Origin of the sequence: Paenibacillus sp. FSL R5-0473 (genome assembly GCF_038004565.1) — a bacterium.
Taxonomy (GTDB): domain Bacteria; phylum Bacillota; class Bacilli; order Paenibacillales; family Paenibacillaceae; genus Paenibacillus; species Paenibacillus amylolyticus.
Window position 1 is genome coordinate 4,844,398 of sequence record NZ_JBBORL010000001.1, and the last position, 115,343, is coordinate 4,959,740.

Annotated in this window: 83 protein-coding genes, 3 rRNA genes, 1 pseudogene and 1 riboswitch (2 of these 88 only partly in view); of the genes and pseudogenes, 25 read left to right on the forward strand and 62 right to left on the reverse strand. The window is 46.1% G+C overall.

Annotated elements, in window-relative coordinates:
- From MKY28_RS21300 to nirB, 4 genes are all read right to left on the reverse strand, one after another.
- Positions 1-2,547, reverse strand: partial view of a DUF4132 domain-containing protein gene (locus MKY28_RS21300; protein ID WP_340936926.1) — the 5' portion only. The gene continues 2,424 nt to the left of window position 1, outside the view; only the first 2,547 of its 4,971 coding nucleotides appear in the window; it begins with the start codon at positions 2,545-2,547; its stop codon lies beyond the left edge, outside the window.
- A gap of 24 nt (positions 2,548-2,571) precedes the next feature.
- Entirely contained in the window at positions 2,572-2,991 is a 420-nt protein-coding gene (locus MKY28_RS21305; RefSeq protein ID WP_100527712.1) for a hypothetical protein, read from the reverse strand.
- Between the two features lie 331 nt (positions 2,992-3,322).
- A complete protein-coding gene (gene nasC, locus MKY28_RS21310) occupies positions 3,323-5,455 on the reverse strand; it encodes an assimilatory nitrate reductase catalytic subunit NasC (protein WP_340936927.1) in 2,133 nt (710 codons plus the stop codon).
- Between the two features lie 21 nt (positions 5,456-5,476).
- On the reverse strand, positions 5,477-7,591 hold the full coding sequence (gene nirB, locus MKY28_RS21315; RefSeq protein WP_340936928.1) for a nitrite reductase large subunit NirB: 2,115 nt from the start codon (positions 7,589-7,591) through the stop codon (positions 5,477-5,479).
- Positions 7,592-8,018: 427 nt separating this feature from the next.
- Here nirB and MKY28_RS21320 point away from each other — a divergent pair, with 427 nt between their 5' ends.
- On the forward strand, positions 8,019-9,248 hold the full coding sequence (locus MKY28_RS21320) for a nitrate/nitrite transporter (protein ID WP_340938007.1): 1,230 nt from the start codon (positions 8,019-8,021) through the stop codon (positions 9,246-9,248).
- A 123-nt stretch (positions 9,249-9,371) separates the two neighbouring features.
- Here the strand turns inward: MKY28_RS21320 and fabF are convergent, their stop codons facing one another.
- On the reverse strand, positions 9,372-10,610 hold the full coding sequence (fabF, locus tag MKY28_RS21325; protein ID WP_340936929.1) for a beta-ketoacyl-ACP synthase II: 1,239 nt from the start codon (positions 10,608-10,610) through the stop codon (positions 9,372-9,374).
- Positions 10,611-10,748: 138 nt separating this feature from the next.
- Between fabF and MKY28_RS21330 the strand changes: the two genes are divergently transcribed.
- Positions 10,749-11,612, forward strand: coding sequence for a helix-turn-helix transcriptional regulator (locus tag MKY28_RS21330; RefSeq protein WP_340938010.1), 864 nt, complete (start codon positions 10,749-10,751; stop codon positions 11,610-11,612).
- A gap of 133 nt (positions 11,613-11,745) precedes the next feature.
- Positions 11,746-12,420, forward strand: coding sequence for a response regulator transcription factor (locus tag MKY28_RS21335; RefSeq protein ID WP_076253483.1), 675 nt, complete (start codon positions 11,746-11,748; stop codon positions 12,418-12,420).
- A 21-nt stretch (positions 12,421-12,441) separates the two neighbouring features.
- On the opposite strand, the gene MKY28_RS21340 is transcribed toward MKY28_RS21335, so the two are convergent.
- The 12 genes from MKY28_RS21340 to MKY28_RS21395 form a co-directional block, all read right to left on the reverse strand.
- Positions 12,442-15,669: a hybrid sensor histidine kinase/response regulator gene (locus MKY28_RS21340; protein ID WP_340936930.1), complete on the reverse strand. Its 3,228-nt coding sequence runs from the start codon at positions 15,667-15,669 to the stop codon at positions 12,442-12,444.
- A gap of 193 nt (positions 15,670-15,862) precedes the next feature.
- Positions 15,863-16,168 (reverse strand): PAS domain-containing protein, encoded by a 306-nt coding sequence (locus MKY28_RS21345; RefSeq protein ID WP_036606158.1) that lies wholly within the window; start codon positions 16,166-16,168, stop codon positions 15,863-15,865.
- 69 nt (positions 16,169-16,237) lie between these two features.
- Positions 16,238-18,169 (reverse strand): methyl-accepting chemotaxis protein, encoded by a 1,932-nt coding sequence (locus MKY28_RS21350; protein WP_445670932.1) that lies wholly within the window; start codon positions 18,167-18,169, stop codon positions 16,238-16,240.
- Positions 18,170-18,571: 402 nt separating this feature from the next.
- A complete protein-coding gene (locus MKY28_RS21355) occupies positions 18,572-19,429 on the reverse strand; it encodes a MetQ/NlpA family ABC transporter substrate-binding protein (RefSeq protein ID WP_340936932.1) in 858 nt (285 codons plus the stop codon).
- A 51-nt stretch (positions 19,430-19,480) separates the two neighbouring features.
- Entirely contained in the window at positions 19,481-20,152 is a 672-nt protein-coding gene (locus MKY28_RS21360; protein ID WP_100527719.1) for a methionine ABC transporter permease, read from the reverse strand.
- Entirely contained in the window at positions 20,149-20,958 is an 810-nt protein-coding gene (locus tag MKY28_RS21365; RefSeq protein ID WP_338707816.1) for a methionine ABC transporter ATP-binding protein, read from the reverse strand. The genes MKY28_RS21360 and MKY28_RS21365 overlap by 4 nt, the downstream gene beginning before the upstream one ends.
- A 131-nt stretch (positions 20,959-21,089) precedes the next feature.
- Complete coding sequence (locus MKY28_RS21370) at positions 21,090-23,393, reverse strand: outer membrane protein assembly factor BamB family protein (protein WP_340936933.1); 2,304 nt, start codon at positions 23,391-23,393, stop codon at positions 21,090-21,092.
- 101 nt (positions 23,394-23,494) lie between these two features.
- On the reverse strand, positions 23,495-24,289 hold the full coding sequence (locus tag MKY28_RS21375; protein WP_340936934.1) for an energy-coupling factor transporter transmembrane component T family protein: 795 nt from the start codon (positions 24,287-24,289) through the stop codon (positions 23,495-23,497).
- Complete coding sequence (locus MKY28_RS21380) at positions 24,264-25,835, reverse strand: ABC transporter ATP-binding protein (protein WP_340936935.1); 1,572 nt, start codon at positions 25,833-25,835, stop codon at positions 24,264-24,266. Before MKY28_RS21380 ends, MKY28_RS21375 begins: the two co-directional genes overlap by 26 nt.
- Positions 25,836-26,429 carry an ECF transporter S component gene (locus tag MKY28_RS21385; protein WP_076329823.1) on the reverse strand — a complete coding sequence of 198 codons (594 nt, stop codon included), beginning with the start codon at positions 26,427-26,429 and terminating at the stop codon, positions 25,836-25,838.
- Between the two features lie 383 nt (positions 26,430-26,812).
- Positions 26,813-27,481, reverse strand: coding sequence for a pectate lyase (locus MKY28_RS21390; protein ID WP_036606151.1), 669 nt, complete (start codon positions 27,479-27,481; stop codon positions 26,813-26,815).
- A gap of 348 nt (positions 27,482-27,829) precedes the next feature.
- Complete coding sequence (locus MKY28_RS21395) at positions 27,830-28,705, reverse strand: radical SAM/SPASM domain-containing protein (RefSeq protein WP_036606150.1); 876 nt, start codon at positions 28,703-28,705, stop codon at positions 27,830-27,832.
- A gap of 217 nt (positions 28,706-28,922) precedes the next feature.
- A riboswitch (TPP riboswitch) is annotated at positions 28,923-29,025 on the forward strand.
- Positions 29,026-29,184: 159 nt separating this feature from the next.
- On the opposite strand from MKY28_RS21395, the gene MKY28_RS21400 reads away from it, so the two are divergent.
- The 7 genes from MKY28_RS21400 to MKY28_RS21430 all read left to right on the forward strand — a co-directional run bounded on the left by MKY28_RS21400 (position 29,185) and on the right by MKY28_RS21430 (position 35,704).
- Positions 29,185-29,949, forward strand: a complete 765-nt coding sequence (locus MKY28_RS21400; protein ID WP_340936937.1) for an ABC transporter ATP-binding protein — start codon at positions 29,185-29,187, stop codon at positions 29,947-29,949.
- Positions 29,939-30,769, forward strand: coding sequence for an ABC transporter permease (locus tag MKY28_RS21405; RefSeq protein ID WP_340936939.1), 831 nt, complete (start codon positions 29,939-29,941; stop codon positions 30,767-30,769). Before MKY28_RS21400 ends, MKY28_RS21405 begins: the two co-directional genes overlap by 11 nt.
- Positions 30,770-30,931: 162 nt before the next feature.
- Positions 30,932-32,005 (forward strand): ABC transporter substrate-binding protein, encoded by a 1,074-nt coding sequence (locus tag MKY28_RS21410; RefSeq protein ID WP_340936940.1) that lies wholly within the window; start codon positions 30,932-30,934, stop codon positions 32,003-32,005.
- A gap of 166 nt (positions 32,006-32,171) precedes the next feature.
- On the forward strand, positions 32,172-32,984 hold the full coding sequence (gene thiM, locus MKY28_RS21415) for a hydroxyethylthiazole kinase (protein WP_340936941.1): 813 nt from the start codon (positions 32,172-32,174) through the stop codon (positions 32,982-32,984).
- On the forward strand, positions 32,981-33,793 hold the full coding sequence (gene thiD / locus MKY28_RS21420) for a bifunctional hydroxymethylpyrimidine kinase/phosphomethylpyrimidine kinase (RefSeq protein WP_340936942.1): 813 nt from the start codon (positions 32,981-32,983) through the stop codon (positions 33,791-33,793). Before thiM ends, thiD begins: the two co-directional genes overlap by 4 nt.
- Positions 33,793-34,458 carry a thiamine phosphate synthase gene (gene thiE, locus MKY28_RS21425; RefSeq protein WP_340936943.1) on the forward strand — a complete coding sequence of 222 codons (666 nt, stop codon included), beginning with the start codon at positions 33,793-33,795 and terminating at the stop codon, positions 34,456-34,458. The genes thiD and thiE overlap by 1 nt, the downstream gene beginning before the upstream one ends.
- Positions 34,459-34,960: 502 nt before the next feature.
- Positions 34,961-35,704, forward strand: coding sequence for a MerR family transcriptional regulator (locus MKY28_RS21430; protein WP_340936944.1), 744 nt, complete (start codon positions 34,961-34,963; stop codon positions 35,702-35,704).
- 562 nt (positions 35,705-36,266) lie between these two features.
- Here the strand turns inward: MKY28_RS21430 and MKY28_RS21435 are convergent.
- The 9 genes from MKY28_RS21435 to MKY28_RS21475 all read right to left on the reverse strand — a co-directional run bounded on the left by MKY28_RS21435 (position 36,267) and on the right by MKY28_RS21475 (position 46,238).
- Positions 36,267-36,749 (reverse strand): hypothetical protein, encoded by a 483-nt coding sequence (locus MKY28_RS21435; protein ID WP_340936945.1) that lies wholly within the window; start codon positions 36,747-36,749, stop codon positions 36,267-36,269.
- A 325-nt stretch (positions 36,750-37,074) separates the two neighbouring features.
- A complete protein-coding gene (locus tag MKY28_RS21440; RefSeq protein WP_036672670.1) occupies positions 37,075-37,731 on the reverse strand; it encodes a deoxynucleoside kinase in 657 nt (218 codons plus the stop codon).
- Positions 37,728-38,351 carry a deoxynucleoside kinase gene (locus tag MKY28_RS21445; protein ID WP_076253494.1) on the reverse strand — a complete coding sequence of 208 codons (624 nt, stop codon included), beginning with the start codon at positions 38,349-38,351 and terminating at the stop codon, positions 37,728-37,730. Before MKY28_RS21445 ends, MKY28_RS21440 begins: the two co-directional genes overlap by 4 nt.
- Positions 38,352-38,536: 185 nt before the next feature.
- Positions 38,537-38,653, reverse strand: a 5S ribosomal RNA gene (gene rrf, locus MKY28_RS21450).
- Positions 38,654-38,727: 74 nt separating this feature from the next.
- A 23S ribosomal RNA gene (locus tag MKY28_RS21455) occupies positions 38,728-41,653 on the reverse strand.
- A 310-nt stretch (positions 41,654-41,963) separates the two neighbouring features.
- A 16S ribosomal RNA gene (locus MKY28_RS21460) occupies positions 41,964-43,516 on the reverse strand.
- The 16S, 23S and 5S rRNA genes sit together here, the layout of an rRNA operon.
- Before the next feature lie 701 nt (positions 43,517-44,217).
- Positions 44,218-45,393: a YhgE/Pip domain-containing protein gene (locus MKY28_RS21465; protein ID WP_340936946.1), complete on the reverse strand. Its 1,176-nt coding sequence runs from the start codon at positions 45,391-45,393 to the stop codon at positions 44,218-44,220.
- A gap of 80 nt (positions 45,394-45,473) precedes the next feature.
- Positions 45,474-45,905 (reverse strand): MarR family winged helix-turn-helix transcriptional regulator, encoded by a 432-nt coding sequence (locus MKY28_RS21470; RefSeq protein WP_036605963.1) that lies wholly within the window; start codon positions 45,903-45,905, stop codon positions 45,474-45,476.
- A gap of 165 nt (positions 45,906-46,070) precedes the next feature.
- Positions 46,071-46,238, reverse strand: a complete 168-nt coding sequence (locus tag MKY28_RS21475) for a DUF3934 family protein (RefSeq protein WP_074093608.1) — start codon at positions 46,236-46,238, stop codon at positions 46,071-46,073.
- 312 nt (positions 46,239-46,550) lie between these two features.
- On the opposite strand from MKY28_RS21475, the gene licT reads away from it, so the two are divergent.
- From licT to MKY28_RS21490, 3 genes are all read left to right on the forward strand, one after another.
- Positions 46,551-47,411: a BglG family transcription antiterminator LicT gene (gene licT, locus MKY28_RS21480; protein ID WP_340019287.1), complete on the forward strand. Its 861-nt coding sequence runs from the start codon at positions 46,551-46,553 to the stop codon at positions 47,409-47,411.
- A 185-nt stretch (positions 47,412-47,596) separates the two neighbouring features.
- A complete protein-coding gene (locus MKY28_RS21485; protein WP_340019286.1) occupies positions 47,597-49,495 on the forward strand; it encodes a beta-glucoside-specific PTS transporter subunit IIABC in 1,899 nt (632 codons plus the stop codon).
- Positions 49,496-49,537: 42 nt separating this feature from the next.
- Positions 49,538-50,947, forward strand: coding sequence for a glycoside hydrolase family 1 protein (locus MKY28_RS21490; RefSeq protein WP_340019285.1), 1,410 nt, complete (start codon positions 49,538-49,540; stop codon positions 50,945-50,947).
- Positions 50,948-51,048: 101 nt separating this feature from the next.
- Here MKY28_RS21490 and MKY28_RS21495 read toward each other — a convergent pair whose 3' ends face one another.
- From MKY28_RS21495 to MKY28_RS21515, 5 genes are all read right to left on the reverse strand, one after another.
- A complete protein-coding gene (locus tag MKY28_RS21495; protein WP_036605966.1) occupies positions 51,049-52,269 on the reverse strand; it encodes an MFS transporter in 1,221 nt (406 codons plus the stop codon).
- Positions 52,270-52,301: 32 nt separating this feature from the next.
- Complete coding sequence (locus tag MKY28_RS21500; RefSeq protein ID WP_340020443.1) at positions 52,302-52,901, reverse strand: TetR/AcrR family transcriptional regulator; 600 nt, start codon at positions 52,899-52,901, stop codon at positions 52,302-52,304.
- Between the two features lie 120 nt (positions 52,902-53,021).
- Positions 53,022-54,170 (reverse strand): trypsin-like peptidase domain-containing protein, encoded by a 1,149-nt coding sequence (locus tag MKY28_RS21505; protein ID WP_340019284.1) that lies wholly within the window; start codon positions 54,168-54,170, stop codon positions 53,022-53,024.
- Positions 54,171-54,184: 14 nt separating this feature from the next.
- A complete protein-coding gene (locus tag MKY28_RS21510) occupies positions 54,185-55,360 on the reverse strand; it encodes an FxLYD domain-containing protein (protein ID WP_340019283.1) in 1,176 nt (391 codons plus the stop codon).
- 286 nt (positions 55,361-55,646) lie between these two features.
- Positions 55,647-56,063 (reverse strand): VOC family protein, encoded by a 417-nt coding sequence (locus tag MKY28_RS21515; RefSeq protein ID WP_036606080.1) that lies wholly within the window; start codon positions 56,061-56,063, stop codon positions 55,647-55,649.
- Between the two features lie 278 nt (positions 56,064-56,341).
- On the opposite strand from MKY28_RS21515, the gene MKY28_RS21520 reads away from it, so the two are divergent.
- The gene (locus MKY28_RS21520; protein ID WP_340019282.1) at positions 56,342-57,097 is read left to right on the forward strand and encodes a class I SAM-dependent methyltransferase; all 756 of its coding nucleotides are present in this window, start codon (positions 56,342-56,344) and stop codon (positions 57,095-57,097) included.
- Positions 57,098-57,209: 112 nt separating this feature from the next.
- Here MKY28_RS21520 and pbp4 read toward each other — a convergent pair whose 3' ends face one another.
- A complete protein-coding gene (pbp4, locus tag MKY28_RS21525; protein ID WP_340936950.1) occupies positions 57,210-59,303 on the reverse strand; it encodes a penicillin-binding protein PBP4(5) in 2,094 nt (697 codons plus the stop codon).
- Between the two features lie 177 nt (positions 59,304-59,480).
- Between pbp4 and MKY28_RS21530 the strand changes: the two genes are divergently transcribed.
- Positions 59,481-59,885, forward strand: a complete 405-nt coding sequence (locus MKY28_RS21530; protein WP_036605969.1) for a CBS domain-containing protein — start codon at positions 59,481-59,483, stop codon at positions 59,883-59,885.
- 114 nt (positions 59,886-59,999) lie between these two features.
- Here the strand turns inward: MKY28_RS21530 and MKY28_RS21535 are convergent, their stop codons facing one another.
- The 3 genes from MKY28_RS21535 to MKY28_RS21545 all read right to left on the reverse strand — a co-directional run bounded on the left by MKY28_RS21535 (position 60,000) and on the right by MKY28_RS21545 (position 61,254).
- Positions 60,000-60,440 carry a hypothetical protein gene (locus MKY28_RS21535; protein WP_340936951.1) on the reverse strand — a complete coding sequence of 147 codons (441 nt, stop codon included), beginning with the start codon at positions 60,438-60,440 and terminating at the stop codon, positions 60,000-60,002.
- Positions 60,437-60,886 carry an SMI1/KNR4 family protein gene (locus MKY28_RS21540; protein WP_340936952.1) on the reverse strand — a complete coding sequence of 150 codons (450 nt, stop codon included), beginning with the start codon at positions 60,884-60,886 and terminating at the stop codon, positions 60,437-60,439. The genes MKY28_RS21535 and MKY28_RS21540 overlap by 4 nt, the downstream gene beginning before the upstream one ends.
- Positions 60,887-61,065: 179 nt before the next feature.
- Positions 61,066-61,254 carry a GyrI-like domain-containing protein gene (locus MKY28_RS21545; RefSeq protein WP_340902181.1) on the reverse strand — a complete coding sequence of 63 codons (189 nt, stop codon included), beginning with the start codon at positions 61,252-61,254 and terminating at the stop codon, positions 61,066-61,068.
- A 432-nt stretch (positions 61,255-61,686) separates the two neighbouring features.
- Between MKY28_RS21545 and MKY28_RS21550 the strand changes: the two genes are divergently transcribed.
- Complete coding sequence (locus MKY28_RS21550) at positions 61,687-62,202, forward strand: hypothetical protein (RefSeq protein ID WP_340936953.1); 516 nt, start codon at positions 61,687-61,689, stop codon at positions 62,200-62,202.
- A gap of 224 nt (positions 62,203-62,426) precedes the next feature.
- The gene (locus MKY28_RS21555) at positions 62,427-64,667 is read left to right on the forward strand and encodes an S-layer homology domain-containing protein (protein ID WP_340936954.1); all 2,241 of its coding nucleotides are present in this window, start codon (positions 62,427-62,429) and stop codon (positions 64,665-64,667) included.
- Positions 64,668-64,881: 214 nt separating this feature from the next.
- On the opposite strand, the gene MKY28_RS21560 is transcribed toward MKY28_RS21555, so the two are convergent.
- The 12 genes from MKY28_RS21560 to MKY28_RS21615 form a co-directional block, all read right to left on the reverse strand.
- A complete protein-coding gene (locus tag MKY28_RS21560) occupies positions 64,882-66,225 on the reverse strand; it encodes an MFS transporter (protein WP_340936955.1) in 1,344 nt (447 codons plus the stop codon).
- Between the two features lie 147 nt (positions 66,226-66,372).
- Complete coding sequence (locus MKY28_RS21565; RefSeq protein WP_340936956.1) at positions 66,373-66,678, reverse strand: aminotransferase class III-fold pyridoxal phosphate-dependent enzyme; 306 nt, start codon at positions 66,676-66,678, stop codon at positions 66,373-66,375.
- A gap of 87 nt (positions 66,679-66,765) precedes the next feature.
- A complete protein-coding gene (locus tag MKY28_RS21570) occupies positions 66,766-70,776 on the reverse strand; it encodes a non-ribosomal peptide synthetase (protein WP_340936958.1) in 4,011 nt (1,336 codons plus the stop codon).
- On the reverse strand, positions 70,777-73,872 hold the full coding sequence (locus tag MKY28_RS21575) for a non-ribosomal peptide synthetase (protein WP_340936959.1): 3,096 nt from the start codon (positions 73,870-73,872) through the stop codon (positions 70,777-70,779).
- Positions 73,873-73,940: 68 nt separating this feature from the next.
- Positions 73,941-74,945, reverse strand: coding sequence for a TauD/TfdA family dioxygenase (locus MKY28_RS21580; protein WP_100526395.1), 1,005 nt, complete (start codon positions 74,943-74,945; stop codon positions 73,941-73,943).
- A gap of 11 nt (positions 74,946-74,956) precedes the next feature.
- Entirely contained in the window at positions 74,957-79,579 is a 4,623-nt protein-coding gene (locus MKY28_RS21585) for an amino acid adenylation domain-containing protein (RefSeq protein WP_340936960.1), read from the reverse strand.
- 342 nt (positions 79,580-79,921) lie between these two features.
- Positions 79,922-80,914 carry a phosphotransferase enzyme family protein gene (locus tag MKY28_RS21590; RefSeq protein ID WP_340936961.1) on the reverse strand — a complete coding sequence of 331 codons (993 nt, stop codon included), beginning with the start codon at positions 80,912-80,914 and terminating at the stop codon, positions 79,922-79,924.
- 406 nt (positions 80,915-81,320) lie between these two features.
- Positions 81,321-81,869: a hypothetical protein gene (locus MKY28_RS21595; protein ID WP_340936962.1), complete on the reverse strand. Its 549-nt coding sequence runs from the start codon at positions 81,867-81,869 to the stop codon at positions 81,321-81,323.
- A 4-nt stretch (positions 81,870-81,873) separates the two neighbouring features.
- Positions 81,874-83,457 (reverse strand): glycosyltransferase family 39 protein, encoded by a 1,584-nt coding sequence (locus tag MKY28_RS21600; protein WP_340936963.1) that lies wholly within the window; start codon positions 83,455-83,457, stop codon positions 81,874-81,876.
- Positions 83,458-83,655: 198 nt separating this feature from the next.
- Positions 83,656-83,865 carry a helix-turn-helix domain-containing protein gene (locus tag MKY28_RS21605; protein WP_036668302.1) on the reverse strand — a complete coding sequence of 70 codons (210 nt, stop codon included), beginning with the start codon at positions 83,863-83,865 and terminating at the stop codon, positions 83,656-83,658.
- A gap of 263 nt (positions 83,866-84,128) precedes the next feature.
- A complete protein-coding gene (locus MKY28_RS21610; protein ID WP_340936964.1) occupies positions 84,129-84,662 on the reverse strand; it encodes a cysteine hydrolase family protein in 534 nt (177 codons plus the stop codon).
- Between the two features lie 42 nt (positions 84,663-84,704).
- Entirely contained in the window at positions 84,705-85,091 is a 387-nt protein-coding gene (locus MKY28_RS21615; protein ID WP_340936965.1) for an iron chaperone, read from the reverse strand.
- Between the two features lie 184 nt (positions 85,092-85,275).
- On the opposite strand from MKY28_RS21615, the gene MKY28_RS21620 reads away from it, so the two are divergent.
- Complete coding sequence (locus tag MKY28_RS21620; RefSeq protein WP_036605985.1) at positions 85,276-85,596, forward strand: ArsR/SmtB family transcription factor; 321 nt, start codon at positions 85,276-85,278, stop codon at positions 85,594-85,596.
- Positions 85,597-85,695: 99 nt separating this feature from the next.
- Positions 85,696-86,778, forward strand: coding sequence for a saccharopine dehydrogenase (locus MKY28_RS21625; protein WP_340936967.1), 1,083 nt, complete (start codon positions 85,696-85,698; stop codon positions 86,776-86,778).
- A 115-nt stretch (positions 86,779-86,893) separates the two neighbouring features.
- On the opposite strand, the gene MKY28_RS21630 is transcribed toward MKY28_RS21625, so the two are convergent.
- Positions 86,894-87,556, reverse strand: a complete 663-nt coding sequence (locus MKY28_RS21630; protein ID WP_100526388.1) for a M48 family metallopeptidase — start codon at positions 87,554-87,556, stop codon at positions 86,894-86,896.
- Between the two features lie 149 nt (positions 87,557-87,705).
- Between MKY28_RS21630 and MKY28_RS21635 the strand changes: the two genes are divergently transcribed.
- Positions 87,706-88,461 carry a GNAT family N-acetyltransferase gene (locus MKY28_RS21635; RefSeq protein ID WP_340936970.1) on the forward strand — a complete coding sequence of 252 codons (756 nt, stop codon included), beginning with the start codon at positions 87,706-87,708 and terminating at the stop codon, positions 88,459-88,461.
- Positions 88,462-88,647: 186 nt separating this feature from the next.
- Here the strand turns inward: MKY28_RS21635 and MKY28_RS21640 are convergent, their stop codons facing one another.
- The gene (locus MKY28_RS21640; RefSeq protein ID WP_340936971.1) at positions 88,648-91,026 is read right to left on the reverse strand and encodes a GH36-type glycosyl hydrolase domain-containing protein; all 2,379 of its coding nucleotides are present in this window, start codon (positions 91,024-91,026) and stop codon (positions 88,648-88,650) included.
- Between the two features lie 129 nt (positions 91,027-91,155).
- Positions 91,156-91,269, reverse strand: a pseudogene (locus MKY28_RS21645) (ester cyclase); the annotation flags it as partial.
- A gap of 278 nt (positions 91,270-91,547) precedes the next feature.
- Between MKY28_RS21645 and MKY28_RS21650 the strand changes: the two are divergent.
- Positions 91,548-94,070, forward strand: coding sequence for a transglutaminase domain-containing protein (locus MKY28_RS21650; protein WP_340936972.1), 2,523 nt, complete (start codon positions 91,548-91,550; stop codon positions 94,068-94,070).
- A gap of 70 nt (positions 94,071-94,140) precedes the next feature.
- Here MKY28_RS21650 and MKY28_RS21655 read toward each other — a convergent pair whose 3' ends face one another.
- Positions 94,141-95,136: a hypothetical protein gene (locus tag MKY28_RS21655; RefSeq protein ID WP_339197088.1), complete on the reverse strand. Its 996-nt coding sequence runs from the start codon at positions 95,134-95,136 to the stop codon at positions 94,141-94,143.
- A gap of 256 nt (positions 95,137-95,392) precedes the next feature.
- Positions 95,393-96,295 carry an SDR family oxidoreductase gene (locus tag MKY28_RS21660; RefSeq protein WP_017690578.1) on the reverse strand — a complete coding sequence of 301 codons (903 nt, stop codon included), beginning with the start codon at positions 96,293-96,295 and terminating at the stop codon, positions 95,393-95,395.
- Between the two features lie 211 nt (positions 96,296-96,506).
- On the opposite strand from MKY28_RS21660, the gene MKY28_RS21665 reads away from it, so the two are divergent.
- Positions 96,507-97,490, forward strand: coding sequence for a MerR family transcriptional regulator (locus MKY28_RS21665; protein ID WP_179086590.1), 984 nt, complete (start codon positions 96,507-96,509; stop codon positions 97,488-97,490).
- A gap of 26 nt (positions 97,491-97,516) precedes the next feature.
- Here MKY28_RS21665 and MKY28_RS21670 read toward each other — a convergent pair whose 3' ends face one another.
- The 3 genes from MKY28_RS21670 to MKY28_RS21680 form a co-directional block, all read right to left on the reverse strand.
- Positions 97,517-99,046, reverse strand: coding sequence for an alpha/beta hydrolase family protein (locus MKY28_RS21670; protein WP_340936973.1), 1,530 nt, complete (start codon positions 99,044-99,046; stop codon positions 97,517-97,519).
- Between the two features lie 457 nt (positions 99,047-99,503).
- On the reverse strand, positions 99,504-100,883 hold the full coding sequence (locus tag MKY28_RS21675; RefSeq protein WP_076253758.1) for an amino acid permease: 1,380 nt from the start codon (positions 100,881-100,883) through the stop codon (positions 99,504-99,506).
- Positions 100,884-101,197: 314 nt separating this feature from the next.
- A complete protein-coding gene (locus MKY28_RS21680) occupies positions 101,198-102,187 on the reverse strand; it encodes an ABC transporter substrate-binding protein (RefSeq protein WP_340936974.1) in 990 nt (329 codons plus the stop codon).
- A gap of 232 nt (positions 102,188-102,419) precedes the next feature.
- Here MKY28_RS21680 and MKY28_RS21685 point away from each other — a divergent pair, with 232 nt between their 5' ends.
- Complete coding sequence (locus tag MKY28_RS21685) at positions 102,420-104,111, forward strand: helix-turn-helix domain-containing protein (RefSeq protein WP_340936975.1); 1,692 nt, start codon at positions 102,420-102,422, stop codon at positions 104,109-104,111.
- Positions 104,112-104,189: 78 nt separating this feature from the next.
- Here MKY28_RS21685 and MKY28_RS21690 read toward each other — a convergent pair whose 3' ends face one another.
- The 3 genes from MKY28_RS21690 to MKY28_RS21700 are packed head-to-tail and all read right to left on the reverse strand — an operon-like array spanning position 104,190 to position 108,181.
- Positions 104,190-105,542 (reverse strand): sensor histidine kinase, encoded by a 1,353-nt coding sequence (locus MKY28_RS21690; protein WP_340936976.1) that lies wholly within the window; start codon positions 105,540-105,542, stop codon positions 104,190-104,192.
- Positions 105,539-106,213, reverse strand: coding sequence for a response regulator transcription factor (locus tag MKY28_RS21695; protein ID WP_340936977.1), 675 nt, complete (start codon positions 106,211-106,213; stop codon positions 105,539-105,541). Before MKY28_RS21695 ends, MKY28_RS21690 begins: the two co-directional genes overlap by 4 nt.
- 54 nt (positions 106,214-106,267) lie before the next feature.
- Entirely contained in the window at positions 106,268-108,181 is a 1,914-nt protein-coding gene (locus MKY28_RS21700) for a serine hydrolase domain-containing protein (protein ID WP_340936978.1), read from the reverse strand.
- A 228-nt stretch (positions 108,182-108,409) separates the two neighbouring features.
- Between MKY28_RS21700 and MKY28_RS21705 the strand changes: the two genes are divergently transcribed.
- Together MKY28_RS21705 and MKY28_RS21710 are read left to right on the forward strand one after the other, a co-directional pair.
- Complete coding sequence (locus tag MKY28_RS21705; RefSeq protein ID WP_340031913.1) at positions 108,410-108,775, forward strand: DUF6713 family protein; 366 nt, start codon at positions 108,410-108,412, stop codon at positions 108,773-108,775.
- Positions 108,776-108,847: 72 nt separating this feature from the next.
- Complete coding sequence (locus MKY28_RS21710) at positions 108,848-109,837, forward strand: DUF4003 family protein (RefSeq protein WP_340936979.1); 990 nt, start codon at positions 108,848-108,850, stop codon at positions 109,835-109,837.
- 127 nt (positions 109,838-109,964) lie between these two features.
- Here the strand turns inward: MKY28_RS21710 and MKY28_RS21715 are convergent, their stop codons facing one another.
- The 4 genes from MKY28_RS21715 to MKY28_RS21730 form a co-directional block, all read right to left on the reverse strand.
- Positions 109,965-113,312 (reverse strand): ATP-binding protein, encoded by a 3,348-nt coding sequence (locus MKY28_RS21715; RefSeq protein WP_340936980.1) that lies wholly within the window; start codon positions 113,310-113,312, stop codon positions 109,965-109,967.
- 88 nt (positions 113,313-113,400) lie between these two features.
- On the reverse strand, positions 113,401-114,360 hold the full coding sequence (locus tag MKY28_RS21720) for a substrate-binding periplasmic protein (RefSeq protein ID WP_340936981.1): 960 nt from the start codon (positions 114,358-114,360) through the stop codon (positions 113,401-113,403).
- Positions 114,361-114,362: 2 nt separating this feature from the next.
- Positions 114,363-114,578 carry a hypothetical protein gene (locus MKY28_RS21725; protein WP_017690588.1) on the reverse strand — a complete coding sequence of 72 codons (216 nt, stop codon included), beginning with the start codon at positions 114,576-114,578 and terminating at the stop codon, positions 114,363-114,365.
- A 48-nt stretch (positions 114,579-114,626) separates the two neighbouring features.
- Positions 114,627-115,343 carry the 3' portion of an SDR family oxidoreductase gene (locus tag MKY28_RS21730; protein ID WP_340389059.1) on the reverse strand. 15 nt of this gene lie beyond the right edge of the window, so 717 of the gene's 732 nt are visible here — the last part of the coding sequence; its start codon lies off the right edge, out of view; it ends in the stop codon at positions 114,627-114,629.

The window sequence follows — 115,343 nt, forward strand, 5'->3', positions numbered from 1 at the left end:
CTCTTTTTCGAGTCGATCAGCAGGCATACTTGCGATGATGGAGGCCCAGGTTTTCTCAGCTATTTCAAACGTGTCGATCGGATCGCTATCCTGAAATGCCGCCGATATCAGTGCCACTACCTGATCCTTATACGTTAACGAATCCAGCATCTGCTGCAGCTTTTCGATGTCATCCAGAGGATAGATCCGTTCGGCAAACGACTTGCGCCAGCCTTCCAATAACGGAATCTTCTGCAATTCGTCATAGTCATACTGCTCACGGAAATAACTGTAATGGTCGCTCAAATTGCCATTGAACTCCCCGAGCTGTATAGCCATGTATAGCTGCATCAGTTCCACACTGCTGAACCCGGCATGTTGAATATAGTTCTCCCATACGTCATGAAGCGGGAACTGTTCCATCTGCTTCATTTCATTCCGCTCTCCATACGGAACCTTGGAGCGAAGACTCGCTCCGACTAACAATGTGTCTTTATAGCCAGCGTAGTATTCCACTTGATACTCATAATCCCTGTGTTCATGCACTAATTCACTAAGTCCCTCCAGAAATGGTTTGGTCTTATCCAGAGAGAGTGTAAAGATATCCTTCGGATTATGGCCCTTGAGATCACGCTTCTCATCCAGCAATGGCTCACGTCGCTTCGGATCAAATAAACCAAATCCATTAGAGGCTGTGTAACGACTGCCCTGATCGGTCAGCTTATCCAGTAGTTTCTGTTCCTTGGCAGTGGGTGTCTCAATCAGCTGCGCCAATGGCTGCAATTGCTCCTGCTGATCTATCCGCTCTGGATCTGCCGCAATCTCGGTCAATAATTCTAGCGCACCCAAGCGCTGCAGTTCACTCTTGGCCTGCAAAAGTCGCTTCAGCGAGACCTCCAATTGGTCCACGGGTTGCAGTAACAATACATGAATGACCTTCTGACGAAGTGAGCCTGTTTTGAGCTTCATCAACGCCTCCATCTGTTTCATCTCATCAACCGTCAACGTGAGCAGCTTCGCTTTGGCAAGTGCACTCTCCCGATTACTGATGCTTTTATCAGACAAACTCTCAAACACAAACTGTCTTTGCACCTCATTATCGGGATGCTGAACAAACTGGGACAACAGTTCTCCGCGCAGTTCCGGGCTTAAACGGTCCTTGATTGCAATGACCTCCCCGATCCATTCCGGGTCCATATCATATGCAGCCAAATATAACATTTTCTTGACTACATCATCCGTATCAATTCGGTAGTGAACATACTCAAGTACACCCGATGGTCCACCTGACCCGCCTTTTGGAATGGCAACCAGCATCTGTTTGAACCGATCAAAGTCCTGACGCCGCAAGGCCTTTTCTCCAAGAGCAGGCAATGGCCACACGTAGACGCTACGCTGATTCTCTCCATTCTCGAAACTCCAGTTGTACATATACATCGCATCATAGTTGGTCACAATCCAGTGCATCAACTCGGTATCCTGCGCCTCCAGATAACGACGTGCAATGTCCAAACGAAGCTCCCTGTTCTGGCTGTTCGCCAGTACATATTGGGCAACAATCTTCTGATATAACTGACCTTGATCCATAATCTCGATTATCTTGCTCTTCAATTCATTCTCTTCAATGACCGCTGTCGCCCACAGACTGATAAAGAGTTTGTTGGCGTTAGCTTCCTGCTGCCAGGCCTCGCGTACTTCTGGTTGCACAAGCGCCTGATAGGCCTGTTCAATCAACTGTGCGGCAACACGCTGGTTGGCTGCTTCTATGCCGATCCCCGTCCATACGGCAAGCGCTCTTACCACGGAACTGAAGCGAATCAGGTTGTTGTCGATAATGATTTTTAATATGTAAATATAGGCTTCCAGTGTCCCTTCATCCATCCGCTCCACAATGCTTTGGCGCAGCCCTTCCTGCAACCTTGCTGCAACTAGCAGCTCACCCACCATCTGATAGGCATCCGCCTGATCACTCATGAATATACCTTTGATCATTTCATGGGTTAACAGCGCCGTCTGATTGTCACCATAGATAACATCATGCAGCGCCTGCTTCATATCTCCGCCCTGATGATCCAGTTCATAAGCGATACAATCTGCCAGAACCCAACGGATCTCATGCAGATAATCCAGCTTGTACTCACGAAGTGACACGTATTCTTCCAGGGAGAAATTTTTCATTTCCATACGGAACAATCCCATCAGTTTACGGATGACTTGTTCTACATGCTGCTCCGGATCGGATGTGCGGAAAGGACGGCGTTCATAGTTGTTACTGTATGGGAAACGAGTCGCACGCTCTGCGATATAACGGAATCGTGCAACCAATGACTCGCTCGCCAGATGCTGGAGCACATCCAATAGTGGCTCGAATAATGGTTTCTGTGTTTCTGCAGCCAACCTTCCAAGCAACTTATCAGTATTCAAAAACATCTTTTCGTCTCCACGCAAATACGTAGACCCGGCGATCTCCACAACATAGCCTGCCAGCTCAAGCTGTACCCCTGTTAACGACTTGGCTCTTTCCTGCAATCCATCCATATACACCTGTACTTGCTCTTCCTGATTCATCCTGTTCTCCTCCTTCATCGCGCTCTACCACAGACGTCCGGCTAGCATTGTAAAACGAATAAACACCACGTTATCTCCGTCTTTTACAACAAGTGACTCATCCAGTTCCTGCAATTCTTCATCATTGAGAAACACTTTGTACAACCCATCCTCATAGGCGGTTATAGCTGTCTCCATCGCAACTTCCAGATCAGGAACACCCTCATTGTATACTGCGCCAAACCCAACTTTCCCCACCGCTCCTTGTGTCTCAATCTCATCCGGCATCAGGTAGGCGAGCAATTCTGCCTGTTGTTTCTTGTCCTGAAGAGCTTTTACTTGTAGAGCCACCATGTTCTCAATGAGCTGCCTTAACGTATGAGTTGTTTCCGGAAGTTCGGCAGCTTGCTTGGCAAGTACCGGCTTGCGCTTTCCCAGACTTTTTACCGTTATCCATACGTTCACTGCATTCCCTCCCTTATCTTGCTCTATTTGAAGAAGCTTCCATAAGCCCCGATATCTATACCACGATGCGGAATAACCTAAACTCGAAATGACTATCAGTCTCTAAATAAAATATAAAATACGTACATATGTACCCCTAATGAACATCATAACTAAAATTCAATCCATATTCATGAGCCAATCCTCATGTTTACGTGGAACCACGGAACTAGGGCCTACTTGCGTACATATACGCAAAAAAAGCCGCACAGTCTCATATAAATATGGACTGCGCAGCTGCTAAGCTACCATTAGAACAGTTTATGTCGCCGGTAACCTGTAATTTTATGAATCATCTCGCCAGACGCAACGGTCGAATGGTTACAGCTGCTGTCTTGAAGCCAGGCATCCGACAGAACGGATCTAGCTCTGGTCTGGTGGCCCGATTCACATTCTGAATGCCGCTCCAATGCATCGGCACGAACAAGGTATCCTCCCGAATCGAATCCTTGATGCGCGAACGAACCGCGAAGCTTCCGTACGTCGATTGAATCTCTACCCACTCTCCATCGTGAATACGATAACGGGCAGCGGTAGCCGGGTGAAGTTCAACAAAGTTCTCCAATTCACGAGCTGCCAGTGCCGGACTTCGATGTGTCTGCACCCCTGTAAGATAATGAGGCAGCACACGCCCATTGGTGAGAATTAAGGGGAACTCCGAAGATATATCATTCCAGCCCGGGCTGGATTCAAATGTGAACGCCGCTTTGCCATCCGGGTGAGCGAATCGTTCACCGAACAGCAGTCCTTCTCCCTGATCTTCGAGGGCAGAACACGGCCAGTATACCCCTTTCTCGTTACGCAAACGCTCATAGGTAATGCCATAGTAATCAGCGACTCCGCCGCGGCTCGCCACCCGAAGCTCATTAAAGATATCCTCAGCAGTGTCATATTCAAAGTAAGAAGCTTTACCCAATTGCGCGGCAATCCGGCATAATATATCCCAATCATCAAGCGTTTCTCCCGGTGCAGGCCGCCCCTGTTCACGGAGCAGAACACGCCCCTCCAGATTGGTCAGTGTACCTTCATTCTCCATATAAGATGTAACCGGCAGAATCAGATCAGCCATGCGTGCTGTCTCCGACAGGAACATATCTGCCACGATCAGAAAGTCCAGCTTGCGCAGACCTTCTTCCACCAAACGCACATTGGGGTTGGATACGACCGGGTTGGAGCCCATTACAAGCAACGCCCGAATCTCCTGATCATGGACCTTCTCCATCATCTCGTAGGCGGATACCCCTTTGCCTGGCAAACTTGCAGGTTCCACGCCCCAGACGGATGCCACATAGGCACGATCGGCTTCATTTTCAATGGATCGATAGCCCGGCAGCTGGTCAGCCTTCTGCCCATGCTCCCGTCCGCCCTGCCCATTGCCTTGACCTGTGATGGCACCATATCCACAGCCTTCTCTACCAATTTTGCCAGTCGCCAGCACCAGGTTCAAAAAGTGTCTAACGGCCATATGCCCATCCGTCTGCTGCTCCACACCACGTGCTGTCATGATCATGCCTGTCTCTGCCTCACCATAGGCCATCGCTGCCTGACGAATCAGCGCCAGATCAACCCCGCACGTTTGTGCCGCCTGTTCGAGTTGCAGATCAGCCAACCCTTGTATCAATTGATCGTAACCATGCGTTCGTTTGTCTATAAAATGAGGCTTCACCAATCCGGCATCCATAATCACCTTCAACATGCTATCTGCCAGCAGAGCATCCATGCCAGGCTTCACCTGCAAATGAAGGTCGGCAATAGCTGCGGTTGCCGTTTTGCGTGGATCAATAACGATAATGAATGCCCCGTTCGCCTTGGCTTGATTGAAGTATGGCAGAAGGGTAGGTTGGCATTCTGCAATATTGGTACCTGCGAGTACTATACAACCTGCCTTGGGAATATCGGACAGACGGAACGTCAATCCACGGTCCATCCCAAACACTTTACTGCCAGCTGAAGCCGCAGCTGACATGCAGAACCGTCCATTATAGTCGATATACTTTGTCCCCAATGCAACCCGGGCAAATTTTCCGAGCAGGTAGGCTGTCTCATTGGTCAAAGATCCGCCTCCGTAGACTCCGACCGTATCTGCTCCGTATGAATCTTTCAAGTCCTGAAACCGCTCTGCGATGGTCTGAATGGCCTCCTTCCAGGAACAGCGTTCAAGCTCGCCATTACGACGAATGAGCGGATGCATTAATCGTTGACCACTGAGCGCATGTTGATGAGCATTCATGCCCTTCACACACAACCTGCCCTGAGAGGCTTCATTCGGAACACCTTGAACCGTATACTCACCACGACGCTGGCCTGCAACAGGTGCAGCCAGTTCTTCAACAGTCATCTTGCACTGCACACTGCAATACGGACACTGGGTTTCCTTTACATACAGCTTTGAGGCTGTTGGTTCTGAACTCACGGATAATCCCATCTTTCCATCCCCGCCTTTCATCTATATATCAGCTTGAAGTGTAGCTGCAAGTTCCTTCTGTAACTGGTCATCCAGCAGCGTTTCCCGAATCGACATGAATCCCAATCGTTCCGTCCATGCCCATAACGGCTCATCATACCAAGCGGTTTGGCGATACCATTGAAGACAGGCTGATGCGAGTATGGCCGCTTGCACCTCTGTTTCAGCCACCCCAATCAAGCCACCTTGTTTGACCGGATGCTCTGCATGACCGCCTGCGTAGATCTCCCATCCAGCTGGTGAAGCCAGCAAGCCAATATCCTGCACCAGTGCGCTCACCAACGAACCGGGCCCTGGTGCAACTCCCATATTCACCGGCGACGGCATCGCAGCGCCGATCCAACTCTCACGAAGTTGTGCAGCCAACCCCTTGGCATCTCTTGCATAGGATGAAAGCGGGATCTGATCATCCCAGCGCACCTGAACCTCTGAGTGAGCTTCGATCTCTCGAACAACCATCGTTCCACCGGATACCTGTAAGTAATAATGAATTACGGGAAGACATACCGAGCAACCAAGCTCCGAACCCCAACCCAGCTTCTGCAAGATCAAAGATATGTCTGGTAGCCCTGTCTCCAGAACATTGATGTCAGCCAGTATTCCCTTCAACTCTGCATGCCCAAGATCCGTACAACTGCAAACAGGCATTGGAGCAGGTTTATCTGGTGTGGCTACCACGCCAGTACCCCCGTTATTTTTCAGGTTATGCGTATGTTTCAACAGAGCAGCCACCATCGGGCGACAGCCACCGCATGAACCTGACGCCTTGGTCTGCTCCTTCACCTGATCTGCCGTCTCGAGACCCTGTTCCTGAATAGCTTTCATAATGGCAGCCTTGGTCACATTGTTGCAGGCACATACGGTCTCCTGAGCCGGTAATGCCGCAGCAGCCATCTCAGCCGGGTCCGGAGCCCCTTCACGCGGAGCCAATTCCGCCACATCTGCGTCCCGTTGCACAAGTCCAAGCAATGCCGTTCCTTCGGTTGTATCTCCAAATAAAATGGCTCCACGCACTTTTCCAGCCTGCATCAGCACTTTTTTATATGTGCCTTGAATGCCATCCAGATGTTGAATTGCAGTCTGCATGCCTTCCCCACTGATCTCACCCGCTGAGAAAACATCAACCCCCGATACCTTCAACTGTGAGTAGGGAATAGATCCTTTGTATTCAGGTGTTTCCTGTCCACAGAGCGTACGTGCGAGCACCTTCCCCTGTTCGTATAAGGGGGCCACCAGACCATAACTAATTCCCCGATGTTCAGCACATTCCCCAACTGCGTAGATATCCGGTACACTGGTGCACATATAGTCATCTACCATAATTGCCCGATTGGTTGCGATTCCACTTCGTCTGGCCAGATCCACATTTGGCCGAATCCCTACAGCGACAATGACAACCTGAGCTTCAAGCTTGGAACCATCTGTGAAGAGCAGCCCCTGCGCCTGCGATCGTCCGGTGATTTTTTGCGTATTTCTGGTCAAAAGAAAGGACATACCCTGCCCTTCAAGTTCCTCCTGAAGCATCGTGGCAGCCTTCTGATCCAACTGCCGGTTCATAATGTAAGGTGCGTTATGGACCACCACAGCTTCCATGCCCAGATGCAGTAACCCGCGCGCAGCCTCCAGCCCAAGCAATCCACCACCAATGACGGCGGCCTTGCGATATGTTTTGGAATAATCAGACATGCGCGTACAATCATCAATCGTTCGGAAGGACATGACCCGCTCTTTATCAATTCCCGGAATCGGTGGGATAAAAGGTGAAGACCCTGTCGCCAGAATCAGGACATCATAGGTTTCTTTTAGTCCGGATTCCGTCTCTATATATTTTCCACGGGTATCAATGCGGTGTACCGTTTCACCTGTACATAGCCGTATATGATGCTCGGCATACCAAGTCCAATCATTGATAATGATATCCTGTAACGAATGCTCACCCTGCAATACTTTCGATAACATGATCCGATTGTAGTTGGGACGGGGTTCATTGCCGTAGATTACAATCTCATACGTATCAGGCTCCAGTGCGATAATCTCTTCGACACACTTCACTCCAGCCATGCCATTCCCGATAATCACCAGTTTGCTTCTGCTCATGGGCTGCCCCCTATCTCTCTCACTCCTGAAAATAAACAGAAAAATCCCTTCTCCATGATTCGGAAAAGGGCACCGTTGCCTCCGGAATCCACACGCCTTTGTGTGGATTCATATTAGATTCAGATTAAGGGAATCTCAATCTAATGTCAACTAAATTAACATTAAAAATGCGAATGACGATTAAAAAATGAATTATTTAAAATCTCATGTAATTTTTATTGACATACACATTTTCGCTTGATTATAATTTGAATCAAAATCACAGTGCTGTGATCAACTCAGATGCGGGAACACAATGACGTGTACCGCCTGTCGGCAACGGGGCCGCAAATCGTTCAGATCTGGACGAATTGCGGCCTTTTTCTGCCTTAACAAGCACATAGACAAATCACGAAGATCTCAATTGGATGAGGAGCGATGATGGATGATGGAGAGCAAAAGTTTTTGGAAAAGCGGGCATAAGCCCACCCTCTTCGGGGCGTTTATGTATTTTGACATCAGTTTTATGATATGGGGGATGCTTGGTCCACTCGCAGTTGTCATAGCGTTGGATTATCCGATGACTCCGCTGGAAAAGGCCAATCTGGTCGCATTGCCTATTCTCGGCGGCTCCATCCTGCGCCTTGTGCTTGGCTTCATGTCTGATTATATTGGTCCGAAACTGACCGCACAGATCGGGATGCTCGTCACCTTAGTTCCTTTGTTACTCGGCTGGTTATGGGTCTACTCTTTAAGCCAACTGTACGTGGTGGCACTCTTGCTTGGTGTCGCAGGCGCCTCCTTTGCTGCTGCGCTACCTCTGGCAGGCCAATGGTATGGCAAGGAGCATCAGGGTCTGGCCATGGGTATTGCCGGGGCGGGTAACAGCGGAACCGTACTCGCGACGTTGTTTGCCAATCGCTTGGCTACGCATTTTGGCAGCTGGGAAGTTGTGTTCGGACTTGCTATTATACCGATCGTTATTGTATTCATCCTCTTTTCTATCTTTGCCAAGAATAGCCCTAACCGGCCTGAACCCAAGAAATTGTCCCAATATGGAAGTCTGCTTAAACAAAAAGATGCTTGGGTATTCTGTGCCTTCTATTGTGTGACCTTTGGTGGCTTCGTTGGATTATGTAACTATCTCACCATCTTCTTCAACACCCAGTATGGGCTCTCTCCAGTTCGCGCCGCTGACATTACCACCTTCTGTGTAATCGCAGGCAGTTTCTTCCGGCCTGTAGGGGGTTATCTGGCGGACAAAATTGGCGGAACCCGTATGTTGACTTTCCTGTACACAGGAGCCTGCATCATGTTAATCGGAGTATCCTTCATGCCCCCGCTTCCTGTTGTAGTAGTCATGTTGTTCCTCGGTATGATGTGTCTGGGAGCCGGAAATGGCTCTGTGTTCCAACTGGTTCCCCAACGTTTCGGCAATGAGATTGGCCTGATGACAGGTATTGTGGGTGCCGCTGGCGGATTGGGCGGGTATGCACTGCCGCTGATTCTCGGTCAACTGTATAGCAGCTATCAATCCTATACACCAGGTTTTGTCATTCTTAGCCTGATTGCAGCAGCTTCCCTGTTCCTGGTTCTCTTCATGCAATCCCGCTGGCGTGTGAGCTGGTTGAGCCGAGGTAACAAAGGCATGGCGGAATCGACATCCCTTTCTTCCTGAGCAACCACTCGACCGTTAACCAATGGTACGGTGTATGTGGATGATCCCGAAGTCGAAGTAAGCAAAGAACAGCGCAGCCCGATGGGGCTACGCTGTTCTTTCTGCTTAAAGCTGCTTTTTTGCTTAAGATGAATATTTTTGAAGAATAATAACCGCATTATGACCGCCAAAACCAAAGGAATTAGACATCCCAATCCGCAGTTCTGCTTTTCTTGCCTCGTTTGGCACATAATCCAGATCACATTCGGGGTCCCTCTGCTCCTGATTGATGGTTGGAGGAATGATCCCATGCCGCAGACTTTGAATAAGTGAAATCGCCTCCGCACCGCCTGCTGCACCAAGCATATGTCCCGTCATGGACTTATTCGCTGTGACCGGAATATCATAGGCACCTGTCCCGAAAAGTTGTTTAATCGCTCTTGTCTCAGACAGATCACCTGCCTCCGTACTGGTGGCATGAGCGTTAATCACATCAATGTCCTCAGGCCCAATCTGAGCTTCTTTCAGTGATGCTTTCATCGCCAGATATGCACCCCTCCCTTCCGGGTGGGTAACTACCATATGATACGCATCTGAACTGGCACCATATCCAATCACTTCGGCAAGAATATTCGCCCCTCTTGCTAGAGCATGAGACAGTGATTCCACAACCAGAATTCCTGCACCCTCCGCCATGACAAAACCGTCTCTCCCTGCATCAAATGGACGGCTGGCTGCTTGGAACGCTTCATTTCGTGTAGACAACGCTGTCGCATTACCGAAGCTTGCCAGTGACACTTCGGTTACAGCCGCTTCTGTCCCTCCAGCAATAATGACATCGGCTCCGCCATGACGAATTAACCGGAAAGCTTCTCCAATGGCTGTATTTCCAATGGAACAAGCTGTTACTGGCGATAATGTCGGTCCCCAGCAACCAAACCTCATACTGACCATAGCTGCCGCCATATTGGAGATCATCATCGGTACCAGTGTTGGGCTGACTCGCGCAGGTCCCCGATCTGACAGGACCTTGCCTTGTTCCATTAATGTCTGGATGCCGCCTATGCCTGAACCAATATATACACCTACCCGTTCACGGTCCAGTTCATCCATCACAAGACCCGATTGTGATACAGCCTGATCCGCAGCAGCAACAGCAAATTGAACGAATCGATCCATACGCCTTGCTTCCTTGCGTCCAAAACGCTCTTCACCATCAAAATCACGGACCACTCCTGCGATTCTGGTTTTGTACGAAGCTGTATCAAAATGTTCTATAGGTGATACACCTGATCTACCCTCAATTAATCCATTCCAGAATGTATCTACATCATTTCCCAAAGGAGAGATAACTCCCATTCCTGTAATCACGACTCGTTCCATGTCCATCCTCCTTCAGCGCTGTTGTCTACCTTACTCTTACGCTCTGCCACTAATAGTGCACTTTTGAATATCCTATTACAAGTTGTCAATTATAATAGTATAATGACTACCATGATAACGAGGATTGAAGGTGATGGATTGAACTACGATGTCAGGTTACAGGCATTGTCCACTTTTCTGAAAACACAGCGTTCCAAAATTTCCCCCGAATCGGTCGGTTTACCCACTGGAAGTCGGAGAAGAACGCCTGGGCTGAGGAGAGAAGAGGTTTCCCAACTGGCAGGAGTGAGTACAACATGGTATACCTGGCTTGAACAAGGTCGGGATATTCAGGTATCCCATTCCGTGTTGGATAACATTGCTTCGGCACTGAGGCTTACTACAGATGAACGAAAATATCTGTTTTCGCTCGCCATGGAGCATCATACGGAGCTGCCCACACTGGAAGAAGAACCGGTTCAACTTCACCCTTCCTTGCAGAAAATTTTGCAAGAACTTCATCACTGTCCTACCGTGATCTCGGATCGGCGTTGTTACATTGTCGGCTGGAATGATGCAGCCCGGCATGTTTTTATGGATTTTGAACAGATTGCCCCCGAACAACGGAATATGATCAGTCTGTTATTTGATCGAAAGGAGTTTCGCAGGCTCGCGGTGAACTGGGAGGATTTTGTTAGCGGATTTCTGGCAATTTTTCGTGCTTACTATGGCCAGTATGTTGATGATGAATGGTATAATTTATTTTTGGATGACATGATGAACAGACATCCCGATTTTCATACCCTTTGGAAACAAAGCAGCGTCAGTAGTGCCCCGGACGTTTTAATCGAATTCAGGCATTCCAAAGCAGGCAAAATGTTGTTTGATCTGACTTCGTTGCAGGTTCAGGGTAGTTCCGATCTGCGTTGCAGTGTCTACACCCCTGCGCCAGAGAGCGCTACCGAGCGCAAATTGATGCGCCTGATCGAGCGTGAAGCTGATCCACATCTTGGCAAGCATTAAATCGGAGTCTCTCACCTTCTCGGAGTCATGTTAGAGCCTTGACATCCTCATGTTGCATGTTTTAAATACCAGGTATATTAAGTAATCCATGGATCTTAGTCCTTCTACAAGAAGGGGTTCAGAAAGGAATATCATGACGAAAGTGCTTATCATAGAGGACGACAACATGTTAGGCGATACATTATCCTTGTATTTGCAAGGTGAAGGGTATGATGTTATCCGTGTCGATAACGCAAGAGATGGTCTTCTACAGCTTCAAGCGCGGCCTGATATCCTGCTTCTTGACTTGATGCTCCCTGATTCGGGTAATAAGAATCCTAGTTCTCTCATGCGCCAACATACGGCAATCCCCATCATTGTCATCTCTTCCTTAACCGAGGTTTCTGAGCGGATTCGATCATTAACAGACGGAGCTGATGACTATGTATGTAAGCCTTTCAGCATGCAGGAGCTGAAAGCACGTATTGAGGCCGTATTGCGTCGTTACTCTATATTGAACAGCTCTGTTGTCACTGAACAGGAATCCGGAATATCTCTCGATCTGGCCCGAAGAACTGTTTTGTTGAATAACCAGCGCGTGGAGATGACGTTTTCCGAATTTGAGATCATGAAGCTGTTTATTCTCAATCCTGGCAAAGTCTACAGTCGGTATGCCCTGATCGAAGCCATTCGTGGTATTGATGCCTACATTAATGATCGCACCATTGATGTGCACATTACCAAGCTTCGCAAAAAAATTGAGGACAATCCAAAAAACCCCCAATACATTCAAACCATCTGGGGGGTCGGATATAAGTTCACACCTTAAAACAACACAGCTTCATTCCGATCACCATGGAAGAGACTCGGTAATTTTATCAATTTCCTGTTGTACCTTCTCCAATACTGAACGCTGTTCCTCATCTTTGAATAACGGACGGGACAAGAGCGATTCCAATTGGAGAACCGCACACATCAGGTCCACTGCATGCAGATTCGCAGCTACGCCTCGAAGAGAATGAACACTACGAATTACATCAGCAATCTGCTGTTGCTGAAGCTGAATCGCCAATTTTTTCTGAAACGAGCCATACTCCATTCTGAATTTCGTGAGCGCATATTGCAGAATATGCGGTTTGCCGTCCATCTGTCTGATCGCCTTATCTGCATCAATTCCATTGATCTCCCTTATGCCTTTTAGATCAATCCATATTTCCAAAATGTCTGCGAGCTGTTGTTCATGTATGGGCTTAGTCAGGATGGCATTCATACCTGCTTCAAGATATAATTCATGGTCCCTTTTTAAACCATTCGCTGTAAGCGCAATAATGGGTGTACGATCATATTTCCTCATCTTCCTAATGTGTCGCGCTGCATCAATTCCGTTCATATCTGGCATATAGAGATCCATCAGAATCAGTTCCCATGTTTGTTCGTCCAATTTCTTCAAAACCTCTGTGCCACTGTCTGCCAGTGTCACCTTGAATCCGGTATGTTCCAGCATGGCCCGAATGACCAGTTGATTGATTTCATGATCTTCAGCGATCAGAATGTGCCCTTTGGATTTAAGCAAGTAGGATTCATCACCTTCTATCATCCGCTTTTTCTCCAATGGCCCTTCACCCTGAAGTGCAAGTAATACTTCGAACAATCCCAGACGTGTAATCGGTTTGATCATCATGAGATCCGGGCGAAAGGATCTCTCCTCACGCCACAGGGCATTTTCACTAAAAGCATGGGTATAACCCACCATTTGAAATTTGGTTTGATTCATTCGCTTCATGAAACTGTCCCATGACGATCCGTTGACGGTCTCCTCTGCATCCATATCCATCATCATGATCATGGAACTTGCCCCATCTACATGATGGACATACCAATCACTTTCCATCATATGGTTCAAGGAAGTATACAGCGTCGGATTCATCCCGAATGAATAGAGCAGCTGCTTCAGATTTGCGCCCATCCGTTCATCATCTTCAATGATAACCACATCATTCGCACCATATAAGAGAGGGTGTGTCTGCAGGGAGAAACTCTCTTCTTCTTCCGAATCTGGAAGTTCAAATATCAAGTCGAATGTAAACAGACTGTACTCTCCCAAAACACTATCCACCCGCAAGCTTCCTCCCAAAGAGGTGACCAGAAGGTAACAGATGACCAGCCCAAGACCAGAGCCACCATATGTTCGATACGTCGAGGGTTCCGCTTGAGTAAACGGGACAAAGAGCCGTTCCAATTGTTCGGGTGACATTCCGATTCCCGTGTCCTGTACCTCAAAACGGACATGAACTCGCTCCGCCTCCGATGAAAGAACCTCTGCCTGCAACGTTACATATCCATGCTCCGTAAATTTAATCGCATTACTGAGCAGATTCAATAACACCTGTTCAAGTCGGAACGGATCACCAATCACCGTTAATGGCAGATCGGGATCGGTTGTAAAAATCACTTCGATATCTTTGTGCCCGATGGCCACACCGATCTGATCTGCCACACGTTTGATCACATCCTCTGGTGAAAAAGAGACCTTCTCCAACATCAGCTTGCCTGCCTCAATTTTCGAAAAATCAAGAATATCATTTACGAGGGCAAGCAAGGTTTGGGAGGACGCATTGATTTTACTCAAATAATCCTTTTGTTGTGGAGATAGATCTGTCCGTTGAAGCAACAACGAAAAGTTGATAATACCGCTCAGTGGGGTACGAATCTCGTGGCTCATGAATGCGAGAAACTCACTCTTTGCCTGGCTTGCTTTGTCAGCCTTAACACGTCTATAGTGATCCGAAATGTCATGAATGACTGCCTTAATTTTCTCACTCGAGTTTAATACTTTAACAGGGGATAGGTGAACCCGAACATGCTGCTCACGACCTTCTCCAACAATGAAACTCAGTTCCGTATCCTGTGTTATATTGTGATGTAAGGCTTTTTGGAAAACGAACAACCAGTTCTCCAGCTGCTCAATGAACAACAATTCTTCAAGCTGACGCCCAATCACTTCCTGCCTGCCGAGACCGAGAACATCCAGAAATTTCTGATTCACTGACACAATACATCTGTTGTTATCCAAACCGACAAACCAATCTGTCGACACTCGCTCAAGTGTTCGATATCGCTCTTCACTTTCTTGAATCCTTCGTTTAACCGCTCTGTGCTCCGTAATATCAAGTCCATATCCCACGACATATTTCACCACACCCTCTTCTCGCAGAGGGCGAACGTTCACCAGCGAATAGTAACCTCCATGCTCAATCTCGTAAAAAAAAGATTCCCCTTCCCATGCCCGGTTAAACTGCTTTCGCAGAAATTCTACCTTTTCCTGAGGTAAAATATCCAATGTGCCCAGTTTGTAATCTTGCTTCAGACTACTCATATCCAAGCCCAGTCGGGAGAGCATCTCTCCCTCAAGCACAAGATACTCGAATTTTCCGTTCTGTTTTCGGATTTTAAAAGTAAAACCCGGCTGCATACGAAGCATCTCTAGCATTTCCTGATCCCTCTGAATGACCAATCTCCTATATCGATGATTTTGGTTCAGATAATACAGGAATAATATAACGGAGAGCAGGCAGATACATTGAAAAAAGAGAATCTGCCCCATCATTAGCAGAGAAGGGGAATTGGTCTTTAGTGCAGAAAACTCATACACAGTAATCAACAGCAACGCTCCGGACAACCACTTCTGTATAAATCCCCTGATATACTTAAAGATCAGACATATGGCTACAACAAATAATAACTCTGTCAACGCATACTGCCAGTTCTCCAACAAGGGATTACGCCCCATATTAATCCGAAACATCCACATGAATGCAAAAGTAACGAAAGCAGAGCCACTCCCACCAAAATAAGCAGCAAGCAGATACACAATGGCCCGGAAATTCAACAATGTACCATCCTCAAGCACAATAGAGAAATAATAGAGCGCCGTGCCCAACATGCTCAGCGTAATACCAATAATGATCCGAGTCGTGATGGATGTTGAACGGGTAGCATTTGTATGGTTCAGATAGTGATGAATTAGGAAAACAAAGATCAAAATTAGCGTGAAATTTAATACAAGATCGCGTAGCAAATGGTCACCGTCCACATTACGACTTCAGGATTTCATGCATTCAATGAATGTTGTCAGATTCATGGTCGCAGTTCCTCAGTACACAAATCATAGTATGCCGTGCTCCCTTATTCAATTGACGATATTGACCATTTTTTTGAAAATAATTACTGCTTTCAGCTAACATCCCCTTATCACCAAACAACGTTTTTTTTCATGAAAATTCATCATTAAATATGCTGATATAAAAAAGAGAATCATCCAAATGAACCGATGTAATCGTAACCTGGGCTTCCCACACTTCCTGATCAACCTTCATCAGTTTGGCAACGCCGGACCAGGTCTGATTGCCTCTCCAGTGGGTATCCATTAGCAATCGGGCAGGCTGACCTATGGTGCTCTCCCGTGAGAATCCTGTTTTGGTTACATAAACGGAATTCACATCCAGAATCACACCCTCCTCATCTGTAATCATGACCGCATCCGTTAGCAGTAAGAAGGCTTTGAGTTCCAGTTGCATGGTTGTCCACTCCCTCTAATGAAACATGATGTGATGCTGTCCCTGTGATACTCTCTTCTACGATCCCGTTTAATACTTAAACTGTCTAATCAGGCGCTGCAGCTCTTCAGCCAGGGTGGACAAGCCACGAGCCGATGAAGAAATCTGCTCCATCGCTGCCAGTTGCTCCTCTGAGGAAGCGGCCACTTCTTCGGAAGTTGCGGCGTTGCCTGACGCAATGCCTGCCAACTCATTGGATACAGCAGATACTTCCTGCACACCTGCTGTGATCTCTTGCGACGTGGCAGCAATCTCTTCAATCTGAGGTGTCGTTTCCCGCATGCTATCCAGAATACGTTCAAACTTCCGAATCGCTTCTGTAGAGATGTCCATGCCCTCTCCAACCTCTGAAGTCACCTTCTCCATCATGTGAACAGAAGCAGCCATATCTTCCTGAACCGCCGTAGTCAGCACGGTGATTTCATTGACAGACTGCCCGGATTGTTCTGCCAACTTGCGAACCTCTGCTGCTACAACGGCGAATCCATTGCCATGTGTACCTGCACGAGCAGCTTCAATGGATGCGTTCAGCGCGAGCAGGTTTGTCTGTTTGGCTATATTTCCGATTAACTCCGTGATCGCTGAAATTTGGTGTGATCGTTCATATAACGCTTGAATCAATTGGTTTGTCTGTTCTACCGTCTCTTGAATCGATTGCATCTGACTCACCGTCTGCTTGACGGTGTTGCCGCCTTCTTCTGCTTGTACGGTTGTATGTTTCGCCAAATCAGCGACATGTATGGAACGTTCGGCGATTCTTGTAATACCAATCGTAATTTCATTCATGGCCTGATGGTTATGTTCAATACCTTCGGTCTGTTTCTCCGCACCACTCGCAATTTCCTGAATGGCTCGCGCTACCTGCTCACTGGCTGCACTGGTTGATTCCGCACTCTGAGTCATTTCATCCGATGAGATGACTACCTGACTGGCGCTGTTCTCCACATTTTGAATCAGCACACGCAGATTGTGCTGCATTTTGCCAAAGGCATCACTCAGTTCACCAATCTCATCATGGCTTGTGCTAGTAATGGTTTGGGTTAGATCCCCTTCACTCACCTGGATCGCCTGATCCTTCAACTGACGAATCGGTTTAACAATCGATCGCATCACGAGCCAGATGATCAAAATTCCGATGACAAGACAGGAAACGATGACCATAATCGTTCGATTCAGAATAGGCGCAGCGGCATCCTCTACTTCAGAAGAAAACATGGTGCCAGCGACCTTCCATCCCGTGGATGCATTCGTGGCGTAATACATCACTTTATCCGTTTGATCAACGGTATATTTGAAATTGCCCGATTCATTCGCATACACCGGTTTCCAAAAATCCTCTGTTGCATCTGTTCCGGGTTCTACCGTGGGATGGTAGATATACTTTTCGCTGGCATCCAATAGGATCAGATATCCCTGTTCTCCCACGTTAATTCCACTTACCAAGGTACTGATATTCGACAGATTCAGATCCAGCTGGACTACACCAGATCGGCCATTCAATGCCTTGGCGATGGTGATGGTGATTTCGTTTGTCTCGGCGGAAATATAAGGGTCTGTAACAATGACCTGCTCTGGAGTACTCATCGCTTCTGTGTACCATGGTCTTGTTCGCGGATCGTAATCTTCAGGCATTTCCGCATTGGAGGACATCAGGTAGACACCGGCTTCTGTTCCCACTCCTATGGTGATAATATCTTTGTTCTGTGCAGCGTACCCCTTCAATTCGTTCACAACCCGAACCTCTGCATCTTCTTGACGTAATTCCTCGGCGAGTGTATTCGCATAATATTCAATGTGGTCGCGCTTGGCATTAATCGAAAGATCGATGGTCGCACTGGCAAGGTTCACGTTTTCCATTGCACTATGTAGAATTTGCTTCTCAACTTCATTCTTCGCACTGTTATAAGACAAAACTCCAATACTAAACGATGGAATGGCCAAGAAAGCAATAAAAGACACCACCAGTTTCGTCTTAAAATTATTATGGATCTTGTTGAACCAATTCGATTTGCTATTTTTTCGGGACAAATTTCTCTACCTCTTCCAGATTAATTTAGTTTTACTTGGTCTAGCTCTCTTAGAGTACAGAACCCTCCTTCCTCAAGATATTAAAAATTAGGTCCTGCCTCTCGCAAAAGACAATTTTCGCACTAGAAATATTACTTAAATCTCTTAATTTATAATCCTAAAGAACTACTTTCAAACAAATTATACGAAAAAACTATTAAATAAAGTAACCCAGCGATATGACCAAATTGTTAAATTTTTAAATACTTGTTACAGTAACTTGCCGAATTCCATAAAAAAAGATCCAAGCGTTATCGCTCAGATCTCAAAAGCTGTTCACATAGGACTACGTATTCTCTATTTAAATGCCGGGATCGCGATATCTGCATATTTCTCTTCGAAGAAGGCTTTGACCTCTGGACCCGCCATGCGTTTAGCCAGCTTCTGGATCGCTTCGGAGTCCTTATTATCCTCACGAGCAACCATGGTGATGGCAAAATGGGAATCATCCTTCTCGGTTAACAATGCATCCTTCTTCGGTGTAAGACCGAGCGGACTGGCATATGCCGGTGTCATGGCTACCAGATCAGCATCATCCATCATGCGAGCCAGCATCAACAAGTCCACTTCCTCAAACTTGAAGTTCTTTGTATTCTCGGTGATGTCTGCCTGTGTGGCGTTAAAACCTACGCCCTCTTTCAGCTTAATCAATCCGTTCTGCTCCAGCATCACAAGAGAGCGACCAATGTTGGAAGGATCGTTTGCAATTGCAATCGTTGCACCTTCTGGCAATTCCTCAATCGTTTTGTACTTTTTGGAGTAGCCGCCATAGATGGCATTATAGATAGGCTGTATAGCCACCAGATTGGCATTGTTCGCTTCATTATACTGGGTCATGTAAGGTACGTGTTGGAAGAAGTTTGCATCCACTTCCTTGTTCGCGAGTGCCGTATTCGGCTGTACGTTATCTGACAACACAACAACTTCCAGGTTGACACCATCTTCCTTCAATAGCGGTTTAACAATATCCAGCACATCTGTCATCGGCGGAATCAACGTGGCTACTTTCAGCGTAACTTCTTGTGCAGCTTGTGTATCTTCTTTTGTTCCTTCAGCCGCAGGTGTTTCTTCTTTTTTGCCACAAGCAGCTACAACCAGCATTACTGCAAGCAACATAAGCATCATTTTCACTTTCATTTCATGTCTACCCCTCATCGTATAATCTGTATTGGTTATTCTTAATAATGCAATGCACCGTCCAACCGTTCAGGATCTGCGATCCAGCCAGTGGGACAGTCTGCTACCTGTGAATTGGATCATCTGTACCAGGATAATCATAATGATGATCGTAAATACCATAATCTCCGTTTCGAAGCGCTGATAACCGTAGCGAATGGCAAAGTCACCAACACCGCCGCCACCTACAATACCCATCACCGTCGAGTAGGAGATGAAGCTAATCGTAGCTGTTGTGAGTCCCAGTACAAGACTAGATCGTGCCTCCACGTACAAAAACTTCACCACAAGTTGCATCGTCGATGCCCCCATGGAAGCAGCAGCTTCAACCACTCCCCTCGGTACATCCAGCAACGCTTGTTCCACCAGTCTGGCGTAGTAGGCAATTGCAATGACCGAGAGTGGCACGGTTGCCGCCAACGTACCTATAGACGTTCCCACAACAATCCGTGTGAATGGAATCATGAATACAACCAGCAGTAAGAACGGAAACGAACGAACGATGTTAACGATACTGCCGAGTACAAAGGACAGCGTTTGATTCTGATACCGTTGTCCTCTACGGAATAAGTACAGCAGTGTACCCAGAGGTAACCCGATCAGAACAGCTGCCGCAATAGAGATGCCCACCATAACAAAAGTCTCTCCGATCGCCTGCCATATCTCATGCTGATACTTCAGCACAGACTCAGGTAACTTCATGACTTGTCCTCCTGTTCTGCCTTACGGAACAGAGACGAACCTGTCATCCCGTATTCGTCACCCGCAAGCAAGGAGGTCAGCAGATCAGGCTGCGGAGTAGGGATACTGCTCACTTCCGCTTTAGACAACGTACGAACGAGTCGCCCATCCTTCATGACGGATATCCTGTGACATAGTCTGCGAGCCACTTCCATCTCATGCGTTACTACAACAATGGTCACGCCCAGCGTTTCATTGATATGACGCAGCACATCCAGGATACCGTTCGTGGTCTGTGGATCAAGCGAAGAGGTCGGTTCATCACAGAGCAGCACATCCGGACGACTGGCCAGCGCTCGTGCAATCGCCACACGCTGCTTCTGTCCTCCGCTAAGCTGAGCAGGATATTGACCCGCCTTGTCTTCCAGTCCAACAAACTGCAGTACCTCAAGTCCACGTTCAACTCGCTGCGCACGGGGCATACCCGCAAGCTCCAATGGCATGCAGACATTGCCACTCACCGTTCGGTTACTGACAAGATTGAAGTGTTGAAAGATCATGCCAATGGATCTTCGTGCCTGACGCAGACTCTGTTCATTCATCTGGGGCAGGTGCTGCCCATTCACAACAACCTCACCATCATCCGGCTTTTCCAACCCGTTGAGCATCCGCAGAAGTGTGGATTTGCCTGCACCACTTGATCCAATGATGCCATGTATTTCTCCTTGTCCCACTTCGAGGGACACCGAGCTTAATGCTTCGAATCCCTGATCTGCACGGGAACCGCGCTCGTTATAACGTTTGCTTACACCATATAATGAGATCATGGAGAGTCCTCCCGTGAATGATCATGCATGGTTCTTCAAGAACACATGAAGAAAGCCCGCACAGCCGATAACCGGAGCGCGAGCAAGCCTGTTCATTTATAATAAATCAACATCCCTTACGAGACAAGCTTTTAAGGTGAGATTGCCTCCTGCAGGCGGCTGGCTTCATATACACGAAAACGTCCGTTCGACGAACCCACATACACTTCATTACCGATCCGGTTAATCATTCCATTCTTCGCATCCCGGTCCCGGTGCTCCGGGTTTCCCATCACAACGTCATGTATACGACCTAACAGTGCTCCATTCTTTTTGTTCATCACGAGAAGATTTTCGTCCATGGGCAACAGCAACTGATCATCAATGACCAGATAACTTCCCTGATTCGTCGGATGCCTTAGTGTTGCAATCGTATCTTTGGCATTCCAACGCGTCTCCCCCGTTTTATAATCCACAGCCGCCGGGTAGCCATTCTTAATCACATACAACTGATCCTCTTCCACTAGTCCTCGTTCAATCTTGCCCTTGAGCGTCCAGCGTGTTTTGCCTGTCTTGGCATCATACAGGGTGGTTGTAAAATCTTCATATTCTCCGTAATGATTGCCATTCTTGTTCTCACGGATCAACAGCATGCCATCATTCAGCTCCTCAAATCTCTGTCCTACCCGAGCAGGGAATTGGGCAAGCTTTTTCCCCGTGTTCAGATCAAGCAGAAGCCACTGATTATCTAGTGATAACCATCTTTCAGCATTCGTGGTTGCAAAGGGATCAAGACGTTCAATTCCACCAGTATATGGATCATTCCAAAATTGTTCTATGGTGGATCGTTTGCCCTTTAAGCTCCATACGGTTCGCCCTGATTGCGGATCGACTGCAACCAGCTTATTCTTTTCCCAATACAACACATAGGGGTCATCTGCACTCTTATTCAATAGTTCATAACCCGTAGCCAGTTTTCGCGTCCACAATGTTTTTCCGTTTGCACTGTCCAGAACCGTTAACCAACTGTTGCTTGAGCTCTCAACAACCGGGGTATCCACAACCACAACGTTCTTCGCAGCGGTGATACCATTTAGTCTAAAATTTTGCTTAGGGGTGTTCGTCCACGTGACCTTTCCGTTCTTCAAGTTCAAATGACGAATATGATCCACGTATTTTTTCTTATCAGGGTCATAATCGGTGTAGATTGTAACGTATTTGCGCTCTGCATCCACCTCTGCCTGCTGTCTTCCAAAGCCCCCATTAATCCCCCATAATTTCTGGCCCGAATGTCGGTCAAGAGCATATATGGAACCTTCGTAGTAATCCCCGCTAAATCCACCGTCATCCCCTTTCATCAGGAGTACATCATCCGTGGCTGCTTGTAAAAAAGTGTAGTTAATATCCCCCTGGTTGGTCCATACCGGTTTCCAAGGGATTGTCGTTGGCAGTGTTGTGCCATAGATTTTTGTTGTGAACCCATATTCATCCGCCCGACTGATGTTCCAATCGGAAACGACAGCATTTCGATTATCCTGTGCTAAATTCCAGCGTGTTCTGACCAGTCTGCCATTCTTGTTGAATGTGACCAGAAATTGCGCATCTTGCCGCTCATATCTCCAGGTCTGTCCAATACTCATTGCATAACCCGTGAAATTTAGATTGCTTGAATTCTCTTTCCACTCCGGCTCGCCTAACCACCCAGCCACTTGTTTGGAGGTGGTTGCCTTGTTCAGCTTAATATCTGTCAGATGGCGTATAACCGAAGTTGGTAGCGATGCATCCTGTTGGAACCAACCATCCGCCACATTCATCCGCTGTTCTATAGCCTGTGCCTTGATCCAGAAGAGTCCTGGCCGATACGTGAAGGATTCTTTATTCCAGACTCGTGGGGCAATGGAGACCCCATACCAGCCTTTCCACTTTGCAACAATAACAGCCTTATCTGTTAGCGCTCTCTCACTAGGCCAAGTTGTAGAACTATCCGGAGCCAGATACAACTTACTGCCTGATCGGAGCGTGAAGCTTTGGGGAGCTGTTTCCGTCATGCTTCTGCTCTCCTTCAGTGCATACCAACTTGGCAGCCAAAAGTTTCCATGATCGGTTGACTTAAGCTGCACCCACTCACCTCGAACCGAGGCCAACGTATACTTTTCGTTTTTTGTTGTATAGTATTCAATCCCCAGCTTGTCAGCAGCCACACTGCCGTCCCTTCTGTTTTTGAACAGAGGGATGTCATTAATAAGCGTAACGGTGTCTCCTTGTTTGTAAGCTAACTTTGCAGTTAAGACTTGGGAACTTGCCCCCAATGCTTGTGGCGTTGTAGCCAAAGCTTGTCCTTCAAGGGCGACCATTTTGGAATCCAGCAGCATCCAGCCCGTCAACAGCACAGCTGATAATCCAGTCATGGTAATCCATTTGTACCCCGTTCTCTGCCAGTCAGGACCCGTCTTCACTCTCGTTCATCCCCATTCATTAGAAGTTATTTCCAATAGAGACGCAGTAAAAAGGAAAAAGTTACCGTTTACCTCAATATATTTCTATCTATCTGCCCGTATCACCTTACATCCACCATCGTAGCATGATAAGGAAAGGTAACCCCGATGTAATAAGCAGTCGTTAAGGTGAGCATATAATAAAATACAAACCACAGATCAGCTCGCGAATAGCCAATCTGAATGTAATACGTGCGGCTCGCGCCATCTGTGAACCCTTTCGCTTCCATCGCTACCGCCATTCGCTGTGCACGGCGAATGCTCTGTGCCAGCAGCGGAATAGCGTAACGCTTGAGTGTACCATACACATTCCAGCGAGAGCCGCGTTGCTGTGTTCCACGAATACGAATCGCATAACGGAGTGTCTGGAATTCATCCAGCAAAATGGGGATCATGCGCATCGCGGCCAGAAAGCTATAGGCATATTTTGCGGGAAGCCGCCACTGCTGCATCAGGGAATAAAACAGTCTCACAGGCTTGGTCGTAAGACCAAAGAGTAACCCTGCCGCGGCCATAGTCAGCGAGCGAAAACCCAAGTGTAGACCGCGATAGAAACTCTCTTCGGTTATGTGGATCAGTCCCCACTTATACCATGTGGTCTCGCCCTTACCAAACATCATCATACCTGTAGACGTGGAGATAAACACCAGAATGAATGGTGATGCGTACAGCATCAATCTATACCACGGATGACCTGTCCAGCACAGTAATAACATCATCGCCACCGCAACGTTGGCCATTACATTCAGATTGTGAATGAGGATAACGATGACAAACATCATCGTCAGAATGATCATCTTTAATCCCGGATTGACGTTATGAAGCCAGGTTTCACGGTGAGGAAACGATAGTTGCATCAGTTAACCTCCCCTCATCTACCGTCCAGATTCGGGTGCAATATCTTTTTACAATTTCACGATCATGGGTAACCATAACAATAGCTGTTCCCTTTCTCCGCAATTGCTCCAGCTGTGCTAACATGGCAAACGTATTGCGGGCATCCTGTCCAAAAGTAGGTTCATCCAACAGCAGTATTCGCTGCTCTCTCACCAGTGCAGAGGCAACGCTCAAGCGTCGTTTCTGCCCCATCGATAATTGGTAGGGATGGCGCTCGGAGAGGTCGATTAATCCAAATTGATTCAACATATGATCAGTCCTGACAAGTCTTTCTTCCGTTGTCAGCCTGCCCCCCAGCAATGAGAATTCCACTTCTTCCGCGACCGTGTTGGTCACAAATTGAAACTCCGGGTTCTGAAATACAAACGCAATTCGATCTGCAAGCTGCTCCGTTTTGCCAGAAGGCTGACCTTCCACCTCATAATGACCTGTTGTTTTCAGGATATTCATCAGAGATAACAACAATGAACTCTTGCCAGCTCCATTAGCTCCGACAATACCAATACAGTCTCCATGCCATACCTTGGCCTGCTCCACCTGAATGAAAGGTGTTTTCCCACGCCATCCAGTGAACTGCTGCAAGTCCAGTGCAGGCAGATAGGCGGGAGATACAGGCGAAAAGGATGAGTCGTGAGATATGGGGGATATACCCGGTGTATCGGATAAGCCAGACGATTGCTGTGCTTCCAAACTTGAGATGCCGTGATCCACACACACTTGAAGCTCTCCAGAAGCACTTCCCTCTTCTTGCTTAGCTGCCTGCTCGTGCTCATCCCACACACCCGGATACCAGATTCCATAAGCCTTCAGCTTTTCCCGTTCATGAGTAAATACCTGCTGTGCTGGCCCATCCGCCACAATCTTTCCTTCAGGTGATAACACAATGATGCGGTCGACCATATCCACAATCTCGTTTATTTTGTGTTCAACGATGATGATCGTTTTGTCACTGGCGATTCGTTTGACGGTATCCCACACCTGGGAAGTCCCCACATCATCCAGCAGTGCAGTGGGTTCATCCAAAAACAATACCTCCGGGTCCATGGCAAGCATCGAAGCAATCGCAAGACGCTGCTTCATCCCCTGAGACATGGACTGGATCAATACACGATTCTGTTCAAAGGATAACCCCACTTGTTTCAGATAATATTCAATCAGAGCAGGCATCTCTTCACACGGAATATTTCGGTTTTCCAGAACAAATGCGATCTCTTCATCCGTAAAGGACATACAGAACTGGGTATCCGGATCTTGAAAGACTACTCCTGCTTGGGCGGGAACCTGAATATCATCACATTTCATCGGAATCTCAACCGAACGTGGTATCAGACCGCTCAAAATTTGCAATAAGGTCGATTTACCGGAGCCACTCGGGCCAAGCAACAGCACTTTCTCCCCTTGACGCACAGAAAGAGACAAGCCTTGAAATACCAAGGCTTTCTCTCCCGGGAACTTGCATCTTAGATTAGTCACCCTTACCGCTTGCGAATTCTCTTCCCCGTTCATCTAATCCAGCGCCTCATAATCTTGTTTGGATACCGGTCTGAGCGAACGCGTTACACCAGTCAGTTCCAATGCTTTGGCGAGATAATAAGCGAACACTCCAGCAATCAAGATGCTTCCGATGAAGCGGAATCCGATAAATAACGTGTAGTTCCAGGCCGAGAGTGAATCAATATACCCGTACTGGTAATCCAGCAAAAGCGAAGCCGCTGCGGCTCCTATGGCTGCAAGACAGGTGACAAACAGATTGGTTTTGCGATACAAAAATGCGGCGAAGAATATCTCGGCTCCCAATCCTTGCAACAGACCGTATACAAGTGTGGACATGCCCCATTCACTACCCAGAAAAGCACTTACCGTTGAAGCCGCAACTTCGGCAAGAATAGCCACGCCTGGTTTACGAATGATAACAAAAGCAAACGTGCCCGCCATAAACCACATGCCGTAGATCATCTGCTCCGCATGAACGCCAAATGGTTTCATCAAGTCATATGTAGGTCCCCATATCTTGTAAATCACCCCAAACACTACTGCGATCACGATGGTTACCAGAATATCCGTTAGTTTTAATCGCTTGTTGCCTGCTGTTGTTTCCATATTCTCTACGTCCTTCCTTTGTTCCCTGTGGGGGTTATCAAAATAAACGAAAAAGCCTCCCCGGTTCCGGGCAGGCCTTACGTACAGTGTACAATCCTCACAATGATGTATTGGATGGATGTCGAAAATACGGAATATCAACCAGCCCCCCTCCGTCATGGCAGATACACCACCACAGTTCAAAGAGGTCTGTTGTTCATCCACGTTCATTCCCACAATTCACCCTTACATATCGCAAATCCATGTTCTCTACGCTGGCATTACCCAGATCAGATGTACGGTCAGCGGCACAAGGCCACTCTCTCAGCCCAACTTCATTGAGCTCCCGGTTCACTTATTTCATTGCTTCTAATGTACATCAAATGGGTATTTGTGGCAATCCTTTAATATTGCGTGTTCCCAGACTGGCTCGTTTTCCCTGAAGCAAACCCCTTGAACAACGTTGGTACTTTGGAATAACGGGTATTCGTAATTTTCCCCTGTGATGTGCTGCTGTCTGTACGCATAATCGAATCTTTTACATTGGAAATGTTGGAGTTATCCAGCGTCATGTTAACTGCGAAGGAAGTTCCACCATTTTGGCGAACCAGTTTGCCAATATCATCTGCACGGAAATTTTTGATGTTAATTGTTCCAGCTGCATTCATCTGGAACACTTTATCATAAGCCTTATACGCTGCCCCACCGGTAATGTTAACCGTTCCCGCAGACTTCAATGTCAGTGCATCCTCGCCCACGTCCTGCCAGACCACATTCGATATATTACAGTTGCCATAACAGTGAACACCATCAGCAGCTGGTGATCCAATGTTTACGTTTTTGAGCGTGGCCCCTGCCTCCAGACGGAAGACTGGCTTCTGATTTTCTGCTTGAGATCCGTCGCCCAGTGTGGAAGGATTGGCTACAAATGTTTTACCTTGGCCGTCATAGGTCGTGCCCTTTGGTACCACAATGGTTGAATTTACAACGGTAGGTGCAGCCGCAGCCGGAACTGCACCAAATATAGAAGCAACCAAACCAGCGGACAGCAACAACGTCAACATTTTTTTCATAACTTTATTCCTCCCTTATTCTCTCGTTTTTTGGTATTGTACAAGCCTAAGCTTGTCCTGGAAGATCGTCAGAGGTGCACCTCTGTCCGATCCACAACCTAATCCTACCAAATAAGGAAGGTAATTAGAATAATCATTAGATCAGATATATCATGACATCGCACAATCCCTGTCATATCGGCATTTTTTGCATGCTAGGTCTCTCAAGCAATATGCTCATATCAACCTCTGGTATGCTCATTTGTAACGTATGTACCCCTCACTTAATCCCCAATAACAAAGAAAGACCACTACATTTGTCTCCAAATGTGTGATCTTGAATGGCTTCTGGCTTGCTGATATAAGATATCAGGCTCCAAATCTCTGACGATAACCGCACTTTCTACACAACTCTTCTACAGCTTCGCGTTTGGAGAAGCCATATACCAGATTGTTCGCTCGCTCACCCTCAATAATCTCCGAGAATGACTTCTCGTGAACGTTACCGAGGTTAATGACACCCTCGCCATCAAGACAGCATGGAACCACCGTTCCATCTACAAGCACAGCTGCCTGACCGCGAAGTGCATGGCAGAAGCCTTTGCCGTCATCTTCAGGTGCATCCAGACTTGGCCACTGGAACTCATGGTCCTGATTCAGGTATACATTCGGGGCAATTTTGACCCCGCTACCTGGAACTACTTTTTCCTCAATGCGAAAATCCAGATTGAACTCACGTTCCAATACTTCAAGGGTCTCCCGATTTCGATTCATCTGAGCATTCGTGAAGTTATCCTGTGTCAGATTCCACAACCGAAATGAGATGATGACATTGTGCTTAACGGCCTCGTGTACAAAGGACAAAATATGACGCAGATACCCGTCACGATCTGTTGAACCTTCATGCCCATCGAAGCTGTGCAGGGAGAAATTCATCTGCCGCAGCGCCGGTTTGCCAAGCAATTTATGCTGAGTCTTGGGCAGCAGTGTACCATTCGTTGTAATGTTCACCTTGAGTCCCTTCTCATGTGCGGAATCGAGCAACAGATCTATTTTGGGATGCAACAAGGGTTCACCTTTGACATGTAGATAAATATGATTGGTGTGTGGTTTAACTTGATCCAGTATATTGTTGAAGACTTCAGGGTCAATGAATCCTTTGGCACGCTGTGTCTGCGGACAGAAGCTGCAAGCCAGATTGCAGATACTCGTGATCTCAATATATACTTTTTTGAACGTTTTCAACTCGGGTCCCCATTCTGCTTCGGAGGGAGAACAATCCCGCCTGCATTTGTGATCCGGCCAATATGCGCCACCACTATTATATCGGGTTAGGGAGCCCAGGTAAATTGTTCAGTTGTTCGGGTCTGACTCCAAGTTCATCTCAACAATTCCATCATGCTGCCTCTTTACAGTTCATGTTCAAGTGATATATGCTGAACACACAACTGCATATCTTGAACTTTTGCACTAGGGGAGCCTTGCGGCTGAGACGAATATGACTATTCGGACCCTTTGAACCTGATCTGGATCATACCAGCGGAGGGAAGTGGAGCGGCCTTTTAGTAAGCGGAATTTTCTCATGTATGTGAAGATAAATTGCGGATTTAACTTACAGACCCACTCATTTCTCCGGAAATGGGTGGGTCTTTTTTGTTCCTTTTGCAGAGTATAGGATGCCGTTGTTATTGCAGTAGTCTGACATCAAGGGGGGTGAGGATCAGATGGATAACCATGTAACTATTCACAACGTAAGCTTTGCTTTTCCCGAAAAAAAGGATTCCCCTGTGCTCTCCAATGTGTCGCTTCAGGTTCAACAAGGAGAATTTGTCTCGCTCATCGGCTCCAGCGGATCAGGTAAAAGCACGCTCTTCAAGCTGCTCGCAGGCTTGCATGAACCAACCGTTGGCACCATCGATATAGCTGATGTCCCGCAAGGACAACGGCTCGGACGAGTCGCCTATATGCCGCAGAAAGATCTGCTGTTATCCTGGCGTACCGTCATGGAGAACTGCATGCTGCATGCCGAGCTTGCACCAGGCCGACAGGACAAGAACAAGTTACGGGCAAACATCCTAGCTGGGTTGGCAAGGTTCGGCCTATCAGGTTATGAGCAGGCCTACCCGGATGAGTTATCCGGCGGCATGCGGCAGCGGGTGGCATTTCTTCGTACCTTGCTTACAGGCGGGCAGCTCATGTTGCTGGATGAACCCTTCGGTGCACTCGACGCCTTAACCAAACGAGAAATGCATCGCTGGTTGCTAGAGCTGTGGGAGGGCTTTGGACAAACCGTGCTGTTCATTACACATGACATCGAAGAAGCCCTGCTGTTAAGTGACCGTATTATTCTGTTAACTCCAGGGGGGCAAGGTCAGCAGTTGCGGGAGATAACGGTTCCTTTGCCACGCCCAAGGCATTCGGACATGATCTACGAACCGGCTCTCGTGCAGATGAGACGACAACTGGAGGAACAATTACATGCAAAATGATAGAGCTGAGGTTAGCGTTTGGACGTGGTGTTTAAAGTGGCTCTCGAGGTCGTTTTCCCAATATGGTTTGTTTATTATGCTCATGTTCTTATTAATGGCGATCTGGGAAGTGATTGTGCGTATGGGATGGTTGCCCTCCTTCATCATTCCTGCACCCACGGCCATCGTAAGCTCACTGGTTGAGCATCGTCGTCTACTGTTGACCATCCATCTGCCTGCTACCTTTATGGAGGTTATTGTTGGTTTTGTCTTGTCCATAGTGACTGGAATTACGCTGGCAACAGGCATGCATATGAACCGATCGATTGAAAAGGCCTTGTATCCCTTCATCGTGATCAGTCAGACCATCCCGCTGATTGCCTTGTCTCCCGTGTTCATCCTGTGGTTTGGCTATACGTTGTGGAGCAAAGTCGCCGTGGTGTTCCTAATCGCGTTCTTCCCCATTGTGGTCAGTACCTACGATGGACTCCGCCAAGGCGATCCGGAGCAGCGTGAACTTTTGCTCACTATGGCCGCCAGCAAGTGGGATATTTTTTGCAAACTCCAGGTTCCACTGGCACTTCCCTCTTTTTTCTCGGGGTTAAAGATGTCTGTGGTGTACTGCGTGGTTGGGGCAACGATTGGCGAATGGCTCGGTGGCAGCAAAGGTCTCGGATACTTCAGCCGCCGCATGTCCAGCAACATGAACACGGATGCGATGTTTGCAGCTATTGTGCTGTTATCCCTGCTTGGGATCGTTTTGTTTGTACTGATTGCCTGGCTAGAGAAACGGTTTAGCATACGGCGGTATGGACATGGAGGCAAAAGAAAAGTTGGATAATACTTAGACAGAAATTAGATGTAAATACATTAGTTACAATCTTCAAAACATATCTTATGCACGAATTCAGCAGCATCTTCAATCAGTTCATTATTACATTGTCGTTATCATGCTGTTGCCCATTTTCTACAAATCAAAACGATGAAATGAGGAACTTCATTTATGAATAACAAAGGTATATACTCCCTGCTTCCCATCATGCTCATTAGCCTTTTGCTGATCGTCAGTGGATGCAGCACCACGAATACCAGCAATAACACGCCAACAACAGACTCTGCAACTAATGCACAGCAAACAGATCCGTCTGCAACCAAACCAACATCAGACGCCAAAGATAAACTGTCCATCATGCTCGACTGGTACCCGAATGCAGTACACTCCCTCATCTACGTTGCTCAAGAAAAAGGATACTTTGCAGATCAAGGTCTCGATGTCGAAATTCAGATGCCTGCGGATACCAATGATTCACTCAAACTTGTTGCTGCCGGTAAAATTGATCTGGCCCTAAGCTACCAGCCCCAAATTTTGCTCGCACGTGGCGAGAACATTCCTGTACGTTCCATTGCTGCTGTTGTTCGCCACCCCCTAGTGCATCTGTTGACCGAAACGAATGGCAACGTGAGCTCACCCAAAGATCTTGAAGGAAAAACTGTCGGTTATTCTTCGATTCCGCTATATGAAGCGATGGTACGCACGATGATCAGCAAGGATGGCGGCAATCCCGACAACATAAATCTGGTCGACGTTGGGTTCGATCTGATTCCTTCGCTGGCTTCTGGACAGGCGGATGCGATTATGGGTGGTTTTATTAACCATGAACAATTGATTTTGGAGAAAGAAGGACATGCCATGAAATCGATTAACCCCGTCGATTATGGTGTGCCTGATTATTATGAATTGGTCCTGACTGCGAGTGAAGCTGGCATTGAAGCGAAAAAAGACCAACTTACCCGGTTCGTCAAAGCGGTCCAGGAAGGACAGAAATATGTAATGGAGCATCCAGAAGAAGCCTTGAATATTCTGCTCGCTCATGAGAATGAAACATCACCGCTTGACCCGGAGATCGAAACCAAAAGCCTGGCTATTTTACTGCCACTTATGAATGAAGAAGGCCAACCGTTTGGTCGGCAGGAAATGGAATCGTGGGAAAATGTACGCGCATGGCTCGTTGAACAGGATTTGATTCCTGAATCGGTGAAAGCCGAGGATGCTTTTATTAATCTGCAAGGAAAGTAAATGATTTAGATTTTACGTTTCTGCTTTTCCCGCATTAATGCATCTGGCTGTTGTTAGACTCTGCGCCCCAACTCAACAAGGCAACTCATATCCTATTATTCTGTTGAGTGACTCCAGATATCGGACTTCCGCCGATCGGGTTACTTCAAAACAAGGAGGAAATTATATGTCTTATCTGGAACGTGTTCGTACGCAAAATCCGCTGGTACACAATATCACTAACCTTGTCGTGGCTCCATTCACAGCCAATGGTCTGCTTGCACTCGGTGCGTCCCCTTTTATGGCCTATGCTCATGAAGAGGTCGCTGATGTCGCCAAGATGTCAGGAGCCGTGGTACTCAACATCGGTACACTCAATGACAAAGTCGTTCAGGCAATCCGTCTGGCAGGCCAATCGGCTAATGCGCATCACGTGCCTGTGGTGCTTGATCCGGTTGGAGCTGGCGCAACCACCTATCGCACGGAAACCGTGCAGATGCTCATTCGTGAACTTCGTCTCACGGTACTGCGCGGCAATGTGGCAGAGGTCGCTAATGTCATCGGTGAGAGTTGGAGTATTAAAGGTGTGGACGCAGGATCAGGTGAGGGCGACCGAATCGGCATTGCGGAGCGGGCAGCGCATAAACTTGGCTGTGTCGTGGTCATTACCGGAAAAGAAGATATTATTACTGATGGACAATCCACATTCCTCACGAGTAATGGTCATGCCCTGCTCACTCAGGTCACAGGTGCTGGCTGTCTGCTCAGTTCGGTGATTGGTGCTTTTACAGCCATAGTGGAATCAGGAGCCGATCTTCTAGGCAGTGTTGTTGAAGCGCTAGCGTTTTATGGTGTAGCAGCTGAACTGGCGGCAGAGCGGACAGCTCATCAGGGGCCGGGCAGCTTCCAGATTGAATTGTTGAATCAACTGGCACAAGTAACACCAGACCTCTTGGCAGAACGCGCACAGATCCGTCAGATCCGTGGAGGTGCAGTATGAGTATTGCTCAAGCGCTAACCATTGCAGGCTCCGATAACGGGGGCGGCGCAGGCATTCAGGCCGATCTGAAAACATTCCAAGAACTTGGTGTATACGGCATGACCGTTATCTCCGCTATTGCTGCCCAAAATACAACTGGTGTGCAGGGCGTTTTTCCCATCCCTTACGATGGCATTGCCCAGCAATTGGACTCGACCGGCGAAGACTTTCAACCAACCGCAACGAAGACCGGCATGTTATATAGTGCCGAGATTATTCGTCTAGTGGCTGAGAAATGGCAGCAATACCGTTGGTCAAATCTGGTCATCGACCCTGTGATGGTAGCCAAAGGTGGCGCTCCCCTTCTCCAGCAGGAAGCTGTAAAGGCGTTGGTTACGGATCTGTTGCCCCATGCCCTGATCACAACACCCAATATTCCGGAAGCGGAACTGCTTACCGGGATGTCTATCACCAATCTGAGCCAGCGGGAAGAAGCCGCAAGACGGATTGTACAGATGGGCTCAACGTATGCTTTGGTCAAAGGTGGTCATGATGAAGGAAGTGGCATGATCGTGGATGTGCTCTACGATGGGCAGTCTTTTCATTATCTGGAGAATGTTCGTGTGGTAACACGTCATACACACGGAACAGGATGCACGTACTCTGCTGCGATCACCGCAGAGTTAGCAAAGGGTTCACCTGTTCTGGCTGCCGTTACGACCGCGCGAGCATTCATTCAGGCAGCCATCGAAGATGAGCTGGGGATTGGGGCCGGACATGGGCCGACGAATCATTTTGCGTATCAGCGCAGACAGCGAGGTGAGCAGTGATGCGCCCTTGGGATGCAGAAGCGGTACAACGCGCGATGCAGGTGTATTTGGTGATGGGCAGCGTTAATACAACGCAAGACCCTGTGGAAGTGCTGCGCCAGGCCATTGCTGGCGGCATCACGCTGTTCCAGTTCCGTGAAAAGGGAACTGGCGCCCTGGTTGGCGAAGCTCGCATCACACTTGCGATGCGGCTTCGCGAGGTGTGCAGCCAGCACGGGGTCCCGTTCATCGTGAACGATGATGTGGAGCTGGCTGTAGCAGTGGAGGCCGACGGCGTGCATGTCGGCCAGGATGATGCGGACGCGGCGCTAGTACGCGCCCGCATTGGAGATGGGCGGATGCTTGGCGTATCCGCCCACTCCGTGGATGAGGCGCGCCGTGCGTTGCAGGCGGGCGCCGACTACCTTGGCGTCGGGCCCATGTACCCGACGCGCTCCAAAGCGGATGCCCATGCTGTGCTGGGCCCCGCAGGGGTGGCGGAACTGCGCGCCGCAGGCATCGCAGTTCCGATTGTGGGTATCGGCGGCATTACGCCCGATACCACGGCCGCCGTGATGGCGGCTGGAGCCGACGGCATAGCCGTCATCTCCGCCATCGCGGGCGCGGCCGACGTGCGCGCAGCGGCTGCGCAGTTCGCTGCGGCAGTGCGCGGGATGCAGGCGTAGCCCTGCTCTCCCTGCACTGCTAACTCCGTGGACTGCACCGCATACATGGTGCAGCCCACAACTGCTCACGCTCCTCTCCATAACAGAGGAGCCTTAAAACACCCCCGCGGCGCGGCAGCAACCCATGTCTTCGACATAGAAGCGCATCCGCTCCCCTACAGTGACTGAATTTTACAATAATCTATATAAGTTGAACTAATCATTTAAACGATAACGGAGAGGACAGAAAAAACCTGAAGAAGCGAAGCGTTCGCCTTTATCCCCGGATTTTCCCATGAGAAAGGGGGATCGAAAAAATCTGGGGATAACAGCGATTGGAAGGTTATTCTGTCATCATAGTGTCTGTGTAAATAATCTTTAGTTCAACTTATATAGTCATACTTAGTCACCAATCCATGATCAAGATGCAGCTTCCATGCTCGCATCTTGTTTTTTCATTTTCAACGGTTGACTCTCACGTAACGTGACACTGTACAATCGGTGTTGTAAGGAGGTTTCACTCATGGCCATGAAGGTAAAAGAAGTTGCCGAACTTGCCTCGATCAGTGTGCGCACACTGCATCACTATGATGAGATCGGACTATTAACCCCGGACGAAGTAACTTCTGCCGGATATCGATTATATTCAGATGCCAACCTGGAACGGTTGCAGCAGATATTGTTTTTCAAGGAACTCGACTTCTCTCTGAAGGAGATCAAAAACATTATAACCAACCCCTCCTTCAATCCGGAAGAAGCACTTAACATGCATCGACTTATACTGCTGGAGAAGCGCCAACGCTTGGACCAGATGATTGCTACCATTGATAAAACGGTTTTACACGTGAGAGGAGAAATTAAAATGACAGCCAAAGAACAATTCGAAGGATTTGATTTTAGCCAGAATCCGTATGAACAAGAAGCGCGGGAACGTTGGGGAGACCATGCCGTCGATCACGCAAATCAGAAGCTGCACAGTAAATCAACCACAGATCAGAAGGCTCTATCCAATCAAATGAACGAAATCTACAAACGTCTGGCTGCACTTCGTCACACAGAACCAGCATCTGCCGAGGCACAGGCTGGCATTCAAGAATGGTACACCTGGCTGAACCAGATGGGAAGCTACTCGCCTGAAGCCTTCAGAGGACTTGGTCAGATGTACGTGGACGATGAACGCTTCACGCGTAATATTGATCAGTTTGGCGATGGTTTGGCAGTATTTATGAGAGATGCTATGGCTGTATTTGCTGACCAAAACAAATAATATAGCCCAGTCTTCAACCACATACAGTATTATTCAACTCTCATTGTCGTCAGATGTGTACTGTAAACGATAGTCTGGAAATTAAACCTCTGTCCGTAGTGGTAAAAGTAATCTCTCGTCATCAGCTATATCGCTGTACATGACATCAGGACATTTGAACCTTCCTCCTGTGGTGACCGTCCTTCTTGTAATTACCTTTTGAAGATGCTGAATATATACTAGGGTTACGTTGTAAATAAATTGGATCGATCCGGAGTTACTACAGCCATTATGAGCGGATATCCCGCCTACCTGCCCAGTAGATACACAAAAGGGACGTTCGCCCTCTCAGGCGTCACGTCCCTTTTGTGTATGGAAGTAACTCAGCCGCAATGTGAACAAACCTAACTGCTGCTCACTCTGAGTACTCTATAAATATCTTTTAAAGTAGATGCTCTTTACTACGTTTTTCTTCTGCTCCCAGTCCTTCGATATAACTTCATAAGTGCTTAGGATGATGAGCATTAAGTTTCTTCTGTCAAACGTTCTTCATTTTGCAACCAAGCGTCCACCGTCTATCCGATTAAGCTCTTGGTGCGTGATCCGATGAAGATGCATCCGTAGCTAGACTGGTTCTCGCCATCCGGCCAGGAATCTGCCATGCAGACACAATCGCAAGCACGATGAATAACAAATCAATCGGTTGACTGAAGTACTCCTGGAAGGTTTCCACAAACGCACTGATCATCTCGCTATCAAACACAAGTTCCATCACGCCGACATCACCAAACAGTTCGGAAGTAAAATAAACGACCGTCAGATATTTCCCCAACAAAATGCCGACAAGTGCAAACAGTACGGCAATAATCTTATGTACCGTCGCAATTTGTTTATTGGAGAACAACACAACTGCGTAACCCGTGAGTGCTCCAATCAAAATCGCAATTAATCCCACCTCATACTCGGTCATTGCAGCAATAGCTGCCCATACGATGCCTCCCAGAATGGCTGCAATTAAGCCACCAATGATCGGCATACCGATTTTAACTCCTTGTTTCTCTTCCACGTTGTCTTTCCCTCCTGAGTCATGCATATGCTTCTTTTCCAGAATTCACCTTTCCTATGAAACCACAAAAAGACTTATTATTCAACATTTTTCTACTTTTGGTGCCATGTATTTACATAATAGAAAAGATATATTAAGCATCCATTTCCTTATTCGCTCGAATATCATTTTAGTTTTGTCCACAAACCTCTCATAATCATTCCCTTGGCACATGAAAAACACCCCTCCAACAGCATAAATAGCCGTAGAAGGGATGTTGTCCATATCTGTATCATAGATATAACCAATGTAACCGAGAAAACTACATTGAAAAGCTCTCTCTATCTTACCTTTGCACTTCCTTGGAAGGCTGAATGACAGCTGCAATCTGTGCCAAAATGGCATCCACCGATGCCGGATCATGCACATCATACTCATCAATGTTCAGACGCAACACAGGGCAAGCTGTAAACTGATCAATCCACACGGAATAGCGCTCGTGCATGTGTTCCCAGTACGAACGGTCCGTCTGAATCTCCATCTCGCGTCCGCGTTCCGTAATACGGTTTAAAATCGAAGGCAGACTGCCTTCCAGATAGATCAGCACGTCTGGATGTGGGAAATACGGTGTCATTACCATCGCTTCAAATAAACTGCTGTATGTCTCGAAATCTGTAGCAGACATGGTTCCTTGATCTGCATGCATTTGTGCAAAAATGCCCGTATCTTCATAGATAGAACGATCCTGTACGAATCCGCCACCCAGTTCAAAAATCTTTTTCTGTTCCTTGAATCGCTCTGCCAGGAAATAAATCTGCAGATGGAAGCTCCAACGCTCAAAGTCATGATAGAACTTCTCCAAATATGGATTATGATCAACTTGTTCCAGAGAAGTCTTGAAATTCAAACGCTGTGCAAGCGCAGCCGTTAACGTGGATTTACCCACTCCAACCGTACCTGCTACCGTAATTAATGCATTCGTTGGAATGCCATAGTTATTCATATGATATACTCCTTTACCTGATTAACAATTTGCCTGAAGTGTTCAGGATGTTCCACAAAGTCGAGTTGCTCTGCATTGACCTTAATGATTACTGGCGGATTTGAGCTATTTGCCAGATAGTCCATGCCTGTTTTGTAATCGGCGATCAGTTGTTCCATATATGCCGGGTCCATATCCTGCTCAAATGAGCGTCCACGCTTGTTAATGCGGTACATCAACGTATCGAGTTCAGCTTCAATATAGAGCACCAGGTTGGGCTTTGGCAGATCATCTGTTAACAGATGATAGATTTGACGATATTTATCCCGTTTCGTTCCCTTTAAGGTACGATCGGCAAAAATCATATTTTTATAGATATGATAGTCTGAAATGACTGGGGTATTCTGCTCTACATAATGAACGCCCGTGTCTTCCAGTTGTTTAAACCGATTACACAGAAAAAACATTTCCAATTGGAAACTCCACTCGTCGATATCCTGATAAAAGGAAGCCAGAAATGGATTCTCTTCTACGATTTCTTTAACTAACGGAAGATTCAATTCATGGGAAAGCATCGTTGCCAGCGTTGTTTTCCCCGCTCCGATCGGACCTTCCACGGCAATAAACGGGGCTGATTTCATCGTGTTCACTGTTCCTCCTCGTACTTATGCGTGTTTCCGTTTTCTATATAGACCTCACCTATTGTATCACAGCTTTAAGGATTGGAACGCCAGTATTTTATGTATATAACAAGTCAAATCACAACTATTGAATTACATTAAAATAAAAAAGACACACTCGATATCATCAAGTGTGTCTTTAGATTGCTTGGCGGCGTCCTACTCTCCCAGGACCCTGCGGTCCAAGTACCATCGGCGCTAGAGGGCTTAACGGTCGTGTTCGGGATGGGTACGTGTGGAACCCCTCCGCCATCGCCACCAAACGCGTAGCTTACATTTCAGAGATCGTTCTCTGAAAACTAGATTCGAAACGAAACACGCGAATTACAACTTGCTATTGGATAAGCCCTCGACCGATTAGTACTGGTCAGCTCCATGCATTGCTGCACTTCCACCCCCAGCCTATCTACCTCGTCGTCTTCAAGGGGTCTTACATACTGGGAAATCTCATCTTGAGGGGGGCTTCACGCTTAGATGCTTTCAGCGTTTATCCCGTCCGTACATAGCTACCCAGCGGTGCTCCTGGCGGAACAACTGGTACACCAGCGGTACGTCCATCCCGGTCCTCTCGTACTAAGGACAGCTCCTCTCAAATTTCCTACGCCCACGACAGATAGGGACCGAACTGTCTCACGACGTTCTGAACCCAGCTCGCGTACCGCTTTAATGGGCGAACAGCCCAACCCTTGGGACCTACTTCAGCCCCAGGATGCGATGAGCCGACATCGAGGTGCCAAACCTCCCCGTCGATGTGGACTCTTGGGGGAGATAAGCCTGTTATCCCCAGGGTAGCTTTTATCCGTTGAGCGATGGCCCTTCCATGCGGTACCACCGGATCACTAAGCCCGACTTTCGTCCCTGCTCGACTTGTAGGTCTCGCAGTCAAGCTCCCTTATGCCTTTGCACTCTTCGAATGATTTCCAACCATTCTGAGGGAACCTTTGGGCGCCTCCGTTACTCTTTAGGAGGCGACCGCCCCAGTCAAACTGCCCACCTGACACTGTCCCCGCACCGGATTACGGTACCAGGTTAGAACCTAGATACGATCAGGGTGGTATCCCAACGTTGCCTCCACAGAAGCTTGCGCTCCTGCTTCAAAGGCTCCCACCTATCCTGTACAGATCGTACCCAAATTCAATATCAAGCTGCAGTAAAGCTCCATGGGGTCTTTCCGTCTTGTCGCGGGTAACCTGCATCTTCACAGGTATTAAAATTTCACCGGATCTCTCGTTGAGACAGCGCCCAAGTCGTTACGCCATTCGTGCGGGTCAGAATTTACCTGACAAGGAATTTCGCTACCTTAGGACCGTTATAGTTACGGCCGCCGTTTACTGGGGCTTCGGTTCACAGCTTCGGATTGCTCCTAACCACTCCCCTTAACCTTCCAGCACCGGGCAGGCGTCAGCCCGTATACTTCGCCTTACGGCTTCGCACAGACCTGTGTTTTTGCTAAACAGTCGCTTGGGCCTTTTCACTGCGGCCCCCTCGTGCTATTCACACTACCGGGGCACCCCTTCTCCCGAAGTTACGGGGTCATTTTGCCGAGTTCCTTAACGAGAGTTCTTCCGCGCGCCTTAGAATACTCTTCTCGCCTACCTGTGTCGGTTTGCGGTACGGGCACCATCACCTGGCTAGAGGCTTTTCTTGGCAGTGTGAGATCATGACCTTCGCTACTATAATTTTCGCTCCCCATCACAGCTCAGCCTTACAATGTGCGGATTTGCCTACACATCAGCCTCACTGCTTAGACGGACATCCATCAGTCCGCGTCACTACCCTACTGCGTCCCCCCATTGCTCATAACGGCTTACGGTGGTACAGGAATTTCGACCTGTTGTCCTTCGACTACGCCTTTCGGCCTCGCCTTAGGTCCCGACTTACCCTGAGCGGACGAGCCTTCCTCAGGAACCCTTAGGCTTTCGGCGGATCAGATTCTCACTGATCTTTTCGTTACTCATACCGGCATTCTCACTTGTATAATGTCCAGCGCTCCTTACGGTACACCTTCAACCCTTATACAACGCTCCCCTACCCCTGATGCAAAGCATCAAGCCATAGCTTCGGTGGTGTGTTTAGCCCCGTTACATTTTCGGCGCAGAGTCACTCGACCAGTGAGCTATTACGCACTCTTTCAATGGTGGCTGCTTCTAAGCCAACATCCTGGTTGTCTGTGCAACTCCACATCCTTTCCCACTTAACACACACTTGGGGACCTTAGCTGATGGTCTGGGCTGTTTCCCTTTTGACAATGGATCTTAGCACTCACTGTCTGACTCCCGGAAGTAAGTCTATGGCATTCGGAGTTTGACTGAGCTTGGTAACCCTTGCGGGCCCCGCACCCAATCAGTGCTCTACCTCCACGACTCTGTTTTCCGAGGCTAGCCCTAAAGCTATTTCGGGGAGAACCAGCTATCTCCGAGTTCGATTGGAATTTCTCCGCTACCCCCACCTCATCCCCGCATTTTTCAACATGCGTGGGTTCGGGCCTCCAGTGCGTGTTACCGCACCTTCACCCTGGACAGGGGTAGATCACCCGGTTTCGGGTCTACGTCCACGTACTACATCGCCCTATTCAGACTCGCTTTCGCTGCGGCTCCGGCTCTTCACCTTAACCTTGCACGGGAACGTAACTCGCCGGTTCATTCTACAAAAGGCACGCCATCACCCCTAAAACGGGCTCTGACTTTTTGTAAGCACACGGTTTCAGGTTCTATTTCACTCCCCTTCCGGGGTGCTTTTCACCTTTCCCTCACGGTACTGCTTCACTATCGGTCGCTAGGAAGTATTTAGCCTTGGCAGATGGTCCTGCCGGATTCATACGGGGTTTCACGTGCCCCGCACTACTCGGGATCCGTCTCGGAGGGAACCAACTTTCAACTACAGGGCTTTTACCTTCTTTGGCGGGCCTTTCCAGACCTCTTCGCTTAACCGGTTCCTTTGTAACTCCATGTGAGACGTCCCACAACCCCAAAGAGCAAGCTCTCTGGTTTGGGCTTCTCCGCGTTCGCTCGCCGCTACTGACGGAATCACTATTGTTTTCTCTTCCTCAGGGTACTTAGATGTTTCAGTTCCCCTGGTATGCCTCTACACAACCTATGTATTCAGTTGTGAGTAACTGGAAATTACCCCAGCTGGGTTTCCCCATTCGGACACCCCCGGATCAAAGCTTGCTTACAGCTCCCCGAGGCAGTTTCGTTGTTCGCCACGTCCTTCATCGGCTCCTAGCGCCTAGGCATCCTCCGTGTGCTCTTAGTAGCTTAACCATTTTGTTCCGGTTTCGGTCGCTCGCTTCCCTTGTTTTGCTTGCGCAAAGCCAAAAGTCGCTCTCACCCGATACCATCACAAAAGCAATTTGACTACCGTTTTTATTGAAACTTGTTTGCACAAGTTCAGCTAAAAAGGAATGTTCTAATTCGCGTTTGTTTCGTTTCGATATCTAGTTTTCAAAGAACAAGCTCCATGCAAAAGCAAGCTGTTTGAGAGTTTGAGCTCTCAAAACTGAGCAACGAGTGAGTGTTTTGCAGCTAAGCTGCATATTTGAATGTTTCCGTTGCAGGAAACGATTCTCCATAGAAAGGAGGTGATCCAGCCGCACCTTCCGATACGGCTACCTTGTTACGACTTCACCCCAATCATCTATCCCACCTTCGGCGGCTGGCTCCTTGCGGTTACCCCACCGACTTCGGGTGTTATAAACTCTCGTGGTGTGACGGGCGGTGTGTACAAGACCCGGGAACGTATTCACCGCGGCATGCTGATCCGCGATTACTAGCAATTCCGACTTCATGCAGGCGAGTTGCAGCCTGCAATCCGAACTGAGACCGGCTTTGTTGGGATTGGCTCCATCTCGCGATTTCGCAGCCCGTTGTACCGGCCATTGTAGTACGTGTGTAGCCCAGGTCATAAGGGGCATGATGATTTGACGTCATCCCCACCTTCCTCCGGTTTGTCACCGGCAGTCTATCTAGAGTGCCCACCCGAAGTGCTGGCAACTAAATATAAGGGTTGCGCTCGTTGCGGGACTTAACCCAACATCTCACGACACGAGCTGACGACAACCATGCACCACCTGTCTCCTCTGTCCCGAAGGAAAGATACATCTCTGCATCGATCAGAGGGATGTCAAGACCTGGTAAGGTTCTTCGCGTTGCTTCGAATTAAACCACATACTCCACTGCTTGTGCGGGTCCCCGTCAATTCCTTTGAGTTTCAGTCTTGCGACCGTACTCCCCAGGCGGAGTGCTTAATGTGTTAACTTCGGCACCAAGGGTATCGAAACCCCTAACACCTAGCACTCATCGTTTACGGCGTGGACTACCAGGGTATCTAATCCTGTTTGCTCCCCACGCTTTCGCGCCTCAGCGTCAGTTACAGCCCAGAGAGTCGCCTTCGCCACTGGTGTTCCTCCACATATCTACGCATTTCACCGCTACACGTGGAATTCCACTCTCCTCTTCTGCACTCAAGTCACCCAGTTTCCAGTGCGATCCGGGGTTGAGCCCCGGGATTAAACACCAGACTTAAATGACCGCCTGCGCGCGCTTTACGCCCAATAATTCCGGACAACGCTTGCCCCCTACGTATTACCGCGGCTGCTGGCACGTAGTTAGCCGGGGCTTTCTTCTCAGGTACCGTCACCTTGAGAGCAGTTACTCTCCCAAGCGTTCTTCCCTGGCAACAGAGCTTTACGATCCGAAAACCTTCATCACTCACGCGGCATTGCTCCGTCAGGCTTTCGCCCATTGCGGAAGATTCCCTACTGCTGCCTCCCGTAGGAGTCTGGGCCGTGTCTCAGTCCCAGTGTGGCCGATCACCCTCTCAGGTCGGCTACGCATCGTCGCCTTGGTGAGCCGTTACCTCACCAACTAGCTAATGCGCCGCAGGCCCATCCCCAAGTGACAGATTGCTCCGTCTTTCCAGTTTCCTTCAGGCGAAGAAAACAATTATTCGGTATTAGCTACCGTTTCCGGTAGTTGTCCCAAACTTGAGGGCAGGTTGCCTACGTGTTACTCACCCGTCCGCCGCTAACCATCAGAGAAGCAAGCTTCTCTTCAAGTCCGCTCGACTTGCATGTATTAGGCATGCCGCCAGCGTTCGTCCTGAGCCAGGATCAAACTCTCCAATAAAGTATTGAAAAGAGCGATAAGCTCATTTTGAATCTGACGAGATTAAAAATCTCAATTGTGCTCCAGTCGATTCAAGCCAAGGCTTGTTTCAAACTTTCGCGTTCATTCTGCAAGCAGAATGTTTACTCACTCGTTGTTCAGTTTTCAAAGATCAAACTTGTTTCGTTACCGAATGTTGTTCTCTTCAGCAACTCTTATATAATATCATGTCCGAACCAACTTTGCAAGCTCTTTTTTTAAGTTTCTTTCGAAGCTTATTTCATTCGCTTGCCGCACCGTGTAAACAGTGTTTTCTTGGCCGGATTAATAATATATCACGTATAGATATTAATTACAATACTTAATTTAATAAAATTCATTTACTACAAATCAACTACCTTTACTGTGTTGCTCTCCTCTATCCCAGTGTAAAGTTTATTATAGCTTAAATGACATTCTTTCCATTCATACATCGTAATACATGTCTAATTGTTTTTAAACTTATCAGCCTACATCTCCTCTCATATATTTTAGCTTCATTAATATGCTCAATTTAGGTTGTCCTTTTATCAAGGTCATGCAAAATTACTGGGGGGCACTGTAAGTTACCACGAGTATAAGTAGAAGTATTATAGAAGATAAACAAAAAAAGTGATGCACGCATATAACTATACGTGAACCACTTTCTTGTGTGTTATTACATTATATATAGAAGGAAACTCTTAATGTTGTGCCTGTGCTGATGCTGGAGGCGTCATCATCATTTGTCCATTACCTGCTTTTTGCATGCCAACTCGCAGCAAAGTAATTCCCCACGTAATAATCGAGATTAACAGAAGATGAACCATGTATCCCCCAACTGCTTCTCCACTATAGATCAAACGCATAAATCCCTGTACCCCATTGGAAGCGGGCAGAAAGTTTCCGATATAACGGTAGAATGGCGCCAGCATCTCGGCTGGAATTATATTTCCTGCTGTCATCAACTGGAGCGGAATCATCGCTACATTAAATAGAGGACCTGCATTGCCAAACAGGGCAAAACTCATTTGTGTAAAACAGATACAAGCCAGACTCACCAGCACATGATACAGATACAAAGCGCCGAAGGAGCTCGCAACATCTGTGAACTGAAGAGCTACTGTATCCACAATTAGGGGAACAATCAAAGCTATACACAATAACAGCAATTGCCGTCCCCAGAAGATTTCCCATTTGGAATGGGTACGCTTCATGATATTCGACGTAATATTAAACTGAATATTCATAGTCATCGAAGCAATATAGGTGATAAAACCCAGAATCATGGGCAGCATCGATGTTGCAAAATCACTCACGCTGTTCGTTTTATTAATTTCAGCCTTCACAGGCCCTTCATTCATCTTCGCCATCGCTTGTCCAATAGTTGCACTCAGTTCATCGCTATTTATACTATCGTTATTGAGTGTCACTTGAACCTTGGATTCCAGAATCCCTTGACCCATTTGTGCAGTCATTCCGGTCGCAGCATGTTCCACAATGGATTTGGCTACATCGGCATTTCCCTGATTGATATAAAAGGGTAAGCTCGCCTCTGTGCCTCCTGCAATCTGGTCAGTGAATCCTTCCGGAATAACAATAACCATCGCATAGTTACCTGCATTCATCTGTTGCTCAGCTTCCTCGGCAGAACCCAGTACATTGACATGGAAAGGCGCGAGCGTTTCAATCTGCTTCTGCACCTCTTTTCCCTGTGTCCCGTCTTCGTTCACCAGAGCAACTTGAAGTTGATCCACTCTCTCCGTGGCTTGATGATAACCCGTCATCCAGATCACAACAAATAACAGCGGAACAATCAATGCAAAAACCAATCCTATTTTTGTCTGTGGCACTTTAAGAAAATCTTTGAAGCTTCTCATTCGTTCACGACTCCCATTAGTTAAAATTAAAATAATTGCACTACATATATATGCACATGCACATATTTGGTCAAAAAAATTTATTTCATCTTCTCATAGATGCGATTCATCACATTCATGAATGCTTCAAGCTCTTCAGGGGAACATTCGGCGAGTGCCTCTTGCTCTTGCTGTTTTGCCTTTGGTGTAAGAACGTTATTCATTTCCAGTCCTTCCGCCGTCAAACAAAGCAAAACCGCTCTGCGATCCTGTGGATCTTCTTCTCTTGTCACCAGACCTTTGCGAATCAACTTGTCTATAATTTTGCCTACCGTTGTCTGGTCCCGCACTGTTAACTCAGCCAGTTTTTTCTGTGATATATGGCTTCCAGCCTTGCTCAATTCATTCAAGACTGCAAATTGTTCCGGAGTAATATCCTGTTCACTCAGATTTCTGGTTGTTGTTTTTTTGTATGCCAGATACGTCCGTGACAGTATCAGTCCAAGTGGATTTTCATCCATATTAACAGGCATGCTGTTGCTCCTTTCTCTATATAGTAGCACTACCATCTAATTTGCGTAAGCTCTATATTATTACCATATTTACATTACTGTCAATTTAATTTTTTATCTTTTCAAGCAAAAAGAGACCCACCCGTTAGTCAGGCAGCTCTCTCCTCTGGCATCGTCAAGCCACACTTACTCGGGCTTGCCACTTGAAGTTTCGGTATCGTCCTTCTTCTTTGTACCTTTACTTTTATAAGGCTTCGGTGCACTTTTCGCCCGGTTAGCAGCGGCTTGCCAACGGTTCCATCCTTTTTTACCCGTACCACGGCCGGTGCCGCCTTTTCCTTTTGCATTGCTCATGTTATCACTCCAATAATCCTGTATATGCTTAAAAATGACCGTCCTCGGTAACTTATCATGCAACCCAGCCCATCTAATTCACTTCCAGCAATTCTTATTATACCAAAAATCCACGTCTTTACGTCCATTTCCATAAATCATTGTATTGTTATTCTGTTATGAAAGCGGTATAGTGGACATAATTGAAAGAGGAAGCTACGTCTTCTTCGGGATTGTTACTGGTAAGCAGGCGATACCCAAACCAAGGCTGTCTATTAAGCCTTAGTTTGGGTTTTTTGTTATTATTACGACCAATTGAGGTGAAACACATATATGATCATCCGTCAGATTTTTAACAACAATGTCATCCGGGCTGAGAACCAGGTTGGTCACGAATTTGTTGTCATTGGCAACGGTCTTGGCTTCAAAAAGAAAAATGGACAGCCTGTGGATGAGGATAAAATCGAAAAAACCTTTGTGCTTAAATCGGATAAAATACCACAAAAATTAATCGATCTGATTGGGGAAACGTCGGTCGAATATTTGAAGTTAGCGGACGAAATTGTGGGCCATGCCAAACAGGAGATGGGCGATATTTTTAGTGATAATATCTATATATCATTGATCGATCATATTCAGTTTGCCATTACCCGGTACCGTAAATCCGTCGGGCTGAAAAATTCCCTTTTGTGGCAGATCAAGAAGTTTTACAAGAAGGAGTTTGGGATTGGCATGAACGCTGTGGAGCTGATTCAGGAACAATTCGGCATCCAAATGGATGAACATGAAGCCAGCTTTATTGCGATGCATTTTGTAAACGCTCGTCAAGATGCTCAAGGCATGAAACAAACCGTTGAAATTACCGAAGTTATTGATGATATCTTCAACATTGTGACCAACCACTACCAGATCGCTCTGGACGAAAATTCATTTAATTATTCACGGTTTATTACCCATCTTCAATATTTTGTGCAAAGAATGTTGAGTAATGAACAGGAGCAATTTGCTTCAGGAGACAACTTTCTGTATGAACAGGTGAAGGACAAATATAGCAACGCTTTTGAGTGCACACAGCGGATCAATCAGTACCTTGAAGACAAGTTTGAAAGTGCTATGTCCATTGATGAAAAGGTGTATTTGACGATCCATATTCAACGTGTCACTTCCCGTAACGAGCTACTCGACACAGAATAAAAAAAAGCTTGCAAACGATTTCGGCGTCATATATAGTAGGTCTCACAACTTAACGACAAGGATTGTTACTGCTCAAGCAGGCGATACCTAAATGATTGGCAACAGGTCATCTTTCCGATGATCATAGCCATTCGTTTAGGTATTTTTTTGTTTTCAGGCAATCTTAACAACAAAGGAGAATGAACATGGATCATAAAAAAATGGGGGATGACATCGTTCGTCTCGTCGGCGGAGAAGCCAATATCAATGGTCTTGTCCACTGTGCGACCCGGCTGAGATTCGACCTGAAAGATTCGAAAAAGGCCGAACGCGAAACGCTTGAAAAGCATGACGGCATTATTACCGTTGTAGAAAGCGGCGGCCAGTTCCAGGTTGTCATCGGTAGTAACGTGGCTCATGTATATGCGGAGATCATGAAAAACCGAGATTTCGGAGGAGATTCCTCCTCATCGGCTGAGTCCACAGGGGAAAAAAACTCGCTATTATCCAAAGTTTTTGAAATTATATCCGGAAGTTTCTCACCGTTAATCCCGGCTATGGCAGGATCAGGTATGCTAAAAGCTTTGCTGACTGTCCTGACCATGCTCGGATGGATGTCGGATACAAGTGACACATACCTGATTTTATCTGCTGCCGGCAACGCTGTATTTTATTTCTTGCCTATCTTCCTCGGCATCACACTGGGTATGAAGCTGAAAGCCAATCCTTATGTAGCTGGTGTAATTGGTGCCGCTCTGATGGAACCGAGCTTCACCGGGCTGATGGATAAGGGCTCCGATGTATCATTCCTGGGTATACCGGTTGTCATGATGAATTATTCAGCCAGCGTATTCCCAATCTTCATATCGATTAGTATCTACGCTGTTCTCGATAAGTTACTCAAGAAAATCATTTTGAAAGACCTGCAATTGTTCCTTGTACCGATGATTGCTTTGATGATTATGGTTCCTCTGTCCGCAATGGCCTTTGGACCATTTGGCACCACAGTAGGTGACTGGATCTCTTCCGGCGTAACTTGGCTCATTGGTGTCAGCGGTATATTATCAGGGGTTGTACTGGGTGGTTTCATGACCTTCATGGTTGTGTTCGGACTCCACTGGGGCTTCACTCCAATCACGATACAGAACATCGGGGTTGGCGGCGATCCGATTGAAGCCATGGCTGCTGCAGCTGTATTTGCACAAATCGGTGTAGCCTTCGGTATTTTCCTGAAAGCCAAAAAGAACAAAACCCTGCGCACTCTTGCTGGCTCGACCAGCCTTACCGGTTTGCTTGCAGGAGTAACTGAACCAATCGTATATGGTCTGATCTTGCGTTATAAACGTGTGATTCCTATCGTGGTCATCGCAGGTGCGATCGGCGGTGCCATCAATGGTCACTTTGGTGTTAAAATGACTGCTTATGTGTTCCACAATATATTTGCCATTCCTGTCTATACACCAACGGTTGTCTACGTGATTGCGATTGCCTGCTCCTTTGCGGTAGCCGCGGTATTAACGGTGATGTTTGGTTATGAAAGCAAAAAGAAAGACACAGTTTCCGAGAAAGATGATTCTGTCTCCAGCACATCGGCTGAAAGTACGCCGGCTGAACTTCCTGTCGTTCCTGAGACCAAAACAACGGAGATCAAGAAAGAACAAATCTATAGCCCACTTACTGGTAAAGCCGTAGCACTGAGTACCATTAATGACCCGGCTTTTTCGACTGGTGCTATGGGGAAAGGTTTGGCGATTGTCCCTGAGATTGGTGAAGTTGTCGCTCCGGTAGACGGTGTTGTCACTTCCCTCTTCCCGACTGGACATGCCATTGGATTAACCACCAACGCAGGAACAGAAATCCTGATTCATATTGGCATCAACACAGTAGCGCTGAAGGGAAAACACTTCTCTCCAGTTGTTCAGGAAGGTGATATCGTCAGACAGGGCGATCTGTTGATCCAGTTTGACATCGATAAGATCAAGGAAGCCGGATACGAAACCGTAACCCCTGTCATTGTGACCCTAACGCAGCAAGAAGTGGATGTGTTCGAAACGAATCAAGAACATGTACAGAAAAACGATGTCCTGTTGACTCTCGTTGTCTGACCCAACTTATATTATATGAATTCAACTTAGGAGGAGCTAACTATGAAACATACTCAACTGAAACCATTTCCTAAAGATTTTTTCTGGGGAGGTTCAACCTCTGCCTATCAGATTGAGGGAGCCTGGAATGAAGATGGTAAAGGCCCTTCTGTCATCGACATGGGGAATCATGTGGAAGGCGTAACCGACTTCAAGGTAACCAGTGATCACTATCATATGTACAAAGAAGATGTGGCGTTGCTCGCCGAAATGGGCTTTAAAGCCTACCGTTTCTCCATCGCATGGACACGCATTTACCCGCAAGGAGCGGGTGAGGTTAATCCGAAGGGACTCGCCTTTTACGACTCTCTCATTAATGAATTAATTAAATACGGTATTGAACCCATTGTGACCATGTATCATTTCGATCTTCCTTATGCGCTTGAAGAAAAAGGGGGCTGGTCCAACCGTGCAACGATTGATGCTTTTGAACAATATGCCAAGACCCTATATGAGAACTACGGAGATCGGGTTAAATATTGGCTGACCATCAACGAACAAAATATGCTGATCCTGCATCCTGGCTCTCTGGGTACACTGGATACAACACTTGTTGATCCGCAAAAAACACTGTATCAGCAAAATCACCATATGCTGGTTGCTCAAGCTAAAGCCATGGTGCTATGTCATGATATGCTGCCTGAAGCCAAAATTGGCCCAGCTCCTAATATCGGTGTGATTTACCCGGCGAGCTCCAAACCAGAAGACACACTCGCTGCTGATAACTATGCTGCCATTCGTAACTGGCTCTATCTCGATATGGCGGTATATGGGCGTTATAATCATATTGCCTGGAGTTATCTCGAAGAGAAAGGATATACTCCCATCATTGAAGACGGAGATATGGACATCCTGGCTCAAGGAAACCCTGACTTTATTGCATTTAACTACTACACTTCCCAGACGGTTGGTGAAAGTCTGAACGATGGCAATGACTTCTCTCATACAGGAGACCAGCATGAAATCGTAGGTGAACCGGGCGCATATAGAGGATCTGTGAATCCTAATCTGCAAAAAACGGAGTTTGGTTGGGAAATTGATCCCGTGGGCTTCCGCTCTACCCTTCGCCAGATTTACTCCCGTTATCATCTGCCATTGATTGTTACGGAAAACGGTCTGGGGGCCTTTGATAAACTGGAGGAAGGCGACGTGGTTAACGATCCATATCGTATTGAGTTCTTCAAGAAACATATCGATCAGATTCAACTGGCAATTACGGACGGCGTGGATGTATTTGGCTTCTGCCCTTGGTCTGCGATTGATCTGGTCAGCACACATCAAGGGTCGAGCAAACGTTATGGATTCATCTATGTGGATCGTGAGGAATTCGATATCAAGGAATTGAGACGTATCCGCAAACAGAGTTTCCACTGGTATCAAAAACTGATTGAAACGAATGGAGAAATTCGTTAATACACCTGATATTAAAAAAGTCGACTGCACAAGTTTCATGTGCAATCGACTTTTTGGTTTTTGATGAATTGATGTGGGAGCTTTCTTTTCCAATTATAAAATTACATTTCAGCCTTCGGTTGTTTTACCGCTTTGGCCCCTCTAAGTACCCGTAGGGATAAAAGGAAACAGATCGCCAGAACGGCAGCTGCCGACACATAAGGATAGTTAATATTCACATCGAATAATGCTCCAGCTACGATCGGACCTGCGATATTCCCCAAACTGGTATAAGCCGAGTTCAGTCCGGCCACAAAGCCTTGTTGTTCTTGTGCCAGTTTGGACATCTGTGTACTGATCGCCGGACGCAAAATGTCCATACCCAGAAAGACGATAAACGTTACGACAAGAATCATCCAGTACGTACTTACAAACAAGGTCAACAGTACAAATACGGCTACAAATAACAGACAGACCGATATAACCATCTTTTCACCAAACCGGTTGAGCAACCAACCGATCAGAGATACTTGTACAACCGCACCCGCGATGGAACCAAAAGTAATAATAAATGCAATGTCTTTGGTCGTGAAGCCAAACTTGTGATCCACAAATAGTGAAAATACCGTCTCATAGTTCGCCAGACCAAATGCCATAACAAACACAATAATCAAGCTGAAAAAGTACGGTTCACGGTATGAATTCAGCAATTGGGATACCATACCCGGAGCTTTGACCTTCGTTAAACCAGGGATAGGTTTACTTTGTTCTCCTGTACTTCGTGCAGATTCCGGCAAAATAATCAATGTAATGATGGATGCCAGCAAACCGGCAACCCCAGCGGCGTAGAATGGAATTCGAATGCCAAAGTCCGCAATGTATCCACCAATTCCCGGACCGATGATAAATCCGGTTGTAATCGCTGCATTAATCAAGCCCATACCTTTGCCGCGTTCTTCCTCTGTTGTAATATCTGCGGTGTAAGCCATAACCGCCGGGAAGATCATCGCCGCACCAATACCGCCTAACATCCGGGCTGCGAAGAGCAAGACTGGTGCATTGACCGCACCAAACATAAACTCGGATACGGCAAAGATCAGCATGCCGCCAACGATAATTTTTTTACGTCCCCATGTATCCGACCAACGACCCGCAAGCGGGGAGAACAGAAACTGGGTGAAGGAAAATGCCGCTACCAGCAATCCAACCGTGAATCCGGTGATATGCAGTAGATCCATATACGCAGGCATGATCGGTACAACCAGACCAATACCCGTAAAAACGAGAAAAATATTAAACATTAACAGCAGCAGTGCGCCCCTGTTCCGTGTTAGTAATGCCATGATTCCATCCTCCGTAGTTGTCAAAATGTTGCTTAAGCTTTATCTTTTGCAATCCCGTGCAAGAGTACACTAGCGGCCTGACGATATAGAGCGAGAGCCTGATCAGGTTCCATCCCCCGTGACATCTGACTAAGACCAATAATGGTACTTTCCAGTATCAGTGCAAGATTGTCTACATTGTCTGCTTTGAACTCACCGTTCTCAATGCCTTGGTCTATCATTTGTTTATTAAATTGAATATGCCGCTCAAACATTAAGGAGATCCGCTCCTCAATATCGTTTTCTTTCTTTTCCCCTGTGAAGAACTCATCAGCCGCCTTTGTCAGCGGGTGATTCATATCGTCCAGAACTAATTGTTCCGCCAAACCATAAATCTTCTCCGTGGAGGTACGATAGAGATGTTCTTTGGCCGCCCAACTCGCTTGCCACTCCCGATCCCACTCATCGATTAGATAGAGGAACAGACCTTCTTTACTTTTAAAATGGTAATATATATTGCCTTTGCTGCTGCCCGTCGCAGCTACAATATCCTCAATGGACGTTGCTTTATAACCTTTTTGTACAAAAAGGGCTTTGGAAGCATCCGCAAGTTTTTTCTTGGTCTGCTCAGTCTGTAGTTGTTTTTTATTCATATTCATTCCATTTCACTCCGTCCCATCCATACTGAACATTCGTTCTGTATTTTAACAGATGCACCCAATATAAGCAATGAAAAAGGAGAATTGGCACGCATGCCCACTCTCCCTCCACAATCATTTCACTTTTTTACCTTTACCATGCAATATTTTCAGTTGACCATTCTCATAACCTAACTGATACTCGACCCGATATTGCGATATTATATATTCCCCATCTTTGCGTTCATTTGCTGTAATCGTTGCCTTCACTTCCATCTCGTCATCGCCTTTATTGACTGAGGATACCTCACTGATGGTCACCTCACTTGTATTCAGATATCCTTCTCTGAACTTGGCATATGTTGTAGCACTCTGCCACTCGCTTCCGAGCAGTGCATAGGCCGTGACATAATCACTCAGATTAAGGCTTGTATAAAAGTCCGTTACAATTCCTTCTGCTTGCAATGTCTTAGTGGCTGAACCCAAGTCAGTATCTCCAACCGTCCGTACCGACGTTGTGCCAGAAGGATTTTTGGACCATGCCTGAACCTGCTTGAGCACACTAGTCATAGGAATACTGAATCCTATTCCCCCCTCCTGTTCCACGACCGCCGAATTAATGCCGATCACTTCACCAGTCTCCGCACTAATGAGTGGTCCACCACTGTTGCCATGGGTTATTGGTGCCGAGATCTGATAGAGGTTACTATAGATGTAAGGCGCTATTTCAAAGCTACGCCCCAACCCACTGATGATTCCGGTTGTTACGGTGTTCTCTAGCCCAAGTGGACTACCCAATGCCAGAATCTCGTCTCCGGTCTCAGCTTTGGATTTGGCGATGATTAACGGTTTAACTTTTTTCAAATCAGGAACTCTGACTACAGCTACGTCTGTTTCATCACCAATACCAATAACCGTCCCCTTATATTCCTCATGGTTCAAGGTCCGAATAGTTACTTCATTCGCCCCCTCCACTACATGGGCATTGGTCACGACATCTCCCTGATCATTGTAGAGAAAACCGGAGCCCAATCCGCTGCTACTCTCGATCGTTACAACTTTCTTCTGGCTTTCTTCTATAATCTGTTTGCGTGTCTTCTTCACAGGTTGCTTGGAGGCAGTCGTGGCTGCCGCATTTTCCGTTTCCTTCGCGACAACAACTGCCAGTCTGGGCCCATCCTGCAACTGATCTGCTGAATGCTGGTGTATCCAGAACACGCCCCCTGCTCCAGCACCAATAATAATAGCACTGGATATGATCATACTCCATGTTCGTTTGGTCATTCCAACCTGTCCTCCTATTCGAGATACCACGTTGCATTCACAACAGAGATTTCCGCTTCCTCGTACACACCATAATAATAGGTTTCAAAAAAACCTTCTTCCCCCACATCCAGCCAGCTTGGATACACATCTGCATAAGTTTGGCCCAGATACATACCGTCTATATTATAAATATCAATCAACACTGTAATGGAAGAGATCGGACGAGTTGCATTATTGATCAATGAACCGCTAATATAAAGATCCCCGTACATATCAAGCGTCGCATCAACGTTCACGACACTTACTGCCGCCGTTCGATTCATCAGATCTTCTTCTGCAGCCTGTTGCTCCGCCAGTTGAATCCGATCCGCTTCCGCTTTTTCAAATGCCTTTTTTTCACTGAGCACCCGTTCACGATACGAAGTCAGTTTTTCATTTTCCGGCGCATAGGACAATCCCTGGTCGACCGTTTGTAACGCAATTGTGAAATTCTTTTGCTTTACTTGCTGTTCCGCCTCTTTATAACTTATGCTTGCGAGCTTGTCGACAATTTGCTTCTCTACTGTCTCAGCTTCCTTGCCTTTCAAGTCTGATATGGTGTCCAACTTCTCGGCTAGTGCCTCAATTGTTGTCAAACTGTCGATTTCCTTTTTCAACTTTAATACGGCCAGTGTTACCTTTCTGTTGTTGAATGCGGTACGCACTTTGGCAAAAACAGGTTCTTCCCGCTCCATCAACGCTTTGGCTACAGCCTGAATGGTCTTGTCTCCTGCGGACAGCTTTCCTGTCTTCAGACTTGTGGATGCCTCATCCAGCTGATTCATCAAGTTGAACGCCTTCGCCGTAATTTGCCGATCCTGTATAAGTGCATCATAGTTCGGTCGTTTCGTTAGAGCGCTGTCCAGCAGTTGGAGAGCCTCTTTATATTTTCCCTCTAGTGCAGCCTGTTCCGCCTGTTGGTGCAGTGATTTAACCTCTGCATTTATACCTGTTTCCTGCTTGTAATAATACGTTAGCAAAGCTCCTACAACTACTGCCAGAAGTATGGGAATAATCCAGCTAAATGCAAGGCCTTGACCCGTATTTCCCTGTTTGGAAGCTGGTTGCTGCTGACGGGACAACGAATCAATTGCTTTTTGCGTTCCTTTATCCAAGTCAATGGCTGTTTCTGCCCAGATCTGTTCCTCTGTAGAGCTTGTTTCTTTCAATTTGGTTCTACACTTTCTGCACGTGTTATCCGCCGGACTGTTTTTGGTCCCACATACATGACAATACACCCTGATCCCTCCACTTAAGAACATATGTATACTTCGCTTTCCCGGGGTTCGCCTATCGCATCAATTGCTAAAAAACACCAACATGAATCGATATTTATCATATAGTAAAAAGGAATATTACACCATATGTTCTATAGATCTCATGTTTAAACGAGTCATAATGGATGCAAAAGAACCTTCCTATAGATCTAGGAAGGCTCTAGTTATTTTCATTTTATTACTCCGAAGGAAAAGCGCTGAGATCCATATAGGAAACTTCCCACAGGTGATCATCCAGATCCTGAAAACTCCATCCATACATGAATCCGTGATCCTGTGGTTCGTTGGATGGCTTCCCTCCTGCATCGAGGGCAGCTTGTACAATCACATCTACCTGCTCACGGCTATCTACAGACAGGGCAACGATGACTTCGGTTGTATCGGCGGCATTGGAGATTTTTTTCGAAATGAAGGATTGGAAACGTTCCTCCACCAGAAGCATGGCATAAATATTATCCCCGATAATCATACAAGTAGCAGACTCGTCCGTAAAATTGGCGTCAAACTCAAATCCCACCTTAGTAAAAAACTCAACGGATTTCTTCAAATCTTGAACAGGTAAATTGACAAAAATCTGCTTAGCACGAATAGCCACCATCGATCACCTCGAACTCATAGAATACATTCCACCTCAAAATAACACCTCGCGTATACGCTGTCAATTGAATATAATGAAGACAATCCAACTTGTGAGGTGACACGGATGTTGCTCCGTATTGTTCGAAGTAATTAGTCGTCGGGCTGGGTCAAAACGCGTACCAGCTATCAAGGGATACGTCTGTCCATTTGATCCTATTCGACCATTTACATTAGAACGATTGGGCACAACTCTCTTGTCCTGTTCAAACAAACTCACATTGGAGGAATATGAAAATGAAAAACAAAATAGATTACGCTGACTTTTATGAACGAGTAGGCCGGACGAATGGCTGGAACTTCAGCTCCATGAACGTTGTCTCGGAGAACATCGGATGGAACTTCTATGAGGAAGTTGTTCGCCATACGCGATCGTCCGATCTGTTGCTGGATATTGGAACAGGTGGTGGAGAAGCTATTCTGTCCATTGCGGAAGATGCCTTATTACTGGTGGGAATTGATCTCGCTCAAGGAATGATTGAGACCGCACAGCATAACCTTCAGGCTACGGACGGTCATTCCAATGTACGCTTTCTTCATATGGACGCAGAAAAACTGGCTTTTCCAGATTACTTCTTTAATGTGGTATCTTCCAGACACTCTAGGTTCTCTGCTTCAGAAGTATTTAGAGTTCTTGCTCAGGGTGGGATATTTCTAACCCAGCAGGTCAGCGAACATGATAAATCCAACCTTTCAGAAGCTTTTGGCCGTGGACAGAGTCTTGGCATTCAACCTGGCACATTGATGGAACGATACAAGCATGAACTTCAAAGAGCAGGTTTCCATGACATTCAGGCCCGTGAATATAATGTGGTGGAGCATTACGCTACACCTGAAGATTTGATGTTTCTCCTAACCCATGCACCCATCATTCCCGATTTCGGAAAGGTAGACACTGACTTCGAGCGATTCCAGCAGTTTGTGAAAGAAAATCACGATGAGAAGGGCATTCATACCAACTCGGCACGCTTCATGATTACTGCTCGGAAATAAATGATTCCATATTGAATAAAATGAAATAAAAAAGACCCGGTCACATGTGAGAACTATAACATGGTTACCGGGTCTTTTTATGATGTTTGCGAGGCTATATATTAAATCGGATTTACTGCGTAATCTCCAACTTTTCCAAAAAAGGCTTTAATTTATCTACGACATAGTGGCTTCCACCTCGGCCGTTCACCTCTTCAATTACAGCGGATAACAGGAAGGTCGGAGAGTCGGTATCAAACACTACGAAAAATCCGTTTTCCTGCCCCTTCTCTCCCTTCTTTGCTTTCAGTTCCGCTGTTCCCGTCTTGCCCGCGAGTCCTCCAGGAATTGAATTCAAGGTGTGGGCCGTACCTCCCTGCCGGGAAACAACTTCTCCCAAAGCATCCTTAACCGTATTTGCGGCTTCCGGAGTAATAATTACCTCAGGCTCAGTGTTTTCTTTTCCCTCGATCAGAACAGGTTTCACCAGCTTCCCTTCATTAATAAAAGGTGTAAATGACGATGCCAGATGAATCGGGGACATTAACATCTCCCCTTGCCCGTAGGACGTATCAGCGAGTAACACCTCAGACGACAGATCAAGATGTGCTTCGTTGGCATATTGGCTCGGCTTCAGATACAATTCATCCAGTCCAAAGTTATCGCCAAAACCAAATTTCTGGATTCCATCAATAAACTTGGCACTCCCCATCTCGATCGCTTCCATCGCAAAGTATATATTGTCCGAGTACACTAGTGCATCGACCATGTTAACCGGGGATAAACTCTTCACACGCTTAACATAATAACCGCCCCAACTATCGTCTTTACGCCATTGCAAGCCAGAGATATCATGTGTTTTGTCCGCTGTGGTCACCTTCTCCATCAGTCCCGCTGCGGCTGTAATCGCTTTGAAAGTTGATCCTGGTGCATACCGGGTAGTGACTCTGTTGATAAAAGGAAGCTTCTCATTCGCCGAATAAGCATCCCACTCTACCTGAGTAAGTCCTGTGACCATTTTGTTCGGGTTATAGGAAGGCGCACTGACTAACGCCAGCAGGTTGCCGTCCGTCGGATTCATCAGAACCATTGCACCGGCGTCTCCACCACTGGATAAAGTCTGATACAATTTCTTTTGTTGTTTGGAGCTAATCGTCAGCTGAACATCCTGTCCATCTACAGCTTCCTTGCGAATAAGCTCAGAACGAGAGTTACCGGATTCATCGGTGATTTCGATCAGACCACCACGTTCACCACGCAGCTGCTTCTCCATGGACTGCTCCAAACCCGCTTTGCCGATCCAATCTTCTGCGCGATAATACCCTTCCGTATCCTTATCCAGATCTTCCTTGGTGGCTTTGCGCACGTAACCAATCAGATGCGCAGCCGCCTCGCCGAGTGGATAATATCGGATTTCCTTGCTTTGCATCGTAACCCCGCTTAAAGATTCTGGTACGTCAAACTCCTCCGTTGAACCAATCGGGACAAAATACTCCGGCTTCACCCATGTCTGCGCAAGCGCCTTATGAATGGCATCTTCCGAAACCTGATAATGGCTCGCGATTCGGGCAATCATCTGGTCCGGGTTATCACCAAGTTTCTCAGGTACAATGCCCCATTCATTCATCGTGCCCTTGGTAGCGAGTGGCAAACCATCACGATCCACAATGTCTCCACGATCCGGGAACAGTGTCCTCACTCGTACCTTACTGCCCTTAACCATGTCATCCAGGATCAGTGAAGGCTGCCAGTTAATTTGCCAGTTTTTGTCGCCGTCCTCAAGCTCCTGCCGGACCAGTTTCAGTGTATGTGTCTCACTAACTTCTCCCAAAAAGGTTGTCAGTTGCAGATCATAGTCCACTTCATACGTATCCGCGTCTTTATTCTCTGCAGCTGTCTTACCGTCATCAGACGCCGTTTCAGCAACATCCACAGGCTTAACCTCCGCCTTGACGGTGGATACTTCCATGCCCGAATAGATCGCATTGTATTTATCGACAAATTGTTCCTTGTTCATGCCCGAGTCTTGTAGCGAAGCAGGCGTCATCAACGTATACAGCTGGTCAAACTCTTTTTTCTGCAGATGCTCTATGTACTGATTCACGGTGGTCTGGGGCTTGGCTTCTGCTTCTTTGTTATTGTTATTCTGCATGTATAGATACATTCCGATTCCACCTGCAAATAAGATGGGCAGCAGTCCGTACATTAATTTACGTTTGGATTTCATGGTTACATCACCTCTAATATACACTATAGATTTCCAGAGCCAATTAAACAATGAAACAAATCTGACGAATTTATCATTAAAAATAGCCGAAAGCTCACATAATATGTTTAAATAAGGAGAGTGAGATTACATACTAAAGCTTTTTTGCTATGCAAAAGGCTGAAAAGGAGCCCGATGATGGAAATCAGCTATTTTTTACTCCCCAAAGCCGAAGTGGCCTATATCAAGTCTACCGCTTCCATGAAAGATGCTATTGAGCAATTGGAATCGCAACACTACACCGCCGTTCCCGTGATTGACCAGGATGGAAAATATGTTGCTACCCTGTCCGAAGGCGATTTGTTATGGAAAATGCGAAATACACCCGGATTGACTTTTGATACGATGGATCAGGTTCAAGTCCATGAGATTAACAATCGGGTATATAATGAATGTGTATTCATTGAGGCTGAAATGGAGGATATGCTGACACTTGCAGCAGACCAAAATTTTGTGCCCGTGGTGGATGTCGATCGTGTCTTCCTCGGTATTATCCGTCGTAAGGATATTATTGAATACTATACGCGTAACATTTCGGATTAGATGAAGTCAAACATCCTGTAATAAACGAATATTCAACTCGAAAGGGTACTCCTGTGGTCATGTTTTGGCCAAACCGGGGTACCCTTTTTGTTTCATGGTCTGGTCGGAATCATTCTACTTGCGCTTAGCCCGCTCATCAATGTAATAACTCAACACGTCCCTCGGACTTCCCTGAAATGCACGCTCTCTGCCGAACTCATACGCCTGATGCAAATACGAATACGCCTCGTCATGCTGTTCAAGTCTCATGCAGATCATGCCGAGATCGATCAACGGACTTGTACTTCTATCCGAACTCCGCGTACTTAACGATATCTCAGCCCACGGCTTCGCCAGTCCATACTGCTTCAGGTCGATATGTGCATTCGCATGACAGGATGCGATCCAGCTTGCAATCTCCCATTCCATCTTCGGCTCGGGCAACATGCCCCATGCCTGATCATAATAGATAAGTGCTTGTTCATGCTGCTGCGTCTCATCCAGCACATTACCGACTTCTACCGTTTCTACAATTTGTCGCTCCAGTTCGGCATGTTCCGGTGTTAGATCTTTCATTGCACCGTATCCTCCTCCAGAACGAAATACCACTCCAGAAAAGCATTGAAATCAGCCCACTGCGGCTCACTCTCGCCATTAAAGAACCGTTCAATCGATTCGCCCAGTTCCACCAGCACCACTTCTCCCGTCTGACGGTTGTAGAAAAATCCACCTTCACCTTCAAAACTGTCCAGTGGAATATACGCCTCGGGAAGTCCCAGTGTAAGCTGTGCTACATTCATGTCTTCCATATATACGGTATTCTCCATAAACCAGCAGATCTGATACAACTCCTGATGCCTGCTGTAGAAAGTTGGTCCATCCTCTGCATGTAAATAAAATTGTGCAAAATCCGATTGAAGATCAATTCCAAGCTTCCGCAATGCTTCTTCGTAGGCTGCTGGAACATCTTCATGCCACCAGCCTTGCTCCTGGCAATGATCAATCACTTTATTGGATAACATCGCAGACCTCCTAATTCAATTTTGCTCACACAGATTTTACAGGTATCCAGACTTGGGGAGGTGTGCCGTGACCTCTGTACACTTCAAGTTCCGGAATCCCTGCATGCTGATATGAAGTGGAAGGAAACCACTCTGTCATAATATGGTGCCACAACCGTTGTATCGCCTCCGGCTTTAATTCATCCCACCAGACCGGGAATAGCTCCGTTATTGAACCCGTTTAAAAGTTCCTCAATGCCGTCTGCCAAAGCATCCTGCCACATCTTAGGAATTTCTCTTAAATTCTCTCCACCCACACAAGAGAACGTTCGTTTGATGCCCACAAAGGTAAGGGACTGTTGTTCGATCACATTATCATTCACATTCATTAGATGGACTCCTCTCCGAGAGCGATACGGGGCACGGTTCTCCATGACCCATTCATGAAGACATTGTTCCATACACGATATATACCTCCGATATGTCCTACAGTTACTGTATCAAAAGAGTAAGTATATTGGAAATAGTGCCAGTACTCCTGTTCATATGAAAGTAGCAGCAACAGAAGTAGAGGTGCGATTCATGACTTAAAAGAATACTTACCTACCATTCGTTCCTGCTCGATGTTGGGAGATAGACATACTGGGTTCGTCCCGTCCTTCATTTCCTTATTCTGGTGCAACTTTATTGTTACTCGTTCGTCTAACTACTGATTAAATCTAAAGGAGATGACTATGCGAATAACTTGCAGCCCCGGTTTCCCAGGAAGCATGATTGGATAGATTGATCTTCAGCCATCGAAGTATTACAGCGCACCATCCATGAACAGCAAGATCACAGATTATGTTGACCCCGAACTCGTTACCATTCCCTATGTGGAAGATCCGGAATTCGGATCACACTTTGAGGCCATGAAGGTCATGAACGGAACTTATAAAGATGAAATGCATGTGAGCTATGATGTCGAATTTACGATTGATGTAGATAAAAAAGGTTATATTACGCAATTTGAGCATACGTTCCAGCTGGAACGTTATCTGGATCTGGTTCGCACACAGTCCTATAAAGTGATCAAGACAAACTGGCGTGGACAAACATTTCACGTGATGACGTACAGTTACCTGGAGGAAGTCATTCATCCGAAAAATGTTCTTTTTAAATGTAACAATGCCGAGGATGTCTTCGTCGTGGCTGAACTTATGCCCCATCGTGTTGGTGGCATTGTGGTACAGCCCAATAATCTTTATCTGCATTTCCGTGCATTAATCTCGGCACGAGATGATCTGTACCCATTAGATTATATGTGTGAGCCTGATTTCGACCTGAGTCTCGACTAAAAAGTAGATACATATGTAAAAAGAGCATAAGCTGTCCCGAATCAGCGGGGTGGCCTGTGCTCTTTTTTTAACAAAAAAACCACCAACTCCCTAATTTAAACATCCTCCTTCACATGCTCCCATGTCTGGCTCTAAGCAAAATCAACTGTAATGTCGATGAATATACCATAATGCTGAACATGCATATGTTCTTCGTACGTTCAGAAATGAGAGGGGTTGGAAACATGGTTTACCGGAAAAATAAAATGCATTCACTGTTCACTCTGCCCTTGGTAGGTTTACTGTTTCTGTTATGGGGTGCTCAAGCGGCACATGCGGAACAGGTCGACAGTTTGTTACCTGAGCGAAGTCAGCAGGAGATCGTCCAGAAGTGGAATCAGTGGATGAATGGCAATGATACCTCTCCCCTGTATACAAAGACACCTTCGACAAGTGCTCCCTACTCTGCTGGTGTGGTAAGTGACGCCTATCTGGAACAAGGGCTGAACGCAGCCAACTTTTACCGTTTTATCACGGGGCTACAGGGCGATCTTGTGCTTGACCCGACATTGAATCGTCAAGCCCAGCATGGGGCTGTTGTGGTCTCCACGGGTGGATACCTGTCCCATTCTCCAAAACAGCCAGGAGATATGCCAAAGGATTTCTTTGACACCGGTTCAAAGTCTGCCAGCAGCTCCAATCTGTACGTTACCAGCAGTGCAAAGAATAACGTCCTGACAAAAAGCATTCAGGCCTATATGAATGATTCGGATGCCTCCAATATTGATCGATTGGGTCACAGGCGCTGGATTTTGAGTCCACAACTGCAACGAATCGGATTTGGACTCGCCACTCGTAGTGAAGCAGGCAAGACATATGATCAGTACTATAGTGCCATGCAGGTATTTGACAAAAGCAGAACTGGGGGAACTTCGTTCAACTACAGCCTGTTCCCGAATCAGGGCGCATTTCCAATCGAAGCTTTTGGCAGCACACAGGCCTGGTCTGTTCAACTGAATACAGATGTATTTGCGAAACCATCACTATCTGAGGTACAGGTCGAGATGACTCGGACTTCCGATCAACGTACGTGGACCTTTAATGCCAAGAATCAGAACAGTGGCTTTCCAACCGGTTATTACAACGTGGACCCTGCGGATAAACAATGGTTTAATCAAGCCTATTTCAATGTAGAGACAGGTGGATATGGATATGGTTACGCCATCATATTCCGTCCCGACGATGTGCAATTGTTAAAGAACGGCGATACGTTCAACATTCGAATTACAGGTCTGCAAAAGAAAAACGGTACAGCAGCGGAAATCTCATACTCCACACGTTTCTTCCATGTGGACGGTGTTCAAGATACAACACTTACCCGCATAACGCCAGGACAACCAAACCTGAAAGTCCGAACAGGAGAACAGATTGATCTGCCTTCAATCACTGCCGTGAATGATAACGGAACATCCTATGTTCCACAGTCTAACGTTTCCTTCAACACGACGTCAGACCGCATCGCCATCAAGGATGGAAAAATCATTGGACTTCAGGCTGGTAAAGCCGAAATTCGGATTCGTTTTGAAGGGAAAGAAGCGGTTGTCTCTGTTACTGTCACGGGAATTCCCCAATTAACTGATATCCGCACACATTGGGCGAAAGATGCCATTCAATGGGCCGTCCAACAGGAGATGGTCAGTGGATACGAGGATGGAACGTTCAAACCCAACAATCAGGTGAGTGAAGCCGAATTCCTCTCCATGTTGTTCAAGCTGTATGCGAATTCCCATGTCATTCAGAGCATAGATGCTGTAGAGGGACAAGCTATCAAAGGAAACATCTGGAGTGACCGTTACTACACCTATGCTTCCGCGTTGAATCTGAAACTGGATGCCAGCAAACAGAATCCGAAGCTGCGCAATCATGCCTTGAACCGAACAGAAGTAGCCGTAATCGTGGCGGGGCTTGGCGGTAAAAATTATACCCAGGATGACGATGCCATCCGGTATCTGCTGAACATGGGATACTCTTCAGGCAAAACCGCAGCTACGGTGCAAGGTTATGCGGGACAAGAATCCTTGACCCGGGCAGAGGCCGTTGTTTTTCTCCAGAACCTGAAGGAAAAAGGCTTCGAACTATGGAGCAGACCGAAGAATGCCACTGAAGCTACCGAGAATGAAAAGAACGGCGGACTTCCGGATCAGACCATGAAAGCAGTATACTCTGCCGATCACACGCTGGTCCTTCAAGGTACGTTCCCGGCGTATGCCAACCAGACGATGCCGATCAAAATTCATGGTCCTTCGCCTGCTGTAGAGCACATCCAGACACAGCAGGTTACAACAGATGCCTATGGCAATTTCAAACTAACGGTAAGTAACCTTGATGCGAAGGAACTTAACCTCTATGTAGACGTGCGCGAAGATTATGCCTACTGGATCAGTGTAGAGGCGGGGCGAACTGTGATAAGTGATTATACGGAGTAAAAACAATTAACCTGCAATATTCGATTGCTTAGGTAACGTTTAACATGGTTTAACATGGTTTAACATGGTTTAACATGAATGAACCTGAATAAGACACCTCATGGAACAGGCACGGGATAACCAATCGTTATCCCCATACCCTTCTGAAGGTGCCTTTTTTATTTTTTCACATATGAAATTTAGAGATGAACGACGGTCTCATTATGCTACAGTGTTAAGCCCCCATTTCGGTATTCGAACGAGCCGTGCCGCCACGTGGTGTGAAATTGAAATATCCTTCATCCAGTTGCTCCGTCTTGGGAAGGTTGCGGGATACGCGATCGAACATCCAGTATACACCTACCAAAACAACGGTAATTCCACATAAGGTAATGACTGTAGAACTCTGTAGCCAGACCCCCAACGTACCGCCGATCAAGCTGCCTATTGGCATAGCTATACCGCTTAAAGCCATCGTCGCGGAGAAAACCAAACCCAAATATTGCTGCGGCACCCCCTTCTGCACAACGGTATTGATGATGACGTTAACGGCTCCGCCAGGAACCCAGGCCAGTCCATATACCAGAATGCTCAGCCAGCTCCATGGGGTAAATATACACCCGATCCAAGCGATCCCGGAGATGATGTATGCCACAGAATACAACCGACCCAAACGCACATTTTCCAGTCTGAGATACGGTGCACATGTTGCACCAATGACGCTGCCGAGCGCCTGTGCCATCAGCATCAACCCGTAGATATCGGCTCCACCGATCTCATCACTATATATGGGGAGTACACTAAATGTCGCTCCTCCCGCAGCATTAATAACCATAATGCCAAAAAGTAATTTGGCCAATGCCGTCCGTGTAAGCAGCCTGATTCCACTCACTAAATCATCCGTGTAATTCCTAAAAAACAAACGTATTCCTGACGGTGCACTCCCGTTAGCTGGTTCAATAGTCTCATCATATGTATCCTGTTCCTTCTTCATTTTCGATTCCATGATATAAGGAGCAATCCGCAATTGGGAGAATAATAACGCACCTATGAAGAAACCGATGGCATTCCAAAAATACAAAGATACCGCACCAAGCGCAACAATGAGGATCCCGGAGATGGCATTACAAGCCACATCAATCCCCTGATAAGCGATGGAGAACAAGGAATTGCCCTGCGTGAGTTGGTGTTTCTCCAATACTCTTGGCAGAGCTGACATCTGAACAGGGTACACCCAGGTATTACATATGTTCAGAATAGGGGTGATCACCAATACCAGGCCTACACTCAGAAAATCATAGTACGCAGCAATAGGGACAATTAATAACAATCCAGCCTGAATTAATTGACTATATACCAGAATCCCTCGAATCGGGATCCGATCTATCATCGGTCCGGATAACAGTTGAATAATTTTCGGCAAAATGGACAAAAAACCCGCGAGTCCTGTATAAAATGAGGATCCTCCCAGATTGTAGACCAGCCACATGGCGGATACCGCATATAAGCTATCTCCGATGTTGGTCAAGATTCTGCCAAAAAACATCAAACTGAAGTTCTTGTTTTTGAAAATCTCCATGGCCCACCTCCGCTTACGTCGAACCTAAAACTCATTCCACATCTCTTTCATGCTGCTATGAAGAATGAAGACAAGCGAAGTCATTAATGCTCCGCTTGGTTCAATCTGATGTTCTCTTCCATATGAAGCAGGAAGATGCATCCAAAGTTAAATCTTTTGCACAACTTTCTCCTCTTGCAACGTCAACACCGAAGCAATGCTTTCCCTGAGGATATCGATTCCTCTTCGCAGATTGTGATTGGAGATGTTCAATGGAGGCATGACCTTAACCACGCTATCGTGTCTGCCTACTCGCTCTACAATAAGTCCACGCTCATAGCAAGCCTTCTGTACCTCTGCGGCAATATCCGGTTCGAATTTGGAGAAATCCAGCCCCCAGATCAGACCAATTCCCCGAATATCAATGTTGGGGTACTGCTTCAATATTTCCTCACTCCATATAGAGTTGGTCATCTTTGGCTTTATCAGATACGGCCGGGAAATGTCTGCAATAACTTCTCACATTGGATTCCATCGTTTCAAAAGTTATCTGATCCATCCCTACACCATTCGATTCACATATTGGGCCACATTCACAGCATGATTGTAGTCGATCAGATTCTCATGATGACCTGGAATAGGCGTTGAAGTGCATGTACCTGTCGTCTTGGCGTGCCAGACCTGTGCATCCGTTAACGGAACTGGACTTTGTTCATCCTGAGCGGTTGCGTACAACAGATGGATATCGGACTGAATCGGTTCTGCTGAATAGTAGTTATCAAAGGCCACTTCATTGGCCAGACGCACTTTGAGATGTCCAATTATTCCATTATCTGAAAAGTGATGCATGACTTCCTTTAACTGAATCTCATAGTCTCCGCTAGGCACGAACTCATATCCGTTGTTGTTTGCTAATTCGGCAAGAGCCTCCATCTTGTTTATTGGACGAACATCCCGCTCATGGCTTCGGGCAGGTGCATCCAGAATAATCAGCCACTCCAGCTGTTGTCCTGCATCTTCAATGATCCGTGCCATCTCAAATGCCACATTGCCACCAAAGGACCAACCCAGTAATCGGTACGGGCCTATCGGATGCAATTGCGTAAGAACATCGTAATAATACTCGGCCAGTTCCTGGACGGTATAGAGAGGCTCTTCGTCATTTTCATATCCTCTTGGCACAAATCCGTATATATTCAGACCTTCCAGTTGGCTAACCAACTCATAATAATTGATAAGATTGCCGCCACCCGTAGGAATGAGGAACAACGGTATTTCATCCGCACGTTCTCCTTCTTTCAATACAACAATCGATTGATCTTGGGGAAGATTTCCTTCCCGAATGATTCGCGCGATCTCAGTGACAGTGGAGTAATCAAACAAGGTGATCACGGATAGCTCGGTATGAAATGTTCTGTTCAGAACATCCATTAAACGGACGGCTTTGATCGAATGTCCACCCTGATCGAAAAAGCTTTCATGAAGATGGATGGTGTCTACACCAAGGATATCCATGAAGATCTGCATGACCTTTTCTTCCAGCTCATCCTGCGGAGCAGCGATATAATCCTTCAATGTGCCACGGTCCAGCTGCTTCAGCGCTGCCTTGTCCAACTTACCGTTACTGTTCAGGGGAATACGATCAATAGTAATGAAACGTGAAGGAATCATGTGACTTGGCAGCAGGGTTCGGCAAAAGTTGCGAAGGTCCGTACTGAGAATCTCAGAAGATGGAGCCAGCTGAATATAAGCACTCAGTGACAGTTCTTCATCATCTCCCCATCTCTCAGCCAGCATCGCACACTCCTGAATATCAGCATGTCTGGAGATTACATCCGTGATTTCCCCCAATTCTACACGCATGCCTCTAATCTTCAATTGGTTGTCTATTCGACCGACAATGTATAACTTGCCAGTGGCGTCGTAATAAGCAATGTCGCCCGTCCTGTATATCCTTCCATCCGTAAACGGGTTTGCAAAGAAAGCCTGTCCGGTCTTTACGGGATCTCCATAGTAACCCCTAGCCAGCCCAACACCACCAATATACAAATAGCCGTGAACCCCGATCGGCACCGGATTCTGCATTTCATCCAGAACATATATAAAATTGTTCCCGATTGGCCGACCAATGGATATATTTCTTCGTGCGCGGAGACCTTCCAACTGCACATTCATATGAATGGTCGAATCAATGGAAACCTCGGTTACCCCATAACTGTTATGCAGATTACGCTCGGGAAGATTGTGGTGGAACGCTGCAACCATTTCGGGTTTCAATGCCTCCCCACTGGAGAATACATCCCTTAATGACGCTAACTGCTCCAGATCCGCCACACTAATTCGCTCCAAAATCATCTTCAACATGCTCGGAACAAAAAAGACGATGGCCACTTCATATTGCTTCAAAGCTTGAATGATCGCATACGGATCACGATGAAATCCTGGTTCCAACAGGGCAACCCTAGCACCTGCCATCCATGTCCAGAAATATTCAAGACCGACATCATCAAAGGTCAGAGTTGTTTTCTGAAGTACTGTTTCATGGGATTCCAGCTTGAATTGGTGCTGCATCCAGCAGATACGGTTCACCCATCCCTGGTGCCGCACAGATACCCCTTTGGGTTTCCCTGTAGTGCCTGACGTATAATAAATAGCTACCAGATGATCAGGCCCCACTTGTGTCGAGGGAACTGTTATCGGCTTGTCCATATATATTTCAGATTGAGATACGTCGATCAGAAGGGCAACATCATCCGGGATCGGCAACGTATTCGTATTGATGAGACAGATGGACGCTCCCGAATCTGTTAACATGTGACGATTTCGCTCCACAGGTGCATCCAGATCCAGAGGCACGATGGCTCCTCCCGCTTTTAACACAGCAAGAAGGGCAATAGGCAAATGCATTGAACGTTCTATGCCAATGGCTACCGCCTTGTCAGGTCCAATTCCCTTTTCGATCAGAAGATGAGCTAATTGATTCGCTTGACGGTCCAGATCTCGATAAGATAATTCATCTCCCCCATACACCACAGCCACCTGATCTGGGGCTTGGGCTACAGATGCTTCAAACAGGTGATGTACACAGATATGATCAGGGTAATCCATTACGGTGTCGTTCCATTCATATAGAACTTTCTGTCGTTCTTCATCACTAACGGCTCCAACCCCTGCGATTGGCTTCCCTGGATAATCCACAATATGTTCAAGCAACGCTATAAAATTACTGGCCCAGCGTTCGATCGTACTCACGTGGAACAGATCCCGACTACATTCAAACGTACCCTTAATTACATCCTGATCTTCCGTCAAGTCCAGTGACATGTCGAATTTGGATGTGTTGATCTGCTTCAGCTTGATCTCCCTGAACACAGCCTGTTGATCTTTCTGTTCAAAATGGCCCGCTTTCCCCAGACTGAACATGACCTGAAACAATGGCGAATATCCTGTGGTTCTAGATTGGATCAGGTCATCAAACAACAGATCAATCGGTACATCCTGATGGTCAAATGCATCAAGGATGGTATTTTTGGAAGCGTCAAGGTGGTCCAGAAATGATTGCTGATCATCAATACGGCTTCGCAGTACGAGTGTATTGACAAAGAAACCAACAATCTTCTCCAAATCGGACTGTGGCCGATTGGAGACAGGCGTACCGATCAGCAGATCCGTTTCACCCGAATACTTACGTAACAAAATCGCAAAACAGGTATACATCACCATAAATAGTGTGGAATGATTCTTCTCCGAGATTTTCCTTAATCTGCTGGTAAGAGGTGCCGGAATCGTGAAGTATACGGAAATCCCCTCTTCACTCCGTTTCTGCGGACGTTCATGGTCATATGGCAAAGTGAGCGTATAGGAGTGTCCTTTCAGCTGATCAAGCCAGTACCTCTTCTGAGCAGCAAACTCTTTACTTTCCAACAATTGATTCTGCCATACCGAGTAGTCTATATATTGGGTCGCGGATGGGTTATATAGCGGCAATGGGCCCACTCCGCGGAAATGTTCATAATAAGATAACAGGTCTCTTCGTATGATCTCGATTGACTGACCATCCGAGATGATATGATGCATCATCAGGACAAAAATGTGGCGGTGATCACTAAGCTTAAATAATTTGAATCTGCACAGTCTGTCCCGAGTAAAATCAAAAGGGCCATCGGCCCTTTCAATTCCATCGACAATCTGACTTTCGGCCTGATCTTCTGGATACATCGATAGATCAACCCATTGATAATCCGGTTGTTCTTTCAAAATATACTGATAAGGTACACCCTCTTCGGAATCAATCCGAATCTGCAGTAACTCTTGCCTGTCCACCATCAGTCCGATGGCTTGCTCAAATGCCGACTCATCGAACTCTCCTCTAATCTCATTGGCAAAAACCATGTTGTATGCCTTACTTCCCGGCTCAATCTGTTGCTGAAGCCACAATCTCTTCTGAGCAAAAGATAAGGGAAATCGGTTGATTTCCCGAGAAGTGCGTTCTACTGTTTTGGAAACATTCATCTGACTTAATATTCGATCAATCAGTTCGCTTTTGTTTATTACTGCACCGGATTTTTTCACTTAATTACCCTCCGCAGAATAACCATTCGCTTCCAATAACAGATTCTCAATTACTTCGGACAATTCACGAATGGTAGGCGCATCAAATATTTTACGTAGCGGCAGATTAACACCTACCTGTTGTCTGATTCCAGAGATGACCTGCGTTGCGATAAGCGAATGCCCTCCGAGTGCAAAGAAATTCTCATCAATACTAATCTGCTCCCGCTTCAATACCGCTCTCCAGATCTGGGCGACAATCTGCTCAACGGTTGTCGTTGGTGCGGCATATTCCGCCCCGGAACTTACATCCACGTCCGGCAGGGCGTGATAATCAATTTTCCCATTGCTCAGCTGCGGTAAATGCTCCAGCACTTGGATGACGTTCGGAATCATATATTCGGGAAGTGCGGATGAAATCCACTGTTTGACATCCTGAATCTCTCCAGCGGTATCCAGTTCTACATAGGCAGCCAGCAAAGGTTCTGTCTTCTCTAACAATTTCGCCGCTGCAAGTCGCACATGAGGATGTTCATTCAGAACCTTCTCGATCTCGCCAAGTTCGATCCGGTAACCTCTTAACTTCACCTGCCGGTCAACCCTACCAATGTATTCGATATGACCATCCGGGAAATAACGGACCCTGTCTCCGGTTTTGTACATCACGTTGTCCGGCGCATAAGAATGTGCCAGGAAAGCCTGGTCATTTAAGTATTCATCTACATATCCATCTGCAAGTCCTTTTCCGCTGATATATAACTCTCCGGCAACACCTGGCGGAACAAGATTAAGGTCCGAGTCCAGCACGAGCAGATTCGTATTATGAATCGGTCTTCCGATCGTTTCATGAACGTTATCCTTGTCACAGATATGATAAGTCGTATCAATACTCGCCTCAGTTGGGCCGTACAAGTTAATCAACTGAGCGTTGGAACCAGCAAAGAAAGCCTTCTGGAGCGGAATTCCCAGTCTCTCCCCGCCGCTGAACACCCTTTTTAACGGTGCTGAAGAGAGGGTTTCTTTTTCCACCAAAGCCTGAAGCATGGTAGGTACAACCTGTAATGTCGTAATTCGTTCCTTATGAATAATATCGAGCAAATAGTCGGGATCAGCATGCTTGTCCGGCTCAGCAAGAACCAGCCTTGCGCCCGTAGTGAGCGGTGCATAGAATTCCCATACCGATGCATCGAAATTAATCGATGTTTTCTGCAATACAGCGTCTTCCCCGCTCAGTGGAAATTCATTGTTCATCCAATGCATATGGTTGCTGATGGCCTGATGTGACACTTTGACCCCTTTGGGTCTACCTGTGGAACCGGAAGTATAGAGGATATAGGCGATGTCTCTGGCATCTACTCCGATTGCCGGTGCGTCCGTGGGCTCGGTCGCAATTGCCTCACCTTCTTCTTCAAGAAATACAGGATTAGCAAAAAGGGAATTGAGCCGTTCATTGTTTTTATTCAACAACAGCACCGTTTCAATGCGGGCATTCTCACGGATATAGGACAATCGCTCATTCGGATAATCCGGATCAAGTGGTACATAAGCCGCCCCTGCTCGAAGCACCGACAGAAGGGCTATGACCAGCTCAGGAGATCTCTCCACGCTTACCCCGACTACATCTCCATGCACGACACTTCTTGTCCGCTGCAGATAGTGGGCAAGCTGTTTGGACTTCTCATGGATTTCCCGGAACGTAAGCAGAGTGTTACCGGACACAACCGCAACCTGATCTGGTGTCTTCAAGGCTTGTTCGTCCAGCATCTCCACCAATGTGGAGGTTGCATATTCCCGAACCTCTCCTTGAAGAATCGATTGCAATGTAAATGTCAGATGATCAGGGATGATATTGGACGATACGGGTTCATCCAGATTCACATAGGCCTTGTTACAAATATGTGTGAATATATCCGCTACGTAGCCAATCTCTGTCGGAGTGTACTTTTCCTCGTTATATCGAAGAACGATATCTCTGCGTTCAGGGTATTGCTGGATATTGAGTCCAAGGTGAACCGGTTCAATCTGTTCCGACTGATACACAACCCGGAACGTGTGACCACCCGATTCCACCACGGATGATGCATCCCGACTCTCGAATCCATAGGAGATCACAGATTGACTCGAATCCGATTTGCTAAACATTTTGAAGTCAAAATAATCTGCATATTCTGCACTATCTTTCGCTTCACTCGTCGTTCTTTGGAAAAACTGAGTCAGCGTGTCGTCCTCTTTTAAGCCCGAGTACAGAGGTACGTATCGATTCAATGCACCGACAACCTTCTCCAAATCCTCATCTTGTCGGCCAAGCGTATGTACGCCAACCGTTAGTTCCTTATCCTCGCCCAGCAGATGCAAAGTCAGATTCCAACAGGCGAGCGTAACGTTATCTATTGTACTTCCAGCCTTCTCCGCTACCTTCTCAAGTTCAGCCCACAATTCTGGTGACCCTTCCACAGGGAAACTTGCCATCGTAATACTCGTGGTTCCGCTACCGGATACCATGGACAATTGTTTATCAACATGATCAAACCGTTTATTGTTCCAAAAACTTCTTTCCTCCGCATGCTCATCATTGGTCAACAGGTCATTCAACCACTCGGATACAGCATAGTACGGTACCTCTTCTTCCAAAAGTTCAGGGTCCACCTCGGCCACGATTAATTGTGATAAATCCGCTAAAATAACGGCAGGTTCAATATCCGAGAACTGTGGATCAAAAGCGAGAATCAATACTTTGGAACGTTCGGACAGATCCACGTTAATGGCCTCCAGCGAATAATCACCTGTCCATGTGTCCAACTCCTTTCGGATCAGCCCTTGGATATCCTGCTCTTGAATCGGTTCATCGGAATATGCAGTACGGAATCGGCTTCTGGTCTCCGAATCTACTTTCTGAAGATGGACCCCATAATTGGGATCGGCTTCTATGGAAGTGCGGAGTGTGCTGTATTTCTCGGCTATTCTCTTCACGGCTAATTCAATCTGATCATTGGAGCATTCACCTTCGATGTTAACAGCAATTACACTTGGGACCAGTGATGTTAATCCGTTATTATTCAGTTCATGCAGTCGTTTCTGTTGTGGTGAAAGGGGATAACCCAGCATTACATTTTCCATGTTCAATCCTCCTGCATTTCTAATGTATTTTCAGTTCGAATGTAATTTCCTTCAGGCGCAATTGAGGCTTAGCGACTCACGGGTTCTCCCATAGCTACCAGTACTTTTCGATCTCCCTGATACGGGTTCCGTGCATGCGCCACCAGCATATTGTCCAGCATAAGGATATCTCCCTCTTGCCATGGAAAGGCGATCGTGGCATCGGCATAAGCCTGACGAATATGTGCAGCCACATCAGCATCAATTGAAGTTCCGTCTCCATAATACGTCTGGTATGGCAAGCCGCTCTCTCCAAATTCTTCGAGCATCAAGTTGCGAACTTCCTCGTTCAGGCTACTGCTATGCCAGAAGGCAATATGATTAAACCACAGGTTCTCATTTGTATCGGGGTGGATCGTAATGGCCGGTCTCACCTGCTTCGTTGTCAATGTTCCATCCTCATTCCATTGGCAAGCCATGTTGTTGTCCAGACAATATTGCTCGACCTCGTCCTTGGACTCTGTGTGGAAAACATACTGCCAGGTCTGTCCGAATCCAGTTCCGTAGTTTCGAACCAACATCCAGCCTTTCTCTGCAAAAACATCCCGAATGTCCGGATCAATGAGGTTATATACTTTCCGTACATCCACAATAGGTGTTTCTCCTCCTTCATCAGCGACAACGATACTGGAGAACCAGATTTTTTTGGGCCATGTCATGACGTAGGACAGTTCATTATGCGGTGCAATGGATTCCTCGTTCGGAAATTCCGTTGACGTATACACCTTGCCCTGTACTTGGGTTCTCGGTGTCGCTCCTTCTTTATAACTGAGCGGTTCGGGGCAGCTTACATCGATGAAACCATAAAAGCTTTCTGGTGTGGTAGTATCAAAACCTCTAAACAGGACGCCACCATATTTCAAAATTTTCTCTTCCACCATATCCTTATTGTTGAGATACCATTGATTCAGATCCAGACCGGATACATTGGGTTTGATTACCAACGGCAGTTCCTGACCTTCCTCCAGAAACGATTGCTTCACAATTTCTTTCTGGATGACCATCTGCGCACCTTTATCAAATTTCTTCTTCATAGTTATTCCTCCTAAGATTTGATTTTGTTGAATTTCTTTTTGCTCTTACTGCTATTCAGCAACTCCATCTTGTACTCGTGGGCCATCACCTCCCAATCATGGCGTACAGCTTGAAGACTCCGTGAGGAATCAGCTGCAATCAGCTTCACTACAGCCATATAATCATGCAGAAATCTCTTCATGGTGGATTTGCCAAACAACTCTGTTTTGTATTCAACTACTGCATTCATGACATGGTCAGCCTCGATGAGATTCAACGTCAGATCCCACTTGCTCTTGCCACTGTGGCCCCACAAAATTTCATTCTGAGCAATATTCAGCCCTTCGATGTTGTACGTATTTTTGACATCAAGTACGAACCATGTCTGGAAGAACGGGGTCAGCCCGGAAGCACGATCCGGGTTCAGCAGTTCAATCAGCTTGCCGAAAGGCATCTCCTGATGATCAAACGCTTCAAACACCGTATTTCTAACGGAAACAATCTGGGCGTCTATGGACTGCTCGGGGTCCATGGTCGTCTTCAAAGCAAGACTGTTGGAGAAATATCCGATCAATCTCTGCACTTCGGCACGATTACGGTTTGCTACAGGTGTTCCCACGACGATCTCGGTTTCACCCGAGTAAAAGTACAGCAACATTTTGTAGGCGGTGAGCATGGTAATGTACAGACTGGCATTGTTTTTCATACCGGCCTTTTTGATCATTTCAATGGTTTGGATCGGAATTTCTGAGAGCAGAATATCTCCGGTATCCCCATTATTCAGCGAAGGCTCCCGGTCATACGGCAATACTTTCACCGATCGGTTAACGGTACTTCCCAACTGGTTGCGCCAATAATTCAGAACTGTCGGAAATTCGGCAGTCATCCATTTATTCTTTTGCCAATGTGAATAGTCGGAATATTGGATACTCAAATTCTCAGTTGCTGCATTTTCTCCCCTCAGATAAGCATTATAGTATGACCCCAGTTCAGCCATCAGAATATCCTGAGACCAGCCATCGAAGATAATGTGATGAAAATTAAAATAGGCAAAATATTGTTGTGCATGGATCCGATACAATCCAAAATAATACATCGGCCCGGTTTCCAGGTTGAACTGGTGTTTGGATTCTTCTTCAATTACACGCTTCAGACTGGCTTGGGAATTATCCCTCAGCGTATGCTGGACCTCAATGCCAAAAGGCTCGTAAGGCCTGATTCGCTGCACCGGTGTATTGTTTTCTACAACAAAATACGTTCTCAATACATCATGCCGCTGCACAATCTGATTCAATGCATAGATGTATGCCTCTTCCGAGAATGCGCCTTCAAAAAGGACATGTCCGGGAATATTATATTTGGTGCTCTTCCCCTCGAACTGTTCAACCAGCCACAGGGATTCCTGGTTGAATGACATTACACCTTTGAGTGACGGATCAACTCTGGGAATATCTGTAGACAGGAAGATCGGCTTGTCCATAATTCCGTTCAATACATCCACTTTGGATCTCTTCACTGTGTTTTGTTCCATGCTCATCATGCCTTCCTTTTCTTCCATGACCTGATCCAGATATGAACTTAAGGATTGGATTGTAGGGAAATTAAACATATCGTTAATCGAAAAATCAAAACCTATCTCGGAAAGTCTGGTATAGATCTGAATCAACTTAAGGGAATCACCACCCCGTTCGTAGAAGTGATCCGTCACACCCACCTCTTCCAGACCAAGAATCTCAGACCAGATGGTAGATATCGTCTGTTCCATGACAGTATTCGGTGCCACATACACATTTTCTTCATCCGATTGTGGCTTCTCTATCGATAACGTCAAGTAATCAATCTTGCCGTTAATGGTAAGTGGAATCGAAGACACCTTGATCAGATGTGTGGGAACCATATACTCCGGCAACAGAGATACCAGATTATCCCGTATCATCCTCCGGGTCACATGTGCATTGCTGACGTAATGAGCACATAACTGACGGGATTGCTGATCCGTCTTGACGCTTACAGCAACATCTCGGATTCCTTTGATCTTCAAGAAAGCTGCCTTGACCTCACCCAGTTCAATTCGATACCCGCGAATCTTCACTTGGTCATCCATTCTTCCGAGGTATTCCATCTGACCGTCTTCTCTTAACCTGCATAGATCACCTGTCCGGTACAATCTCTCGCCTGGATGATCCGGGTGTTCGACGTATTTTCTGCCCGTCAATTCAGGTTGGTTCAGATAGCCTCTGGTCACTCCGTCTCCCCCAACCAATAATTCACCCTGAACACCGACAGGAACGTATTGCAGTGATTGATCAAGCACATATATGGATGTGTTCTGAATGGGCTTGCCGATAGGCACATACTCCGTTTGGTCAACATGAGGATTGTAAGTATAGATCATACAGCCCACCACTGTCTCTGTCGGTCCATATTCATTGAAAATGGTAACCTCATGTTTGCTTTTCCGGATAATATTCGCAGCCAGTGAAGCACTCAGATTATCGCCGCCCACAATAAATGTTTGGACATTGGATCTGTCCATAATGTTCATGTCCTGAATCAATTGCAGGTGCGCCGGCGTCAGCTTGACCAGATCCACTCGCGGATCTAGGACAACATCAGTAATCAATGCCTTGTTATGAGACGAATTGTATATGATCATTGTGTTGCCCGTAATTAACGGTGTGAAGATGGAGGTAATGGTCAGGTCAAACGCGATGGATGAATACAGTGAAAAAGTCGTTTTCCTGTCAGTAACATACGTCTGACTCGCCCACCATATATAGTTCGTCAATCCCTTATGCTCCACCAATACACCCTTCGGTGCTCCAGTTGACCCTGATGTGTAGATGACATAAGCCAGATCCTTCATATCTATGGTCAAGTTCAGATTACCTGTTGGTATATATCCATCATTACCTTCAAGAATATGAATGACTTTTAGACTGTCCGACATATGGATACGCTGATTAACCAGGACAAACCTTACCTGAGAGTCCTTTAAAATATGTTGAATTCGCTCATCGGGATACTCGGGATCAATCGGAATATAAGCACATCCGGCTTTCATAACTGCCAGAATTGCGATAACCATCTCCATACTGTGGGTTACAATAATGCCTACCAGTTCTCGTTGCTTGATTCCTCTGCTGATCAATGTCGTAGCCAAGCCGTTAGCTCTGGCATTCAATTGTTCATAGTTCATCTCCTTATCCCCCAGGATAAGTGCTGTATGTTGAGGGGTAGCAGCTGCCTGTTCTTCAAACAACTGGATGACCGTTTTTTCGCTAGGATAAGACGCCCCGGTATCATTAAACTCGGTTAGCATCGATTGTTTATCGGCTTCGCTTACAATACTGATCTGTTCAATTCTTTGTTCAGAATGCTCCAGAATGGCTTCCGTAACCGTAAGAAACTGATCGAGCAGATTGTCCATGAACGATTCACTGAACAACTGGGTCCGATAATCCATCTGAAATATGATACGATCCTCATTGATTTTTTCAATAATGTTGATAAGCAGATCATTCGTCTCATGTCCGTTAAACTTGTTGTCCATATAGACATCATGTCCTTGCATCTTGTCAAAGCGTTCTGGACGATAGACCAGTGATATGCCGAACAGTCTGTTCAGTTCAGGTAAGGAGAGCGACTCTCTCAGATCACGGATCAGCTGATTATACGGATATTTCTGATGACGCAATATTTCTTTTTGTTCATTGGAAATGCGTTGCAGCAAGGTTAACACGGTTTCAGAGGGTACTACCCCGATCCTGACAGGTATGGTTGTGACAAACATGCCAATCATGTCTTTATCTGTTTTACTAGTACGGTTCGCGTAGTTGGTTCCAACGACCAAATCGGTTTGGTGAGTGAGTTTATTCAGCAGAATAGCTAGAGTTGAGAGAAAAAAGGTAAATACGCTGACATTCTTCTGACGACAGAAATCTTTCAAACGTACATACATGGAGTGATCCATATTCATCGTTTTTCTTCTGGCTGCGGTGTGAGTTAGAAGGGGATTGTGCGCTTTCAGTTCCATAAATTCGGGAATCGTATGAAACTTCTCTCTCCAAAAGGCCTGATCTTTCACATAGCGTTTGGAAGCGAGATATTGTTGTTCACTATTTATATAGTATTCATAATCGTGAATCGTAGATTCAATCCTGCTTGCATTACCATCTTTCAGTTCGGCATGATAGGTTGCCGTAATCTCATTCGTCAACTGGAATAATCCCAGGCCATCACAGATGATATGGTGAACCTGAATGATGTATCCGTATTGTCCATGACCCTCATACGTATAAAACTGACATAGATCTTCACTGTGTACATGAATCGGATGGTTACCCACATACTCAGTCCATGTCACACCCGTCAAGGCTGGATCTTCATGAATATGCTTGAGTGATCTGTACTCATAAGGTTGGATGTATTGTTTATTCTCACCTTGATCCAGAATAATCCGAGTTCGAAGCAATTCGTTATTCTTCAAAACTCTGTTAATCGACCGCTCTAACAAGGTGAAATCGATCGGTTCCGGTATGCTCATCTTGGATGTAATCATCCATACATCTGATTTCGGATATAACATTTCCATGTACCATATTCTTTGTTGATGCTCTGTTAAAGGATGCAGATCAACACATACATTTCCCATCTAATTCTCCTTTATATATAATTTATCCTAAAATAAGTTAATTACAACTTATCATCACTCCCAAATTTAATCAATAACTATTTTATTTGTTTTTTTAACAATTTTTTATATAATCCGACATCAAAATACCATTTTTAGCGTGAAAAAAATAAAAGTCCCATCCAACCTTTCTACAAGATTTCCACTTCTGTTTCATTATTCGGTAATATTCGAACAAAATGAAAAGCCCCGTGATCGATACAAAGGATCTGCATCTGACCGCGGGGCGGATTTACGTGAATGATTCTTCCAAACTTCAGTGCTCATTGGTCTTGACTAACCTAGGGTGAATTGGAACAAATCTTAGCTGTCGACTACCTTTCCGAATTGCTCTGCTTGTTCAGTCATCCTTCTGCTTAACCTCGCTCTTAGTCCCCTCATCCACTCCGGCTCATGTGACCACTGCTCTGCAACAGATTGAAGCATACGCACATAACCGTACAAGTTGGCAAAACGGCGACAAGCGGGGAACATACTCTCCAGATCATAACGTTCTCCTGCCTCGGACCAGTACCCGTTCAGGAACAATTGTTTCTTCTGCTCCCATTGTTCAGGCTCGATCTCCTCACGTAAACTATCCAGACTCTGTTCCACGTCCATTGCGTACCAGTGATACATCGCGTCATCAAAATCAATGGCATAACAAGACTTGCTTCCTTCGTCATAGAAAACGTTGTCCAGTTCAAAGTCGTAGTGGATGAGACCGAAATTTTGCTGGGTCATCGGTAAAGTCGCAAAATACGTTCGAAGAAACTCCACCTCATTCAAAGCAGCCGTTTCACCAGGAAAACCCTTCAGGATCTCCTGCATCCAATCCAAAACATCCGTATAGGTCCAGCGTTTCTCCTTTTGCTCAGGCATGAATGTACGTGATAAATGATGCAGCTCACCCAATGCCTGACCATAGCTGTACAAGATGGAGTCATTCAAATCAATACTTCCTAACTGCGATCCGGGTACTCGCTTGAATACGGAAGCATAATACGTTCCCCATGGGGTGTGAGCCTCTACAAGTTCTGTCCCTGAATGAGAAGGTACAGCCTCCATGGTTCCATAATGATTCGTTTGAAGATACCGCAGGAACTCCAGTTCAGCGCCAAGATTGATTTGATTTTTTTCCTCTACCGGGGCAAAACGAAGCAATCTCACTTCCCCCTGATCTCTGAACGGATACACGGCATTGGAGGATATGCGATAATACTGAAACATATCCAGCGACTCAGGATCATAACTCCAATTCTTTAGAATCATCTCGGCAAGGTCTTTATTTGGGAATAAATATTTTAATTTTAACATGGACATTTCTCCTTTTTGATCGTTTTAGGTGCATTGCTTGTAACCACCGAATGCCTATTTTTGCGCGCAAAAAGCCGCAGGCTATGCCTGCGGCTTCAAAAAAATTCTGAGTGTATGAGAAATTTGCACAAGCAAATAAACCTCGCATACGCCAGAAAAAATGAGCAGTTATATCCCTATATATCGGCAGATCTCAGATCGGACTGGGAAACTGGATGTTTTCACCCTGCATCTGAATGGTCTGCCGGAATTATTCAGTTTATGCTTACCTTCATTGTAGTAATAGAACATACCATCTTAGACCGTCGTTTCATGACGCTCACTCCCTTCAAAAAACCAGTTGTTACCATAATAGCCGATAAGCCAAATGTAAGCAATTACAAAATGACGATAATCCCATCATTTTTTACTGGACAACCCTCACCCGTTCCACCGTCTCGGTGTTGTCCTTATACCACACCATCACGATGTTTTCTTTTTGGAGATCAGACACTTGAATGGACGAATTCGCACGTGATCTGGAATTGCCCGAGCCCGGCGTCCCCATACCTTCAGTGATAACAACATCATCACCTATATTCAATTTCATCTCCATTCCGGTATCCTTCCACTCCATGCTTGGGGATGAGTTGTCCTGCACCTCAAGTAACGCCAGCGTAACTGTGTTTCCATTCACGGAGATGACTCTACCAGTAATGTTGGCATTCATCATCCCCTGCGTCATGCCAGGACTGCCTGATCTATCATTCATGCCCGCGGTGCCTCTTCCACCTCTCGGTGTTCCTCCATTCATTCCCAGGCCACCACCATTCGGCATACCACCACCGTTCATGCCTTGCGCAGAACTGGTCTTGGTAATATTCTGAGCGGTTATCACATCGCAAGCCGTTAGCATAACCGAACATCCCAGCAGTAGGAGTAGCGTAACCGATGTAAAATATTTATTTTTTCGCATATGATCACCTTTTTCTCTGGGAATATTTCTCCAAGGTACCTTTACGATGGAATATGAAATCATACGTATCTTTGAAACCCATATAGGACAGCACAACCAACAACGGATATACAGGGTAGATGTATCTGGACTTAATCTCCCACAGAATATAAAATCCGATGAATCCGAGAATGACCAGGATTAAGGAGACTTCATCATACCGTTTATGACGAATTCCACCGACCAACCGAATGAAAATAAAACAGTACATCAAGAAATTCATCACATATACAATCCAGAGCAAACCTGTCCGATAAGCGGAATCCCCCTGCAACAACTCGGTTATCGCATTGGTATAACTATAGGAGCCTGCGATTCCGCCTCCCCTTCCTCTTCCGGCACCCATGGAACTTTCATTGCCGATTCCATAACGGTCCATCTGGTATGTCCCTTCGGTCCAGGTCCATATGATCTTTTTGTAATACATCTGCACCAACTCACTCGCACTTGCTTCAGACAGCTTATTGCCAATCTCTTGTTTAAATAATGCTGTGCTCTCAGCCTTACTGTAGTTGGCCTGTCTCTGATAGATCTGATAACTCTCCATATTGTCCCAGAAGCCAAAACGCTCCAGATTAATCCCCATATTCAGCCACATATAGACCGGTGCAGCATTCTCTCCGACAGGTTCGCTCACAGCACCGGAGGATTGAAGAACCGCATTCTGAGTCCAGGTTGGTACATTAAACAACATAGCCAGCACACCGATGGAAATGACAACTTTCTTCATTCCAATGCTCCGTAAATTCAGCAGGATATATATGATAGCAGCAATTAGGACGATCACGCCGATGCTTCGGAAGTAATTGCCCAACGCGAGAAATATGGCGGCAATGACGATTGTTTTCCAAGACTTTTCACGTACAAAACGAATAACAAAGTATATACAAGATGTCAGAAATGCTGTAGCAATCACATCGTTATAGATCAGGTTGTTCAGGAACAAGGACGGTAGGTACGTGGCTGCAAAGATCAACACACCGTAATCACGCTCCGTAGATTTGTCATTCACTTGTTTATAAATAAGATAAATCATGAACGTTGTTAACGTTGAAAACAAAATATTGAAAAATTTGATGACCAGATAGTTGTCCGGGAACAGGTACAGCAATGTCTTCAGGTACAAGACGATCGAGTAGTTAAACGGGAACATGTGCAGATAACCACCCGTTTCAAACGAAGAGTAGTCTTGGTCATACAGCATGTTCATGGCGAGTGAGAGAACGGTCTGTGAATCATCGGTGGGCACTCTCGGAAATACAAAAATGATGATGATCTGAATGACCAGAGAACATAACAGCACAATCGGAATGACAACTTTCGGACTGTATTTGTTCAGCTTCAGACATAGAGCGTATAACCCGACACCTGAACCAAGAAGCAAAAGAATGACCGGGAGAAAAATACTCCACTGCTGCATGCCTAAAATGGGATTGTCCCCATACAAGGCGTAGTTGTACTGTGCCCGAACCAACAAGGACGAAGCAATAAACACCGCAACAAACACGAGCAAAATGAGATAAAACGACTTATGCAGCACCTTAGACATGCCAAAACTCCTTTTCGATTACAGGATTCCGTGAGTATTATAATGGCCCTGGCTGAAAAATCGCTGAAAAGGAGTAACGCTTGTGATCGGTGCAGCTCAGTATGTGTATACAAACAGAAAAAGACCGTCCCTTCGATAAGGTAACGGTCTATATGTCCAATTTTTTAAAAGTATAGGGCCTCAGCTAAATGTTGAAGATCACTTCTCGTCCTTGATAAACTCAATGATATCCTGGATTTCACAATCCAAAGCCTCACATATTCGATTCAGCGTATCGAACTTCACACCATCGGTTTCTTCATTATATAATTTGGCAATCCCATTTCTATGTAATCCGGTTAGTCGGGATAAATCAGCAATATTAATTCTTTTCTCACCCATAATACGAGATAAATGAACCTTGATCATACGAATTCCCCTCCAAACTAAAATGCACACTGTGATGTTGACAAAGGATGCCTTATTCTGTCCAATACACACAAATAGACCGCCCCCCTCGCAAAAGGAATGCGGTCTATTTCATCGTGCCCTTATGTTACCGAAGCCCACCGCCCTTAAAAGCGGCTATTGCTCGGAGGAGTCGTGTTACCAGCACGGCTCTCTTTGCATTTTACGTCTAATCTGCTCTTATTATACCATACTCAAATCTCCGGCGTCACATGTAAACCACGCTAGATACGATACATTTCTTTATACTCATCCACATATAAAACTTCAATACAATTCGACCAATTCAAAATCGAACCGACAAAATCCTGAATGTCCAGACCCGGCATCTCATACGTCTCCGCTGTGTTCACCGAACCTGTTGCGTCCTCAATCAAGGTTACCTTAAACCCTTCGTGTTCCGCAGTAATTGCCGTAAACAGACAACAATATTCCATGTTGAATCCAACAATAAATACATGTTCTACCTGATGCTCATGTAGCCAAGTTCTTAGCTCCGGATTGCTGAAGGCACTTGGTTTGCTTTTCTCCATAACAGGATACTGACCGGTACCCATTATAATTTCCAGGTTCTCAACATTTTTATAGAACAGTGAAGAACCCTCCTGATCGTAATCTACATGTTTCATGTATATGATTGGCTCATGTTGCTGTTCAAAATCAGCGATAACCGCTTCAATCTTGCCCAACTGAACTGTGAAATCCTTCATTGACGTGATCCCATACTGCATATCCAACACGATTAGTGCTTTGTTCATCTGTACTTCCCCTTCAGTAGACTAACAGGTTTTTACCATTTACTACTTCTTCTGCTTCTTCTCCCGAGCTTTTTCCACATTTTCTTTCACGCGATACTCCACAATCCGGCGAATGAGATCCTCGGGCAATGGCTGATCCAGCGGAAACTGGACAGATCCCTTTCCCCCTTTATACTTGGAGAGTTCCTGCTGGAAAGCTTGAATTCCCCTGGGAGCAGGGTAAAACCCAATATGATGCTGGTAAGCAGCAAAATGAACCAAATTCCCATGCTGTGCATACGTAGGCATCTTGTAACTGATCTTCTCTTCGGCGTTCGGAGCCGCTTCACGAATAATCTGTCTTATTGCCTGTAATCTCACCTGTACATCAGGTGCAAACTCCGAAATATATTCATCTACCAGCACCGAATAATGGTTACTCTCAGCCATCTTGGACTCCTTCCACCACGGATACATCAATGGATTCGTGGTACGGGCATATTTGCTTATATTGTACTTCAAATGGACAAGCGGAACAGCTATTTTCCTGCAACTTGGAATGTTAAATTTGATTTTTAAGTGAACTAAGCCTTATAATACGTTTAAACAATTAAACATTATAACGGAGTGAGCCATGAACGAGTCGATGGGTAACCAAAAAGTTATTGATATTTTCGAGAATCTAAGTCCTTATCTTCAAGGTTTGGGAGACCCCGTTCGCCAGCGAATCATATCGCTGCTCATTGATCAAGAGAGCATGAACGTATCTCAGATTGCAGAGCATGTCCCCATGTCACGCCCTACGGTCTCTCATCACTTGAAAATATTGCGTCAATCCGGGCTGTTATCGGTTCAGAAAAAAGGTACGGAGATGTATTACAAGCTGGAGTTCAACGATGCGATCGAATTAATCAAACAGCTCGTTCATCTCGTGGAGGTGGAATGTCAGAGCTAGCGCATACCGCGCTGGTGTACTGCATTCCTTTTCTTCACTCTTATATGTTCAATAGTTTAAACGTATAAGTACATAAACATATCAACGGAGGTATATAGAATGATTAGAAAAAGAGTTCTTATCGCTGGAGGTTATGGTGCTGTAGGTGCACAGCTTGCCCGCATTTTGCATGACAGGCATCCTGATCTGGAATTGGTACTGGGAGGCCGTTCTGCGGGTAAAGCAGCACCTTTTCCATCCAATCGTGTCCAAACGGTTGTTGTTGATACCCATGCAGACGATCCACTGATTCACGCAGGAGAGAATATATCGCTAATCATTAATGCAGTGAACGATCTGGATGATCGGTTACTGGTGTCGGCCGTACGGAGAAAAATTCCCCTCATCGATATAACACGCTGGACTGAGGTGTTCAATCAAGCGATCCGTACAGTAGAGCAGGAAGAGCTTCATTCTCCGGTAGTGCTGTCCTCTGGATGGATGGCAGGAACGGCGTCACTCTTTGCCATGATACTTTCTAACTCTCTGCAACATGTCGAACTAAACATTCATGCCCTATGGTCGCTGCGGGATAAGGCCGGCCCTGATTCGGTAGCCTTCATGGACCGGATGAGTATTCCTTTTCAGATAACCGAAGCCAATACACATCGACTCGTCTATCCCATGACAGATCCGATCAAAGTTCATTTCCCGAACGGGTATACGACTCCATGTTACAGATTGGATACACCCGATCACGTCACATTACCTCATACCAGTCATATTGATTCAACCAGCTTCCGCATTGCATTCGATAGTAAAGTATCTACCTATGCACTCACGGGACTGGTTAAAACTGGAGTATGGAAGATGATCAGCGGTGAACGTTTCAAGCCATTCCGGCGAAAGTTACTCTATAATCCAGGAACTGGGAGTGCACATCATCTGGTCATTCAATTGAAAGGATTGGATGCGAAAGGGAATGAGGTTGAACGAACGATGACGGTCTCTGACCCACTCGGTCAGACCCACATGACTGCACTCGGCGCTGCGGTGCAAGCCGAGAAGATACTGATGATGCCAATGGACAAAACTATGGCTCCAGGCATCTATTATCCTGAGCATCTGTTTGATGATCGAATGAACATGGATGCGGTTACTCATTTTTTCACACAATACGGCGTTCAAGTAACCCACTCCTGATCCAGACATAACAAAAAATCCGCGAAGCCGCTCACTGCAAACAGTGGGACCATCGCGGATTTTACGAATTATAATGGAGGGATCTATCGTATCAAGTACAAACTTGGGTCTGGAATTATAGTGTCATAGCCCGACCATTTCGCATCAGGTAATCTTCTTTTGTTTTGTAATCCGGCATGATGCTGCCGATCCGCCGCCAGAAAGAGCGGTCATGATTCATGTGGTGAATATGGCAAAGTTCATGAATGATGACATAATCGATCACTTCCAGTGGCGCCATCGCCAGGCGATAATTGAACGTAAGTTTTTTGTCCCAGCTACAACTGCCCCACTTGGTGGGAGAATCTACGATCTCTACTGACTTCGGCTTCACCTTCAACTCCTGCTGATAGCGACCGATGCGCTCCCCAATCATACGTTTACACTCGGCAAAATAAAACTTCTTCAGATTCGCTCGCAGCTCTTCTTCTGTCAGACCCTCTACAGGGATTAAGTCATGCAGTGCATGCTCCTTGCCAAAAAGCAGAAACTTCCCCTTGCCCTCATCTTCGTATTCCTTGGCTTGAGGACCATCGAGCGCCCGCTGCATCAGTGCGGATTTCTTCAAAATTACATCCCCGTGCTGCTCTACAAGTTGCCGGATCATGTCTTCACTGGTACCATTGGGTGCTTTGATTGTTACCATATAAGGCAAGTCCATCGTGATGGACACTTTCTTGCGTTTGCCGTATTGGATATGACAGTTAATGCTGTGATTATTTAATTCTATAGTTAACATAATGCGCTCCGCTTCTGAAGTTATTCATTCAAATCAAATTGTATACCATCTCCGGCTATAATGCATACTGTTCGGCGATATATATGTTTGTATTGTATTTTTATACACAATTATGTATTATTATTTAATTATAAAATCGGAGGTTGGATATGACGCATACCATAGATTCAGAACATAAAACCATTGAAGAACTATCGCTTAACCACTGGCAACCCTTGTCCACCTTATTATATGACGGTTGGGTACTCCGTTTTGCCAAAGGATATACCAAACGTGCCAACTCCGTTCAACCTATCCATTACTCCACTCTGGATGTGCATAAAAAGATTGAAGAATGTGAGCGCATCTATGCTTCCAATCAGTTAAGTACCATATTTAAAATCACACCGTTTATTCAGCCGGATCATCTCGACCAACTTTTGCAAGACAAAGGGTATACTGTTGTGGATCTGACTCGTATCCAGATCAGGAGCCTGGAAGAGATCAAAGAGCCTGCACACCAGGCTGTACAGATCGACGAACAGTTGACCACAGCGTGGCTTGATCATTTTTGCAGGTTAAATCAGGTGAATGATCTGCAACGGGGAACGACGGAATTAATGTTGGACAATATCCGGACAAAGGTAGGTTTCATCTCGCTGTTGATCGATGGGCAAGTCGTCGCTTGTGGGTTTGGTGTCATCGAACGTGGCTACATTGGATTGTATGACATCATAACAGACGCTAACTTCCGGAATCGGGGACTTGCTGAACAGATGATCTTGCATCTATTGCATTGGGCAAAAAGACAGGGCGCTACCTCCAGTTACCTGCAAGTGGTTGCGAATAATGCACCTGCCTTGAAACTTTACGCCAAGCTGGGTTATTCAGAGATTTATACCTATTGGTACAGAGTCAAAGAATAGAGTGTTTGCTAATCAAGCTTAGCTTGTGGATTCTTTCATCATATTCAGTCTGACAAACGTATCAATTCAAAACAACATCTTGAAAGCAAAAACTGCCCTCCTTCTATAAAGGAAAGGCAGTTTTTAATTTGTCTTCGTAATTTTCCAAAACTCTTCAGATCGTTCAGCATTACTCCTTGCGCTTTTCTACAAAGGCAGCTTCACCAGCACCTCATATTTCACGCCGGCCTGTATATTCTTGATGATGTCGCCTGCAATCCGTTGACCGTCAACATGCACCTCAATTTGCTGGACAGTTGCATCCTTTTTCATGTTTACATGCAGCTCAGCCCCGCGGAACAACCTCGTTACCGATGCCTCGTTCCAATCTTCTGGTAACTGCGGACGAACCTGAAGCCCTTGTGCATGACCCTGCAATCCAAACAATCCGTCGATCAGACAACGATACACCCAAGGCACCGTGCCGGTATTGAATAGATGGCTAGAGCGCCCAGCTGTACGTGGGAATTGCCGATAAGCTCCGCGATAATAATTCGGGATAAATACAGGTAGCTGACCCCGCTGGAGAATATCCTCGCCATCAGGACCCGGAATCATTTTACGCAGCAAACGATACGCCTTCTCCTTCTCGCCCACCAGGTACAACGCATATATATAGAACGCCGCCGCGTGATTGTACACTGCACCGTTCTCCGCACTTCCCGGATGTTTCTGCGTAACACGGCCTACATCTTCCCGCATCGCTGTGAAAGACGGCGCGAGTTTCTCGACACCATATGGCGTCTCCAATTGCTCCTCTACCGCACGGATTAACTTCTCCTGTTTCTCCTGATCCGCAGCACCGCTCATAAGTGCCCAGCTCTGAGGATTGATATAGATGCGCCCTTCCACGTCTTTGCTTACACCAAACACTACGTTATCATCTGTAATTCCGCGGGCATACCAGTCCCCATCCCACAGATACTCATTGGCTACCGCATTGGTCTGAGTGGCTTCCTGACGGAATTCCGCTGCAACCTCGCCATGCCCTGCCTGTTCACCAATATCTGCCCACACATTGAACGCATATGCCGACGCAATGGTTAACCAGCCGGATACGCCTTTGCCTTTGTACCCCACCATGTTCATCGGATCACACCAGTCACCCTGATTGATATAGTTCAACCCACGCGCATCACGCTCATGGATCAACCAGCGCATTGCAAGATTCATATGCTCCAGTACGGAAACCTTTTGTTCACTGTCTGTAAAAGCAACCTGTTCCTCCAAAATGCTATAGTCATTCGTTTCATCCAAATAGGTCTTCATACAGACCGGAAGCCAGATGCAGTGATCAGTATGAGGAACCTGGTTAATATATTTCAGTTCTGCGTCCGGGTGCAAAATAATGCCGTCTGGCATCGCGCCGCTTATATGCTGCTGAGACAAAGCGGTCAAGAACGCAGCTCGTGCAATCTGCGGCTGAATATAACTCATGCCCATGTTGTCTTGCAAATAATTCCGCGTCTGCGGATCGGTTGTCAGACGGTTGGTTTTGCCATGATAGTACATCTGGCGAGGCAACCAATGATTCACGACATTATCTAGCCAGCTGTCCGGTGTCTCAATCTGGATGTTCCCTTGCCCTTCCGCAATATAACCAGCATACTCCTGCTCGGCTGCGGTGAAACCATCCTGTCCTTCCTCATTCTGCTTCACAAAATAATGCTGACGAATGCCCTCAATCTCTGTCTCATCATGAGCCGGACCAAAGATGAATCGATACGCCTGCTCCGCTCCTGCTTCCAGTTCGACTCTATATTGCAATACAGCTACAGGTGTCTCGTACCGTGCATCTCCACCAGCCAGTGTCTCCGACTGCAGGGCCGAAGGATTATGTAGTCCACCTTCGCCTTCAAAAGTCTCATGATTTACTTCCCAGCCAGTCGGTTGGTGATCTGCAAGCAGATAGGTTTTGTCGCTGTAATTTTTAATTTTGCTATAATCCTGATATTTCTGATACGGCGTAATCGCCGAGCAGACAATGCCCTGCAAATCTTCCAAATACGAACCGGACTGGTTCATCCATGACATATAGCCGACCGTATAATACGGGTAGATACTAAGCTTGCGTTTTCTCGAAGACAGATTGGTTACCTTCACACGCCACAGCTCCATGACATCTTCCTTCGGCAAACGCAGGGACATCTCGATGCAAATGTCGTCCTGAATCACTTTCCAATGAATATCGTGTTTACCGACAGCGAACGTATAGCTATCCGCCTGCTTGCGAACGGGTTCATACGGGGCGGAGAAGATTTCGCCACTTACTTCATCTTTAATGTAGACAAACCGTCCCGGATGGTGGGCATAGTATGGCTGCTCCGGTTGCATAAACGTCTTGGCTTCCAGGTTGGGCGCATACGAGTATTTAGCAGGTTCGGGCTGCATGAATTGGGCCACCGCGTACCCCCGGCAATTCACATGAATCATCATCTTTTCATTCCAAAGGAATCCGGATGCCTTCGGTAAACTTGTCGGGCTTGTTAGTTCAACATATTGATTATCTTCCGTTGCTTTAATCATCACTGAACCTCACTTTCAGATTATGGAGTTAAAAGACAGAAAACGTTTTAGGTAACTTGTATACAACTTTGTTCATTATAACACGGGAACGCTTACAAAGAACTGAAAACTAAAAAAGAGCTGAGAAACTCAGCTCCGATTACGCTCCAATTGTTTCTCGATGCCCATCCTGTCGATCTGAATCCAATACTCTGCAATTCGTTCGTTTTCCACTCGGTATACCGCACTCGCAATTTCAATTATTCTTCTATTATATATAAATATGTAGTAACTCTTGTATTTTAACATGGTCCCCCCGCTACGGAATTACAACTGTTCTATTGTTCTACAGGTCTTAAAACCTACCCTCTCACCTTGACAATGCGTCAATATGACCATAAACTAGCAAAGGATATTAGGAAATTAATAGGAGGTTTGGCTGTTAAGAGGTTCGAGTATGGGTTTTAACCATATTTGATAATCTTTCGGTGTGTAGAACGTAGCCATTAGAGCAACTCAGAAAAACAAGAAAGCGGTGTATCATGAAACGTCTATTTTTCATTATGTTTGCGCTCACCCTGTTACTGGCTGGATGCCAGAGTACTGAGCAGGAAAGCAGTCCGTCCGAAAATAATCCAACAGAAATAGTAGAAGGTTCTACCATTTTAAGTTTGAAGCAGAAATACGGCTCTGAATCGGAACAAGCGATCATGCCGATGTACAACGTAGCTCAAGATGAAGAATTTACGTTCAAGTTTAAAGCAGATTTAGGAAAATCTAATTGGTCCCTGAGAGATACCATATCCGTACATACCGATATTAAAGCACTCAAAGCAAGTGAAGTACCTTTATTATCAGATATTCATGACAATAGTATTTCTATTAGACCTCTTGGATGGGGCGTTTTAAGTTCAGATTCCATGATGAACAAGGATCAAAGTTCTTGGGGCGGTGCCCCCATTTATTACATTCGTCTGAATTATGATCCAGATGCGGAAAATCTAACACTACTCGATCAGCCCATCATTATTCCGTTTACAGTGAAATCGGAGTTACCCGTACCTAACCTAAGATACGAAATTGACAAAGATAGACGGTTCAAGTTGGTCTGGGACAAGGTTGAAGGTGCCACCGAATATAAAATTTATAAACGTTCTGACCTAACCAACTTCGATACAAATGTACCTCTAACTGGCGCAGAGGACGCGTTCAGTAATAGTCTGCCTTTAGATATTGCGGTAACGACAGAGACGTCTTTCAATGATTTTTTGAGAGACGGAAAAGGCGGGCTCGGCACTTATAATGAAATGATAACTACCACTCAGAACCATGGTATACGAGGAGAATATTACGTCACTGCAATCGGTGGAGGCAAAGAATCCAATTTTAGCAGAGGTGTCCCTACAGCTCCGCTTGCTTCCCAGTTGCCAACATCTCTGAAAGAACAATTGTATAGGGAGAAATTAAAGAATATAGATGTACTTCCTCAGAAAGCAACAGTTGAGTACAATGACGGCTCTCTAGCTCGTGAAACCATTGTCTATGATACCAAAAGCGTAGAGATTTCAGAGTTCAATGAAACGAATATTCCTTTTCATATTAAAGGAACAGCTTTGAAAAGTTACGTACGCGTAGAGAATGTAACTCAAGCAGATTTGGACAAACTTTCTCAGCAAACCGTAGCCGATTCCAGCAACGGACTGGTGGAACCGAAGAATGACACACCTTACGTTCCTGCACCTGACGTGCCAACAATCATCAACAATCATGATGCACCTGAGTCTGCAACAGAAACAGAAGAAGCACCGGCTTCGGAAACTCCAACTACAGAGTCCACAACCGATACTGAGACTTCAGAAGATGCAACTGATCCTCTATCTACTGAGGCTTCCGATGATACTTCTGATAATTCTTCAGATATGGCTTCTGAAGAAGCTTCCAATGAAACACCTGCTCCAGCTCCAGAAGCTGTAGAAGACAACCTGGTAGATGAGCAGAAATCGAATACGCAGCAAAATGTAGAACAAGGTAATCAGGAAACCGTGCCTCAGCCTGCTACAGGCGATGCAATGATCAATGCAGATTCCGCTTTGGAAGAAGTTTTAGCCAAAAATATGATTGCTACACAAGATAAAATTTCGTTAAAAGCTTTTCCCGAAGCTCAAAATTTCACGGCACTCTCAGATGTTGTTCTGAAAGTGATGTACCAGAATCCATTGATTCTTGGTGTGGAAGGTTTCGAATACAACTATGGTACGCTTACCCTTTCGATTCATTACAATGAATCGGCTAGTGGTATCCAGAAGAAGCAAGATGAGATTATTGCCAAAGCGAACGAAGTCGTGGCTTCTATTATCAAAGACGGCATGAACGAAGACGAGAAACGAAAAGCCATCTACGATTATCTGAACGATAACGCGAAGTATGACGATGCAGCGCTGGAGAATGCGGAGCAGAACAACTTCAAAAATGTCGATCCACAGTTTAATGACTCGTTTACCACATACGGTATTCTGGTCAGAGGAGTTGGGGTATGTGCCAGCTATGCTTCCGTTTACAAATTGCTCTCCGATCTCTCGGGATTGGAAAGTATCGTTGTAACGGGCGCTTCCAGCGGCGTTCCACATGCATGGAACAAGGTCAAAATCGGGAACGAATGGTTCCATGTCGATGCCACCAACAACCTGACGAACTCCGGCATCCCGTACTTCCTGTACAATGCCAACGATGAGACTGCTGCCAGTCAGAAAACAATAGCGGATCAAGATTACTGGCTTGATTCCGAGCTCGCGATGTTTAATGGCGAGAGCGATGCCAATGATTATTATGTACAGAATGATCTCGAAGTCGCGTCCATTAATGAGTACAAAACCAAGGCTGAGAGTGAACTCAAAAAAGGAGAGAGCAGAGTCATTCTCCGTTTCGCCTCACCTGTTGATTCTGATGAGCTGATGACAGCTGCCGGTGAAGCCCTCGCTGCAGTGGATGAAGCGCTTCTGAATACAGCACAATTAGCCACGCTAGGCAGTTATGCCATTCTGGACCCGAAACCAGAGCAGAAGTAACTTAGTTACACAGGAATCCCCTTTGCTTTCTAACAAGCAAAGGGGATTTTTTGTCTATTATTAGATGACTTCAAGCCATTGATTTAACCTGTTGTAATCTGGTAATAAAAGAAGAAATAAATGCTTTCTCTTTCATGAGATTCTCTTGTAATCTCTCACTTATTTTACTGAGTGTACTTGCATCACGCGTTATATTGTATTTCAGAACTATATTTCTCAATTTAAAGTAGTCCTGTTTCAGAATAGTGCTTAATTCCATAAAGGTTGAATCTCGTTCAATGATTAATTTCTCCATTAAATAAGATAAACGTAACTCCATTAGTAGCTTATGTTCATACAAAAGATGAAAGACTCGTGAATCCAATGCTTCTCCAACTAGGGCTGCCTGCTCAATGTCGGTAAAGATGCGTTGAATGGCTTGCATTCCAAAATCGTATTTCTGATCTCTCACTAAGTCATATGTCTCGCTTGAGTTAAGATAGTTTTCCATCGCCGTTATAATCTGCTCCACATGAATTGCATAATTGATATTCTGGATAGGCTTGAGAAATCTCACTTCTGTCCAAAAACTGTACTCATTAGACATGGTCCAGTAGCCTTTCTCAAGTTCATCCAGACTACATACGCTTTGTATGAATTTACCATCATCAAGATTATCAGCAATGTATATCAAATTTTGATCCAGGTCATACCCATACACTAATAATTCATGCATGAGATGTTCTTTTTGATAATAGTCTGTACACGCAATATAGTATCTATCTGCATAAATATATAGATAATATCCCATATCTATCGCTTCCGTAATCACTTGCTTAAGTGATGTTCCCCATTTGCTAATCACAATTTCTTGTGGCAGGTTGTAAAAGGAAATTCCCGGACAGGTACTTAGCAGAAACTGATGAGAATCAAACGAAAAAATTCCCCATCCATGTGCATACCTGATTTGTATAAAGTTATTGAAAATCCATGGCCATAAATCTTCGTGCATAACGGATGTTAATGTCCCATATGATGTGTACGTGCTTATGACAGGGTCACCTAGTTTAAGTACATTCTTGGCCATTACAGAATTCCTCCTTCGATTCCTAGGCATAGTGTATTAATCTGAACAGATTCATTGTATAAGCAACGCACTCTCAGAGCTGGGAGCGAAGATCATGTTCTTGAATATATTACCATGTACCTTTTCCGTTTTATATAAGAACGCTTTCATATATGAAAATATTTTATTTCTCTCATCTTAATGACAAAAAAAGAGGGTACCGCCCCCAATATGGAGACCGTATCCTCTGATACCTTGATCGGATTACCTAAACTATTTACGGGCTAACCGTACCGCCATTTGCATTCAGTGTCTCACCGCTCACATAGCTGGATTCCTGGCTTGCCAGGAACACAAATGCCGGAGCCATCTCGGCAGGTTGTCCTGCCCGACCAAGCGGTGTGTTGGAGCCAAAATCGGCCAGCTTCTCGACTGGTTGTCCACCCACGACCTGGAGCGGTGTCCATACCGGTCCTGGTGCAACAACATTGACACGTATCCCTTTGCTACCCACCTGTTGGGCTAGCGCTTTGCTGAACGTGTTAATGGATGCCTTCGTTGTTGCATAATCCAGCAGGATTGGCGAAGGTTTATACGCCTGAATCGATGATGTGTTGATAATGGAGCTGCCCGGCTTCATGTGTTTCACAGCTGCTTTGCAGAGCCAGAACATGGAATAGACATTTGTTTTGAACGTTGCATCGAACTGCTCGGTGGTCAGATCCGCAATCTGCTCTACAAACTGCTGTTTACCTGCCACGTTAGCAAGGATATCAATCCCGCCAAGCTCTTTTACCGCAGATTCAATGAGTTCTTCACAGTATTTCTCATCCTTCAGGTCACCTGGCATCGTAATTGCTTTGCGACCGGCTTCCTCAATCAGCTTCACAACTTCCTGCGCATCTGCTTCCTCTTCCGGCAGATAGGCCAGAACAACATCTGCACCTTCACGGGCAAACGCAATCGCTGCCGCCCGGCCAATTCCGCTGTCGGCCCCGGTCACAACTGCTTTGCGTCCCGTTAATCGTCCGCTGCCTTTATAACTTTTCTCACCCGCATCGGGAACAGGGGTCATCTCACGCTGGAGCCCCGGCTCATCCTGTTGCTGTTTCCACTCCGGTGTAGCCTTTGGATATTGGGTCGTTGGATCTTGCATGGTGTGCTGATCTTGATTAGCCATGTTCAATTTCCTCCTTGGTTATTTACACGATATCCATCGTATAAACGTATTTTTTTATTTGTTGTGAATTTAATTTTCATAAAAGTTGCACTCTTTCCTTTGTAACCGAGATGGGTGGAATTTAAACTAAGCTAACTGGATTCCCAGACAACTGTCACACATTGAATCTCCCCTAACTGGAGATTGTATAATAGAACATGAGGTGATCTCGTTGAATGCAAATAAAGAACCCTATTCCATCGGTGAAGCAGCCAAACTGATCGGCTCCACGGTGAAAACGATCCGTTATTACGATGAGATTGAACTGTTACAACCCTCCAATCATACGGAAGGCGGGCATCGACTTTATACAACGCAAGACCTGTGGCAACTCGAACTCATTACAACGCTTCGTTATCTGAATTTCAGCATATCGGATATTCGAAAGCTCATGTCGGGTGAACTGGCGGTAGCACAGGCGTTGGATCTACAGATTGAAGCGTTGGAAACCCAGATCGGCACGATGAATTCCATGCTCTCCGTTTTGCAGCAAGCGAGGCAGCATGAAGAAGAAACTTCACTGCGCTCGGAGCAGTCTCTTACCTACATCTCCAGTCTGGTAGAATCCCTGACGGCCAATGCGAGCAGGCGAAAACAATTTGTTGCTGCCAAGGTGGATGAATCCCATCTGCTGGACAGCATTCCGCAGGATTGGAGAGTGTCGTTTCTGCACTTTTTCGATAAATACATGATGAAAGATACCAAACTGACGGCTCAGCAAACACTGGCCTGGAAGGAAATTCAGGAACTGATCAATGATCCGGCCTATTGGGCTGATCTGGCTCGGCTGGAGGTTCCATTCTTCATTATGGCGAATCAGCCACAAGTCGAAGCGGACGTCTGGGTGAAAAAAATGGAGGCTATTCGCATTCGCACTACCGAAGCGCTGGACAAGCGTTGGGCAATCGATAGCCCTGCTGTGCAAAGCATGGTGTGGGACTTTGTGTTGATGTATGCAAGTGCTGAGCATGCGGAAGCACCAGAAATATTTTTTCGCAAACAGGCCCGATATATGCTGGACTCTGTGACGGATCGCATTCTGCGTTTTAACAAGCTGTGCAAGGTGATGAATCCCGAATGGAGCCAAATTGTAGATGGCATTAACCTGTTGCAGGAGGGCATGCGGTTACGTTTAAACCAAATGGAAGAAGACTGAACTTCAGTCTCCTTCCATTTATACGTTTAGCCTTTTTTCAACGAATAGGATTCATGTTCTCCCACTTCCTTGTCCATATGGAGCGTTTGCCCTTTCAAGTAGTGGTTGAAGAAATCAATCGTTGTATCGTTGACCAACTGTTGTGTCCCCCGCGCATCTACACCCTGTGTCCATTCGAGCAGTGGAGAGATCAGGTAGAGGTCGGAGAAACTCAGATGTTTGGTGTTGGTCAGCTCCATCCAGAAGTTCCCTCCTGCGGTTACCGGCTCATAGCGCTCGTACACTTCCTCGTAATATTTCTCGGCTTCCGGACGGGTCGTGCCCATCGCAGCAATCTCTTCGTCACTCATCACACTTGTGCCTGCAACGGTTGAGTCTGCACTCATCATCAGGAACGGCTTGCCCACGCCTTCCGCAGGAATACGCTTCTCGCCAAACAATACACCGTCCATATTCATGCCTGCTTTCACACGTGGATCATTCATTAACATCTGTACTGTCGTTGCTCCGCCAAATGAATGCCCAAACATGCCGATATTGTCCAGATCCATTCGTCCGGTAAAGCGTCCGCTCGGATCTCCCGTACCCAACTTCTCTACCTCATCCAGTACAAACTGTGCATCCTGCACCCATGTCTCATTCAACTTGTCCATGTAACTGAATTGCAGCTGTTCAAAGCCTTCTTTTCCTTCCGATTCAAACTGCGCCACACGTCCATCCGGGAATACGGACACCAGACTGCTGTACGTGTGATTAATGCCTACAACAATGTAACCTTGACTGACCAGCTGCTCGACCTGGAACGTATTCTGATTTTCATAGCCATGCAGACCATGAGAGAAAAGAACAACCGGATACTTGGCTTCGGCATCAGACAACTGAGCTTCCTGTATCGCATGTGTTTTGACCTGACTCAGACTGGAAAATAAAAGCTTTGGCAGTTTCAGCACTTCATTGAAGGCTGTCCCGTAGATCTCCGGCTTATTAACATAAGGGGCTGTTGCTCCCTCTGCGTCTGGATTCGTTGGGTACCAGATCTGTACCATCAGCTCCCGTTGATCACCAACAGAACTCGTCAGCAACTCCTCACGGCTGTTATCTGTCCAGTCGTAGGATACTGTTCCGATTCCATAAGGACCTGCTGGCTTGGCAAACGAAAACACCGGGAACAGCAGCGGCAAGCCAATGCTCACAATAGCGTATACCAACACCAGAAGAGACGTTGCGATGATTCGAACACGTCCGAATTTCCTCGTCACAGTCGATGTGGAAGCAGATGCCCCGGAACCTTTGCTGTTCAGCGAGGTTACACCTGACTGTTGCTGGCGTCTTGCCTTTGTAAATAACACAACCAGTGGAACCAACGTGAGCAGATACGCCGGAATCATCGGCCAACGAAGTCCTTCGACCACACCATGGATGATCAACAGCACACCCGATATGGCAAATCCACCCCATACCATTTTCCGAAAATGTTGACTCTGTCTCCCAATCCCGATTACCCCCACGAACATAAGCAGGTTGAAAATAAGATAAATCCATTCTATTGTCCTCATATACTTAAAGCCTCCCATTCTGCCACGGATTAAATCGGAATGATATTATTGCGCAGCAGCTATTATATAAATTGAACTAAACATTTACACGAGAACGTAGAGGACAGAAATAACCTGAAGAAGCGGATGCTAAAAGCTTTCTGAAAGAAAGCTACTTCGGAAGCATACACCCCGCCTTTATCCCCAGATTTTCACCTTTGTAAAATTAAATCAAAAAAATCAGGGGATAACAGCGATCAGAAGGTTGTTCTGTCATCGAAGTGGCAAGTGTAAATAGGCTTTAGTGCAATCTTTATAATTCCAATCTTAAAACCTCCAGTTACAGGAGATTCAAGCATGATTTTTCCGGATAAAAAAATGCACTCCCTGAATGACGCTGAATCACCCTCAGGTTCTCCAATCGTTTCAAGGAATGCATGTATGATATTACGATATAAGTTGATTTTTGAATATTGGACTAGCGATCTTCGCCGCCATCTATCCGTTGTCTTTTTCCGATGCCAAATGCAAAATATCCTGCCACCACGATTGCCATGAACGTAGCTCCAACAACCAGAGGCAAGCGCGTATCCGGGTTAAACGCCATACCGATAATGACGAGAATCAGATACACAATAATGATGTAATTGCTGATTGGGAACCATTTGGACTTGAAGTTATGATCCGCCATCTCGTTGCCCCAACGCTTTCTGAAGCGGAACTGGCTGAACGCCAGCGCGAACCATGGAACCATGCCCGGAAGAACACTTGCACTGTAGATGTACAGGAACAGCTTGGAGTCCGGCATCAGGTAGTTCAGCACAACCCCTATCAGCAGCAAGGAGATTGTAATGACGATACTGTTGCGGGGAACCCCGCCTTTGGACAGCTTTTTGAAAAAGGCAGGTGCCTGCCCATTCTCAGCCAGTGTGTATAACATCCGTCCTGCACTGTAGATCCCGCTGTTACATCCCGACATGGCCGCCGTGAGCACCACAAAGTTAATGATCCCCGCTGCAGCAACAATACCAACTTTGGCAAAGGTGAGCACAAACGGGCTGCCCGTCTCGCCCACTTCGTTCCAAGGGTACAGGGTTACGATTACGAATATGGCGCCAACGTAGAAAATAAGAATACGCCATACGATATTTTTGATCGCTTTACGCAAGGTGTATTTCGGATTCTCCGCTTCGCCTGCTGTAATACCGACCATTTCAACGCCCTGATACGCAGCCGTTACGATACACAGTGCAAAGAGGAAACCTTTGATGCCTCCAGGGAAGAAGCCACCATGGCTGAACAGATTCGACAGACCAATCGCCTGACCCCCATTCCCCCAGCCGAAGAAAATGAGACCCGTTCCGATCACGATCATCGCCACAATAGCCGTCACTTTGATCATCGCAAACCAGAATTCAAATTCCCCATAGAACTTCACGGCCGCCAGATTTGCCGCCGCAATGATGAGCACCCCAGCAAGTGCAGGCAGCCACTGCGGAATATCCGGGAACCAATACCCGACATAGATACCAATTGCCGTAACTTCCGCCATACCAACCGTAACCCACAGGAACCAGTAGCTCCAGGCAGTCAGAAATCCGGCAAGAGGACTAATATATTTGTGAGCAAATGTAGCAAACGAACCCGTGACCGGCTCCTGAATCAACATTTCACCCATAATACGCATGACAAAAAAGATAACGATACCGGCCAGTAAATAGGCCAGCAGCACGGATGGTCCTGCCCATTTGATCGTACTTGCCGATCCCATGAACAAACCAACGCCGATTGTACCTCCGAGTGCAATCAGCTCTACATGGCGGGGCTTTAGCCCTCTAGATAGTTGCTTTGATTCCAAACGATTCTCCCCTTTTCTTGTGTACAGATTCCTGATGTAATCTTTAATTTTCACATTTACATTAACGCAATGCAGAATTACTCCACCAAATTGTACGAGATGTGCCGCAGAAATACAACAAGGAATGTGAGGAAACGGATTCACTACACATATAGGTATAGGATAACCGCTTAATGAATATGGCAGACAGATAAGGTGAAGTCTGATTGTACAAGCTGAGCCCATCTCAAAGTGTGGAGTAGAACGATAGTACAAAAAGAACAAAAAGAACCCCCTTGAACAGGAGGCTCTCGACTCTACTACTTATTACCGAACTATTGCTGCTTCATCATGGCAGGCAGTTCATTCAAAAATTCATGCATCGTGTAGGCATCACGTTTATTCCACTTTTGCTCCACTACATATACATGACCGTTCTTAACCGCAGGAAGGTCCTTCCATATGGCTGACTTCATCAGTTCGTCATTCTCAGCGGAATCTTCCCCTGCCCCAGCTGCCATCAGGAATACGTGATCCCCGGCAAACGATGGCAGACTCTCAAGTGATATTTGAGCCCATGGCATTTCTTCATCAATCGTTACCTTTTTCACCTCATCCGGTATATCCAGTCCATAAGGTGAGTATAAGTCTGCAGCCAGCCCTGTCGTCATAACATACAGCGTACGATTTGTGTTTAAAAATATCGTTGCCGTCTCATCCGGACCGATGTTCGCACTCTGTTTGAACGCATTCCAGGCTTGCTCCGATTTCGCATCATAATCGACCATCCACTGCTGTGCCTCTGCCTCCTTATTCAACAGGAGACCAAGTATAGGCAGGCGCTGCTCCAATGGAGCATCTACGTCGATTCCGACCGTCGGCGCCACTTTCGCAATCTGATCCAACTCCTCCCCTTGAGCGTGAAGACCTGTGATGATCAGATCTGGCTCAAGCTCAACCAGCTTTTCCAGATTCAACGGCGCACCAAGATCTTCAATGTCCTTGACTTGATCCTGATATATTGATTCGAATCGGCTATCCTGACCGACTGCATCTGCTCCAAGTACCAGCATGTCCCCGAAGGTTTTATTATCATAATAGACGATCCTCTGTGGATCAGTTGGAATCTCTACCTTACGTCCCAGATAATCCACGTAATCTTTGGTTTCCGGTTTCTCCGCAGCGGCTTCCTTTTCTTTTACGGTTGTCTGCTGCGTTGTTCCGTCATTTACCGACGCACCTTCATTGCTACTGCAAGCACTCAGGCCGATACTCAGCACCAGAACCGCACCAATAGACCATCCCCATCGTTTCACACTATACATGACGTTCTCCCCATTCACTCTGTTTTAGTGATAATCATTATCACTATCTTCTACCTATAGTAACGATCCCGCATAGGCGCATCAATGGACAATTCCAGGGCTTTTCAGACAATACTTAGCAGGTGTAACACCAAGTTATGTTCTATCTCGCCTATCAATTGGTTGAAAAAAGAGCGTATTTACACTATGCTATTCCATGAGAATTGTTATCAATTAGTAAGGGGATTGTGGCATGAAGCTTCTATTACATACCGATCAGGTACATGGAATCTATTCGCTTAGCGAGATTGATTTTATGGAGGAACCCCTCAGCATACTGCCTTCGCAAGAGCATCGTCTCCTCATTGTCGTTTCGGGAAACTTCAGGTTGGATCTGGGGGAAGAGACCCTTACTGCCATTGAAGAACAGTGTTTTTATATTCGACCCGGAGGCAACATTGTACTAACCAGGCAGGATCATGAGCCGTTCGCTGTCTATATGTTTTCTTTTCATGTAATTAAAGTTCAGGCTTCGTCCGTCTGGTTTGACACAAGTCCTGCCTTTGATGGAAGTACGTTGCGATCCGATCGTTCCTATTCCAGCGTGCACACCATTATTCAGGATATGACTCGTCAACGCCCCTATATCAACAAAGCAGAAAGCAATGCCTATCAACCTATGTTCCATATGCTGATGCTGTCTCTCTCTGAACAGAATACGAAAGCTCACTCTTTGGAAAATACCAGAGATGCCGTTAAACGCACCCTTATCTATTTGCAGGAACACTACGCCGAGAAAATTAAAGTGCAGGAACTATCCGATATATCCGGGGTCTCCTTATGGCAATACAATGAGCTGTTTCGCTCACTGACAGACAAAACCCCGATTGAATATCTAACCGAGATTCGTTTGAATCGAGCCAAGGAATTGCTTTTACAGACAGAAGAAACCATTGAGTCCATCGCCCATCAGGTTGGATTCAATGATCATTATTACTTTGTCAGACGTTTTCGTCAGAAGACCGGGTTGCCTCCTAGAGAGTATGCAGCGATGTATAAGCAAAGCGACAGGGACAAGGACATTCTTTTCCGTGACTCTACAGGAAGGCTATTAGAACTCCCCAAGGACAAATCACGTATCGTATATCTGGATCGCAATACAACAAGTGACTTGATGGCCCTGGATTTGTTCCCAGTCGGTAGTCCCAAGAGTCTATTAGGCCAATTCATCGATACCGCTCCAATGCAAAACACAACTGAAATCAGCTTTCCCCCCAAGCCTCAGGAGATTCGAAAGCTGAAGCCCGATCTTATTCTCGTCGCCAACTACTATGGCATTTCTCTGGATGAAATGAATACCATTGCTCCAACCATTGTGTTGGATCGTGAGCAAACATTGGATAGCCGCTTGCGGACCTTGGGCCAACTTTTCGGCAAAGAAAAAGAAGCGGAACGTTGGCTGATCCGCTATGAAGCCATGGCTGAATACATGTGGAATGTGTGTAAAGGTGCATTGGAACACGGCGAAAGTGCCACAGTTCTTGTGGACGGAAATGATGGAAATCTCTATGTCATGGCCTCTCAAGGTCTCACAAACACACTGTACCATGCCAATGGATTCAGACCTCCTCATGAAGTAGCGACATTAATAGAGCAAGGCGAGGCTTTTGTTAAGATCGAGGAAAGCGATTTTGAGCGTTATGTAGGGGATCGTATTTTTATGATTTCTGCAACTCGAGATGGGGACGTCACTGACCCTACTTCTTATGAGCGCGACGTGAGTTGGATGGAAAGCCCCTATTGGCGTGATCTTCCTGCGGTGTGTAACGGCAAAGTGTATCACGTAGGGCAGCATTGGAATATGGAGGGTGCGCTGGAACGTATGCAAGTGCTACATGCTTTGCCAGAACTGTTACGTAATCAATCCTACCCTGATAACTCGTGATGATAAACGAATCTGAAAACTCATAAAAAAAGAGCTACCAGAGAAATAACTTTGGCAGCTCTACATCCATTTTTGTAATCATCCGGAAGGCAAATGAACCATCACCGTTGTCCCCACGCCCACCTGACTTTTCATTTCGACAGTTCCGTGATGAAGCATCACGATTTTTTTGACGATGGCGAGGCCCAGACCGTTACCACTAATGCTACGATCGCGTGACAGGTCTGTTTTATAAAACCGTTCGAAAACATAATCCAGTTGCTCCGGCGCTATTCCAATGCCCGAATCGGTTATCGTGAAAAAGATTCCATCCACAGACTGGCTCGTGCGTATTTCGATACGCCCACCCACGGGAGTAAACTTAATGCTGTTGCCTAGTAAATTCATCCACACTTGGTTAAGCTGATCCTGATCTGCCCTGATTTTGATACCGTCCACCAATTCTAAATGAACTGGAATGCCTTTGGCTGACCATTGAGGCTCGCAAGTCACCACCACTTGCCTGATTTGCTCATCAAGATTATAGGTGGTTGTCTCGAACGGATGATGATCGGAATCCAGAGACGCAAGCTCCAGCAGATTATCACTAAGTCTGGATAGTCGTCCACTCTCCGTAATAATGATATCGAGGTAATAGTTACGATCAGCCTCCGCAACCAGGCTGCTGTTTTTCAACGCCATGGCAAAACCGGAAATAGAGGTCAGCGGCGTTTGAATCTCGTGAGATACATTGGAGACAAAATCCTGTCTCATCTGTTCCAGCTGTTTAAGCTCACTCGCCATTTCATTGAAACTCTGCGTCAATGCTCCCATTTCGTCCACACGTTTTGTTTGAATTTCCACATTAAAATCACCCTTCGCCAGTCGTTTGGTTGCCCGCGTCAACACCTGGATCGGCTTTACCAAATACCTTGCAGCAATAAGGATACAAAAACTTCCGATCAACAGTGCAAGCAATAACACCAGCAAAATCATCCGATTAATGATATTTTCGTTCTGCGGAGAATACTGCATAAACGTGGCTTGTGGTTCCCCTTTGTATGGAAAAGGAAGACCGATGAACGTCTGCTCCACTTCTCCGGGAGAACGATAGATCTGACCCTGCAACACCATTTGAACCACTTCTGGTGCAATTTCAACGGTCTCTGTATTGTCTAGGTCATAAAAGGTTACGTTACCCGAAACGTCATATAGATGAATGGGATAGGAGGATACTTTCACCATACTTTTGATGAAAGCATCCCTGTCGTCAGGTTGCGTTTGCTCATATAGACGGATCAGTTCCTCCCCTACAGAAATCATGTCATTCTGACCGATATGATTTACTTCTTTTTTGAAAAGGAAGATCCCGATGAAGAAAGAGGTTAGCAAGCTGAAAACAATGACGACCAGAAACGTGCAAATAATACGAACATATAAGGTTTTGATCATGTGATGACTAACCGGTAGCCCAGACTACGAGCCGTTTCAATCTGAAAATGGTGTGCATCACCAGCGAATTTTTCACGTAGTCGCTTGATATGAACATCAACTGTCCGGTCATCCCCTTCATAGTCACTTCCCCAGATCTTAATGATTAATTGTTCCCGGGTAAAAATCTGCCCAGGCTGGTTTGCCAACATGAACAGCAATTCAAACTCTTTTAAAGGCAAATTGATTGTTTCCTCTCCACGAATCACTTGAAAGCTACGTCGATTCAGCATAATGCCCCCTAGTTGAATGGTCTGGGAGGAGACAATCAGGTAACGTTTCAGCAATGCTTTTACTCTCATCACAAGTTCCAGCGGATCAAAGGGTTTTGTCAAATAATCATCTGTTCCCAACTGAAATCCCTTTACTTTCTGAGCCGATTCCCCTTTTACCGTGACCATTAGCAATGGCATATTCAGATCCATACGCCGGATCTCCCTGCATAATTCCCAACCATCCAATCGCGGCATCATAATATCAAGGATAACCAGATCAATTGGGGATTCCCCCACAATCTCCAGTGCTTCCGCACCGTCCTTAGCTACCACAATCTCGAATCCTTCATTACGCAAAAACAAGGTGATCAGCTCACGAATATGCACATCGTCATCCACAACTAGGATTTTGGTCATATGAAATGTATGCCTCCGATATCTATCTTGTTTCTTCCACTTGGGAGGAAGTCTTCAACCAAAATGCCAGCCCAGCAGGTTCCAATGATAGAAAAATAAACTCAAGATCACCGCTGCTACCATTACGAACGTATAATGCACACGCTTCAGTAACGTCCAATATTGGTTTTTCCATGCCAGGACGCTCATGATGAATATTGCCGCAGTCAACCCTACAAGGATAACCGGCATAAACAGATAGAGACGTAAAGATAGTGGAATATGGCTAAGCCGATCAATCAGATTCATGTTCAACACGAGAAGTGTTGCGCCCAAGGTTAATAGTCCCCATATAGATGTAATAGCTGACAACCGTACTGCCCATTTCTGCGCTTTTGGCATCGCTCTGATTTCGCGTCTGCGATAAACAAATCCATGCAATACAGTGATGAACAGAACAACCGAAATGCCGAGCAAGAGGAGCCAGAACTTCGATTGGTTCATTAACGGTGCAGGTTCCAGCGGCATTGGGTTTAATATATCCAGAAACAGATACGTGACCTTGCCCTCTGCATCGGTGCGGAACCCCATCTGATGTGTCCCTCCGACCTCCTGGAATAAATTCACGCCAATCGGAGTATACACTTGCTGATCTGCACCACTTCCAATAAACAGTCGGTTATCCGAAAACTCAATATTGATTTGAGTCAGAAAACTGAAAAACTTGTCGATCTTCGTGTGATTACGGCGTGTAAATTGATAGGAGCCTGCATATTTTTCCAGAGACTCCCCTAATTCGATAGAAGTTTCATTAGGCTGCTTAGTTGCATGTACAGGATAGTATCGGTCAAAAAAGGCTTGCGCCAACCCTTCTGCTGCCGTTCCGCCTTCCCCTCCACTATAGGAAACAAAGATGCCCACTTTTTTGTCCGGTACAAGATAAAGGGCTGTATTAAACAGCTCATCGGCCCCTCCATGAGAGATCACACGTAGCCCATTCATATTCAACTCGTAAAAGCCCAGATCCATGGCGGGTAAACGTTCATCAAACTGGAATGCCGGAGAATGCATGAGTTTGGCTGTTTCCGGCTTGAGCATTTGTTTATCTTCATATCGCCCGTCTTGAAGATGGGCAATCATAAAATGAGCCATATCGTTCGCCGACACGCTCGCTGATCCCGCAGGACGAAATCCTCCCTCATACGTTGGCCGTTTGGTTACAAACTCGCCGTTAGCTCGGGCGTATCCAAGGGCGGCATAAGGTTCCAGAGACGCTGGAACAGGCTCCTCTACCGTAGCATAATTCATGCCCAGCGGATCAAATATATTTTTCTGTATATAGTCATTGTAGGCAACACCGCTCACTTCTTCGACGATAAGTCCCGCGAGTGAAGCGCCATAATTGGAATACGACAGCATCTCGCCTGGTGGCTTAACCCGTGCAGGCATATGTTTCGCCATCGTTTCAGCAATAGAGACGGGAAGTTTCCCCGGATCGGTAGTGATCTGGTAACCTACACCGCCCTCCTCGAATCCTGCGGTATGGGTCATGAGATGGCGCAACGTAATCGGTTCCTCATAGGTTTTCGGTATTTTCACCGTTTTCAGATAAGTGTTGACGTCTGTATCAAGATCAAGCTTGCCCGCCTCAACCAATTGCATCACGGCGGTCCATGTGAACAGCTTTGTTGTTGAAGCAATTCGAAATAAGCTGGTTTGGGGATCAACGGGTTTATTTTCTTCGATGTTCGAATGTCCGTACCCTTTGGAGAGCAGGATCTTCCCATCCTTCACAATCGAAATGACTGCGCCTGGAATCTGTAAAGATCGCATTTGCACATCCATCATCCCATCCATGAATGCCGTTAACTGATCAGTATCCTCCAGATTAGCTACGACTCCTTGCTCCAATTTACCCGGATTTAATCCCTGATTGGATACTGCTGCCGATAGTGGCATGGTCCCTAATCCAGTTGCCTCTAATATCATGCCTAACAATAACACCAGTAACATCATTTTCCCAAAAATCTTTCTTATCAACGATGACATGACTTGTCCCCACCACTCCGCATATTTTTTTATACCTGTTCCTTACGCTTTCTTTCGAGAGCATATCAAGCACGTATGAACGGAGCGTGAATCTTTTTTTCATATTTTGCCAAATTAAATTACCTTTAGTAAGATAGGAACAGATTGAATAGGAAAAGGAGACTTTACATGCCTGACTTTTTACTGGTTTTATTTTTGTTTAACCTGTCTCTCTTTCTGCTTCACGAAATGGATGCCATCAGGCGGTCCGAGTGGAAATTGTTTATGGTGTTAAAAGATATGGAAGATGATAAAGCCTATAGGTATTTCACTTGGATTCACCTGCCAATGTATACCATCATCCTCTCTCTTCTTTTTAGCTCATATCAGACCGTTACATTTTGGGTGCTGGATATCTTTTTCATCATACATACCGTATTACACTTCTTTTTCGAAAAACATCCTCGAAATGAATTTAAAAACGGGTTCTCCAGATCATTGATCTACCCTATGGGAATAATCGCTTTAGTTCATTTGATATTCCTAATCATCTAATCTGTTTACACCGACAGAATGAAGGAAGCTGGAAGGGTATTGTTGAATAACAGTGAATATGGAGGTGTGCCTATGCAGCAGCATCATGCAGAACGAGTTGAATTATTTGTTTCCAATACCCAGATCATCAAGGAGTCGTTCAAATGGCAACATGCGATGATGCAACGTCTGGCTGCCCTGCTCTATGCAGCGGAGAATAAAACAGCGGATGGGGAAGCTATTCGTCAAAGCCATGAGTTGATTAAGCAAAACACAAAACTTTTCTCTGCATTCAGAGGTAATTCGGCCATTAGCATTGCTGCCATGCTCTCCCTTACAACGGATGAAGAGACGAAGCTGGCAGACACCTTGCATGTCTATGATTTGATGAAAGAGATCAAATTCCGCAACTCCGATTATCTGGTTATTGCCGCCTATCAGATCGCTACTCAGACATCAGCTGACCAGTTTCAACCTACGGTGGAGCGGGCCAAATTATTTTATGACGGCATGAAAGCAGAGCATCGTTTCCTCACTGGACAGGATGACTACATTTTCGCTGCCATGTTAGCTCTTTCCGACCTCAACGTAGATACTGGTGTGGCACGTATGGAACAACTCTACGGGGAATTAAAACCAGAGTTCTCTTCCAGAAACAGTGTGCAGGCGTTAACACAGGTACTGGTTCTTGGAAAGGATACCCCGGATGCAGTTGCTCGTGTGATTGCCTTAAATGAAGCTTTTCGCAAAAGGAATCTTCGAATGGACAAAACCTATACGTTAGCCTCTCTCGGGATACTTTCTCTACTGCCTTCGGACAGAGACTCATTAGTGGATGAAGTCGCTGAAACAAATGACTGGTTACGGACTCAAAAAGGCTTCGGTGCCTGGTCAATCGACAAACAGGAGTTGCTCCTGTTCTCGTCTGCTCTGGTAGCCATTCAACATGTGGAGAATCTGCGGAACGGTGTTCTTACGACAGCAATCTCAACCAGTATCACAAATATTATCATCGCCCAGCAGGCCGCCATGGCCGCAACTGCCGCAGCATCGGCTGCTGCCGCTTCTTCATCATCGAATTGACACTTAGAACTGACTCCCAAAGTGTTCCAAGCATAATAAAAAACGAGTACCGGGGTGAACCCTGAGTACTCGTTTTCCTATGGAACTCAATCATTTCCGACATAATCATCGAGATGCTTGTCTTTCCCTAATCCAGAACATACAGAGGCAACGTGAAATAAAAAGAACTCCCTTTTCCAACTTCACTTTCTACGTGTATGTTTCCATCATGATATTGAATAATTTCCTTCGCAATCGCAAGTCCAATACCACTGCCCTGAACCACATGCCGATCATGTTTCTCACGGAAAAAGCGATCAAATACAAAGGGAAGCGACTCTTCCATAATACCCGCTCCATTGTCCTCCACACGGATGGTAAGTCGTCCTGGAGAATCACCGTCATTTTCCCATTCCTCAATGGAACAATGAAGACGAATCATTCCACCTGCACCTGTATGCTGAATCGCGTTAAACACCAGATTGGTCAACACCTGAGTAATCCGATCCATATCAATCACGACTTGATATTCACTTCGCTGAGTAGTCGTAATGTTCATCTGAAATTCGTAGCTCATGTCAGCACGTGCGATGTCCAGCCTGAATTTGTCCTGAATGGTATCCATTAACTCCTGCAAGCTCATCATGATAAAGATCATTTCAGACTTGCCCGACTCCAGTCGGGACAACTCGAATAGATCGTGAATGAGACGGTTTAGCCCCAGCGCCTTCACTAAGACCATTTGCAGATATACTTTTTGATCCTCTTCATTATCCACCAATCCGGATACAATTGCCTCCACATAACCCTGAATCGCAGTCATCGGTGTGCGCAGTTCATGCGATATATCGCTCAGCAATCGTCTGCGTGACAATTCCAGACGGCCCATATCTTTATTTTTCTGCTCCAGCTCTACTGTACGATCCTGAATACGATGCTCCAGGTTGGTATTTAACTCGGATAACTGCTGATTCAACTCTTCAAGCTGTTGTGCGTTCAGACTCAGCTCCTGAGCAGACCTTTTTAACAACAACAGTGTGCGTACACGGCTTATGAGTTCATTACGTCCAATAGGTTTTGATATATAATCATTGGCTCCGGCGGCAAAACAAGCTGTAATTGTATCATCTCGATTACTTGCTGTCATAATTAGAATAGGTAACTCAATCAGACTGTAGCGCTCCCTGATCAATCCGCATAGTTCATATCCCGACATGCCGACCATCATCATATCCGTGATCACCAGATCGAAATTCTGCAACTCATTCATACGCGCTAGCACTTCAGTGCCACTGTTCGCAATTTCAAACACACATGCCAGTGGTGCAAGCTGCTGAATCACCACCTGCAGGTTAACGGGCTCATCGTCCACAATTAATACACGATAAAGTTGGATCTCCGATTCTTTCGCGGAACTGACTTCCCTATTAAGAGCATGTGAACTTGCTGTCTTAACTTCTGCAACAGAACGAAGGGTGCTTACGCCGTTCTGAATGGATTCATTGTTTTGCTTATTCGGTAGCGCAGTTGGAACATTCTTCTTATGCTGCCTGATGGTGAACGAGAAAAGGGAGCCCTGATTCACTTTCGACTGTACTTTAATCTCTCCTCCATGCAGCTCGACAAGTTGCTTGGTGATTTTCAGTCCAAGTCCGGTACCCGTGTTATCAATGGATTCCAGCTTTTCGAATGGATTGAAAATCATTGCAAATTTATCCTCCGGTATGCCAATCCCTGTATCCTCTACCTGAATTTCTATATCGCCCTGTACAATCCGTGCACGAATCACGATATGACCCGATGGTGTGTACTTGATCGCATTGCCGACCAGATTAAACAAAATTTGCTGCATTCGATTCTCATCTGCTTCGATCGGTGGAAAATGGGGATCAATTCGATTGTGTAATAGAAGATCCCTACCAGTTATGAGCGGTTTAACCACGGTGAGGACCACCTGAACCAATTGGTGCAGATTTATTTTGGTTCGATTCAGACGTACATCGTTATTTTTAAGAAGTGCATAATCCAGAATATCGTTAATCAGAAAAGACATACGTTGACCACTTGAGACGATCATGTTCAGATGCATTCGCTGGTTATCTTCCAACCGGTCATCCATGCTGTGTAGCAACGACTGCGTAAGCCCGATAATTCCGTTGAGCGGTGTACGAAGCTCGTGGGATGTATTGGCCAGAAACTCATCTTTTACCCGATCCAATTCAAGCAGGCGCGAAGATAAACGTTCATTGGTTTTCATGGCATTGGAAAATTTGGTGGATACAATAATCGACAGACAAAGAATGAGAAAGAGAAGACCATATGAGAAATAGATTCCTGTTTGAATTATACCGTTATTCATTAAAATATCATTCACTACGGTAATGAAGAATACGATGGTACCTGCCAGCATCCAGTGTGCCCCAGCAAGTTTTTTCATGGCAGCTCGGACCACATTTTGAATGATCACAATCCCGATCAGAATCGCGTATGCCTGCATGAACAACGCAAACTTCGTATATACCTGAGTAGGTGTGAACAGGATAAATACAGTGAACAGCACCCCTGGAATCCAAAATATACGTAATCGTTTGGACATCTCGTTGGGGAATATGGAGTAACAAAAAAGTAGAGCAAGTGGAGAGCTGCCCAAGAAGCCTAAATACTCAATTTTAAGGAATGTATCACCACTCATTCCCGGAATAAGCTCTGATAAAATGTACTGGGAATCAGAGCTGTTCTTCATGGCCAGCAGAATGCAGATCAGACCAAAATACAGAGACTCCCGATTTTTGCGCAACAATGCATACAACAGGATATGGTAGAGCCCCATAATCAACATGCAGCCAATAATCATGCTCTCGGATACCATTTTGTATTTCATGGATTGATTCAATTGATTATATTCACCGATCGTTAGAGAGCCAAACAGACCCGCTTTTCGATGTGTATAGTTCGAAACTTGAATGATAATATCAGCTTGAGTCTGCCCTGCCTCCATTCGGATTAGAGCAGGCACCTTATATGAAGAAGATTCCTTTAACGTTCGTCCGACAATCCCACTTTCGGATACCAGTTTGCCATTAATCCACAATCGGTGTGCGGAAGTTATCCCTGAGGTTAGTAATCCCAGCTCTATATCTTGCTCAGGTAAATCCACCACCAGACGATACGTGGCGAATCCCGTATTATCCAGCTTATGCCCACTGATTTCATAATTCCCCCAAGATTCTGGAACATTAACGTAACTTACCGGACCCGTTCGTTCACTGGCAAAATCCTTGGGCTCCAGCAATTGTTTCCAATAGAATGCCCACTCGCCATCTAACCGACTTCCTTCTCCAGAGGACAGAGCTTCACTGGTAATCGTTAAACGCCCATCCTGAACTTCTGCATTCATCTGATTAGAAGGTAATTCAATCAAGATCAGTACCGTAAAAATCAGAAAAAATAACATAACAGGGATGATGTAATACAGGAAAGAAGTACGTTTATTCATGAGATTCCCACCACTGTGTCCCCTCTTTTAACTGAATAAAAAACCGAACCACCGGGTTCATGCCTGTATCATAGCACAACCCTATTGTTCAGATGCCATAGTTTTCAAGCCGGCGCTGAATCTTCTTCTCCTGCATGTGAAGATACGTATTGATCCACTGGTGGAGATGCATGCGGCGCGGATCAAGGGCGATGGCAATATCGTCATCCTGATCCTCCAGCTGCACATATTGAAGGTCAAGGGAGTAGGCAGGATTCTGATCCAAATAACGTGAAATTTCAAAAGCATCATAGACTGCAGCGATCACTTCGCCTTGCCTCACACGATCAAACAATTCGGAAGTATTCTTGTAGGCAATCTGATTCTGCGTTGGGAACAGCTCACGTGTGAAGCCTACGTAAGACGTGCCTTGAACAATGCCGATCTGTGTTCCACGTTGCTGAAGCAGCGTTAGCACATCGGGAAATTTGTTTTTTTTGCCGAGCTCCGCAAGTTGAAGGCGGTTAATCAGCAGTGCTTGTTTGAAATGCAGATACGCATTGGAGAACAGTACTCGCTTCGCCCGCTCCAGGGTGATACTCAATTTGGATATGCCGACATCCACCTCCCCGGAAGACACCTGATCAATCACTTCATCGAAAGAATCCGCTGTTCGGATATACTCCGGTTTAACTCCAAGTTTAAGAGCGATGTCGTTGGCAAGCTCAACATCGCTCCCGCGCAGTAACCCTTCTTCATCGGTGTAAAAGAACGGATAACGGTCCTCTACCTTCAATCCAATCCTCAGCTTGCCCCTGCTCAAAATATCCCGAATATCTTGCGGATATCCTTCTAATTCTTCCGCAGTATAAACTCTTGGCTCACTTTCCTTAGCTGCCTTAGCTGCTGTGATGTCCGTTTCTGCTGCCCGAGACTGAGCCGTTTCAGTCTGCGGACTTACTATGGTTGATACAGCGTCTCGGGATACGCTTGTACAGGATGAGAGGATAAGTCCTATGGTTAACATGAACAACAGCAAGATGCACAGCCGGCCGTAACTTCTGATCATGGTTAGCCCCCTTCTCCTGCAAGTGGAAGCTGCGTTTTGCGAAAACAAGCTGCACATACGCTCATCTCGTACACTGCAATTCGAATGTGGCAGACTTTGCAACGCGCAATTGAAACAGTTGCCAGTCCACCGACAACCTCTTCCAGTTCTTCTTCCAGCAGTTCATCGGACTGGCGGTTCTCCTGCTCCGCATCGTTTCCATTCTGTTGATATCCCATCTTCTGCCTCTTTCGAAGATTACTGAAGCCGTATTGTCTCAGATCATATCAGAGAACAGACGGAATACCGTAACCCCACGTTATATTTTGACCACTCATGCCCTGACCATAATCAAGTAACAGGCCTAGACCTTGTACAAGCTCTTCCAATTCAGGCACAGAAGGTTTTAAGGTGAACATATCATAGATCTTCCTGCGACTTCGTCCGGCATTTATATGGTTCTCCATACGGTAGTAACCAAACGTTAACGTATTGACCGAGACTCGAAAAGGCGTCATCTCTTTGGCAAAGCTTTTGACATATGCCTGGGCACCCTGGTTATACACCGGAGAAGAAGGAAATCCACTATAGTGCATCATATCTGCCAGTATGGGTACGATCATCTGTCCACTCTGTTTACGCGCCATAAAATGACCTGCTGCACGGGTATATAGAAAGAGTTCACTTAACTGACGATGGCTGGTTAGAGCAAAAGCCGCCGGATCACTTTGGAGCTTAGACAGTTCATCCACCCAGCTACTGCCATGAATATAGAAGTCGAGCCCCTGCATATGCTCGGCAGATGCTGACAGTACGGATTCAATTCCCTTCATTGCCAGGTCCAGCGCAACGATAGTCCGGCAGTTCTTCTGGTCGTGCACAGACAGATCGGAATGAAACTGCTCTGCTTGTTCTGATGTGGCGAAGCTTGCTGTAATCTGCAAGCCACGATGTAACAAATATACAACCATCATCTGCATAGCTGTACTTTCTGCATGATGCAC

Excerpts from the sequence above, each read along its gene's own strand:
- MKY28_RS21430 (WP_340936944.1), top strand. The coding sequence starts at position 34,961 with ATGGCCATGAAGGTAAAAGAAGTTGCCGAACTTGCCTCGATCAGTGTG.
- MKY28_RS21670 (WP_340936973.1), bottom strand. The coding sequence starts at position 99,046 with ATGAGGACAATAGAATGGATTTATCTTATTTTCAACCTGCTTATGTTC.
- MKY28_RS21400 (WP_340936937.1), top strand. The coding sequence starts at position 29,185 with ATGGATAACCATGTAACTATTCACAACGTAAGCTTTGCTTTTCCCGAA.
- MKY28_RS21475 (WP_074093608.1), bottom strand. The coding sequence starts at position 46,238 with ATGAGCAATGCAAAAGGAAAAGGCGGCACCGGCCGTGGTACGGGTAAA.
- MKY28_RS21660 (WP_017690578.1), bottom strand. The coding sequence starts at position 96,295 with ATGGCTAATCAAGATCAGCACACCATGCAAGATCCAACGACCCAATAT.
- MKY28_RS21335 (WP_076253483.1), top strand. The coding sequence starts at position 11,746 with ATGACGAAAGTGCTTATCATAGAGGACGACAACATGTTAGGCGATACA.
- thiE (WP_340936943.1), top strand. The coding sequence starts at position 33,793 with ATGCGCCCTTGGGATGCAGAAGCGGTACAACGCGCGATGCAGGTGTAT.
- MKY28_RS21600 (WP_340936963.1), bottom strand. The coding sequence starts at position 83,457 with ATGTCTAAGGTGCTGCATAAGTCGTTTTATCTCATTTTGCTCGTGTTT.
- MKY28_RS21360 (WP_100527719.1), bottom strand. The coding sequence starts at position 20,152 with ATGAAGTTACCTGAGTCTGTGCTGAAGTATCAGCATGAGATATGGCAG.
- MKY28_RS21355 (WP_340936932.1), bottom strand. The coding sequence starts at position 19,429 with ATGAGGGGTAGACATGAAATGAAAGTGAAAATGATGCTTATGTTGCTT.
- MKY28_RS21470 (WP_036605963.1), bottom strand. The coding sequence starts at position 45,905 with ATGCCTGTTAATATGGATGAAAATCCACTTGGACTGATACTGTCACGG.
- MKY28_RS21405 (WP_340936939.1), top strand. The coding sequence starts at position 29,939 with ATGCAAAATGATAGAGCTGAGGTTAGCGTTTGGACGTGGTGTTTAAAG.
- MKY28_RS21465 (WP_340936946.1), bottom strand. The coding sequence starts at position 45,393 with ATGAGAAGCTTCAAAGATTTTCTTAAAGTGCCACAGACAAAAATAGGA.
- MKY28_RS21580 (WP_100526395.1), bottom strand. The coding sequence starts at position 74,945 with ATGAAGAAGAAATTTGATAAAGGTGCGCAGATGGTCATCCAGAAAGAA.
- MKY28_RS21410 (WP_340936940.1), top strand. The coding sequence starts at position 30,932 with ATGAATAACAAAGGTATATACTCCCTGCTTCCCATCATGCTCATTAGC.
- MKY28_RS21445 (WP_076253494.1), bottom strand. The coding sequence starts at position 38,351 with ATGAAATCAGCCCCGTTTATTGCCGTGGAAGGTCCGATCGGAGCGGGG.
- MKY28_RS21635 (WP_340936970.1), top strand. The coding sequence starts at position 87,706 with ATGACGCATACCATAGATTCAGAACATAAAACCATTGAAGAACTATCG.
- MKY28_RS21685 (WP_340936975.1), top strand. The coding sequence starts at position 102,420 with ATGAAGCTTCTATTACATACCGATCAGGTACATGGAATCTATTCGCTT.
- MKY28_RS21560 (WP_340936955.1), bottom strand. The coding sequence starts at position 66,225 with ATGGAGATTTTCAAAAACAAGAACTTCAGTTTGATGTTTTTTGGCAGA.
- MKY28_RS21505 (WP_340019284.1), bottom strand. The coding sequence starts at position 54,170 with ATGACCAAACGAACATGGAGTATGATCATATCCAGTGCTATTATTATT.
- MKY28_RS21605 (WP_036668302.1), bottom strand. The coding sequence starts at position 83,865 with ATGATCAAGGTTCATTTATCTCGTATTATGGGTGAGAAAAGAATTAAT.
- MKY28_RS21585 (WP_340936960.1), bottom strand. The coding sequence starts at position 79,579 with ATGGGAAATGTATGTGTTGATCTGCATCCTTTAACAGAGCATCAACAA.
- MKY28_RS21550 (WP_340936953.1), top strand. The coding sequence starts at position 61,687 with ATGAACAGCAAGATCACAGATTATGTTGACCCCGAACTCGTTACCATT.
- MKY28_RS21520 (WP_340019282.1), top strand. The coding sequence starts at position 56,342 with ATGAAAAACAAAATAGATTACGCTGACTTTTATGAACGAGTAGGCCGG.
- MKY28_RS21610 (WP_340936964.1), bottom strand. The coding sequence starts at position 84,662 with ATGAACAAAGCACTAATCGTGTTGGATATGCAGTATGGGATCACGTCA.
- MKY28_RS21575 (WP_340936959.1), bottom strand. The coding sequence starts at position 73,872 with ATGGAAAATGTAATGCTGGGTTATCCCCTTTCACCACAACAGAAACGA.
- MKY28_RS21690 (WP_340936976.1), bottom strand. The coding sequence starts at position 105,542 with ATGATCAAAACCTTATATGTTCGTATTATTTGCACGTTTCTGGTCGTC.
- MKY28_RS21625 (WP_340936967.1), top strand. The coding sequence starts at position 85,696 with ATGATTAGAAAAAGAGTTCTTATCGCTGGAGGTTATGGTGCTGTAGGT.
- MKY28_RS21695 (WP_340936977.1), bottom strand. The coding sequence starts at position 106,213 with ATGACCAAAATCCTAGTTGTGGATGACGATGTGCATATTCGTGAGCTG.
- MKY28_RS21555 (WP_340936954.1), top strand. The coding sequence starts at position 62,427 with ATGGTTTACCGGAAAAATAAAATGCATTCACTGTTCACTCTGCCCTTG.
- MKY28_RS21565 (WP_340936956.1), bottom strand. The coding sequence starts at position 66,678 with ATGACCAACTCTATATGGAGTGAGGAAATATTGAAGCAGTACCCCAAC.
- fabF (WP_340936929.1), bottom strand. The coding sequence starts at position 10,610 with ATGGAACGAGTCGTGATTACAGGAATGGGAGTTATCTCTCCTTTGGGA.
- MKY28_RS21715 (WP_340936980.1), bottom strand. The coding sequence starts at position 113,312 with ATGAATAAACGTACTTCTTTCCTGTATTACATCATCCCTGTTATGTTA.
- MKY28_RS21700 (WP_340936978.1), bottom strand. The coding sequence starts at position 108,181 with ATGATATTAGAGGCAACTGGATTAGGGACCATGCCACTATCGGCAGCA.
- MKY28_RS21495 (WP_036605966.1), bottom strand. The coding sequence starts at position 52,269 with ATGGCATTACTAACACGGAACAGGGGCGCACTGCTGCTGTTAATGTTT.
- MKY28_RS21655 (WP_339197088.1), bottom strand. The coding sequence starts at position 95,136 with ATGGCCAAGAATGTACTTAAACTAGGTGACCCTGTCATAAGCACGTAC.
- MKY28_RS21615 (WP_340936965.1), bottom strand. The coding sequence starts at position 85,091 with ATGGCTGAGAGTAACCATTATTCGGTGCTGGTAGATGAATATATTTCG.
- MKY28_RS21705 (WP_340031913.1), top strand. The coding sequence starts at position 108,410 with ATGCCTGACTTTTTACTGGTTTTATTTTTGTTTAACCTGTCTCTCTTT.
- MKY28_RS21385 (WP_076329823.1), bottom strand. The coding sequence starts at position 26,429 with ATGGAAACAACAGCAGGCAACAAGCGATTAAAACTAACGGATATTCTG.
- MKY28_RS21380 (WP_340936935.1), bottom strand. The coding sequence starts at position 25,835 with ATGAACGGGGAAGAGAATTCGCAAGCGGTAAGGGTGACTAATCTAAGA.
- MKY28_RS21640 (WP_340936971.1), bottom strand. The coding sequence starts at position 91,026 with ATGATTAAAGCAACGGAAGATAATCAATATGTTGAACTAACAAGCCCG.
- MKY28_RS21490 (WP_340019285.1), top strand. The coding sequence starts at position 49,538 with ATGAAACATACTCAACTGAAACCATTTCCTAAAGATTTTTTCTGGGGA.
- nirB (WP_340936928.1), bottom strand. The coding sequence starts at position 7,591 with ATGAGCAGAAGCAAACTGGTGATTATCGGGAATGGCATGGCTGGAGTG.
- MKY28_RS21595 (WP_340936962.1), bottom strand. The coding sequence starts at position 81,869 with ATGCGAAAAAATAAATATTTTACATCGGTTACGCTACTCCTACTGCTG.
- MKY28_RS21440 (WP_036672670.1), bottom strand. The coding sequence starts at position 37,731 with ATGAATAACTATGGCATTCCAACGAATGCATTAATTACGGTAGCAGGT.
- MKY28_RS21345 (WP_036606158.1), bottom strand. The coding sequence starts at position 16,168 with ATGCAACTGGAACTCAAAGCCTTCTTACTGCTAACGGATGCGGTCATG.
- MKY28_RS21535 (WP_340936951.1), bottom strand. The coding sequence starts at position 60,440 with ATGAAAGATCTAACACCGGAACATGCCGAACTGGAGCGACAAATTGTA.
- MKY28_RS21720 (WP_340936981.1), bottom strand. The coding sequence starts at position 114,360 with ATGATCAGAAGTTACGGCCGGCTGTGCATCTTGCTGTTGTTCATGTTA.
- MKY28_RS21390 (WP_036606151.1), bottom strand. The coding sequence starts at position 27,481 with ATGAAAAAAATGTTGACGTTGTTGCTGTCCGCTGGTTTGGTTGCTTCT.
- MKY28_RS21725 (WP_017690588.1), bottom strand. The coding sequence starts at position 114,578 with ATGGGATATCAACAGAATGGAAACGATGCGGAGCAGGAGAACCGCCAG.
- MKY28_RS21630 (WP_100526388.1), bottom strand. The coding sequence starts at position 87,556 with ATGTTAACTATAGAATTAAATAATCACAGCATTAACTGTCATATCCAA.
- nasC (WP_340936927.1), bottom strand. The coding sequence starts at position 5,455 with ATGGGATTATCCGTGAGTTCAGAACCAACAGCCTCAAAGCTGTATGTA.
- MKY28_RS21590 (WP_340936961.1), bottom strand. The coding sequence starts at position 80,914 with ATGTTAAAATTAAAATATTTATTCCCAAATAAAGACCTTGCCGAGATG.
- MKY28_RS21680 (WP_340936974.1), bottom strand. The coding sequence starts at position 102,187 with ATGTATAGTGTGAAACGATGGGGATGGTCTATTGGTGCGGTTCTGGTG.
- MKY28_RS21650 (WP_340936972.1), top strand. The coding sequence starts at position 91,548 with ATGAAACGTCTATTTTTCATTATGTTTGCGCTCACCCTGTTACTGGCT.
- thiD (WP_340936942.1), top strand. The coding sequence starts at position 32,981 with ATGAGTATTGCTCAAGCGCTAACCATTGCAGGCTCCGATAACGGGGGC.
- MKY28_RS21710 (WP_340936979.1), top strand. The coding sequence starts at position 108,848 with ATGCAGCAGCATCATGCAGAACGAGTTGAATTATTTGTTTCCAATACC.
- thiM (WP_340936941.1), top strand. The coding sequence starts at position 32,172 with ATGTCTTATCTGGAACGTGTTCGTACGCAAAATCCGCTGGTACACAAT.
- MKY28_RS21320 (WP_340938007.1), top strand. The coding sequence starts at position 8,019 with ATGGAGAGCAAAAGTTTTTGGAAAAGCGGGCATAAGCCCACCCTCTTC.
- pbp4 (WP_340936950.1), bottom strand. The coding sequence starts at position 59,303 with ATGAAATCCAAACGTAAATTAATGTACGGACTGCTGCCCATCTTATTT.
- MKY28_RS21530 (WP_036605969.1), top strand. The coding sequence starts at position 59,481 with ATGGAAATCAGCTATTTTTTACTCCCCAAAGCCGAAGTGGCCTATATC.
- MKY28_RS21620 (WP_036605985.1), top strand. The coding sequence starts at position 85,276 with ATGAACGAGTCGATGGGTAACCAAAAAGTTATTGATATTTTCGAGAAT.
- MKY28_RS21485 (WP_340019286.1), top strand. The coding sequence starts at position 47,597 with ATGGATCATAAAAAAATGGGGGATGACATCGTTCGTCTCGTCGGCGGA.
- licT (WP_340019287.1), top strand. The coding sequence starts at position 46,551 with ATGATCATCCGTCAGATTTTTAACAACAATGTCATCCGGGCTGAGAAC.
- MKY28_RS21545 (WP_340902181.1), bottom strand. The coding sequence starts at position 61,254 with ATGAATGTGAATGATAATGTGATCGAACAACAGTCCCTTACCTTTGTG.
- MKY28_RS21540 (WP_340936952.1), bottom strand. The coding sequence starts at position 60,886 with ATGTTATCCAATAAAGTGATTGATCATTGCCAGGAGCAAGGCTGGTGG.
- MKY28_RS21375 (WP_340936934.1), bottom strand. The coding sequence starts at position 24,289 with ATGCAACTATCGTTTCCTCACCGTGAAACCTGGCTTCATAACGTCAAT.
- MKY28_RS21365 (WP_338707816.1), bottom strand. The coding sequence starts at position 20,958 with ATGATCTCATTATATGGTGTAAGCAAACGTTATAACGAGCGCGGTTCC.
- MKY28_RS21500 (WP_340020443.1), bottom strand. The coding sequence starts at position 52,901 with ATGAATAAAAAACAACTACAGACTGAGCAGACCAAGAAAAAACTTGCG.